Source organism: Mesorhizobium sophorae, from assembly GCF_002270415.1.
Classification (GTDB): domain Bacteria; phylum Pseudomonadota; class Alphaproteobacteria; order Rhizobiales; family Rhizobiaceae; genus Mesorhizobium; species Mesorhizobium sophorae.
In genome coordinates, this window is the sequence record NZ_NNRI01000012.1 from 1 (window position 1) to 113,919 (window position 113,919).

The 113,919-nt window shown below is 63.1% G+C and carries 103 protein-coding genes, 1 tRNA gene and 3 pseudogenes (1 of these 107 only partly in view); 49 read left to right on the forward strand and 58 right to left on the reverse strand.

Annotated elements, in window-relative coordinates; all coding sequences use genetic code 11:
* The 4 genes and pseudogenes from CGZ66_RS17255 to CGZ66_RS17270 form a co-directional block, all read left to right on the forward strand.
* Nucleotides 1-240 (forward strand): annotated as a pseudogene (locus CGZ66_RS17255) (hypothetical protein); the annotation flags it as partial.
* A gap of 3 nt (nt 241-243) precedes the next feature.
* A complete protein-coding gene (locus tag CGZ66_RS17260) occupies nt 244-1,074 on the forward strand; it encodes a DUF2066 domain-containing protein (RefSeq protein WP_095085708.1) in 831 nt (276 codons plus the stop codon).
* A gap of 86 nt (nt 1,075-1,160) precedes the next feature.
* The gene (gene hemB / locus CGZ66_RS17265) at nt 1,161-2,192 is read left to right on the forward strand and encodes a porphobilinogen synthase (RefSeq protein WP_095085711.1); all 1,032 of its coding nucleotides are present in this window, start codon (nt 1,161-1,163) and stop codon (nt 2,190-2,192) included.
* A 203-nt stretch (nt 2,193-2,395) separates the two neighbouring features.
* Nucleotides 2,396-3,040 carry a dihydrofolate reductase family protein gene (locus CGZ66_RS17270; protein WP_095086649.1) on the forward strand — a complete coding sequence of 215 codons (645 nt, stop codon included), beginning with the start codon at nt 2,396-2,398 and terminating at the stop codon, nt 3,038-3,040.
* A gap of 309 nt (nt 3,041-3,349) precedes the next feature.
* Here CGZ66_RS17270 and ppk2 read toward each other — a convergent pair whose 3' ends face one another.
* Complete coding sequence (ppk2, locus tag CGZ66_RS17275) at nt 3,350-4,270, reverse strand: polyphosphate kinase 2 (protein WP_095085714.1); 921 nt, start codon at nt 4,268-4,270, stop codon at nt 3,350-3,352.
* 270 nt (nt 4,271-4,540) lie between these two features.
* Between ppk2 and CGZ66_RS17280 the strand changes: the two genes are divergently transcribed.
* On the forward strand, nt 4,541-5,584 hold the full coding sequence (locus tag CGZ66_RS17280; protein ID WP_095085717.1) for an aldo/keto reductase: 1,044 nt from the start codon (nt 4,541-4,543) through the stop codon (nt 5,582-5,584).
* Between the two features lie 43 nt (nt 5,585-5,627).
* Here CGZ66_RS17280 and CGZ66_RS17285 read toward each other — a convergent pair.
* A pseudogene (locus CGZ66_RS17285) lies at nt 5,628-6,106 on the reverse strand (hypothetical protein).
* Between the two features lie 197 nt (nt 6,107-6,303).
* Here CGZ66_RS17285 and CGZ66_RS17290 point away from each other — a divergent pair.
* Complete coding sequence (locus CGZ66_RS17290) at nt 6,304-6,456, forward strand: hypothetical protein (protein ID WP_095085720.1); 153 nt, start codon at nt 6,304-6,306, stop codon at nt 6,454-6,456.
* 54 nt (nt 6,457-6,510) lie between these two features.
* Here CGZ66_RS17290 and CGZ66_RS17295 read toward each other — a convergent pair whose 3' ends face one another.
* Both CGZ66_RS17295 and CGZ66_RS17300 read right to left on the reverse strand, forming a co-directional pair.
* Entirely contained in the window at nt 6,511-6,744 is a 234-nt protein-coding gene (locus tag CGZ66_RS17295; protein WP_244730396.1) for a DUF982 domain-containing protein, read from the reverse strand.
* A gap of 119 nt (nt 6,745-6,863) precedes the next feature.
* Nucleotides 6,864-7,529: a GntR family transcriptional regulator gene (locus CGZ66_RS17300; protein ID WP_095086652.1), complete on the reverse strand. Its 666-nt coding sequence runs from the start codon at nt 7,527-7,529 to the stop codon at nt 6,864-6,866.
* Between the two features lie 183 nt (nt 7,530-7,712).
* Here CGZ66_RS17300 and CGZ66_RS17305 point away from each other — a divergent pair, with 183 nt between their 5' ends.
* Both CGZ66_RS17305 and CGZ66_RS17310 read left to right on the forward strand, forming a co-directional pair.
* Nucleotides 7,713-8,969, forward strand: a complete 1,257-nt coding sequence (locus CGZ66_RS17305; protein WP_095085723.1) for a multidrug efflux MFS transporter — start codon at nt 7,713-7,715, stop codon at nt 8,967-8,969.
* A 42-nt stretch (nt 8,970-9,011) separates the two neighbouring features.
* Entirely contained in the window at nt 9,012-9,386 is a 375-nt protein-coding gene (locus CGZ66_RS17310) for a DUF423 domain-containing protein (RefSeq protein WP_095085727.1), read from the forward strand.
* Between the two features lie 120 nt (nt 9,387-9,506).
* Here the strand turns inward: CGZ66_RS17310 and CGZ66_RS17315 are convergent, their stop codons facing one another.
* Both CGZ66_RS17315 and CGZ66_RS39915 read right to left on the reverse strand, forming a co-directional pair.
* Entirely contained in the window at nt 9,507-9,656 is a 150-nt protein-coding gene (locus tag CGZ66_RS17315) for a hypothetical protein (RefSeq protein WP_095085729.1), read from the reverse strand.
* 60 nt (nt 9,657-9,716) lie between these two features.
* A complete protein-coding gene (locus tag CGZ66_RS39915; protein ID WP_095085732.1) occupies nt 9,717-9,860 on the reverse strand; it encodes a hypothetical protein in 144 nt (47 codons plus the stop codon).
* Between the two features lie 156 nt (nt 9,861-10,016).
* On the opposite strand from CGZ66_RS39915, the gene CGZ66_RS17325 reads away from it, so the two are divergent.
* Complete coding sequence (locus CGZ66_RS17325; RefSeq protein WP_095085735.1) at nt 10,017-11,096, forward strand: LacI family DNA-binding transcriptional regulator; 1,080 nt, start codon at nt 10,017-10,019, stop codon at nt 11,094-11,096.
* A 4-nt stretch (nt 11,097-11,100) separates the two neighbouring features.
* On the opposite strand, the gene CGZ66_RS17330 is transcribed toward CGZ66_RS17325, so the two are convergent.
* Complete coding sequence (locus CGZ66_RS17330; RefSeq protein WP_095085738.1) at nt 11,101-12,303, reverse strand: OpgC family protein; 1,203 nt, start codon at nt 12,301-12,303, stop codon at nt 11,101-11,103.
* A gap of 202 nt (nt 12,304-12,505) precedes the next feature.
* Between CGZ66_RS17330 and CGZ66_RS17335 the strand changes: the two genes are divergently transcribed.
* The 5 genes and pseudogenes from CGZ66_RS17335 (at nt 12,506) to CGZ66_RS17355 (ending at nt 17,727) form a co-directional block, all read left to right on the forward strand.
* Entirely contained in the window at nt 12,506-13,162 is a 657-nt protein-coding gene (locus CGZ66_RS17335; RefSeq protein ID WP_095085741.1) for an alpha/beta hydrolase, read from the forward strand.
* A 163-nt stretch (nt 13,163-13,325) separates the two neighbouring features.
* Nucleotides 13,326-14,405, forward strand: coding sequence for a toxic anion resistance protein (locus tag CGZ66_RS17340; protein WP_095085744.1), 1,080 nt, complete (start codon nt 13,326-13,328; stop codon nt 14,403-14,405).
* 11 nt (nt 14,406-14,416) lie between these two features.
* Nucleotides 14,417-15,988, forward strand: coding sequence for a VWA domain-containing protein (locus CGZ66_RS17345; RefSeq protein ID WP_095085748.1), 1,572 nt, complete (start codon nt 14,417-14,419; stop codon nt 15,986-15,988).
* A gap of 14 nt (nt 15,989-16,002) precedes the next feature.
* On the forward strand, nt 16,003-16,617 hold the full coding sequence (locus CGZ66_RS17350) for a 5-bromo-4-chloroindolyl phosphate hydrolysis family protein (RefSeq protein ID WP_095085751.1): 615 nt from the start codon (nt 16,003-16,005) through the stop codon (nt 16,615-16,617).
* Nucleotides 16,617-17,727: pseudogene (locus CGZ66_RS17355) on the forward strand (type 2 periplasmic-binding domain-containing protein). Before CGZ66_RS17350 ends, CGZ66_RS17355 begins: the two are co-directional and overlap by 1 nt.
* Before the next feature lie 2 nt (nt 17,728-17,729).
* On the opposite strand, the gene sthA reads toward CGZ66_RS17355, so the two are convergent.
* Nucleotides 17,730-19,118 (reverse strand): Si-specific NAD(P)(+) transhydrogenase, encoded by a 1,389-nt coding sequence (sthA, locus tag CGZ66_RS17360; RefSeq protein WP_095085754.1) that lies wholly within the window; start codon nt 19,116-19,118, stop codon nt 17,730-17,732.
* A gap of 211 nt (nt 19,119-19,329) precedes the next feature.
* Between sthA and CGZ66_RS17365 the strand changes: the two genes are divergently transcribed.
* From CGZ66_RS17365 to CGZ66_RS17375, 3 genes are all read left to right on the forward strand, one after another.
* Nucleotides 19,330-19,800 carry an RDD family protein gene (locus tag CGZ66_RS17365; protein ID WP_095085757.1) on the forward strand — a complete coding sequence of 157 codons (471 nt, stop codon included), beginning with the start codon at nt 19,330-19,332 and terminating at the stop codon, nt 19,798-19,800.
* Nucleotides 19,801-19,940: 140 nt separating this feature from the next.
* A complete protein-coding gene (locus CGZ66_RS17370) occupies nt 19,941-20,705 on the forward strand; it encodes an arginyltransferase (RefSeq protein ID WP_095085760.1) in 765 nt (254 codons plus the stop codon).
* A gap of 118 nt (nt 20,706-20,823) precedes the next feature.
* The gene (locus tag CGZ66_RS17375) at nt 20,824-21,720 is read left to right on the forward strand and encodes a DMT family transporter (protein ID WP_095085762.1); all 897 of its coding nucleotides are present in this window, start codon (nt 20,824-20,826) and stop codon (nt 21,718-21,720) included.
* Between the two features lie 163 nt (nt 21,721-21,883).
* Here CGZ66_RS17375 and CGZ66_RS17380 read toward each other — a convergent pair whose 3' ends face one another.
* Both CGZ66_RS17380 and parC read right to left on the reverse strand, forming a co-directional pair.
* On the reverse strand, nt 21,884-23,098 hold the full coding sequence (locus tag CGZ66_RS17380; protein WP_095086655.1) for an AI-2E family transporter: 1,215 nt from the start codon (nt 23,096-23,098) through the stop codon (nt 21,884-21,886).
* A gap of 198 nt (nt 23,099-23,296) precedes the next feature.
* Nucleotides 23,297-25,549: a DNA topoisomerase IV subunit A gene (parC, locus tag CGZ66_RS17385; protein ID WP_095085765.1), complete on the reverse strand. Its 2,253-nt coding sequence runs from the start codon at nt 25,547-25,549 to the stop codon at nt 23,297-23,299.
* Here parC and CGZ66_RS39180 point away from each other — a divergent pair.
* Nucleotides 25,505-25,849, forward strand: a complete 345-nt coding sequence (locus CGZ66_RS39180; RefSeq protein ID WP_143748780.1) for a hypothetical protein — start codon at nt 25,505-25,507, stop codon at nt 25,847-25,849. The genes parC and CGZ66_RS39180 overlap by 45 nt on opposite strands.
* A gap of 27 nt (nt 25,850-25,876) precedes the next feature.
* Nucleotides 25,877-27,067 carry a hypothetical protein gene (locus CGZ66_RS17390; RefSeq protein WP_095085768.1) on the forward strand — a complete coding sequence of 397 codons (1,191 nt, stop codon included), beginning with the start codon at nt 25,877-25,879 and terminating at the stop codon, nt 27,065-27,067.
* Nucleotides 27,068-27,183: 116 nt separating this feature from the next.
* Here CGZ66_RS17390 and aspS read toward each other — a convergent pair whose 3' ends face one another.
* The 3 genes from aspS to CGZ66_RS17405 all read right to left on the reverse strand — a co-directional run bounded on the left by aspS (nt 27,184) and on the right by CGZ66_RS17405 (nt 31,407).
* On the reverse strand, nt 27,184-28,974 hold the full coding sequence (gene aspS / locus CGZ66_RS17395) for an aspartate--tRNA ligase (protein WP_167392169.1): 1,791 nt from the start codon (nt 28,972-28,974) through the stop codon (nt 27,184-27,186).
* 166 nt (nt 28,975-29,140) lie between these two features.
* Entirely contained in the window at nt 29,141-30,424 is a 1,284-nt protein-coding gene (locus tag CGZ66_RS17400; protein ID WP_425352296.1) for a D-tagatose-bisphosphate aldolase, class II, non-catalytic subunit, read from the reverse strand.
* Nucleotides 30,421-31,407, reverse strand: coding sequence for a tagatose kinase (locus CGZ66_RS17405; RefSeq protein ID WP_095085774.1), 987 nt, complete (start codon nt 31,405-31,407; stop codon nt 30,421-30,423). Before CGZ66_RS17405 ends, CGZ66_RS17400 begins: the two co-directional genes overlap by 4 nt.
* A gap of 310 nt (nt 31,408-31,717) precedes the next feature.
* Between CGZ66_RS17405 and CGZ66_RS17415 the strand changes: the two genes are divergently transcribed.
* From CGZ66_RS17415 to rnd, 6 genes are all read left to right on the forward strand, one after another.
* Nucleotides 31,718-33,037, forward strand: a complete 1,320-nt coding sequence (locus tag CGZ66_RS17415; protein ID WP_167392149.1) for an ABC transporter substrate-binding protein — start codon at nt 31,718-31,720, stop codon at nt 33,035-33,037.
* A 227-nt stretch (nt 33,038-33,264) separates the two neighbouring features.
* Nucleotides 33,265-34,035 carry an L-iditol 2-dehydrogenase gene (locus CGZ66_RS17420; RefSeq protein WP_095085780.1) on the forward strand — a complete coding sequence of 257 codons (771 nt, stop codon included), beginning with the start codon at nt 33,265-33,267 and terminating at the stop codon, nt 34,033-34,035.
* Nucleotides 34,036-34,088: 53 nt separating this feature from the next.
* Entirely contained in the window at nt 34,089-35,102 is a 1,014-nt protein-coding gene (locus CGZ66_RS17425; protein ID WP_095085782.1) for a zinc-dependent alcohol dehydrogenase family protein, read from the forward strand.
* Between the two features lie 152 nt (nt 35,103-35,254).
* Nucleotides 35,255-36,259, forward strand: a complete 1,005-nt coding sequence (locus CGZ66_RS17430) for a LacI family DNA-binding transcriptional regulator (RefSeq protein ID WP_167392170.1) — start codon at nt 35,255-35,257, stop codon at nt 36,257-36,259.
* 156 nt (nt 36,260-36,415) lie between these two features.
* Nucleotides 36,416-37,660 (forward strand): MFS transporter, encoded by a 1,245-nt coding sequence (locus CGZ66_RS17435; RefSeq protein WP_095085789.1) that lies wholly within the window; start codon nt 36,416-36,418, stop codon nt 37,658-37,660.
* A gap of 75 nt (nt 37,661-37,735) precedes the next feature.
* Complete coding sequence (gene rnd / locus CGZ66_RS17440; protein ID WP_095085791.1) at nt 37,736-38,887, forward strand: ribonuclease D; 1,152 nt, start codon at nt 37,736-37,738, stop codon at nt 38,885-38,887.
* Nucleotides 38,888-38,946: 59 nt separating this feature from the next.
* On the opposite strand, the gene CGZ66_RS17445 is transcribed toward rnd, so the two are convergent.
* The 3 genes from CGZ66_RS17445 to guaB are packed head-to-tail and all read right to left on the reverse strand — an operon-like array spanning nt 38,947 to nt 41,467.
* Nucleotides 38,947-39,366 carry an MAPEG family protein gene (locus tag CGZ66_RS17445; protein ID WP_095085794.1) on the reverse strand — a complete coding sequence of 140 codons (420 nt, stop codon included), beginning with the start codon at nt 39,364-39,366 and terminating at the stop codon, nt 38,947-38,949.
* A 24-nt stretch (nt 39,367-39,390) separates the two neighbouring features.
* Nucleotides 39,391-40,014 carry a hypothetical protein gene (locus CGZ66_RS17450; RefSeq protein ID WP_095085797.1) on the reverse strand — a complete coding sequence of 208 codons (624 nt, stop codon included), beginning with the start codon at nt 40,012-40,014 and terminating at the stop codon, nt 39,391-39,393.
* Entirely contained in the window at nt 39,965-41,467 is a 1,503-nt protein-coding gene (gene guaB, locus CGZ66_RS17455; protein WP_095086660.1) for an IMP dehydrogenase, read from the reverse strand. The genes CGZ66_RS17450 and guaB overlap by 50 nt, the downstream gene beginning before the upstream one ends.
* A 300-nt stretch (nt 41,468-41,767) precedes the next feature.
* Here guaB and CGZ66_RS17460 point away from each other — a divergent pair, with 300 nt between their 5' ends.
* Nucleotides 41,768-43,189 carry a DHA2 family efflux MFS transporter permease subunit gene (locus CGZ66_RS17460; protein WP_095085799.1) on the forward strand — a complete coding sequence of 474 codons (1,422 nt, stop codon included), beginning with the start codon at nt 41,768-41,770 and terminating at the stop codon, nt 43,187-43,189.
* Nucleotides 43,190-43,210: 21 nt separating this feature from the next.
* Here CGZ66_RS17460 and CGZ66_RS17465 read toward each other — a convergent pair whose 3' ends face one another.
* Nucleotides 43,211-43,963: an RlmE family RNA methyltransferase gene (locus tag CGZ66_RS17465; RefSeq protein ID WP_095085802.1), complete on the reverse strand. Its 753-nt coding sequence runs from the start codon at nt 43,961-43,963 to the stop codon at nt 43,211-43,213.
* A gap of 140 nt (nt 43,964-44,103) precedes the next feature.
* Entirely contained in the window at nt 44,104-45,453 is a 1,350-nt protein-coding gene (locus tag CGZ66_RS17470; RefSeq protein WP_095085804.1) for a Ppx/GppA phosphatase family protein, read from the reverse strand.
* 378 nt (nt 45,454-45,831) lie between these two features.
* Here CGZ66_RS17470 and CGZ66_RS17475 point away from each other — a divergent pair, with 378 nt between their 5' ends.
* The 3 genes from CGZ66_RS17475 (at nt 45,832) to CGZ66_RS39185 (ending at nt 48,231) form a co-directional block, all read left to right on the forward strand.
* Nucleotides 45,832-46,764, forward strand: a complete 933-nt coding sequence (locus tag CGZ66_RS17475) for a lysylphosphatidylglycerol synthase domain-containing protein (RefSeq protein ID WP_095086663.1) — start codon at nt 45,832-45,834, stop codon at nt 46,762-46,764.
* Between the two features lie 179 nt (nt 46,765-46,943).
* Nucleotides 46,944-47,017 (forward strand) — tRNA-Gln (locus CGZ66_RS17480).
* Between the two features lie 683 nt (nt 47,018-47,700).
* The gene (locus CGZ66_RS39185) at nt 47,701-48,231 is read left to right on the forward strand and encodes a BA14K family protein (RefSeq protein WP_143748781.1); all 531 of its coding nucleotides are present in this window, start codon (nt 47,701-47,703) and stop codon (nt 48,229-48,231) included.
* 307 nt (nt 48,232-48,538) lie between these two features.
* Here the strand turns inward: CGZ66_RS39185 and CGZ66_RS17490 are convergent, their stop codons facing one another.
* The 3 genes from CGZ66_RS17490 to CGZ66_RS17505 form a co-directional block, all read right to left on the reverse strand.
* Nucleotides 48,539-48,751 (reverse strand): hypothetical protein, encoded by a 213-nt coding sequence (locus CGZ66_RS17490; protein WP_143748782.1) that lies wholly within the window; start codon nt 48,749-48,751, stop codon nt 48,539-48,541.
* Nucleotides 48,752-48,785: 34 nt separating this feature from the next.
* The gene (locus CGZ66_RS17495; RefSeq protein WP_095085812.1) at nt 48,786-49,061 is read right to left on the reverse strand and encodes a hypothetical protein; all 276 of its coding nucleotides are present in this window, start codon (nt 49,059-49,061) and stop codon (nt 48,786-48,788) included.
* A gap of 173 nt (nt 49,062-49,234) precedes the next feature.
* Nucleotides 49,235-51,016, reverse strand: coding sequence for a B12-binding domain-containing radical SAM protein (locus CGZ66_RS17505; protein WP_245331134.1), 1,782 nt, complete (start codon nt 51,014-51,016; stop codon nt 49,235-49,237).
* Nucleotides 51,017-51,514: 498 nt separating this feature from the next.
* Between CGZ66_RS17505 and CGZ66_RS17510 the strand changes: the two genes are divergently transcribed.
* Together CGZ66_RS17510 and CGZ66_RS17515 are read left to right on the forward strand one after the other, a co-directional pair.
* Entirely contained in the window at nt 51,515-51,985 is a 471-nt protein-coding gene (locus tag CGZ66_RS17510; RefSeq protein WP_095085817.1) for a nucleoside deaminase, read from the forward strand.
* A 75-nt stretch (nt 51,986-52,060) separates the two neighbouring features.
* On the forward strand, nt 52,061-53,746 hold the full coding sequence (locus tag CGZ66_RS17515) for a tetratricopeptide repeat protein (RefSeq protein ID WP_095085819.1): 1,686 nt from the start codon (nt 52,061-52,063) through the stop codon (nt 53,744-53,746).
* Nucleotides 53,747-53,755: 9 nt separating this feature from the next.
* Here the strand turns inward: CGZ66_RS17515 and CGZ66_RS17520 are convergent, their stop codons facing one another.
* Nucleotides 53,756-54,442: a D-lyxose/D-mannose family sugar isomerase gene (locus tag CGZ66_RS17520; protein ID WP_095086666.1), complete on the reverse strand. Its 687-nt coding sequence runs from the start codon at nt 54,440-54,442 to the stop codon at nt 53,756-53,758.
* A 190-nt stretch (nt 54,443-54,632) separates the two neighbouring features.
* Here CGZ66_RS17520 and CGZ66_RS17525 point away from each other — a divergent pair, with 190 nt between their 5' ends.
* Nucleotides 54,633-55,691, forward strand: a complete 1,059-nt coding sequence (locus CGZ66_RS17525; RefSeq protein WP_095085822.1) for a D-TA family PLP-dependent enzyme — start codon at nt 54,633-54,635, stop codon at nt 55,689-55,691.
* Nucleotides 55,692-55,953: 262 nt separating this feature from the next.
* Here CGZ66_RS17525 and CGZ66_RS17535 read toward each other — a convergent pair whose 3' ends face one another.
* From CGZ66_RS17535 to hutI, 9 genes are all read right to left on the reverse strand, one after another.
* The gene (locus tag CGZ66_RS17535; protein ID WP_095085824.1) at nt 55,954-56,718 is read right to left on the reverse strand and encodes a heme ABC transporter permease; all 765 of its coding nucleotides are present in this window, start codon (nt 56,716-56,718) and stop codon (nt 55,954-55,956) included.
* Between the two features lie 152 nt (nt 56,719-56,870).
* On the reverse strand, nt 56,871-58,652 hold the full coding sequence (locus CGZ66_RS17540) for a glucan ABC transporter ATP-binding protein/ permease (RefSeq protein WP_095085827.1): 1,782 nt from the start codon (nt 58,650-58,652) through the stop codon (nt 56,871-56,873).
* A 514-nt stretch (nt 58,653-59,166) separates the two neighbouring features.
* Nucleotides 59,167-67,749, reverse strand: a complete 8,583-nt coding sequence (locus CGZ66_RS17545) for a glycoside hydrolase family 94 protein (RefSeq protein ID WP_095085830.1) — start codon at nt 67,747-67,749, stop codon at nt 59,167-59,169.
* Nucleotides 67,750-68,016: 267 nt separating this feature from the next.
* Nucleotides 68,017-68,604 carry a HutD/Ves family protein gene (locus tag CGZ66_RS17550; RefSeq protein ID WP_095085833.1) on the reverse strand — a complete coding sequence of 196 codons (588 nt, stop codon included), beginning with the start codon at nt 68,602-68,604 and terminating at the stop codon, nt 68,017-68,019.
* Nucleotides 68,605-68,615: 11 nt separating this feature from the next.
* On the reverse strand, nt 68,616-70,289 hold the full coding sequence (gene hutU, locus CGZ66_RS17555; RefSeq protein ID WP_206073724.1) for a urocanate hydratase: 1,674 nt from the start codon (nt 70,287-70,289) through the stop codon (nt 68,616-68,618).
* Complete coding sequence (locus CGZ66_RS17560) at nt 70,286-70,660, reverse strand: hypothetical protein (protein WP_095085839.1); 375 nt, start codon at nt 70,658-70,660, stop codon at nt 70,286-70,288. Before CGZ66_RS17560 ends, hutU begins: the two co-directional genes overlap by 4 nt.
* Nucleotides 70,661-70,683: 23 nt before the next feature.
* Nucleotides 70,684-71,496, reverse strand: coding sequence for an N-formylglutamate deformylase (hutG, locus tag CGZ66_RS17565; protein ID WP_095085842.1), 813 nt, complete (start codon nt 71,494-71,496; stop codon nt 70,684-70,686).
* 2 nt (nt 71,497-71,498) lie between these two features.
* Nucleotides 71,499-73,037: a histidine ammonia-lyase gene (gene hutH / locus CGZ66_RS17570; protein ID WP_095085845.1), complete on the reverse strand. Its 1,539-nt coding sequence runs from the start codon at nt 73,035-73,037 to the stop codon at nt 71,499-71,501.
* On the reverse strand, nt 73,034-74,269 hold the full coding sequence (gene hutI / locus CGZ66_RS17575) for an imidazolonepropionase (protein WP_095086669.1): 1,236 nt from the start codon (nt 74,267-74,269) through the stop codon (nt 73,034-73,036). The genes hutH and hutI overlap by 4 nt, the downstream gene beginning before the upstream one ends.
* Nucleotides 74,270-74,367: 98 nt before the next feature.
* Here hutI and CGZ66_RS17580 point away from each other — a divergent pair, with 98 nt between their 5' ends.
* Entirely contained in the window at nt 74,368-75,720 is a 1,353-nt protein-coding gene (locus tag CGZ66_RS17580) for a formimidoylglutamate deiminase (RefSeq protein WP_095085848.1), read from the forward strand.
* Nucleotides 75,717-76,457: a histidine utilization transcriptional repressor HutC gene (gene hutC / locus CGZ66_RS17585; RefSeq protein WP_095085851.1), complete on the forward strand. Its 741-nt coding sequence runs from the start codon at nt 75,717-75,719 to the stop codon at nt 76,455-76,457. Before CGZ66_RS17580 ends, hutC begins: the two co-directional genes overlap by 4 nt.
* Before the next feature lie 102 nt (nt 76,458-76,559).
* Here hutC and CGZ66_RS17590 read toward each other — a convergent pair whose 3' ends face one another.
* A complete protein-coding gene (locus CGZ66_RS17590) occupies nt 76,560-76,904 on the reverse strand; it encodes a RidA family protein (protein ID WP_095085854.1) in 345 nt (114 codons plus the stop codon).
* 238 nt (nt 76,905-77,142) lie between these two features.
* On the opposite strand from CGZ66_RS17590, the gene aztA reads away from it, so the two are divergent.
* From aztA to CGZ66_RS17610, 4 genes are all read left to right on the forward strand, one after another.
* Entirely contained in the window at nt 77,143-77,961 is an 819-nt protein-coding gene (gene aztA, locus CGZ66_RS17595) for a zinc ABC transporter ATP-binding protein AztA (protein WP_095085856.1), read from the forward strand.
* The gene (aztB, locus tag CGZ66_RS17600) at nt 77,961-78,836 is read left to right on the forward strand and encodes a zinc ABC transporter permease AztB (protein WP_095085859.1); all 876 of its coding nucleotides are present in this window, start codon (nt 77,961-77,963) and stop codon (nt 78,834-78,836) included. The genes aztA and aztB overlap by 1 nt, the downstream gene beginning before the upstream one ends.
* 27 nt (nt 78,837-78,863) lie before the next feature.
* Nucleotides 78,864-79,805, forward strand: a complete 942-nt coding sequence (gene aztC, locus CGZ66_RS17605) for a zinc ABC transporter substrate-binding protein AztC (protein ID WP_095085862.1) — start codon at nt 78,864-78,866, stop codon at nt 79,803-79,805.
* Nucleotides 79,806-79,924: 119 nt separating this feature from the next.
* Nucleotides 79,925-80,263: a protein tyrosine phosphatase family protein gene (locus tag CGZ66_RS17610; RefSeq protein WP_095085865.1), complete on the forward strand. Its 339-nt coding sequence runs from the start codon at nt 79,925-79,927 to the stop codon at nt 80,261-80,263.
* Nucleotides 80,264-80,276: 13 nt separating this feature from the next.
* On the opposite strand, the gene CGZ66_RS17615 is transcribed toward CGZ66_RS17610, so the two are convergent.
* Nucleotides 80,277-80,744 (reverse strand): Lrp/AsnC family transcriptional regulator, encoded by a 468-nt coding sequence (locus CGZ66_RS17615; protein WP_095085868.1) that lies wholly within the window; start codon nt 80,742-80,744, stop codon nt 80,277-80,279.
* Between the two features lie 137 nt (nt 80,745-80,881).
* Between CGZ66_RS17615 and hppD the strand changes: the two genes are divergently transcribed.
* Entirely contained in the window at nt 80,882-81,994 is a 1,113-nt protein-coding gene (gene hppD / locus CGZ66_RS17620) for a 4-hydroxyphenylpyruvate dioxygenase (RefSeq protein ID WP_095085871.1), read from the forward strand.
* Nucleotides 81,995-82,046: 52 nt separating this feature from the next.
* On the opposite strand, the gene CGZ66_RS17625 is transcribed toward hppD, so the two are convergent.
* The 5 genes from CGZ66_RS17625 to hmgA form a co-directional block, all read right to left on the reverse strand.
* The gene (locus tag CGZ66_RS17625) at nt 82,047-82,589 is read right to left on the reverse strand and encodes a DinB family protein (RefSeq protein WP_095085874.1); all 543 of its coding nucleotides are present in this window, start codon (nt 82,587-82,589) and stop codon (nt 82,047-82,049) included.
* On the reverse strand, nt 82,586-82,879 hold the full coding sequence (locus CGZ66_RS17630) for a hypothetical protein (protein ID WP_095085877.1): 294 nt from the start codon (nt 82,877-82,879) through the stop codon (nt 82,586-82,588). The genes CGZ66_RS17625 and CGZ66_RS17630 overlap by 4 nt, the downstream gene beginning before the upstream one ends.
* A 275-nt stretch (nt 82,880-83,154) precedes the next feature.
* Nucleotides 83,155-84,168, reverse strand: a complete 1,014-nt coding sequence (locus CGZ66_RS17640) for a fumarylacetoacetate hydrolase family protein (RefSeq protein ID WP_095085883.1) — start codon at nt 84,166-84,168, stop codon at nt 83,155-83,157.
* A gap of 91 nt (nt 84,169-84,259) precedes the next feature.
* Nucleotides 84,260-85,129, reverse strand: a complete 870-nt coding sequence (locus tag CGZ66_RS17645) for an MBL fold metallo-hydrolase (RefSeq protein ID WP_095085886.1) — start codon at nt 85,127-85,129, stop codon at nt 84,260-84,262.
* Complete coding sequence (gene hmgA / locus CGZ66_RS17650; RefSeq protein WP_095085889.1) at nt 85,126-86,439, reverse strand: homogentisate 1,2-dioxygenase; 1,314 nt, start codon at nt 86,437-86,439, stop codon at nt 85,126-85,128. Before hmgA ends, CGZ66_RS17645 begins: the two co-directional genes overlap by 4 nt.
* A 90-nt stretch (nt 86,440-86,529) precedes the next feature.
* On the opposite strand from hmgA, the gene CGZ66_RS17655 reads away from it, so the two are divergent.
* Nucleotides 86,530-86,979, forward strand: coding sequence for a MarR family winged helix-turn-helix transcriptional regulator (locus tag CGZ66_RS17655; protein ID WP_095085892.1), 450 nt, complete (start codon nt 86,530-86,532; stop codon nt 86,977-86,979).
* A 206-nt stretch (nt 86,980-87,185) separates the two neighbouring features.
* Here CGZ66_RS17655 and tdh read toward each other — a convergent pair whose 3' ends face one another.
* Together tdh and CGZ66_RS17670 are read right to left on the reverse strand one after the other, a co-directional pair.
* Entirely contained in the window at nt 87,186-88,220 is a 1,035-nt protein-coding gene (gene tdh, locus CGZ66_RS17665; protein ID WP_040584004.1) for an L-threonine 3-dehydrogenase, read from the reverse strand.
* Nucleotides 88,221-88,272: 52 nt separating this feature from the next.
* The gene (locus CGZ66_RS17670; RefSeq protein ID WP_095085895.1) at nt 88,273-89,460 is read right to left on the reverse strand and encodes a glycine C-acetyltransferase; all 1,188 of its coding nucleotides are present in this window, start codon (nt 89,458-89,460) and stop codon (nt 88,273-88,275) included.
* Nucleotides 89,461-89,770: 310 nt separating this feature from the next.
* Here CGZ66_RS17670 and CGZ66_RS17675 point away from each other — a divergent pair, with 310 nt between their 5' ends.
* Together CGZ66_RS17675 and CGZ66_RS17680 are read left to right on the forward strand one after the other, a co-directional pair.
* Nucleotides 89,771-91,840 carry a putative bifunctional diguanylate cyclase/phosphodiesterase gene (locus CGZ66_RS17675; RefSeq protein ID WP_095085897.1) on the forward strand — a complete coding sequence of 690 codons (2,070 nt, stop codon included), beginning with the start codon at nt 89,771-89,773 and terminating at the stop codon, nt 91,838-91,840.
* A 178-nt stretch (nt 91,841-92,018) separates the two neighbouring features.
* On the forward strand, nt 92,019-92,759 hold the full coding sequence (locus CGZ66_RS17680) for a polysaccharide deacetylase family protein (protein WP_095085900.1): 741 nt from the start codon (nt 92,019-92,021) through the stop codon (nt 92,757-92,759).
* Nucleotides 92,760-92,766: 7 nt separating this feature from the next.
* Here the strand turns inward: CGZ66_RS17680 and CGZ66_RS17685 are convergent, their stop codons facing one another.
* Nucleotides 92,767-93,195: a MarR family winged helix-turn-helix transcriptional regulator gene (locus CGZ66_RS17685; RefSeq protein ID WP_095085903.1), complete on the reverse strand. Its 429-nt coding sequence runs from the start codon at nt 93,193-93,195 to the stop codon at nt 92,767-92,769.
* A gap of 115 nt (nt 93,196-93,310) precedes the next feature.
* Between CGZ66_RS17685 and CGZ66_RS17690 the strand changes: the two genes are divergently transcribed.
* Nucleotides 93,311-93,718: a hypothetical protein gene (locus CGZ66_RS17690; protein ID WP_095085906.1), complete on the forward strand. Its 408-nt coding sequence runs from the start codon at nt 93,311-93,313 to the stop codon at nt 93,716-93,718.
* Nucleotides 93,719-93,956: 238 nt separating this feature from the next.
* Complete coding sequence (gene queF, locus CGZ66_RS17695; RefSeq protein ID WP_095086672.1) at nt 93,957-94,418, forward strand: preQ(1) synthase; 462 nt, start codon at nt 93,957-93,959, stop codon at nt 94,416-94,418.
* Nucleotides 94,419-94,528: 110 nt separating this feature from the next.
* Here the strand turns inward: queF and CGZ66_RS17700 are convergent, their stop codons facing one another.
* The 7 genes from CGZ66_RS17700 to CGZ66_RS17730 form a co-directional block, all read right to left on the reverse strand.
* Entirely contained in the window at nt 94,529-95,134 is a 606-nt protein-coding gene (locus tag CGZ66_RS17700; RefSeq protein ID WP_095085909.1) for a hypothetical protein, read from the reverse strand.
* 4 nt (nt 95,135-95,138) lie between these two features.
* Nucleotides 95,139-95,618: a DUF3828 domain-containing protein gene (locus CGZ66_RS17705; RefSeq protein ID WP_095085912.1), complete on the reverse strand. Its 480-nt coding sequence runs from the start codon at nt 95,616-95,618 to the stop codon at nt 95,139-95,141.
* The gene (locus tag CGZ66_RS17710; protein WP_095085915.1) at nt 95,609-95,800 is read right to left on the reverse strand and encodes a hypothetical protein; all 192 of its coding nucleotides are present in this window, start codon (nt 95,798-95,800) and stop codon (nt 95,609-95,611) included. The genes CGZ66_RS17705 and CGZ66_RS17710 overlap by 10 nt, the downstream gene beginning before the upstream one ends.
* A 10-nt stretch (nt 95,801-95,810) precedes the next feature.
* On the reverse strand, nt 95,811-96,920 hold the full coding sequence (locus CGZ66_RS17715) for a mandelate racemase/muconate lactonizing enzyme family protein (protein WP_095085918.1): 1,110 nt from the start codon (nt 96,918-96,920) through the stop codon (nt 95,811-95,813).
* A 99-nt stretch (nt 96,921-97,019) separates the two neighbouring features.
* On the reverse strand, nt 97,020-97,712 hold the full coding sequence (locus CGZ66_RS17720) for a corrinoid protein (RefSeq protein WP_095085921.1): 693 nt from the start codon (nt 97,710-97,712) through the stop codon (nt 97,020-97,022).
* Between the two features lie 96 nt (nt 97,713-97,808).
* Nucleotides 97,809-99,458 carry an ABC transporter substrate-binding protein gene (locus CGZ66_RS17725; protein ID WP_095086675.1) on the reverse strand — a complete coding sequence of 550 codons (1,650 nt, stop codon included), beginning with the start codon at nt 99,456-99,458 and terminating at the stop codon, nt 97,809-97,811.
* Nucleotides 99,459-99,501: 43 nt separating this feature from the next.
* The gene (locus CGZ66_RS17730; RefSeq protein ID WP_095086678.1) at nt 99,502-101,052 is read right to left on the reverse strand and encodes a trimethylamine methyltransferase family protein; all 1,551 of its coding nucleotides are present in this window, start codon (nt 101,050-101,052) and stop codon (nt 99,502-99,504) included.
* A 91-nt stretch (nt 101,053-101,143) separates the two neighbouring features.
* Between CGZ66_RS17730 and CGZ66_RS17735 the strand changes: the two genes are divergently transcribed.
* Nucleotides 101,144-102,046 (forward strand): LysR substrate-binding domain-containing protein, encoded by a 903-nt coding sequence (locus tag CGZ66_RS17735; RefSeq protein ID WP_095085925.1) that lies wholly within the window; start codon nt 101,144-101,146, stop codon nt 102,044-102,046.
* Between the two features lie 53 nt (nt 102,047-102,099).
* Here CGZ66_RS17735 and CGZ66_RS17740 read toward each other — a convergent pair whose 3' ends face one another.
* A complete protein-coding gene (locus CGZ66_RS17740) occupies nt 102,100-102,408 on the reverse strand; it encodes a putative quinol monooxygenase (protein WP_095085927.1) in 309 nt (102 codons plus the stop codon).
* Nucleotides 102,409-102,517: 109 nt separating this feature from the next.
* On the opposite strand from CGZ66_RS17740, the gene CGZ66_RS17745 reads away from it, so the two are divergent.
* On the forward strand, nt 102,518-103,480 hold the full coding sequence (locus tag CGZ66_RS17745) for a GlxA family transcriptional regulator (RefSeq protein ID WP_095085930.1): 963 nt from the start codon (nt 102,518-102,520) through the stop codon (nt 103,478-103,480).
* Nucleotides 103,481-103,539: 59 nt separating this feature from the next.
* A complete protein-coding gene (mutL, locus tag CGZ66_RS17750; RefSeq protein WP_095085933.1) occupies nt 103,540-105,423 on the forward strand; it encodes a DNA mismatch repair endonuclease MutL in 1,884 nt (627 codons plus the stop codon).
* 54 nt (nt 105,424-105,477) lie between these two features.
* On the opposite strand, the gene CGZ66_RS17755 is transcribed toward mutL, so the two are convergent.
* Both CGZ66_RS17755 and CGZ66_RS17760 read right to left on the reverse strand, forming a co-directional pair.
* The gene (locus CGZ66_RS17755; RefSeq protein WP_095086681.1) at nt 105,478-105,822 is read right to left on the reverse strand and encodes a DUF2185 domain-containing protein; all 345 of its coding nucleotides are present in this window, start codon (nt 105,820-105,822) and stop codon (nt 105,478-105,480) included.
* A 71-nt stretch (nt 105,823-105,893) separates the two neighbouring features.
* Nucleotides 105,894-106,787, reverse strand: a complete 894-nt coding sequence (locus CGZ66_RS17760; protein ID WP_095085937.1) for a DMT family transporter — start codon at nt 106,785-106,787, stop codon at nt 105,894-105,896.
* A gap of 92 nt (nt 106,788-106,879) precedes the next feature.
* On the opposite strand from CGZ66_RS17760, the gene CGZ66_RS17765 reads away from it, so the two are divergent.
* Nucleotides 106,880-107,806 (forward strand): LysR family transcriptional regulator, encoded by a 927-nt coding sequence (locus tag CGZ66_RS17765; RefSeq protein ID WP_095085940.1) that lies wholly within the window; start codon nt 106,880-106,882, stop codon nt 107,804-107,806.
* On the opposite strand, the gene CGZ66_RS17770 is transcribed toward CGZ66_RS17765, so the two are convergent.
* Complete coding sequence (locus CGZ66_RS17770) at nt 107,803-108,402, reverse strand: hypothetical protein (protein WP_095085943.1); 600 nt, start codon at nt 108,400-108,402, stop codon at nt 107,803-107,805. The genes CGZ66_RS17765 and CGZ66_RS17770 overlap by 4 nt on opposite strands.
* A gap of 125 nt (nt 108,403-108,527) precedes the next feature.
* On the opposite strand from CGZ66_RS17770, the gene CGZ66_RS17775 reads away from it, so the two are divergent.
* Nucleotides 108,528-108,761, forward strand: coding sequence for a DUF2093 domain-containing protein (locus CGZ66_RS17775; RefSeq protein WP_095085946.1), 234 nt, complete (start codon nt 108,528-108,530; stop codon nt 108,759-108,761).
* A 51-nt stretch (nt 108,762-108,812) separates the two neighbouring features.
* Here the strand turns inward: CGZ66_RS17775 and lpxK are convergent, their stop codons facing one another.
* From lpxK to CGZ66_RS17805, 6 genes are all read right to left on the reverse strand, one after another.
* The gene (lpxK, locus tag CGZ66_RS17780) at nt 108,813-109,838 is read right to left on the reverse strand and encodes a tetraacyldisaccharide 4'-kinase (protein WP_095085948.1); all 1,026 of its coding nucleotides are present in this window, start codon (nt 109,836-109,838) and stop codon (nt 108,813-108,815) included.
* Nucleotide 109,839: 1 nt separating this feature from the next.
* Complete coding sequence (waaA, locus tag CGZ66_RS17785) at nt 109,840-111,156, reverse strand: lipid IV(A) 3-deoxy-D-manno-octulosonic acid transferase (protein ID WP_095085950.1); 1,317 nt, start codon at nt 111,154-111,156, stop codon at nt 109,840-109,842.
* Nucleotides 111,153-111,944, reverse strand: a complete 792-nt coding sequence (locus tag CGZ66_RS17790) for a lysophospholipid acyltransferase family protein (protein WP_095085951.1) — start codon at nt 111,942-111,944, stop codon at nt 111,153-111,155. Before CGZ66_RS17790 ends, waaA begins: the two co-directional genes overlap by 4 nt.
* 5 nt (nt 111,945-111,949) lie before the next feature.
* Nucleotides 111,950-112,195, reverse strand: coding sequence for a DUF4170 domain-containing protein (locus CGZ66_RS17795; RefSeq protein WP_095085952.1), 246 nt, complete (start codon nt 112,193-112,195; stop codon nt 111,950-111,952).
* A 76-nt stretch (nt 112,196-112,271) separates the two neighbouring features.
* Nucleotides 112,272-113,087 carry a 3'(2'),5'-bisphosphate nucleotidase CysQ gene (locus tag CGZ66_RS17800; protein ID WP_095085953.1) on the reverse strand — a complete coding sequence of 272 codons (816 nt, stop codon included), beginning with the start codon at nt 113,085-113,087 and terminating at the stop codon, nt 112,272-112,274.
* On the reverse strand, nt 113,074-113,919 hold the 3' portion of the coding sequence (locus CGZ66_RS17805; RefSeq protein ID WP_095086684.1) for a TldD/PmbA family protein. Its footprint extends 498 nt past the window's final position; 846 of the gene's 1,344 nt are visible here — the last part of the coding sequence; the start codon falls outside the window, past its right edge — the gene reads right to left on this strand; its stop codon occupies nt 113,074-113,076. Before CGZ66_RS17805 ends, CGZ66_RS17800 begins: the two co-directional genes overlap by 14 nt.

Genomic DNA, 113,919 nt, shown 5'->3' on the forward strand with positions numbered 1-113,919 from the left:
GCAACCATCGAACCGATGTCGCCAGACCGCTTCAAACGGCTCCTTCACAAATACCTCGGCCCCGAAGCAAGCTGGAACGAGTGGTTCATCGACAACGTGGCCCAGATCGAACATCCAGACGGGCGCATGATCAGGCTTGCCCCAGCCAGCATTTTCACCAACAACGTATCGTTCTTCAGAACCGGCCCTCACCTTGCATGGCCGCCATATATCGACGACGGGTCTAGAAGCGAACGGTGAGCCATGCCGCAGTTTTTGCGCCTCGCACTTGTTCTGGGTGGCCTGCTGACCTTCTGGGCCATCAATGGCCTGGCTAGGGCGGCCGATCTCGAGGATCTCTATCAGTCCCAGACCATCGTCAACGGCAAGTATGAAAAGCACCGCGAGGTCGGCTTCAAGTTCTGCCTCGACGCGGTCCTGGTCCGGGTTTCCGGCGATCAACGCCTGCCGGCGAAACCGGAGATGACGGCACTGCGCGACAGGGCCGGCAGCTTCATCGCCAGCTTCCGCTATCGCGACCGCATGGAAGGCATCCCCAACCATGACGATCAGGGCACTTACGATCGGCCTCACAATCTCTATTGCCAGTACAGGCCGGCGGTGATCGATCCGGTGCTGGCCTCGCTCGGCAGCAAGCCGTGGCTGACCGAGCGGCCACGGCTGGCGGTGTTTTTGGCGGCCGAGCGCGACATCAGGCATTTCGCGCTCGATGCCGATGACGAGCGAGGCGTGCTGATGCGCGAATCGTTCAGCAATGCCGCAGCGCCGCTCGCCATGCGGGTGACTTTCCCCACCGCAGCGCTGCTGTCGCAGGCTGGACTGGACGACAAGACACTGCGCGACGCGGACATGGCAATGCTGGACATGGTTGCGAAAAAGGCCGGCGCCGATCAGGCACTTTCCGGCAGCATCGTGTGGAGCGACAAGGAGTTCGGCTGGATTGCAGACTGGCGGCTGGCCATGGCCGGCAAGACCTACACCTGGCAGGTGCGCGGCGTTTCATTCGACGAAGCTTTCCGTGTTGCAATGAAGGGCGCGGCGCAGATCCTGTCGGGCAATGGGCAACCGGAATAGACCTCGACCTGATCGCTGGCACAAACGTGTCGCATTGGTCAGCGGCAAGGGCTCGTGGTAAAAGCCGCCGAACGAGAGTTTTGGCGATGAACAAATTCACACCGGCAAAGCCAGCCGGCACGCGCAGCGTCGATGACATCACCGGCAGCCGCCGCTTGCGCCGTATGCGCAAGGCCGACTGGTCGCGCCGACTCGTGCAGGAGAACCGGCTTACGGTCGACGACCTGATCTGGCCGATCTTCGTCGTCGACGGCAGACAAGTGCGCGAGCCGATCGCCGCCATGCCGGGCGTCTTCCGCCTGTCGATCGATCTCGCCGTCAAGGAGGCCGAACGCGCGGCAAAGCTCGGCATTCCCGCACTCGCCACCTTCCCCAATGTCGATATCTCCCTGCGCGACCAGACCGGCTCGCACATTCTCGACCCCGACAACGTCATCAACCGCGCCACCCGGGCGATTAAGGACGCGGTGCCAGAGATCGGCATCATAACCGATGCCGCGCTCGATCCGTTCACCAGCCATGGCCATGACGGCATCCTGCGCGACGGCATCATCGTCAATGACGAGACGGTGGAACAGCTGACCGCCGCAGCGGTCATCCAGGCGGCAGCCGGCGCCGACATCATCGCGCCGTCCGACATGATGGACGGCCGCATCGGCGCCATCCGCGACGCACTCGACGCCAACGGTTTCCAGGACGTGGCGATCATGTCCTATGCGACCAAGTTCGCCTCGGCCTTCTATGGTCCCTATCGTGAGGCGGTCGGCACCGCCGGCCTGCTCAAGGGCGACAAGAAGACCTATTATATCGACCACGCCAATTCCGACGAGGCGGTGCGCGAGGCCGAACAGGACATCGCCGAGGGCGCCGACATGCTGATGGTCAAGCCCGGCCTGCCCTATCTCGACATCATCCGGCGGCTGAAGGATGAATTCCAGATGCCGACCTTCGCCTACCAGGTGTCAGGCGAATATTCGATGATCAAGGCCGCCGGCGCCAATGGCTGGATCGATGGCGAGAAGGCGATGCTGGAATCCCTGCTGGCCTTCAAGCGCGCCGGCTGCGACGGCATTTTGACCTATTTCGCGCCCGAAGTGGCAACGATGCTGAAGGGATAGTTTTCTCTTCCCACCGATGGCCGGTCGCGGCGGGCAACGCCGGCGACCTCCTCGATGTCCATCAACAATTTCTGGCTACCGGACGGGAGCCCCAGCGAAGGTCGTTGGACCAATCGCCGGGGTTTGCTGCATCCATATAAACCGCTTGCATTTCGCAATCAGTTTGCTACTCCTTTGCACAATTGGTTATGGAGGAGGCTTTCATGTCCAAACTTCGCGTCAATGCTTTCACACTGTCGCTCGACGGCTACGGCGCCGGTCCGGATCAGGATCTGCAAAATCCGCTCGGTGTCGGCGGGGAAGCCTTGCACAAATGGGCCTGGAGCACCCGCACCTTCCGCACGATGTTCGGCGAAGAGGGTGGCGCGACCGGCACTGACGAGGACTTTGCAGCGCGCAGCTTCGAGAATGTCGGCTCCTGGATCCTCGGTCGCAACATGTTCGGGCCGATCCGCGGCGAATGGCCTGACGACAGCTGGAAAGGCTGGTGGGGCGACAACCCACCTTACCATGTGCCGGTCTTCGTGCTGACCCACCACGAGCGGGCATCCCTCACCATGGAAGGCGGCACGACATTCCATTTCGTCACAGACGGCATCCATTCGGCGCTTGAACAGGCGAAAGCGGCGGCGGATGGCAGGGACGTGCGGGTTGGCGGCGGCGTCGCCACCATCCGGCAATATCTGCAGGAGAAACTGATCGACGAGATGCATCTGGCAATCTCGCCGCTGCTGCTCGGTGCCGGTGAGAACCTTTTTGCCGGCCTGGATATGCCCAAGCTTGGCTACCAATGCAGCGAGCAGGTGGCAACAGCGCTCGCCACGCATGTGATCGTCAAGCGGGCTTAGGAGGCGAAACCCTTGGTCCAGGCCCCTTTCTCCCCGTCACTATACGGGGAGAAATGCACGGCAGGGCAACGAGGGGCGGCGCAACCGATCGAAGATTGCCTTTCCCGACAATACCGCCGATGGCAATATGGCATCAAATTACGTCTAGTCCACGCAGTGATTTGGCCGAGTTCAACTGTTGAAGTTGGCGCCGCCCCTCATCCGCCTGCCGGCGTTCGTCGTTCGAAAAGCCAAGCAATTGGCTTTTCGTCCGTTGTGCGGACCACTCCTCAACTCCCCGTATAGTGACGGGGAGAAGGGAACCTTACCTCAATACTTCTCCGGCACGTAGAGTTCGCGGGGCAGCGTCTGGCGTTCGTATTCGGGATTGAAGACGCGCTCGGGCAGCGTGATCTCCTCGTGCGGCACCTCTTCATACGGCAACTGCTTGAGCAGATGGTCGATGCAGTTCAGCCGCGCCCGCTTCTTGTCGTTGCCCTCGACGATGAACCAGGGCGCCTCGGGAATGTTGGTGCGGGCGAAGGTCTCTTCCTTGGCCTTGGTGTACTGCTCCCAGCGCACCCGCGACTGCAGGTCCATCGGCGACAGCTTCCACTGCTTCATCGGATCATGGATGCGCATCAGGAAGCGCATCTGCTGCTCCTCGTCGGTGATCGAGAACCAGTATTTGACCACGGTGACGCCCGAGCGGACCAGCATCCGCTCGAACTCCGGCACGTCGCGGAAGAATTCTTCGACCTGGTCGGGCTCTGCAAAACCCATCACCCGTTCAACACCGGAGCGGTTGTACCAGGAGCGGTCGAACAGCACGATTTCGCCGCCAGCCGGCAGATGCGGCACATAACGCTGGAAATACCATTGCGACTTCTCGCGCTCGGTCGGTGCCGGGAGGGCGACGACGCGGCAGATGCGCGGATTGAGCCGCTGGGTGATGCGCTTGATGACGCCACCCTTGCCGGCGGAGTCGCGGCCCTCGAAGATCACCACCAGCTTCTTCTTGTGATAGGCGACCCAGGACTGCAGTTTGATCAGCTCTGACTGCAAGGTGATCAGGTCGCGAAAATACTGCATGCGATCGATCGATGGCGGATGCGAGTTCTTGTAGATCTTGGCGATCTCCATCGACAGCGCCGGCTCCGACATTTCAAGCTCATAGTCCTCGTCGAGCGTGTCGGCGAGCTCGGCCTCAAGCCAGTCCCTGGCAGGAGAATTCTGTTTTAGCTCGGTCATATCAGCTGCTCCGCTTGCAAGCCCTGTCAATCCACGTCCAGCGCCCCAACCCCTGGCCTGCGTCCTGGAGTGGCAACACCTGAGCCGACTTCAATATAGGCCGGCAATGACGGTTTTATTGCAGCCTGGAGGGAGACTGGCGCCACTGCGAATTCCGCGAGGCATGATCGATCCATCGTCGTGGCATGGCGACAAGCGGCTCGAATTGTCCTACAAATGTGGCAGGCCCGCCCGGGCACTGCCTTTCAACAACAAATCGCGAGGACTGACATGGAATACCGCACCCTCGGCCGTTCCGGCTTGAAAGTTTCGACCCTGACCATGGGCACCATGACCTTCGGCGGTGCCGGCGCATTTTCGGCTGTCGGCAAGACCGACCTCGACGAGGCGCGCCGGATGATCGATCTCTGCATCGATGCCGGCATCAATGTCATCGACACCGCCAATGTCTATTCGAACGGTATCTCCGAAGAGATCATCGGCGAGGCGCTCGGCGGCAAGCGCAAGGGCGACGTGCTGATCGCCTCCAAGGCGCGGATGCGGATCGGCAACGGTCCCAACGATGAAGGCCTGTCGCGCTATCACCTGATCCGCGAATGCGAGAAGAGCCTGAAGCGGTTGAAGACCGATGTCATCGACATCTACTTCCTGCACGAATGGGACGGTACGACGCCGCTCGAGGAAACCATCGCCGCGCTGGATACGCTGGTTGCCCAGGGCAAGGTCCGCTATGTCGGCTGCTCCAACTATTCCGGTTGGCAGGTGATGAAGGCGCTCGGCATCAGCGACAGCCATCACCAGCCGCGCTTCGTCACCCAGCAGATCCACTACACGCTGGAAGCGCGCGAGGCGGAATATGAACTGCTGCCGATTTCTGTCGACCAGGGCCTGGGTGTGCTGGTCTGGAGCCCGCTTGCCGGCGGATTGCTGTCCGGCAAATACCGCCGCGACAGCCCAACTGCCCGCCAGCTTGCCGGCTGGTCGGAACCGCCGATCCGCGACGAGGACCGCCTCTGGCGGATCGTCGATGTCCTTGTCGAGATCGGCACGCAGCGCGGCGTGTCGGCGGCACAGGTGGCACTGGCGTGGCTACTCGGCCGGCCGGCGGTCAGTTCGCTGGTGATCGGCGGCAGGACTGAAACGCAGTTCCGCGACAACATCGCCGCGGCAAGCCTGGTGCTGACCGGCGAGGAGCGTGACCGCCTCGACACGGTCAGCCGGCCACCCGTTCTCTATCCCTACTGGCACCAGCAACTGACGGCAAAGGACCGTTTTGGTCCCGCCGATCTGGTGATTGACCGCAGCGGCGTGTGACCACGGGAGGTTTGCGGCGGGGCTCGGCGGACGAAGCCCGCACTTAACCCGTGATATAGCGCCAGACCTCGGCATCAGGCTCGATCTGGCCGCTGAGGACAAAGCATTTGTAGAGCACGAGCAGGGAGATCGCCTGCTCGGCCTTCTCGTCGGCGAAGGTGCGGCAATAGGCATTCGCCGCGGCAATGATGCGTTCGGCTGCAGCCGGGTGCTGCTCGAAATAGCGCACTTTTTCGGCAAGGTCGGCGGTCGAAATACCGGGCAATCTCCTTGAGGTCGTAATAGTACATGCTCGGTATCAGCGGCAGATTGTCGATATGCACCGCAGCCGGGCTGGGCGAAAATGCGTCCTGCAGCTTGTTGTAGTAATTCAGCCTCCGGCGAACCGAACCGTCCGCAAGCCGGGCTTTTTCGAGGCGACCCACAAGCCGCCGGCGGAAAAGCGCCTGCGGCGCGATATCGCGCACGACGTTTCGCGCAAAATAAGAAACCCCTTGCCGTCGTTCGTTGTATGGTCGCCATGGTTTCACTTGATCAAAACGAACGCGCGGATCGCCATGCGTTGGCGCCCCGGCCCCCTACAACATTGTCCCGTGCATCTTGCAAGCCCGGGCCATCATCGACGCGAACGGCCGGGCACGATCGCTTCAGCTGTTGTGTTTGACGGCTAATGCTCCTAGGCAGGGTCAGAGCCGCAAGGCAGTGAAAAAGGAGCCGATATGGCGCGACCACCAAACTACGATCAGGAACGCAAGGAACGCGACCGCCAGAAGGCGGCCAAGAAGGCTGAAAAGCTGGCGGCCAAGGTTGCCGCACGCGAGCGTTCGAAGCCCGAAGACGAGACTGAAACCGAAACCGAAACGGCAAAGTGACGGCAAAAGGCCCGCGCATGCGGGCCGTGCCTCATTCCAGATTGTCGCCTTGGATCAAGCCGGCGCCTTGTCGCTGACGAAGACGTCCACTTCGCGCGCCGCCGCAATGAAGGCCCGCCTGGCGTTCATCGCCGGCTTGTCGCCGGCCAGCGCATCGTGACAGGCCTGCAGGGCCGCGCGATGCTTGGGGCTGCGCTTGCCGGGCCAGCTGTTGAGCAGGTAATCGGAAGCCTCGCGAGCCGTACGCAAGAGCTGAGTGCTCCCCGCCGTGACTGACTTGACGGTCACGGGTGTTTCAAATCGGTTGTTTTCCATCGCCGCTCTTACGCCATCGGTGTCCGCGAAGCGAGGCCGAAAGTGCACGGCGCGCCCGGACGTCGCCTTTTGCGCGGCGCGTACCGCATGCCTTAGGCGGCGATGACGGCAAAACCCCTGGCGCGAAGACCGCGCCGGTCGTTGGCGAGCGACGTCACCAGGCGGTCGCGGCTGCCGACGATGTGGACCGAAAGCAGGCGCGCGGCTTCATCGGCGTCGCCGAGGCGTGCCGCCGCCAGAATGGCGCGATGTTCCGCCCAGGCGCGAGCAAGGGCGGCCTCGTCGCGAACCTCCAGCCAGCGGGCCCGCGACAGGCGTGTCATGGCATCGCGGACCGCCCGGAACAGGAATTCGTTGCCTGACAGGCGCGCTAGCTCGATGTGAAAATCCATGCCGATACGATGCCATTCCTCCCGTGGCGTGTCGGTGTCACAGGAGTCGAGCATCGCCTCGATCACATCGACCGCGCTGCGGTCCGTCAGCGCACATGTCAGGTGAAGGGCTGCAACCTCGACCGCCTCCCGGTAGACGGCAATCTGCTCGAGCTCAGCCAGGTTGATCGGCGACACCGTCCAGCCACGCCCGTCCCTGCCGACAAGGCCCTCGGTCTCGAGCCGCAGCAGCGCGGCCCTAACCGGGGTTCGCGAGGCGCCGAAGCGACTTTCGATCCAGCGCTCGGTCAGTTTCTCGCCGGGACCGATCTCGAGGCCCAGGATCATCTGGCGAAGCTGTTTTTCGACGCTCTGCATCTGCGACATTGTCATTCCCGTTTTTCTGACCGTTGGCTGTCGATCGGTTTTCTGGCCGCTTTTTCCGATCACGTTTGAGAGGGTCGCATTGACAGCACCCATGCTTGCGTCCATGACGGATGCCACTTTGGTATCCCAAAACGGTATCCGCAGCAACCGCCAACACGGCACTGCTCGGACAGGACGCATGATATGCAGAACACGCCCCCGCCGACCGACAGCACCTACAACATCCATTGGCGGCGCAATCTGTTCGTGTGCTTTGCCGGTTCGTTCTCGACACTTATCGCCATGACGCTGCTTTTGCCGTTCCTGCCGCTCTATATCGAGCAGCTCGGCGCTGAAGGCCACGCGGCGATCGTGCAATGGTCGGGGATCGCCTATGGCGCGACCTTTTTCGCGGCGGCACTTGTGGCGCCGCTGTGGGGACGTCTCGGCGACCGCTACGGCCGCAAGGTTATGCTGGTTCGCGCCAGCTTTGGCATGGCCATATGCATGTCGCTGACCGGCATGGTCCAGACCGTCTGGCAGTTGGTGCTGCTGCGGCTGCTGATCGGTTTTGCCGGCGGTTATTCCTCGGGATCAACCATCCTGGTTGCCATGCAGACGCCCAAGGAGCGTTCGGGCTGGGCTTTGGGCCTGCTGTCGGCGGGTATCACCGGTGGGGCACTGGTCGGCCCGCTGGTTGGTGGCGCCCTGCCGCCGCTGATCGGCATCCGCGCCACGTTCCTGCTGTCCGGCGGCGTCATCTTCCTGGCATTCCTGGCGACCACGTTTCTGATCAAGGAGAACCCCCGGCCAAAGGCGACGGACGCCGCATCGAAGGGCAAGCCGAAAGGCGGCTGGGCACAAATCCCCGACAAACGGCCTGTCATCGCCATGCTGGCGACCGGCATGCTGTTGAGTTTCGCCACCATGTCGATCGAGCCGATCATCACCGTCTATGTGCAGCAATTGATCGAAGACCAGAGCCGCGTCACGCTGATCTCCGGCGTCGTCATGTCGGCGGCGGCGCTTGGCGCCATCCTGTCGGCTTCACGCCTCGGCAAGCTCGCCGACCGCATCGGCCATTGGAACGTCATCATCGGCGCGCTTGCCGTCTCAGCGCTGCTGCTGATTCCTCAGGCCTTCGTCACGCAGAGCTGGCAACTCATCGGCCTGCGCTTCCTGATGGGCCTGGCGCTGGGCGGGCTCCTGCCCTGCATCACCAGTGTCATCCGTCACAATGTTCCCGATGGCGTCGGCGGCAATGTGCTCGGGCTCTCGATCTCCGCCCAGTATGTCGGACAGGTCGCCGGCCCCTTGCTTGGCGGATTTGCCGGCGGCCATTTCGGCATGCGCTCGGTGTTTCTGGGAACATCCATCTTGATGGCCGGCGGCGCGGTCTATAACTGGCTGGCGCAATCGCGCCGCGAGCAGGACATGCTCGCCAATGCCGGCAAGCCCTGACCGAATTGGGTCGTATGCCTTGAACGTCACGGAGCCCCAGACATGAGCACGGCCGAGCAATCTTCCGTCAACATCGGCCGGATCCTCGTCCTGACCGGCGGCCTCTGTGGCGCCGCCGGCGTGGCGCTGTCGGCTGCTGCGGCGCATCTGGGCGGTGCCTTTGTCGGCACTGCCGCATCCTTCCTGCTCATGCACGCGCCGGTGTTCCTTGCGACCGGACTGCTTGGCGCGAACCGGACGCTGCGCATCGGCAGCCTGATCCTGCTGGTTGGGCTGCTGTTGTTCTGCGGCGACCTGCTGGCCCGCGACTTCCTCGGTTCGCGGCTGTTCCCGCTGTCGGCGCCGATCGGCGGCACCTTGCTCATCGCCGGCTGGCTGGTGATCGCTGGCTCGGCGCTGGTGCGCACACGTTCCTGACCAGGCTGGAGCAGCAGCCTTTATCGATGTCTCTGGGGGGCGATGTCCCCGGCTCACTGCCCGGGACGGTTCCATTCGCGAAAACCGACGCGATCCTGTCACACCGCGTTTGTCGATCGATCAATCCTGCCGGCTTTCGGTCCTGTCGAGCGCTTCGCAACCGTGCCGCCGCAGCTTCGCCAATAGACGCCTCTCCGGCCGTTTGGACGCCGGCGCGATGCCCCAGTAGTTGCGGTAGATGTCTTCGAACAGATAGCTCACGGGATGCATGATGCACTCCTTTCAAGATTTGAATCGATCCAATCGGTACGCACAAAAAAGCTATCCCGATCAGCTCCGCCTGCGCTCCACGAAGAACCGCAGTTCGCGAACCCATAGGCTGGCATTCTCGTGGCGCCTCTGTTTCGTGGCGGTCGAACCGATGCTCCAGTCGTTGCGGTAGATGTCTTGGAAGAGATAGTTGACGGGATGCATGACACATCTCCCTTTGCTGGTTTTGAATCGATCCAATCATGTGGACCTTTGTTCCCTTGGATCGATTCAAGGATACACCTCGCCAAGTCGTTGTTCAAGGCAGAATTTGAACCGATCCAACGAAAGTGTTAGATGGGATGAATTCAGGAGACGAAGATGGCCCCATTGAGCTCTGGAAAGACAAGACCGGTCCGGCTGGCAGACATTGCCAAAGCGGCCGGCGTGTCGCACGGCACCGCGTCCAACGTGTTCGCCCGCCCGGAGATCGTGCGCGAGGAGGTCCGCGAACGGGTCAAGGCGGCAGCCGAGGCAATGGGATATGGCGGACCCGACCCCAAGGGTCGGCTGCTGCGCGCCGGCAAGGTCAATGCCATCGGTGTCGCGACCGCGGAACCGTTGTCCTATTTCTTCAACGACCCTTTCGCCCGGGTCATGATGGCAAGCATCTCGCAGGCTTGCGACGCGACTGGTGCGGGGATCTCGCTGGTCTCCGCCGCCAACAACGAACAGCTCGCCTGGAACATCCAGAGCGCGCTGGTCGATGGCTTCATCGTCTTCTGCATCGAAGGCGGCTCAAGGCTGGTAGAACTGGCGCGCGAACGCAAACTCCCGTTTGTCGCGCTCGATCTTGATTCGGACGACGACGATGCGGTCGCGGCGATCGGTGTCGACAACATTGCCGGCGCCGGTCTCGCGGCGCGCCATCTGACCGAGCTCGGGCATCGTCGCTTTGCCGTGCTTGCCCTGCCCTGTGCCGACGCCGGCTTCGGCCCAACCACGCAGGCGCAGGTGGAGAAGGCCCTCTACTCCGGGACGCGTGACCGCCTGCGCGGCTACTTCGCCGAACTCTCGCGCGTCGACATCGACGTCTCGAAGGTGCCGATCTACGAAACCGTCAATGACGAGGAGAGCGTCTGGGCGGGCCTCGATCATATCTTCGCCGGCGCCGAGACACCGACTGCCATCCTGGCAATGTCGGACAGGATCGCCTTGCATGCGCTGGACTGGCTGCGCCAGCACGACATCACTGTCCCGGGCGACGTTTCGATCGTCGGCTTCGACGGTGTCCCGGAAGGAGCGGTCTCCAAGCCGCCGCTGACCACAATCGTCCAGCCGATCGCCGAGATGGGTCGCCTTGCCGTCAAGGCGATCCTCGAAAACGACGGCACGTTCAGTCGGCAATCGCTGCCGGTCGACCTCGTGGTGCGGGCCTCATCCGGCCCCTCGCCCGCCTGACGCCTCAACGCCCCATTCTTGTTGCCATCGACGACATGACGAAGGACGCCTGGACCGGCAGTGCGGCGTTTTGAGCCGGTCTGCTTTTCCCGGCCCTGCCAAGGCTCGAAAGCCATTCGAGATAGTAGGCAAGCGCAAACTGCATGGCGATGCCGGCGGCAATCAACAGGCTGTCATAGGCCAGCCCGCCCGGGTTGATCAGCTTCAGCACCTGCGCCGTCAGGGCGAGCACCGTGCCGGCAATGAAAACCGGCAACGATCGCTTGCCCAATATGGCAAGCGGATGATCGCGCCCGGTGCGGAACAGGTTCGAGACGGCGGGGAATGCCACGATCAGGTAGCTCACCGCCAGGATATGCAGCAGCCTCGGCAGTGCCAGGAACGTCTTGTCGAAGCCGGTCAGCACCGGAGGCAGGCCCAACCAGGAGATCTGCCCCCAGAGCGGACTGTGCACCCAGACCAGCGCCGTGGCGGTGTAGGCCAAAGCGGCGCCAACCAGCCAGCGATTGACCGGGATGGTGCCACCGCGACGCACATGCAGCGTGCCTGCCAGGCCGATGTTGAACAGGAACTGCCACGACAGCGGGTTGAGAAACCAGAAGCCGGGCTCGGGATAGTTCGGCGGCGCGATCTGGTAGATCCCGGCGACCAGCCACAGCGCACCGGATGCGACCAGCGCCGGCAATGGCCGGTAGCTGACGAAGAGCAGGAAGACCGGCGCCAGCAGGAGCAGCACCGCATAGACCGGCAGGATGTTGTTGTAGCCAAGCTGATGGCCGAGCGTCACGATGCCGACCAGCACTTGCGGCGTATTCTTGATCAACGGCTCGATGTTGATCATCGTCAACAGCTCCGGTCGGCGGGCGAACACCGCCGCCGCGCAAAAGATCGCCATCACCACCATGGTGGTAACGATGTGGGCGGCATAGAGCACGCCAGCACGGCGCCACAGCTTCAACGTTGCCAGGAGCCGGTTTCCAGGCTGGAATTTCTTGCCATAGGCGAGCGCGACCGAGATTCCGGAAATCAGCACGAAGACCTCTGCCGCGTCTGAAAAGCCGAAATTCTTGTAGGTCAGATACTCGAAGGCGGTACCCGGCACGTGGTCGACAAAGATGGTCAGCAAAGCGAGGGCGCGAAGCACATCTATGCGCGTGTCACGCTCCGAGACACGCGTATCGCGGTCCGGGGAAAGTTGGGTGGTCATCGACAAAAGGCCTCAAAGCTGGTTGTTCATGCCGGCAATGCGACCCCCGGCGCACCGCTTCGATTCCTCCCATAGGAATGATATCGGCGAAGAAACCGACAGTAATGCGCCCGGTTCAATCAACTTTCGCGGAGCTTGAAAATATTGCGTTTTGAAGCCGGCAAACTGACCGGAACCGTCATGAAATCAAAAGGATGAGGCCATGACCGAAGAGACCTCACAAGATGGTGCGTTACGGCGTGATCTCGCCTTCTGCCACCGCCTTTACAGGCCGGCGGATTCAACTGGTCAATGCTTCTTCCTGCTGCATGGGTCGGGTGTCGATGAGACGACATTGGTGCCGCTGGCACGAGAGATCGCGCCGCACGCCACGCTGGTCGCCGTGCGCGGCCGCATCGTCCAGGAGGATGGTTTCCGCTGGTTCGCGCGCATCACGCCGACGCGCTTCGAACAGCACAGCATCCGCACCGAAACCAACGCTTTTGCAGGGTTCGTCACGGATGTGGCCACACGCCACAATCTCGATCTCTCCCGCACGATTTTTCTCGGCTATTCGAACGGCGCCAATCTGGTTTCGAGCCTGATGCTGCTGCATCCGGGCCTCGTCGAACGCGCCGCGCTGTTGCGGCCGATGCCGGTGCTCGATGACGTGCCGGCGACGGATATGGCAAGCGTGCGGGTGCTGATCGTCGCCGGAGCTGCAGATCTTACCTATGCGCCTTTCGCGCCGGCTCTGGTGACATTGCTCAGCCGACATGGCGCCGACCTTGACGCGAGGATTGTTCCATCGGGTCATGAATTCGGCAGCGCCGACGCGGCAATCGTAAGGCAATGGCTGAACGCGCCCGTCACCGAATAAACTTGTCCACCGCGTCGATTGCCAACCAATCATGCTGGTTTCCAGCCCGAAACCAGCGGGTTTCGTGCCCAGAGTCTGACAGACCTCTTCCTTTATGCACAACACCGACATATCCCTGTCACATACAGACTATGGAGATACTGTTCACTGAGGGGAGGTCTGCATGGCCGACAAGAACAGCATCACTCTGCTCGACGACACATCAACATTGCCGGCAATCGTTGCCAGCCCGTCCGACATCGCCAGGATCGAAAGCACGATCGACGTCGGGGATCGCGCCGGCATTTCGGTCTATGGCGACCGCGCCCAGCAGGCAGTCAGCGACTATGCCGACAAGATCCTGGGCCAGTTGCGCAATCGCGATCTCGGCGATACCGGCAACCTCCTGACAGACATCATCATGAAGGCCAAGAACCTCGATCCGGCTTCGCTGAAGGACGAAGGATTTCTAGGCAATCTGTTCTCCTCGTTCAAGGCGCGGCTAGAGCGCTTCAAGGAAAAGTATGAGGACGTCGCCGGCCAGATCGACCGCATCGGCCTCGAACTCGACCGCCATAAGGACACACTGCGGCGCGACATCGCCGTGCTCGACGACCTCCACGAGCAGACAAAGGATTCCATCCTCAAGCTCGACGCCTATGTGCAGGCGGGCAAGAAGTTCGTCGAGGACTACCGCGCGAATGAATTGCCCAAGCTGAAAGCCGCGGCTGATTCGGCCAGTGGCGATGTCGGCGGCACACTGGAGGCGCAGACCTACCAGGATGCGGTGCAGGCGCTGGATCGTCTGGAAAAGCGCGTCTTCTATCTGGTGCAGGCGCGCCAGCTCGGCATCCAGCAATTGCCGCAGATCCGCATCGTCCAGTCAGGCGACGAGACGCTGATCGAGAACCTGCAGGCGACCTCGGCGCTGACGGTGCCGGCCTGGAAGCAGAAAATGGTTATCCTGCTTGGGCTGACCAACCAGAAATCGGCGCTGGAGCTGCAAAAGACGGTGACCGACGCCACCAACGAGATGATCCGCCAGACCTCCAAGATGATGAAGGACCAAGCGATCTCGATCGAGGAGCAAGCACAGCGCGGCATCGTCGACGTCGAAACGCTGGCGCAGGCCAACCGCGACCTCATCGACACCGTGCAAGGCGTGCTGAAGGTCCAGCAGGAGGGCCGCCAGAAGCGGGCCGATGCCGAAAAGCAGATGGACCAGATGACAATCGACCTTAAGAAAGCGCTGACCCAGGCCTGATCGGAACCGCCATGCCGAAGACGCTGACGTCCGTTCTGCTGCTGGCCTTGGCGGTGCTGCTGGCGGCCTGCAATTCGAGCAACGTCAAATTCTCTATCGTGTCGGGTTCGGAAAACACCGTGCTGCAGCCGATCGTCCAGGAGTTCTGCGACAAACAGGGCGCCGCATGCACCTTCGCCTATGAGGGCTCGCTCGACATCGGCCTTGGCCTGCAGCGGCCTGGCGGGCTCGACCAGGACGCGGTCTGGCCGGCCTCGAGCGTGTGGGTCGACCTGTTCGATTCCGGCCGCAAGGTGCGCAACTTGACGTCGATCGCGCAGATGCCGGTCATTCTGGGGGTGCGCAAATCCAAGGCCGCCGAACTCGGCTGGGTCGGCAAGGATGTCTTCATGAAGGACATCCTGGCCGCGGTGAAGGACGGCAAGCTGAAATTCCTGATGACCTCGGCGACGCAATCCAATTCGGGCGCCAGCGCCTATCTGGCGATGCTGTCCAGCGCACTCGGCGGCAAGGAGGTGATTGAGCCCGGCGATCTCGACAATCCGAACGTGCGCGAGACGGTGAGCGCGCTGCTGCAGGGGGTCGAGCGTTCGTCCGGCTCGTCGGGCTGGCTCGCCGATCTCTATGTCGACAGCGCCGGCAAGGGCACCGTCTACGACGCGATGTGGAACTATGAGGCGACGCTGAAGGAGACCAACGACAAACTGAAGCAGATGGGCAAAGAGCCGCTCTACGCCGTCTATCCGGCCGACGGCGTCGCGGTCGGCGATTCGCCACTCGGCTTCATCGACCACGGACGCGGCCCGGAGGTCGAAAAATTCTTCACCGACCTGCTCGTCTATCTGCAGTCCGACGCCGTGCGCAAGCGTATCGCCGACACCGGCCGGCGGCTGCCGCTCGGCGGCTCGGCGATCCAGGCCGCAGCCGAAACCGACTGGAATTTTGATCCAGGAAAACTGGTGACCTCGATCCGCATGCCCGAACCGGCGGTGATCCGCAAGGCGCTCGATCTCTATCAGGAAGCCCTGCGCAAGCCGTCGCTGACGGCATTGTGCTTCGACTTCTCCGGCTCGATGGAAGACCAGGGCGAGAAACAATTGCAGGCCGCGGCGCAGTTCCTGTTCACGCCGGAAAAGGCGAGCGAAGTGCTGGTGCAATGGACGCCGTCCGACCACATCTTCGTGCTGCCGTTCGACAGTGTCGTACGCGCCAATTTCGAAGCGACCGGCGATGCGGGCGGGCAGGCCCAGCTGCTGGCCGCCGTTGCCGACCAGCATGCCGGCGGCGGCACCGACATGTACGCCTGTGCCCAGCAAGCGCTGCAGCAGATCACGGCGACGGCGGATCTGTCGAAATACCTGCCGGCGATCGTCATCATGACCGATGGCCCTACCGACGGCAGCGCCGACCTGTTTCTCAGCCAATGGCGCAGCGCGCCGGTGCGCGTGCCGGTGTTCGGCATCACCTTCGGCGACGCCGACAAGAGCCAGCTCGACAGCCTTGCCAAGGCGACTTCGGCACGGGTATTCGATGGCAGCGGCGATCTGGCCGGAGCCTTCCGTGCCGCCCGCGGCTACAACTGAGATGCGTGGCTAGGATGCGCGGCTTCGGCAACGACTGGAACTGGATCGTGGCGGGCCTGGTCTCGGCGGCACTGCTGGTCGGCTTGAGTTTTCTGACGCATTTTCCGTTCCTGGTGTCGGCGGTCATCGCCGCGCTGGTCTTTGCCGGGCTTGTGTTCGTGCTGGCGCCGCGCCAGCTGTTCGAAGGCCTAGACCTCAGCTCACTCAGTGGCAGCCGGGTTGCCTTTGCGCGTGAGTTGCTGGCGCAGGCCCAGCCGGCAGCTGACCGGCTTGCCGCAACCGCCCGCACCATTTCCGACAAGGACATGGCGGCCAAAGTGAAGAACCTGTCGGACATCGCCGCCGATGTGATCACCAGGGTCGAAACCAAGCCTGAAAGCGCGCCCGCCGTGCGGCGGTTCCTCACCTACTACGTGCCGCAGGCTGCTGAAGTTTCGGAGGGCTACGCGGCGTTGGCGAACCGGCGCGCGCCAAGCCAGGCGCGGCTGGCCAATGTCGGCGCGGTGATCACCAAGCTTCAGGACGCCTTCGTGCACTATGCCGACAGCCTGGCCGACAGTGAACTCGGCACGCTCGACGTTGACCTGCGACTCATTCAGGAGTCGCTGAAAGAGGATATCGGTCGCTGATGGCCATTTCCCGCCGCGCTTTCGGATTGGGTCTGCTTGGTGCCGCCGCCGCCGGCACCGGCGGCTACCTGACGCTCAAGGATCGCCCGGAGTTCCGCGGCTATCTGGGCAACAAGGCACATCTGTTCGGCTTCATCGGCGGCGAGAAACAGGCGTTCCTGGCTGATCCGGATGTCGTTCACGCGCTGGGTGGCTAAGGGCTGGAGATCGACGCACGTGTCGCGGGTTCGGTCGAGATGGTGCGCGAATCCGCGCTGTTGTCGCAGAAGCCGCAGTTCCTGTGGCCGTCGTCGTCGATCATGGTCGACCTGGCGCGCAAAAGCGGCGTGGCGATCCGCAACGACCAGGTGGTGCTCAACTCGCCGATCGTCGTCTACACCTGGGGGCCGGTGGTCGAGGGGCTGAAGAAGAGTGGACTAGTCACGGTCGCCGCCAAGGGCGGCTACAACCAGCTCGACCTCAAGGCATTGCTCGATGCCATACTGGCCGGCAAGACCTGGTCGGACCTCGGCATTGACGAGCTCTACGGCCGGTCGCGCATCGTCTCGACCGACCCCAACCGCTCAAACTCCGGCTTCATGTTCGCCGGGCTGGTGCTCAGCCTGATGAGCGGCGACGTGGCGACGCAGGAACTGCTGGCACAAACATGGCGACGAGGCCAAGGCGATCTTCCGCAGCATGGGGCTGAAGTCGTCGTCGTCGGGAAAGCTGTTTGACCAGTACATCGCCGGTGGCCTCGGCGCCGAGCCGATGGTGATTGGCTACGAAAACCAGCTGGTCGAATGGGCGCTCGCCGATCCGGCGCGCTGGCAAAGGGTACAGGCCGGCACGGGCGCCAAGCCGGAGATCCTCTACCCCAGGCCGACCGTCTACTCGGCGCATCCGTTGATTGTCATCGATCCGACGGTCGACAGGATGCTGGAGGCACTGACCAGCCCGAAACTGCAGGAGTTGGCCTGGTCGAAGCACGGTTTTCGCGGGCCGCTCGGCACCGTCATCGGCGGCGCCGATGCCGCGATCGCCGGGGTGCGGCCAGCCGAAATCGAAGCCGTGCTGCCGATGCCTTCAGCCGATGTGATGCTTGCGCTGCTCGCCCAGATGGAAGGGTAAGCCTACCCTCGCCCCATCCGGTTCCAGGCATCCAGCCCGGCGATCTTGTAAGCTTCGGCGAGCGTCGGATAGTTGAAGGTGTTGTTGACGAAGAAGTCGACGGTGCCGCCGAGATTGATCACCGCCTGGCCAATGTGGATGAGCTCTGTGGCGCCCTCGCCGATGATGTGCGCACCGAGCAGGCGGCGCGTTTCGATCGAGAACAACAGCTTCAGAAAGCCGGTATTGACGCCCATGATGTGGCCGCGCGAGGTCTCGCGAAAACGCGCCACGCCGACCTCGTAGGCGGCCCCACTTTCACGCACCTGTTCCTCGGACTGGCCGACCGTCGAGATTTCCGGCACCGCATAGATGCCATAGGGAAAGGTTTCGGGCGGCGGCGGCAAGGGCACGCCGAAAGCATGACAGGCCGCCACCCTGCCCTGCTCCATCGAGGTCGAGGCCAGGCTCGGAAAGCCGATGACGTCGCCGGCGGCGTAGATGTTGGGCGCGCTGGTCTGGAAGGTCTGCGGATCGACCTTGATCCGCCCCCTTGAGTCGGCTTCGATGCCGACGATATCCAAGCCCAGGCTGCCGACATTGCCGGTTCGGCCGGCGGCGTAGAGCACCACCTCGGAGCGAATGGTACGGCCATCGGCCAGTTCGACCTCGGCGGCGTCCTGCTTGGACCGGATTTCCTTCACCGCGCTGCCCAGCCGGATCGTCATGCCGCGATCACGCATCTGATGGATGAAATCGTCGACGATCTCGCGGTCGACGAAATCGAGGATAGAGTTGCGCGGCTCGACCAATGTCACCGGCACGTCCAGCGCGGAAAAGATCGTCGCATATTCGACCCCGATGACGCCGGCGCCGATCACGGTCAGCGTACGCGGCAAACGGTCGAGCTCCAGCATCTCGTCGCTGTCGAAGATTCGGGTCCTGTCGAAAGGCACATCGCGCGGCCTGTGCGGCCTTGTGCCGACCGCGATCAGCGCATTGGCAAAACCAACCTCGCTGTAGTCGCCTGTGTCGGTGGTCAGGCTGACCTTGTTGGGGCCAAGAAACTTCACGTCGGCGCGGGCGCTCTTGACAGTGTTGCGCATGAACTGGTGCTGCAGCACCTCGACCTCGTGGTCGAGCGTCTTGTGCAGGCGCTCGACAAGATCGCCGACCGAAATATCCTGCTTGACCCGGTAGCCGCGCCCATAGAAGCCGCGCTCGCGCCAACCCGAGAGGTTGAGCACGGTTTCGCGCAGCGTTTTCGATGGAATGGTGCCGGTATGCACCGAGACGCCGCCGAGACGCCGGCCGCGGTCGACCACCAGCGCCGATTTGCCGAGCTTGGCCGACTGCACCGCAGCGCGCCGTCCTGAGGGACCGCTGCCGATGACCAGCATGTCGTAGTCCATAGTGCCCCGTCCCTCTGCCCCTGAGCGCTTTGTTGCGCCGCAGCAAGCTAATGCCATCCGCGCCGCAAATTCAACCGATTCGGATTGCGTCTCGTGCAGCTCGCGCCCCGCGCGCCGCAAAAAAGCTCGATCTTGATTCCGCCGCGGGCCTTCACCATTTCATTACCGAGCGGCTCGCACCCTATGTCGGGCCTTGTTACGAGGAAATGACATGAACGCGCGCGTTCTTGACGGCGAAATCATCCCGACCAGGCTCGACGATGTCAGGGCCTATGACGGCGTGCGCACGCGGCGCATCCTGGCCTTCGTGATCGACTATATCATCGTCGCGCTGCTCACCATTCCGTTCGCCATCCTGGTGTTCTTCCTCGGCCTTCTGACGCTTGGTCTTGGCTGGATGCTGTTTGGCGCCCTGGTGCCGGCCGTCGCCATTCTCTACATCTGGAACACGCTGGGCAGTGCTGACCAGGCCACCACGGGCATGAAGCTGATGGGCATCCGGCTCGACCGGCTCGATGGCAGGCCGATCGACGGTCTGACCGCCGTCGTCCATTCGGTGCTGTTCTGGGCCAGCAACGTCATCTTGTCGCCGCTGGTCCTTCTGGTGACCTTGTTTGCCGATCGCAAGCGCACGCTGCACGACCTTTTGCTCGGCACCGTGGTCAGCCGCACCGACCGCTGAAACGGCCCCCTCGAGAGCAGTCACAGCCGATTGAGTGTAAATGTGAAGGCGTCTAGTCAACCACGCCCTCACAATCCTGTTGAATTTTTCGCCATCCGCGCCAAAGGTAGAGCGATTCGAAGGAGTGTTTCCAAGGCTCGATGACGCAGCATCCGACCCAGTCGCCGCAGTTCTTCCTGACCGCGCCGTCGCCGTGCCCGTATCTCGACGGCCAGTTCGAGCGCAAGGTGTTCACGCATCTGGTCGGCGACAAGGCGGCGGAGATGAACGACCTGTTGACGCAAGGCGGCTTCCGGCGCTCGCAGAACATCGCCTACAGGCCGGCATGCGAGACCTGCCGCGCCTGCGTTTCGGTACGCATCCTCGCCCAGGAATTTAGTGCCAGCCGCAACATGAAGCGGGTGCTGCAGCACAATTCCGACCTCGTCGGCCACATGCACAATGCCGAGCCCTCGACCGAACAATATTCGCTGTTTCGCAGCTACCTCGACGCCCGCCACCGCCGTGGCGGCATGTCCGACATGACGGTGCTCGACTACGCCATGATGGTCGAGGACACCCATGTCGACACCAAGGTGATCGAATACCGGCGGCGCGGGCCCGACACCTTCATCACCGGCAAGGGACAGGGCGAACTGATCGCGGTGGCGCTCACCGACAAGATGGCCGATGGCCTGTCGATGGTCTATTCCTATTTCAATCCCGATTTCGAGGAGCGTTCGCTCGGTACGTTCATGATCCTCGATCACATCGCCCGCGCCAGGGCGATGGGCCTGCCCCATGTCTACCTCGGCTACTGGGTCAACGGCTCGCGCAAGATGAATTATAAGATGCGCTTCATGCCGCAGGAGCATCTCGGCCCGAAAGGCTGGGAGCGCTACACCAACGAAGCGGTTTCACGCTGAGTTTTTCCACGATCCACCCATAACTGTTTCAAAGCGGGGGATGCTGGTCTTTCAGCCGCTTGGCTGGAGAGTGCGCCATTGCGCCGGTCCACCTGCATTTCATCGCGAAAGTTGCTGCATGTCCTCCCACAACGACCACCAGAAAGGCCTTCTGATCACCGCCATCGGCGGCTTGACGCTGACCGTCGACATTCCGCTGATCCGGCTCGCCGACGGCGGCGCATGGACGATCCTGCTGCTGCGCACCGGCACCACCTTCGTCGCGGCCATGATCATCTGGTCGATCTGGCGCGCGCTCAGCCGGAACGCCCCGCAACTCATCCCCGGCTGGTCCGGCCTTGTCGTGGCGATTTGCTACGGGCTGACCTCGATCACCTTCGTCACCGCCGTCTTCCACACCTCGACCGCCGACCTGGTGTTCATCCTGGCCTTCAACCCCGTTTTCGCCGCGTTGCTGTCTTGGATATTCCTGAAGGAGAAGCCACGGCTGGTGACGATCGTGGCGATGCTGGTCATGATCCTCGGCGTGCTGGTCATCGTCGGCGGCTCGGTCGGCACCGGGCACTTGTTCGGCGATTTCATGGCGCTGTGCTCGGCTTTCTTCATCGCGGTCGCCATCACCATCTCGCACGCCAGCGGCAAGGATATGGGATTCACGGCCCTTGTCGGCGTCCTTCTGCCGTTGGCGCTGGCGGCTTTCATGGTCACCGGCGAAGGGTTTCAGGTCAACGCGCCATGGTGGATCATCTTCAACGGTGCGGTGATCATGCCGATCTCGTTCTTCTGCCTCGCCAACGGTCCGAAATACATTTCCGGGCCAGAAGTGGCGATGTTCTACCTGCTCGAAACCGTGCTGGCGCCGGTCTGGGTGTGGATGATCTTTGCCGAGACACCGACCCGCAACAGCCTGATCGGCGGCGTGATCCTGATCGTCACGCTGATCGCGCATTCGCTGTGGCAACTGCACGACGGACGCAAGCGCCGTGGCGACCTTGCGGTGCATCACCCGGCCTAAGGTATGTCGATATTCAGGTGACGCCGGCCTGCAAACGGCGGTTTCCTGCGCTTCCGGTGCTCACGTACGAAAAGTACGCTCCGCTCCGGTTCTCGAAAGCCGTCGTTTTCGGCTCGGCCTAACCTGACTCTCAACACCCCTTAACGCGAACCGGATCGCAGAATCAGGCGCTGGCTTTCTTCACCACCCTGGGTTCAGGCAGAACCTCGATCTGTGGGCCAGCTTCGATTTCGGCCGGCGAACCCGGCATGATTTCGTCGGTCAGTTCCACCTCGCGCAGCCACTCGCGCCAGATCGCGACCAATAGGGCCATCAGCACCGGGCCGATGAACAGGCCGAGGAACCCCATGGTCTTGACGCCGCCGATCAGGCCGAAAAAGGTCGGCAGGAAGGGCAGCTTTATCGGCCCGCCGACGAGCTTCGGTCGCAGCGTCTTGTCGACGATGAACAGCTCGACCGCACCCCAGAGGAACAGCGCGAGCCCAGCCATCGGCGACCCGCTGGCGGCGAGGTAGATCGAGACCAGGGTGAAGGACAGCGGTGCGCCGCCGGGGATGAGCGCCATGACGCCGGTCAGGGCGCCGAGCGTCACCGGCGATGGCACGCCGGCCAGCCAGTAGGCAATGCCCAGCACCAGGCCTTCGCCTATGGCGATGACCGTCATGCCGGTCACGGTCGAAGAGATCGTCGCCGGCACGACGCGCGAGATCCGCTCCCATCGCGCCGGCAGGATGCGTTCGCCGAGACGGTCGACCTGGCCGGCAAAGTGCTCGCCGTCGCGATAGGCGAAGAACAGCGCGATCATCATGAACAGCAGCGTCAGGAGCAGGCCGAAGGCGCTGCCGCCGGCCGCCAGCACGCCGCGATAGATGCTGCCGATGTTGGCACCGCTGACCAACTGGATCAGTTCGCCAATGCCGCCAGGATGGCCAAAATTGGTCGTCCATTGCTCGTTCAGCCACTCGCCCACGACAGGCATGGTGGCGATCCAGTGCGGCGTCACCGCGCCGTGCCGGTTGGTCTCGATCGCCCAGCCGACCCACTCGCGCACCTCGTTGGTGGCGTAGGTGCCGGCAAGCGCGATCGGCACCACCAGGAAGGCAAGGATGAACAGGATGGCAAAGGTCGCGGCGATGGTGCGGTTGCCGCCAACCGCGACAAGCAGGCGCCGGTAGAGCGGCCAGCTGGCAAAAGCGATGACCAGCGCCGCCAGCACCGGAAACAGGAAGCCATGGAAGAAATAAACACCGGCGGCGACGATCAGCACCAGCAGCCAGCGCGCCGCCGACAGCGGCGGAATGACGGCCGATCGCAGCGGCGTCGACAGGCCGAACAGGCGCTGCTGCCGTTCCGGTTTCTGGATTTTTGCTTCCTTCAAACGCCCGCTTCTCCCGAACACCTTTCCTGCTTATGCACTGGTATAGTGCAGCAATCGTGACGATAGTCCAAATGGTGATGGTGAAGCTGCGAGGGCGAGATGGCCGGCAGCCGCCAGAGTGGGGCGCCGCGCATGAAACGCCGACCGACCCCCCCTGTCGCCTCCGGCGACATCTCCCCTTGAGGGGGAGATTAGCAGCTATCCAAACTTCCCTGTCCTCGGGAAGCCCTTCGGCACCATGCGGCCGGCAGAGGCACGGGCGCCGATCCATTCGGCCAGTTCCTCACGCGACCGGATGAAGGTGCGGTCGGCCGAATCCTGCCAGGACAGGCCGCTCTCCAGCGTGAACGGCTTGAGGTCGAGAAGGCCGCCGTCCTTGTATTTCTGCAGGCGAACGCCCTTGCCGCGTCCCATCTCCGGGATGTCGGAGAGTGCGAACACCAGCATCTTGCGATTCTCGCCGACGATGGCGAGATGGTCGCCAGTGAGCGGGATGCAGCGCTTGGCCTCGTCGGGCGCCTTGACGTTCATCACCTGCTTGCCCTTGCGGGTGTTGGCGACGACTTCCTCCTCCGGCACGATGAAGCCATTGGCGTCATACGAAGCCAGCAAAAGCTTGCGCTTCGGATCGTGGACGAAGGCGGTGACGATGTCCTGGTCATTGTCCATGTCGACGATGATGCGGATCGGCTCACCATGGCCGCGGCCACCCGGCAGCCGGTCGGCGCCGATGGTGTAGAACTTGCCGCCGGTGGTGAAGACCAGCACCTTGTCGGTGGTCTGGGCATGGAAGGCGAGCTTGAGGCTGTCACCCTCCTTGAAGGTCAGCGTCGAGAGATCGGCTAGATGCCCCTTCATCGCCCGCAGCCAACCCTTTTCCGAGACGACCACGGTGACCGGCTCGCGCTCGATCATGGCGTGCGCAATGTCGGTCAGGTCATGCTCGGGCGCATCGGCGAACTGGGTGCGGCGCTTGCCGAGCTCGGTCTCCGGGCCGAACTTGTCACGGATATTGGTGACTTCCCACTTGATCGTCGCCCATTGCTTTTCGTTTGAAGCAAGCAACGCCTCGATCTGTTTCTTCTCGGCGCTCAGACCGTCGAATTCCTTGCGGATCTCGAATTCTTCCAGCTTGCGCAGAGCGCGCAGCCGCATGTTGAGGATGGCTTCGGCCTGGGTGTCGGTGAGCGACCAGCGGGCCATCATCACCTGCTTGGGCTCATCCTCCTCGCGAATGATCCTGATCACCTCGTCGATGTTGAGGTAGGCGATCAGGTAGCCGGCGAGGATCTCCAGCCGTCTTTCGATCTCGCCAAGACGATGTTTCGAGCGGCGAACAAGCACGTCACGGCGGTGTTCGAGCCATTCCTGCAGCACGCCTTTCAGCGACAGGACGTTGGGCACCTTGCCGCGCGACAGGACGTTCATGTTGAGCGGGAAGCGGCTTTCGAGCTCGGTCAGCTTGAAAAGCGATTCCATCAGGATGCCCGGGTCGACCGAGCGGCTCTTCGGCACCAGCACGACGCGGATGTCTTCGGCACTTTCGTCGCGGATATCCTCGAGCAGCGGCAGCTTTCGCGCCATCAAGAGCTCGGCGATCTTCTCGATCAGCCGCGCCTTCTGCACGCCGTAGGGGATTTCGGTGACGACGATGCTCCAGGTGCCCCTGCCCTGGTCCTCCTGGATCCACTTCGACCGGACGCGAAAGCCGCCGCGCCCGGTTTCATAGGCTTCCAGGATAGCGGCGCGGCTGTCGACGATAATGCCACCGGTCGGGAAATCCGGTCCCTGGACAAAGTCCATGAGCTTCGCCACCGGCGCATCGCGATGTTCGATCAGATGCAGGGCCGCATCGCAAAGCTCGGCTGCGTTGTGGGGCGGGATCGATGTCGCCATGCCCACCGCAATGCCGGACGAGCCGTTGGCGAGCAGGTTCGGAAAGGCGCCAGGCAAAACCACCGGCTCCTCATCCTCTTCATTGTAGGTCGGCCGATAGTCGACGGCATCCTCGGTGATGCCGGACAACAGCTCGGTCGCCACATCGGTCATGCGCGCTTCGGTGTAGCGCATGGCTGCGGCGTTATCGCCGTCGATGTTGCCGAAATTGCCCTGCCCGTCGACCAGGGGGTAGCGCATCGAAAAATCCTGCGCCAGCCGCACCAGCGCGTCATAGATCGACTGGTCGCCATGCGGGTGGAACTTGCCCATCACCTCGCCGACGATGCGGGCGCATTTGGCAAAGCCCTGGTCGGGGTTCAGCCGCAGCAGACGCATGGCGTGCATGATGCGGCGATGGACCGGTTTCAGTCCGTCGCGCACGTCCGGCAGCGCCCGGTGCATGATGGTCGACAGCGCATAGGCCAGATAGCGCTCTTCCAGCGCCTTCTTCAGATCGACCGGTTCGACATGATCGCCACCGCCATTTTCAGGCGGCAAAAGCCTTTTTCCCATGGGCTGGACCTAGCCGAGCGGGTGATTCGCGGCAAGGGGCCGGCAGATGTACCGGCGCTTCTGCAACATGAAACCGCAGGCCAACGGATGTCGACCAACATCAGCCTGTTACATCAGGCCTCTATGGCCAAGCGTGATGATATCAGGCAACCGGCTCTTCATTACAAATTCACCGGTTTGCGCAAAGACGGTGGGATCGAGTTTGCCTTTCACCGCGATTTTCGACCATTGTGCCGGGACGCGCCTTTTTCCCGTCCAGTTCGTCACGGAATGGTGATGGCGCAAAGAATTGAAAAATAATTTCAGGACACTCTCAGGGACCTTGCGATGACAATCAACCGCTCAACTCTCCAGAAGTTCGCCTTTTCGACCTTTTTGCTCACGCTGCCGCTGAACGCGGCCCTCGCCCAGGACGCAGCGGTCGCCGACCGGCTGAAGGCCGCACTTTCCGCCCAGGGCGTCGACATCTCCTGGACCGGCGTGACCGGCGACAACACCAGCATGGTGCTGCAGGGCGTTGCCATCAAGCCGGCGGCGGAAAAGGAAGCGCTCCCCATCGGCGACGTCAAGCTCGAGGGCGTCACCGAGGCAAACGGCGGCTATGATATCGCCACCGTGTCGACGTCGGCATTCTCACACTCAAAGGACGGCGTCACGCTCAACCTCAGCCCCTTCGTCATCCACGGCATGACGGTTCCGGCCGACGGCTCCACCGGTCCGCTGGGCTCGCTGATGATGTACAAGTCGGCCGAACTCTCGAACATGACCGTCAAGGTCGCCGACAAGACCGCCTTCTCGATGGACGGACTTGCCGTCGAGATCACGCCGCCGGCGGAAGGTAAGGCGATGGAATTCACCGCAACCACGGAAAAGTTCAATGCCGACCTGACGCTGGTCGACGACCCCAAGTCCAAGGAGGTCATCAACGCGCTGGGCTACCAGAACATCGCGGGCAATCTCGAGATGGCCGGAACCTGGCAGCCCACGGACGGCAAGATGGAACTGTCGAAATACGACATTTCCGTCGAGAACGCCGGCACGCTCGGCATGACCTTCGACCTCGGCGGCTACACGATGGACTTCATCAAGTCGCTGCAGGAAATGCAGAAGAAGATGGCGGCACAGCCCGAAGGTGCCGACAATTCGGCGCAAGGCATGGCCATGCTCGGCCTGTTGCAACAGCTTTCGTTCAACAGCGCCTCGATCCGTTTCGACGACGATTCGCTGACCAACAAGGTGCTGGAATATGTCGGCAAGCAGCAAGGCATGTCGGCCAAGGACATCGCCAACCAGGCCAAGGCGATCGTGCCGTTCGGCATGGCACAGCTCAACAATCCGGAACTGACGGCGCAGGTGACGGCCGCCGTCGGCAAATATCTCGACGATCCGAAGAGCCTCGAAATCTCGGCCGAACCGCCGGCATCTGTGCCGTTCGCGCTGATCATGGCGGGCGCCATGTCCAACCCGCTCGAATTGCCGAAGACGCTCGGCGTCGCCGTCAAGGCCAACGAAGACTGATCGAAGCGACCCCGATACGCGAAAAAGCCCGGCAGCGATGCCGGGCTTTTTTTGTCGGATTAGCGAATCGAAAGAATCGGTTCAGGCAGTTCTTTAAAGCATCACCCGAAGCGCGATCAGGCGTCCTTCTTGGGTGCGGCGACGCGCAGCGCCAGTTCGCGAAGCTGCTGCGGGCTTGCTTCCGAAGGCGCGTTCATCAACAAATCGTACGCCTGCTGGTTCATCGGGAACATGGTGATCTCACGCAGGTTCTTCGCGCCGACCAGCAGCATGACGACACGATCGACGCCGGCGGCCATGCCGCCATGCGGTGGCGCGCCGTACTGGAAGGCCCGGTAGAGGCCGCCGAAGCGCTCCTCGACCGTGGCGCGATCCAGCCCGACCGTCTCGAACGCCTTGACCATGGTCTCGGGCAAATGGTTGCGGATACCGCCAGAGGCGATTTCGAAGCCATTGCAGACCATGTCGTACTGGAACGCCTTGATGCCGAGCAGATCCTCGCCATTCAGCGCATCGATGCCGCCCTGCGGCATTGAGAAGGGGTTGTGAGCGAAGTCGATCTTCTTCTCTTCCTCGTTCCATTCGAAGAACGGGAAGTCGACGATCCAGCACAGTTCGAAGCGCTCGCGGTCGACCAGGTTCAGCTCCTCGCCTGCGCGGGTGCGTGCGGCACCTGCAAACGAGACGAACTTCTTCGGGTCGCCGGCGACAAAGAAGGCGGCGTCGCCGTCGGCAAGGCCGAGCTGTTGGCGGATCGCTTCGGTGCGCTCCTCGCCGATGTTCTTGGCGAGCGGACCGGCGCCTTCGATCTTGTCGCCCTCCTTGCGCCAGAAGATGTAGCCCAGCCCGGGCTGGCCCTCGCCTTGCGCCCACGAATTCATGCGGTCGCAGAAGGCACGGCTGCCGCCGGTCTTGGCCGGTATGCCCCACACCTCGGCCTTGGGGTCGTTGGCCAGGATGTTGGCGAACACCTTGAAGCCGGAATCGCGGAAGTGATCGGAGACGGCCTGCATCTCGATCGGGTTGCGAAGGTCCGGCTTGTCGGAACCGTATTTGCGCATGGCGACGTCATAGGGGATGCGCTGGAATTTCTGCGTCACGGGCTTGCCATTGGCGAAGGTCTCGAAGACCCCGCGCAACACCGGTTCCATGGTCGACAGAACGTCGTCCTGCTCGACGAAGCTCATTTCGAGGTCGAGCTGGTAGAATTCGCCCGGCAGACGGTCGGCGCGCGGGTCCTCGTCGCGGAAACATGGCGCGATCTGGAAGTAACGGTCGAAACCCGACACCATGATCAGCTGCTTGTACTGCTGCGGCGCCTGCGGCAGTGCGTAGAAGGTGCCGGGATGGATGCGCGACGGCACCAGGAAGTCGCGCGCGCCTTCCGGCGACGAAGCGGTCAGGATCGGCGTCGAGAATTCGGTGAAGCCGACCTCGCCCATACGCCTGCGCATTTCGGCGATGATTTTTGTCCGGGCGATGATGTTCTTGTGCAGGGTCTCACGGCGCAGGTCGAGGAAGCGGTATTTCAGCCTTATATCCTCGGGATAGTCAGGCTCGCCGAACACCGGCAGCGGCAATTCCTTGGCCGCCGACAGCACCTCGATCTCGCGTGCGAAAATCTCGGTCTCGCCGGTGGGCAGGTTGGCGTTCGTGGTCTCGGGCAAGCGCGCCTTGACCTCGCCGTCGACGCGGATGACCCACTCGCCACGCACGGTCTCGGCAACCTTGAAGGCCGGCGAATCCGGATCGGCGACGATCTGGGTCAGGCCATAATTGTCGCGCAGGTCGATGAACAGCAGGCCGCCATGATCGCGCACGCGATGCACCCAGCCAGACAGGCGAACGGTCGAGCCGACGTCGCTCTTCCTCAACTGGGCACAGGTATGGCTGCGGTAACGGTGCATTGTCATTGGTAGGGTCCGGGGTGCTGCGTTGCCGGCCGAAGCATCACAGCCCGGCCTCAAAATTTGCGCGAAAAGCGCATGGGAGGCCGGATTTGTCAAGGCAAGCGGCGCCGGGCGCCGCCCGACAGGCGCAGCAAGCCCCATGGCTAGCGACAGCGCAACGGATTCAGGCGGCGTCCCCACGGCAAGCCGCGTCGTAATCGGCCAGCACCTGGCCGATCGCGGCATGAAGAATAGCCTCGGGATTCCCTGCAGGCCCGAGTTCGGCCGGCACCATCGGCAGGAATTGCCGCATCAGCGTTTCGGGCATAGCGACGCCGTTGAGCACCTCGCGCAAGCGGCCGACGGCAACGCCGGCAGTGGGGTTGCTCCAATAATAGCGGATGCGGTCGCTGTAGCTGTAGTGCCGCTGCAAATAGAGGCTCGCGTCACTGCCGTGATAGTGACTGTGCCAATGGCCAGGTGACGCCAGCATCACGCGCTCCATCGTGCGGGCCAGCGATCTATTGCCGTAATCCGCGACCATTTCGGACGCGATCAGGTCAAGCCCGTAAAGCGCCTCGCGCAAGGCGAATGTCAGGCCCGGGCCGACCTTGAGGATGGGAAAGCCATTTCTGACAAGTGCCGTCAGCGCCGCGCGGCTCTGATAGTCGGTGGAATGCGCCTCGTAGACGAGCGACAGTTCCTCATCAAGCAGTTCGGTCAGCGCTTTCGACGCCTCCGGCCTGTAGGCGACGACATTTTGGCTGCCGAATTCAACGCCCGGCTGCACGACCACGGCGATGACGCGGCCAAACGCTTCGGCCAGGCCTTCCCGGGCAAAGATCTGGCGATGCACATCGATCGTGCGGCGCGCCGCTGCCGCTTCGGTGGGCCTCAGGTCGCTGATCGTGTGATCGACGCCGCCCGGGGCGGGAACCTCGGTGCCTATGATGTAGACCGGCAATGCACCGCCACTGGCGTGGGCCGCCTTTTCAGCCGCCCTGGCCAGCCGCACCGCCCGCATGGCTATCGTCTCGTCGTCCAGGGCCGCCGGCTCGCCGGCGCATCCCATCGACGCGTCAAGATGGATCTTGCTGAAGCCGGCCCAGACATAGGCGGTGACCATGGCTTCGGCCTTGCTCATCGCCTGTGCGGCCGGCTCCGCGCGCCACGGGTTCGGTCCAAGGTGGTCGCCACCGAAGATGATGCGTGAGGCCTCCAGGCCTTCCCTGCTGGCGATCTCCTGCACGAAGGCGATGAACAGGTCCGGGGTCATCCCGGTGTAGCCGCCGAACTGATTGACCTGGTTGCAGGTTGCCTCGATCAGCAGCGTGGTTTCCTTGTCCCGGACGGCGCGCCTGATGGCGGTCTGGATGACCAGCGGATGGGCCGAGCAGATCGACGTCATGCCATAAGGCGATCCGTTTCGGCGGGCGGTGGCGAGGCCTGCAAGCGGGTTGGCCATCATGTCGCCCTCTGTGTCCCGGCGATGAAGCGGTCAAGCACATCGAAGCCGGCGATGCCTTCCATGGGTCCGCGCCGCGTGACGTTGCGGGCGCCGGCGGCATTGGCATAGAACAGCGCCTTGTCAGGCTCCATCCCGATGCGCCGGCAGGTCAGGTAGGTCGCGCCGAAACAGTCGCCGGCTCCGGTCGGGTCCACTTCCTCCACCCGGAAGCCGGCGCAGTCGATCCTGCTGCCATCGGCAGCGAACCGGGACGAGCCGGCAGCCCCGCGCTTCAGCACGATCTCGCCGACGCCCCTGGCGATCAACGCCTTCACCGCCTGGCATTCATCGTCGACCCCCGCCGCGGTAAGCAACTCTTCGCCGGAAGGAAGCAGCAGATCGGCATCGTCGACCAGGGCCGAAAATTGCGCGCCGTCGGCGCCGTCGATCAGTTCCTTGCGCACATTCGGATCGAAGGAGGTCGAGCCGCCGCGGGCGCGCACTGCCTTCGTGGCATAGGCAACGATGTCCCTCAGCCCGGCTACGGACAGAGTGGATCCCATGACATGCAGGTGACCGGCCCTGTCCGCCAGTTGGCGCGCCTCGCTGGTGAGGCGGATTTGCCCGGCGGCGGATTCGGCGATGTTGTAGACGAAGTCGCGGCCACCATCGAGCCTGTAGCGAACGAAAGCGCTTCCGGTCGGGTAGCGATCGCTGACGGCCACGGCGGACACGTCGACGCCGTCGCGCCTGAGCCTTTCCAGATTGATCGTGCCAAAATCGTCGCGGCCGACGCAGGCGACGAGCCCGGCGGCGGCGCCCAGCCTTGCGACCTGATCGATGAAGATGGCAGGAGCACCGCTCGGGTAAGGGCCGACCAGCGTCATCGGTTCGAGGAAACCCAGACCCCGCTCCGTCGCCATGATCTCGACCAGGATTTCGCCGGCGGCAATCGTCGGACCCACGGATTCGGACGCGATCTCCCTTCGGCGGGAAAAGCTCATTCCTGTAATTCCTTCTCTCCCCAGCCGGAGCGGACGCGGATCGTGTCGGCGTTCGGGTTGTACGATCGCTCCTGACTGTAGCCGAGGTAATTCGCATCGCGAGCGAAGTCAACACAAACTGCACGTACGTTCACTTTATTTGCTACGCACGCGCCTTTCCCGATGTGCCAAATGGCAAGAAGCTGTGCGCCGCGCTGGGTCTGGCCGCCAAATATCAACTCCTATGCAGCTTGACTTGGGTGTTTTCAAGCGCAATAAAATATATACGCATGTTCACTTACACATGCGCATTCGTAAAGGAGGAGACGAAATGCCAATTGGTAAGCGTATTGGAATTCTCGCCGCGTCGGTCGCCGCTTCCGCACTGATGGCGACTGCCGCCCTGGCCGCGGAGATCACGGTTGCGACGGTCAACAATGGCGACATGATCATCATGCAGAAGCTGTCGCCCGAATGGGAGAAGGCGACGGGAAACAAGGTCAACTGGGTGGTGCTCGAGGAAAACGTGCTGCGCGAGCGAGTCACTACCGACATCGCCACCAAGGGCGGCCAGTTCGACGTGCTGACCATCGGCGGCTATGAAACGCCGATCTGGGGCAAGAGCGGCTGGCTGACATCGCTCAACGATCTTGGCGACGATTATGACTATGACGATCTGATCGCGCCGGTGCGCAGCGGCCTGACGGTCGACGGCAAGCTCTATGCCGTGCCCTTCTACGCCGAAAGCTCGTTCACGCTCTACCGCAAGGACCTGTTCGACGCCGCCGGGCTGAAGATGCCGGAGCAGCCCACCTATGACCAGATCACCGAATTCGCCGACAAACTCACCGACAAGTCGAAAGAGCAATACGGCCTGTGCCTGCGCGGCAAGCCGGGCTGGGGCGAGAACATGGCCTTTGTCGGCACGCTGGTGAACACGTTCGGCGGCCGCTGGTTCGACATGGACTGGAAGCCGCAGATCAATTCGGATGCATGGAAGAAGGCGATCGGCTGGTATGTCGACACGATGAAGAAGGATGGACCTCCCGGAATAAGCTCCAACGGCTTCAACGAGAACCAGACCTTGTTCGCCTCCGGCCATTGCGCGATGTGGATCGACGCCACGTCGGCGGCGGGTCGTGTCTATGATCCGAAGCAGAGCAAGGTTGCCGACAAGGTCGCCTTCGCCAAGGCACCGGTGGCGGTCACGCCCAACGGTTCGGCCTGGGGCTGGGCATGGAGTCTCGCCATCCCGGCGAGTTCCACCAAGGCGGATGCTGCGAAGTCGTTCGTAAAATGGGCGACCTCGAAAGCCTACGTCCAGCGCGTCGGCGAGACCGAAGGTTGGGTTGCGGCGCCTCCGGGAACGCGCAAATCCACCTATGCCAGCCCCGACTACCAGAAGGCGGCGCCTTTTGCCGCGACGGTGCTTTCGGCGATCGAATCCGCCGATCCGACCAAGCAGACCAAGGATCCGGTTCCGTATACCGGCATCCAGTTCGTCGCCATCCCCGAATTCCAGGGCATCGGCACCGAAGTAGGTCAGGCGATCGCCGCCGCGGTCACCGGTCAGCAATCGGTCGACGATGTGCTCAATGGCGCCCAGACCGCCGTGGAGAAGACGATGACGGAGGCAGGCTACATCAAATAGCTGCGTTCAAGCCAGGGATGGTGCGTGTGCCGTCCCAGGCAATCCGGGCCTGAAAAGACCTCCCGTTGCAGCAGGCCTGGAGGATGCACGGATCCGTCACAGCGGGTCCGTGCGTTTCTCAGGCGGCGTCTGGGCTCCGATGGGCCACGTCTCTCCATGACGTCGCGCCGGTCGCCATCTGGCCGCTCTGATGCCGTTTCAAAAAACTCACGGAATTGGATTCGGACATGAAACTGAACAACAAGATTGCCCTCATAACAGGCGGTGCGCGCGGCATTGGCCTGGGTTTCGCGCAAGCCTATGTGCGCGAAGGCGCCGAGGTGGTGATTGCCGATATCGACATCGAGCGGGCCACGCGGGCCGCCGCCGCGATCGGTGCGGCGGCCAGAGCCATCCAGCTTGACGTCACCGACCTCGGTGCGATCGACAGGGTCGTGGCGGCGGTCGACCGCGATTTCGGCGGCATCGATATCCTCGTCAACAATGCAGCCATCTTCGACATGGCGCCGATAACCGACATCACCGAAGCGAGCTATGACAGGGTGTTCGCCATCAATCTCAAGGCGCCGCTGTTCATGATGAAGGCGGTGGCCAATGTGATGATCGCGCGCGGTCGCGGCGGCAAGATCATCAACATGGCGAGCCAGGCCGGTCGGCGCGGCGAGGCGCTGGTGACGCTTTACTGCGCCTCCAAGGCAGCCATCATTTCGGCCACGCAGTCGGCGGCGCTGGCGCTGGTCAAACACGGCATCAATGTCAACGCGATCGCGCCCGGTGTCGTCGACGGCGAGCATTGGGATGTCGTCGATGCGCACTTCGCCCGCTGGGAAGGCCTGAAGCCGGGCGAGAAGAAGGCGGCAGTGGCCAGATCGGTCCCGATCGGCCGCTTCGCGCAGCCCGAGGATATTGCCGGGCTCGCCGTGTTCCTGGCATCGCCCGACAGCGACTACATCCTTGCGCAGACGTACAATGTCGACGGCGGCAACTGGATGAGCTGACGCGCCCGAGCCGCGCCATCCGGGACAAAGTCGTCCAAGCAGGGGAGACTGAAATGAAGGCCATCCGATTTACCGCCGCAGGCGTTGCCGGCATGGCGGAGCTGGAGATGCCCGCGATCAAACCGGGGCATGCCCTGGTACGGGTCCGCGCGGCCGGCCTTTGCCATACCGATATCGAGGTGCTGCATGGCCGCTACGGCGAAGGCGCGTTTCCGCTGGTCCCCGGCCACGAATATGCGGGCACCGTCGAGGCGGTCGCCAGCGATGTCACCACCGTCAAGCCGGGCGACCGGGTCGCTGTCGATCCCAACATCCCGTGCGGGCATTGCCCGGCCTGCAGGAAGGGGCTGACGAATCTGTGCGCCAGTCTGAAGGCCTATGGCGTGACCGAGAACGGCGGCTTCGCCGAGTTCAGCATGGTTGCCATCGACCATCTGCATGGGATCGGCGATCTCGGTTTCGCCACGGCAGCGCTCGCCGAGCCGCTCGCCTGTGTCCTCAATGGTCTCGGTGCCGCCGGGCTCGGAACCGGCACCAGCACGCCCGGCACCGCGCTGGTCTTCGGCGCCGGGCCGATCGGCCTTCTGCTTGCCCTCTCGCTCCGGGCCAAGGGTGTCAGCAGCGTGGCGGTCGCCGATATCAGCGAACAGCGCCTCGCCTTCGCCGAGGCGCTCGGTCTGGAGCCGCTGGTGTCCGGATCGCAGGCGCTGTCGGCGCGGGCGCGGGGCTTCGATTTCGTTGCCGACGCCACCGGCGTCGCCAAGGTGGTTGAAGGCATGATCGGTTTCACCGCCGATGGTGGCACGGCGCTCATTTTCGGTGTCTGCGCACCCGATGCCAGGATCTCGGTCGCGCCGTTCGAGATTTTCCGCCGGCAGATCAGATTGGCGGGGTCGCACTCATTAAACCGCAACATCCCGCAGGCGCTCGACATTCTCAGCCAGGACGACGGCACGATGGCGCGGCTTGTCAGCCATCGGCTGCCGCTTTCCGAACTGCTGCCGTTCTTCGCCAAAGCCGGCGGCGACCCAACGACGATGAAAGTACAGTTTTCCTCGGATCCGTGATTTCCAAAAGTTCAGCCGCGCCCATGGACCACGCGCGGTCTCCTGCGCCCGGAAAGAATATCCACCTCCTTTCCGCGAAAAGGTGACTCAAGTAGACAGTGGCGACGGCAGTTCGAGCAGGGAGCCCGTGAATGGCAAAGACAATCAGGACGATGGAGGACTTCTCGGCCTTCGTCGGCTTGTCCCGGACGACGGTTTCCAAATATTTCAACGACCCCAGCTCGGTACGGAAAAACACTCGAAACGTGATCGAGGCCGCGCAAAGGAAGTCCGGCTTTCGGCCGAGCATGTTCGCCGTCAATCTCAATCGCCGCCGCAGCAACATTCTCGGCGTCATCATTCCGAATTCGACTGATCCGTTCTACATGGCGCTGACGCGCCGTATCGAAACGATCGCCAACGAAGCCGGTTTCCTCGCGTTTGTGCTGTCTTCCGACGGACGCGCCGAAATGGAAGACCAGGCGATCCAGACGTTCAAATCGATGAACATTGCCGGCGCCATCATAGCGCCGCTCGGCGTGCAGTCCCATCACCGGATCCTGGCCGAACTCGGATCGAGCATCCCGCTGATCTATGTCGACTCGCCGCTCGACGAGACCTCGTCGTTCGTCGGCACCGACAACAGGCAGAGCTTCAGGCTCATCGTCGATTATCTCTGCAGGTCAGGCGAGCCGCCTTGTTATTTCGCTATGCCGCTGGTCAACAACAACGCCTCGGCCAGACAGGACGCCTATGTCGAGGCCATGCAGCAGTTCAAGATGACGCCTGAAATCGTGCCCGTCGTCGACGCGCGGTCATGGGATTTCGAGAAATTCGGCTTTGATGAAGCGCTTCGTATCCTGAAGGGGCAAGGTTTTCCGACCAGGACCGTGCTTTGCGCCAACGACCGTGTTGCCTTCGGCGTGATCGCGGCCGCGTATCAGCTGGGCCTGAAGGTGGGCCATGGGGCCGACTGCGACATGCGGGTCGCGGGACACGATGACCATCCCCTGTCGCGCTACGCCTGCCCACCGATCACGACTGTTGCCCAGAACTACAACGAGATCGGCCGCCTGGCCATCGAACTTCTGCTGGAGAGGCTGGATGAATCCTCGGCCAAACCAGACGGCGGACGCATCCTGCTCAACGCGGAACTGATGCTGCGAAGCTCGGCTTGAGCCGGCACAGGCGGGCTGAACGCCAGACCAAGAGCCGACGATCTCCCATCTTTCGCAGTGTGGTTATCCTCGCGGTCTAGTTCCGTTGGAATTGCCGCTGGCGTTGGCGGAAGCGATGGTTCAAGAAGGATCAACGACAAGCGGTTGTTTTCCTTCATGTCCTCCATCCGCCCGCTGATCCCGCTCCTGCTCGCCGCCGGCATCCTGCTTGGCGGCAATGGGCTGCAGAGCACGCTGATCGCGCTGCGCGGCGCGCAGGAAGGGTTTTCCGCCTCCGACATCGGCCTGATGGGTACCTTCTACTTCGCCGGCTTCCTGCTCGGCTGCCTGGCCATCACCCGCATCATGAAGGCGGTGGGCCATATCAGGGCATTTTCGGCGCTGGCGGCAATCGCCTCTGTCGGCACCCTGTTGCTGGTGCTGGTTCTCGATCCGGTGATGTGGTGTGCGGTGCGCTTTGCCGGCGGCTTCTGCTTTGCTGGACTGTTCACCATCGTCGAAAGCTGGCTGAATTCCGGCGTCAGCAACCGCGACCGCGCGCGCGTGCTGGCGATCTACAGGATGGTCGACACCGGTTCGGTGACCGGCGCCCAGTTCCTCATCCCGATCTTCGGTGCCGGCGGCTTCACCATTTTTGCCATCATGTCGATCATGATCACGCTCTCGCTGGTGCCGGTCTCGCTGGGCGACCGCTCCAACCCGACGCCGCCCGAGGAGGTCAAGCTCGACCTGGCGCGCGTCTGGCGGATTTCGCCGCTGGGCTGCTTCGGCTGCATGGCCGTCGGTGTCACCAACAGCGCCTTCCGCACATTGTCGCCGGTCTATGCCGAGCAGATCGGCATGTCGGTTGCCGATGTCGTCACCTTCGTCAGCGTCGGCATCTTCGGCGGTGCCATCATCCAGTATCCGCTCGGCTACCTCTCCGATCGCTGGGACCGGCGCCGGGTGCTGTTGATGACCACCTGCTGCGCGATGCTTTCAGCACTGGCGCTGGTGTTCATCGCCGGCAGCAATCCGCTGCTCAACTTCGTCATCATCTTCATCTTCGGCTGTTTCGCCATGCCGCTCTATTCGCTGTCGGCGGCGCATTCCAACGACCGCGCCGACACCGGCGAGTTCGTGCTGATCAACGCGGCTTTGATGTTATTCTATTCCTTTGGTGCCATTGGCGGGCCGTTCGCCGCCTCGACGGCGATGCAGTATTTCGGTCCGAGCGCGCTGTTCGTGTTCAGCGCCGTCGTCTATGCGATCTTCATCGCCGTCATCCTCTACCGGATGCAGGCTCGCTCCGGCGTGCCGGCGGGCAAGCGCAGCCGGTTCACCGCGCTGTTGCGCACATCGACGATTTTCGCGCGGCTGGCCAGAAGAAACGGCGATTCCGATGGGCCGGGAACCCCATGACGATGGCGCCACAGCTTGACGAAAGCGCTTCCGGCTGAAATCTAGGAAGACCTTACTCCTGTCAAAAGCGATTTGATGCACGTCATCACCACCCAGAAAGAACTCGAGACCGTTCTCGCCGCTTTCGAAAAGTCGGATTTCGTCACCGTCGATACCGAATTCATTCGAGAAACGACCTTTTGGCCGATCCTGTGCCTGATCCAGATGGCCGCACCCGGCGTGACGGCGCTGATCGATCCGCTGTCGCCCGACATCAACCTGGCGCCATTCTTCAAGCTGATGGCCAACGAGGCGGTGGTCAAAGTCTTCCACGCCGCAAGGCAGGATATCGAAATCATCGTCCATCTCGGCGATCTCGTTCCGCATCCGGTGTTCGACACGCAAGTGGCGGCGATGGTCTGCGGCTTCGGCGACAGCGTTTCCTACGATCAGCTCGTGCAGCGGATCACCGGCGCGCGGCTCGACAAGTCATCGCGCTTCACCGACTGGCGCCACCGGCCGCTTTCCGACAAGCAGCTCGACTATGCGCTGGCCGACGTCACCCATTTGATCGAGGTCTACCAGCACCTCAGCGCCGAGTTGGTGCGGGAAAACCGGGCTCACTGGCTGAACGAGGAGATGGATGTCCTCACCTCTCGCGAGACCTACGATCCGCATCCCGAGGACGCCTGGAAGCGGCTGAAGATGCGGCTGCGCAAACCGCAGGAACTGGCGATCGTGCAGGCCGTGGCCGCATGGCGCGAACGCGAGGCGCGGGAACGCGACGTACCGCGCGGCCGCGTGCTCAAGGACGACGCGATCTACGAGGTCGCGCAGCAGGCACCGCGCGACGCGGCGGCCCTTGGCAAGCTGCGCACGACGCCGAAAGGCTGGGAGCGCTCGTCGACGGCGACGGCCCTGCTTGGCGCTGTCAACGCCGCGCTTGCCTTGCCCAAGGAGCAGATGCCGAAGCTGCCGAAGAACTTCCAGCCGCCCGAAGGCTCGAGCGCGGCGTCGGAACTGTTGAAAGTGCTGCTCAGGATCGTCGCCGAAAAGGAAGGCGTCGCCTCGAAAGTGCTGGCCTCCAGCGATGACATCGACCGCATCGCGGCCGAGGGCGAGGAGGCCGACGTGCCAGCCCTGCAAGGCTGGCGGCGCGCGGTGTTCGGCGAGGCCGCGCTGAAGCTGGTGCGCGGCGAGATTGGCTTCAAGTTCGACAAGCGCAAGATCGCGGTTTTCGACCTCTAGGCGCTTTACCCCCGCTCCGCTTCGCGGAGCGCCCCTCCCTATAAGGGGTAAGCAGATGCTTACACGGCTCCGAGCAGATGCAGCGCAAACCAGATCCAGGCGAGCGCCAGCACGGTAGCACCGAGGAAGAAAGAGCGGCTGCGCAGCCGCAGATTGTTGCTGGTCAGGTGGACCCAGGCGTGGAAATAGCGCGACGCGACAAAAATCCACATCAGCGCCAGCGTCAGGAAGTTGACGCCGTTGGTCACTTGCAGCGTCAGGCACAGCACGTAGAACAGCACCGGCAATTCGAACTGGTTGATGAGATTGCTGGCAACGGTGATGCTGGAGGCCGGCTCGGTCGAGCGTAGCTTGTACTGACCGGCCTTGGCTTCACCTGACCTGACCGCCCCGTATCTGCGGTGACCCAGGACGATATAGACGATGTAGATCAGCAGCACCTGTGCCAGCAACGGCCAGAAGATCGTGGTCTGGTTCATGAACTGCCCTGCCCCGTTTTGGCGTCAAGCCTGGTGTTTCTGGCCCGCCAGCCAGAAAGCGGCGATGACGGTCAGCGGGACGGCGAGAAGCGCGAATTTGGTGACGATCAGCGCTGACGCGAGAGACAGCGAATCCGGATTGGCTGACAGGAAATCGGACAGCAGGCTCGCCACCGCGATGTTCTGGGCATAATCGGCCAGCGTGTAGGGCAGTACCAGAATCAGCGCGAAGATCGACTGCAACTGACCCGGCAACACGCGGAAATTCTTCAATCGCCGGCCGGTGGCCAGGATCAGGCTGACCAGTGTAACCGACAACAGCGCCGGGAACAGCAAATCAAAGGTCAGATAGTGCCAGACGAGAATGATCTCGCCGCCGCGCCGGCCGAGCGCCGTCAGCCAGGCCATGCCTTCGTCCGGCGTGAAGCCGAGAAAGCGCATATCAAGTGACGCCAGGCCGCCGCTCAACTGGCGGAAATAGAAGAATTCCAGCACCGTCATGGCGATGAAAACCGCCGCCGACAGGAAACAGAGCGCGGCCGCGTGGCGCGACAGCCGCAGGATCGTTGCGGCCAGGTTGCGCCAGAGCCCGTACGGATCAGGCTCCGCCGGGATAATTCGGGCTTTCGCGGGTAATCGTGACGTCATGGGCGTGGCTTTCACGAAGTCCGGCGTTGGATATGCGTACAAAAGTGGCGCGTTCGCGGAAATCGGCAAGATCGCGACCGCCGACATAACCCATAGCGGCTTTCAGCCCGCCTGCAAGCTGGTGCAGCACGCCAGACACAGGTCCTTTGTAGGGAACTTGCCCCTCGATGCCTTCCGGGACCAGTTTCAGCGTGTCGCGCACCTCGGCCTGGAAGTAGCGATCGGCGGAGCCCCGCGCCATGGCGCCGACCGAACCCATGCCGCGATAGGCCTTGAAGGAGCGGCCCTGATGCAGATAGACCTCGCCCGGGCTTTCATCGGTGCCGGCCAGGAGCGAGCCGATCATGGCTGCGCTGGCGCCGGCGGCGAGCGCCTTGGCCAGATCGCCGGAATATTTGATGCCGCCGTCGGCGATCACCGAGACGCCTGATTTGTGCGCCGTCTCGACCGCCGACATGATGGCCGAAAGCTGCGGCACCCCGACGCCGGCAACGATGCGGGTGGTGCAGATCGAGCCCGGGCCGATGCCGACCTTGACGGCATCCGCGCCGGCGTCGATCAGCGCCTGCGTGCCTTCGGCGGTGGCGACGTTGCCGGCCAGGATGCGAACCGAGTTGGAGAGCTTCTTGGCGCGCGCCACCGCGTCCAGCACGCGCTGTGAATGGCCGTGCGCGGTGTCGATGACCAGAAGATCGACGCCGGCATCGATGAGACGTTCGGCGCGCTCGAAACCGTCATCGCCGACGCTGGTGGCGGCGGCGGCGCGCAAGCGGCCCTGCGCGTCCTTGGTGGCGTGCGGATTGAGCTGCGACTTCTCGATGTCCTTGACGGTGATCAGCCCGACGCAATTGCCTCGGCTGTCGACGACGACCAGTTTTTCGATGCGGTGCTGATGCAGGAGGCGCTTGGCCTCGTCCTGGTCGACATTCTCCTTGACCGTGATCAGGTTCTCACGCGTCATCAGTTCGTAGACCTTCTGCGCCGGATCGGACGCGAAGCGCACGTCGCGATTGGTCAGGATGCCGACCAGCCGACCGATCTTCTGGCCGCCGGTGCCGCCATTCTCGACCACCGGAATGCCCGAAATCGAATAGGTCCGCATCAGCGAAAGCGCGTCGGCAAGGGTGGCGTCGGGGCCGATGGTGACGGGATTGATCACCATGCCGGATTCGAACTTCTTGACCTGCCGCACCTGCTCGGCCTGCTCGGCCGGCGCGAAATTGCGGTGGATGACGCCAATGCCACCGGCCTGGGCCATGGCGATGGCAAGCCGCGCTTCGGTGACGGTGTCCATCGCCGCCGACAGGATCGGCACATTGAGGTCGATGTCGCCGGCAATGCGCGTGCGGACATCGGTCTCGCCGGGCATGACCTCGGAATGACCGGGCTGCAGAAGCACGTCGTCAAAGGTGAGCGCCAGGGCGCCGGTGGACGTTTCGATGATTTTTGCCATGGCCAGTCCTCGGAATACAAAAAAGCGCTTGGCCAGGATGGACAGCGCCGACTCGTCTTCTTCCCTTTCAGGATTGGCGCTGGCTCGTAACACGTCCCGCCGCCGATGAAAAGCCGATGATTTCACGCTCCCGTAAAGGTGACGTGACGCCGAACGGACGTCATCTGCGGTTGCGGTCGCACAAAAGTGACAGCAAATTAATGCGACATCCGCCACAAGCCGTGATAACCGCCCTGCGTGTCGGCTTGCCCCAAGGTCGGCAAGCAATTGACGACGAAACATTCAGTCCGGACGCGTTCCTTGAACCGCACCATTCCGCTCATCCTGGCGGTCGCTCTTTTCATGGAGAACATGGATTCGACCGTCATCGCGACATCGCTGCCGGCGATCGCCATCGACATCCATACCAGCCCGATCGCGCTGAAGCTGGCGCTGACGGCCTATCTGGTGTCGCTGGCGATCTTCATTCCGATCAGTGGCTGGATGGCCGACCGCTTCGGCGCCAAGAATGTCTTTCGTGCCGCGATCGCGGTCTTCATCGTCGGCTCGATCGCCTGCGCCCTTTCCGGTTCGCTACCGGCTTTCGTGGTGTCACGTTTCCTGCAAGGCATTGGCGGCGCCATGATGACACCGGTCGGGCGACTGGTGCTGGTGCGCGCGACACCGAAAAGTGAACTGGTCGCGGCTATGTCCTGGCTGACCGTTCCGGCGCTGGTCGGGCCGCTGGTCGGACCGCCGATCGGCGGCTTCATCACCACCTATTTCACCTGGCACTGGATCTTCCTGATCAATGTGCCGATAGGCCTGATCGGCATCTGGCTGGCGACGCACTTCCTGCCGCGGACCGAACCAACGCAGAACCCGCCACTTGATTTCATCGGCTTCGTGCTGAGCGGGCTGGCGGCATCGGGCGTGGTGTTCGGCCTGTCGGTGGTCAGCCTGCCATATCTGCCGCCGATCGTCGGCGTCATCACAGTGGTAGTCGGCCTGGCGTCGGGAGCACTCTATTTGCTGCATGCGCGCCGCGCCAAAAATCCGCTGCTGGCGCTCGAGTTGTTCCGCAACCAGGTGTTCCGCTCTTCAGTGCTCGGCGGCTCGTTGTTCCGCATCGGCATTGGCGCCGTGCCGTTCCTACTGCCGTTGATGTTCCAGATCGGCTTCGGACTGACGCCCTTTCAGTCGGGCATGATCACCTTCGTCTCGGCGATCGGGGCCATCGGCATGAAACTCGTCACCGCGCTGATCTTCCGCGTCGCCGGCTTCCGCCGCGTGCTGGTCGTCGGTTCGCTGGTCGCCGCGGCGTCGATTGCCATCAACGGGCTGTTCACACCCGACACACCCTATCTGTTGATGCTGGCCATGCTTTTGGTCGGCGGCTTCATCCGCTCGATGTTCTTTACTGGCGTCAATGCACTTGCCTATGCCGAGGTTTCGGCTGAAGACACCAGCAAGGCGACGCCGATTACCGCCGTCTTCCAGCAGCTTTCGATCGCGCTCGGCGTGGCGCTGGCCGGCGGCATCCTGGAAGTTTCGACGTCAATCCATGGCGGTCCGCTGTCGCTGGACGACTTTCACATTGCCTTCTTCATCGTAGCGGCTGTATCGGCGGCGGCGGCGCTGTCGTTCGTGCGGCTGGCGCCCGATGCCGGCAACGCCATCTCCGGCCATGGCCGGCTGAGCACGCCCAAGACGCTGGAACCGGTGAGCCCGCCTGGCAATTGATGCCGACCCGGAAGGCAGCCGTCAGCCTTCGGACGGCTCCTGCTCAGCGCGTTCGACCTGGGCACCATCCGGCGCCGTGCGTCCCTTGAAATCCTTGGCCAACAGATAGAGCTCGACCGATTCGTCGCGCGACGCCGGCGGCTTGACGTGATGGACCGAGCGGAAATTGCGCTTGAGCATCGAGAGCAGTTCGTTTTCAGCGCCGCCCTGGAAGGTCTTGGCGAGGAAATGCCCGCCCGGCTTCAGGACCGACAGCGCGAAATCGGCCGCCACCTCGCACAGATGCATGGTGCGGATATGGTCGGTCCTCTTGTGGCCGGTGGTGGGTGCCGCCATGTCGGACAGCACGACATCCGGGTCGCCGCCCAGCGCCTCGGCCAGCTTCTGCGGTGCCAGCGGATCGAGGAAATCCATCAACAGCACCGGCGCACCGGGCACGGCATCCATTTCCAGATAGTCGATGCCGACGACATGCGGCTTGTCGGCCGTCGATTTCGTGCGCGCCGCGGCAACCTGGCACCAGCCGCCGGGGGCAGCACCCAGATCGATCACCTTCATACCGGGTTTCAGCAGATGATGCTTGTCGTCGATCTCGATCAGCTTGTAGGCCGCGCGCGAGCGGTAGCCATCCGCCTTGGAGCGCTGGACATAGGGATCGTTGATGTGGCGCTGCAGCCAGCGACGCGACGATTCCTTCAGGCCGCTCTTCTTCTTGATCCGCGTCTTCAGCACGCGAATGCTCGCAGACCCTGGTTTTTCCGGTTTCTTGGTCATTGCCTAATTTCTTGCCTGAGCATGGCCTTTTCCGAAAACCGGGCGCCACTTTTCGCTGACGCGGTCCTTCGGTTCGGGATCATGCTCGCCTTCTTGCCTGAGCATGATCTGTTCCGAAAACCGGTCGCCACTTTTCGGGATCATGCTGTGCCACGTCCATCGTTGCGCCAGACGCCGTCATCGGCCATCAACTCGCTCAATATGCCCTCGCGCAGGCCACGGTCGGCGACGCGCAGCCGATCCGACGGCCATACCGCGCGGATCGCTTCGAGGATAGCACAGCCGGCCAGCACCAAATCGGCGCGATCAGCCCCGATGCAAGGGTTGGCGCAGCGCTGCTGGAAATCCCAGCCGACCAGCTTTTCGACCATGCGGTCGACGCTGTCGCGGTCCATCCACAGCCCGTCGACCCGTCGGCGGTCGTAGCGTTCGAGGTCAAGGTGGACGCCGGCCAGAGTCGTCACAGTGCCCGACGTGCCGAGCAGGTGGAAATTCGGGCTGGCCTTGAGATGGCTTAAGCGGTCGCGGCCGTCGAAGCTGGCCAACCGGTTGGCGACGTCGTCGACCATGGCGGCAAAGATCTCGCGTGTCACTGTGCGGCCGCCGAAACGCTCGGCCAGCGACACGACGCCGACCGGCAGCGACGTCCACGACACGATATGGTGAGCGAGCCGCGGCGAACGGCGGCCGCTGAGGTCGATCAGCGCGATTTCGGACGAACCACCGCCAATGTCGAACAGGACGACGCCTTGCGTGTCGCGCTCGACCAGCGAACCGCAGCCGGAAACCGCGAGCCGCGCTTCGGTCTGGCGATCGATGATCTCGAGCTTCAGGCCGGCCTCGCGCTCGACGCGGTCGAGGAATTCGACGCCGTTTTCAGCCGAGCGGCAGGCTTCGGTGGCGATCAGCCGGGCTTTTCTGATCTTGCGGTTGCGCAATTTGTCGCCGCAGATCTTCAGCGCCTCGACCGCGCGGTCCATCGCCGGCTGGCCGAGCCGGCCGTTGGCTGTGAGCCCCTCGCCCAGCCTGACGATGCGCGAAAAGGCATCGATGACCCGGAACTGGCCATGCCGCGTCGGCACGGCAACCAGCAACCGGCAATTGTTGGTGCCGAGGTCGAGAGCCGCAAACACCGGAAGCTCCTGCAGCGGCGACCGGTGGGCGCCCGGTTCGTGCCGTGCTGGCGCAACGGCGGGCAAGACCACCGAATTGGGCAGTTTGGCCGCTTCCGCCGTCGAACTGGCGTTGCCGGGTACAGGCGATCGATTCCCTATGGGATGCGCCTCGTCGCGCGCAAAAACCTTGCGCCCGCGCCTTCGCTTGCGCCGCTTCTTGGGCTTGCCCTTCTGGTTATGGGTTGCGTTACCCGCCTGCCCGTCGGCGGAGCGGGACTCCGTCGGGCGGCTTTGCCGCCATGAGCCTACTGGCCCTGGGGAAGCGCTGGACGCACCCACCTCCGGCGCGCCGGCGCCGGTGTCGCGGTCTTCCACTGTCGTTCCTTCCGGCGCCGCGCGAACCGATGACGGACGCAGCAGGCGCTTTGACGTGTTTTAAGTTGCCGCCAGACTAACAGTGCCGCGCCCGATCACCAAGAGCCGCGCGCTCAATTCTGCCGGCTCGGCGCGTGAACCGCCATTGAGGCCGTGCCACGCAATGTACCGTAAGCTTCGATTGGTAGGCGCAATGCCGGCTGGCGTCCCGTTGGGCCGCCCTCGACGCAGACAATTCCTGCCGGCTGCCGCAACGCAAAGCGTTCGCGGTTGAATAGCCGGCTTCAATGAGGCATTTCTGAAATGAGCGTAGGAATCCGGCGCAACCGGCCTCTCGACAGCAAAGGAAGCGGACCCGCAACGCATGGCAATCAGGCAATGAACTGGAGACGCTATTTCTGGCCGGTCGTCGGCATTGCGGCGGTGATTTTCTCGCTGCTCCTGCTCTGGCACGAACTGCGCGGCATCTCGCTCGACGATGTCTGGGGCGGCATATCGGCGATTCCGGCTCGCCGCTGGATTCTCGCAGCGCTGTGTTCGGTCATCGCCTATGCCTCGCTCGCCGGCTACGACCACATCGCGCTCTTGCATATCGGCAAGAAAGTGTCGTGGCTGTTCGTCACGCTCTGCTCCTTCACCACCTATGCGCTGTCGCACAACATCGGCGGCTCGGTGTTCTCCGGCGCCGTCATCCGCTACCGCGCCTATGGCACCAAGGGCCTCACCGGCCAGGATGTCGGCGTGCTGGTGGCGATCTGCTGGATCACCTTCGTGCTGTCGACGATCCTAGCCTCTGGCCTCGTATTGGTCTTCGAGCCTGAGATTCTCGACCGGTTTTCAGGCATCGCCAATCACGGCCTGTCGGAAGCGGCGGGGATCGTGATGCTGCTGCTCGTCGCTGCCTACATATTCGGTAGCTGGCTGCATCTGCGCCCACTGAAGATCGCCAGCCTCCAGTTGCACTATCCGGCGTTGCCGATCGTCGCGCGGCAACTGCTGATCGGCCCGGTCGAGTTGCTGGCGGCGGCTGCGATCATCTTCTTTGCCCTGCCGGCGACCCACAATCCCGGCTATTTTGTCGTCCTCGGGGTTTTCCTGGTCTCGTTCTCGATCGCGCAGATCTCGCATGCGCCGGGTGGGCTCGGCGTGTTCGAAGTGGTGTTCCTGGCGGGGCTGTCCGACATGGATCCGGTCGGCGTGCTGGCGGCACTGCTGGTGTTCCGGCTGTTCTACCTGGTCATCCCGCTGATTCTGGGCCTTGGTATCGTGCTGTTCTTCGAACGGTCGCAGTTCAGCCGAAGCGAGAGCTGAGGCGCGGGTGGACTTGGCGTCGCCCGGGCCACGCAATGCGTGGAACCAACTTACAAAACGGACCGACAAAACGTTGCGATTGAACTGCCGAGCAGGCTTGACTATTTTCCGCTGGCGGCTACAAGGCAGCGCTCAAGCGGCTTGGCCGCTCGGCCCGCTCGGTTCATGACCGCGCTTGCTGGGGAATAGGTTAACGGTAGACCCACGGACTCTGACTCCGTTAGTCCTGGTTCGAATCCAGGTTCCCCAGCCAATTGATTTCAAACACTTAGCTGCCAAACGCCCCAAAAAATCATGTTGCTAGGCCCGTGTAGCGCTAGCAACCTAAGCCATTGATTTGTAACGATTGGTAATGGTTGCGGGAATCGCGATAGCAACATGGATAGCAACATGGCGGCATGAAACCCCATCGAAGTGGGGGCTAAACCTAAACCTTCGTTTAGGCAGCAAGACCTTCGCACAATTGCGGCGACGTACTGTAGCCGGTACTTTACTAGCTATCGGCCATCTACTCCTCCCAAGATGCGATGCCGGTACCCAGCTAACTCCTCCCCCGAGGTTAGCTCAAATAAACCCGCTGCCATTCCCCCTTCGGCAGCGGGTTTTTCGTCTGCGACCACCACAACAAAAAGCCCGCCGAAGCGGGCCTTCTGTCGGTAGCAGTTTTGCGACCTCGGTCCAAATTGGCAGCAACGCCCTGGCTCTCACCATCAGCCTTGGCGGCAGGTTCGCCGCGGGCATCGTGTTCGGCCTTGGTGTCCCGTCGGGCTGGCGCTGGCGGGCTGACGTGACGTCCTGCTGAAATCCGTCCGAGGTTTAGGCTTGTCAGCAGCTTGTGACGAGCAGCCTGGCGCGGCTCATCAGTCTGGAACTATTTCGCAACGACGACGTTTGGTGAATAGCCAGAAATAGTGCCCAATCAGCGAGGACTTGATCATGAAGTTCCTGACCGGCATGGCCGCCGCCTTGATATCAGCGTTAGCGCTAACGAGCGCTGTTCCAGTTGATGCCGCACCAATTTTCGTTCCTCAGGCGCAAAGCGCGCAGCCCCACGTCATCCAAGTTCGGGGCGCCAGATGGCGCAACAATCATTGGGGAGGCGGCAATTATGGGCGATACAGAGGTGGCTACTATGGCCACCGCTACTATCGGCATGGATACGACGGCTACAATGACTTCTTCCCGGGAGGACTTGTCGCAGGAGCCCTGATCGGAAGCATGTTCAACAACGGCTACTACGGTGGCGGCTACTACGATGGCGGGTATCATCCCGACCCGTATTACGGCGGCGGCTATTACCGCCCGGTGTATTATCACAGGCACTACTACCATAGGAATTATTACCACCACAGGTACTATCACTACAGGTACTATCATCACAGGTACTATCATCCCCGGTACTACTATAACTATAGGCACTACTACCACCACAGGTATTACCATCGTAGGCACTACTACCGCTACTGAATGGCGCACGCTGCCCGCATCTAGCCCCCTGCCTCACGGGGGGGGCGGGCTTTTCGGTTCGCCTGTTGAGATACCGGAGTTCTTACGCTCCGCTTGGCACGATGTTCTCAGTCGAGCGCGCCCTGGCAGGCTGATGCTGAGGAAATCAGTGCCCCTAGCGTAGCGCCTCAGATGTTCCTCTCGATATGAGCCTCGATCGGATTTGGCGTCGATAGCTCAAATCTTTTAGCTGCCATGAATGTCAGCACGATAGCGGCAGCTATCGATGCAATCACGGTGGCGGTGCGGGCTAGACTTCTCACTATCTTCACTCAACAAAGCCTACCGCCTCTTCACGATCATCCACGGGCTCGTTCGGGCCGCACCCTCGCCCATGGCCTGTCCAGCCTGGATCGGGCTCGCCTTCGGGGTGGTTCCATGTGTTCGTCTCGACCTCGCCGGCGAGACGCTGGTCGACATGTTCAGGCCAGCCCAATTCATACTCGTCATCCTCTCGGCCGTCATGGGGCTCGTCGAGCACGTCGCCGCCATGCTCATTTTCGACTTCGCAATCGTCACGGCCTGGGGATGTCGCCCGATCGCCTGCCCGGTGCGCTTGGGAGTTGTTTCCGTAGCGCTGGACCGTGAGTTCTCCCGATCGTCCTCATGGGCTTTCCCGCGACGATGGGTGACGTTCTGCTGCCCCAAGCATGGGCTCCCTCGCTGTCCGGCTCATGGTCGCTGTTGTCCTGGTCCAGATGATCGAGGCAGCCGAGCGACGGCTCGTCGTCTGCCGTTTCCTCCAGATCGCAATGGGACTCCATGAGATCCAGCGCGGTGATCAGCGACATTGCGCGGTCCAGGTGGTCATTGAGACGCTTCTGGACAGACTGTTGGCGCGCTGCGGCGAGCTGTGGCCTCCGATCGAGCGCATCCGCGCCCTTGCCGGTCTCGATCTCGGCGAACTCGCCGACGATCGCGATGCCCGCGGCTTCGGCAAAGCGGGCTTCTCCAAGCCTCGCTGTCAGGCGGCTTTAATGCCCCTCGTCAATCCCGCGACCTTCTTGATGTGCGTTACCGCCGCGTCGCCGCCAGCGGTCTTTGTGAAAAGATCGAGTGTCTCGTCGCCGTCATCACCGACCGGCATGAGCGCCTGATCCATGTAATCCTTTGATGCAGAATTTCGCGAGATCGCACGTGCCGCTACCATAAGACGCACAATTGTGTTGGCGAGGACGGCGTGTTTCCGAAGAGTTTCCCATACGAATCGAGGCCAGAAGTACCAAGGGTTTTCGCGGGGCATGCCGGGGCGCCGCTCCGACGGCCGCTTGAGGCGCAGAAGACCAGTCTGCAACGGATGCACCTTCTCAAGAGGCACTACGGTTGAGAACGTCACGAGGAGCTTGACCAGACTGCCGAGTGGAACGCCAGTCGCGACCGCACGGCGCAACAGCGTACGCATATGCTTGGGCGTGTAGTAGAGCGACCATGCTTCCTGGTAGATGCTCTCCCATTCCTGGCTGGTCATTCTCGGATGTGCTGTGCAGACATGCTCAAGGTCGTAGACGTTGAGATCGGAGTCCATCTCGACCCGCTTCCTCCAAAGGCCCTGGTGGTCCTCCGACCCCGGCAGCGGCGTCAGGTTAAAAAACTCTATTATGTCGAGAGGGAGCTCTTCCTGTATGATCGCGATATCGCGTCTGATCGTCTCGGGCGTGTCCGACGGAAAGCCGAGAATATAGCCCGCCAAAGTCATGATGCCCTGTGCCTTCCAGGCGAGTAGCATCTTACGGTATTCGGTAATCTTGTTCTGCCGCTTTTTGGCCGCAGCGAGATTGTCCGGATTGACGTTCTCCAAGCCAATGAAGACGCGCGTAACACCAGCTCGTTTCGCCTTCTCCACGAAGTTCTCGATCTTGTGGCACAGCGTGTCCACCTGGATCATGAGGCCGAGAGGGATGCCGTCCTTCTCACGCAACGAGATAAGGCGGTCGAAAATCGCTTCCCATTCCCTGTTGCGCGCGAAATTGTCGTCAGTGATGAAGAACTTGTGGACCCCGTGCGTCCAGTTCATCCGCACCAGCTTCTCCACGTCATCTGCGGATCGGAAGCGTGATTTTCGACCTTGCACATTGATGATGGTGCAGAACGAGCATTGATAGGGGCAGCCGCGACCCGCATCGAAACTCGTGCTGAGGCCCATAGTGTGTTCGACGTACTGTTTAGGAAGGAACGGTACCGGCGAGCCCTCAATGCCGGGCATGTCCTTCAGGAAATCGTATAGCGGCGCGAGCTGGCCTGATGCAGCGTCGCGCAGTACCGCTTCGAATCTGCCTTCGGCCTCGCCTGCAAACATGGAAATGCCCATTTCTCGACAAGCGTCGAGTTCGACCGCGCTCCCGTCCAGCATGGCCAGGCATCCAGAGACATGGAAGCCACCCATCGCGACGGCCATTTTCGCGTCGCGGAAGGGTCGAGCAATATCGAGCGCGCGGGGATACTGATTGGACTGGACGCCAATCAGAGCGATCATTCCGAAATTGTCGTGCTGCCGGAGCTTCGCCAACAGCGCTGGAATATCGACCCGCGTGTTGGTCTCGTCGATCGCCATGATGTCGATGGCTACGTCTGAACCGAGGATTTCGCGATCCGCACAATCGGTAGCGATGCCATAGACAGCGGCGAGCGAATTCGACGGGATCATCGCTCGCCACCAGCGAATAACGTATCCGTCGTCGTCGTAGTGCGATGGCTTTATCAGGATGAGCTGGAAGCGTCGGCCCCCAGCTTTTGGAGAAGCGGACAAAACACGCACCCCTCGTATCAAAAGCCAAAGATAGCACGCAGGACTACGCCTGTCGCCCTGCGGGGTCATAATTAAAGTGACGGGCGAAGGTTGAGGAAGGGCCGGTAGGCCCTTCCTCAATGGCTCGAAGGTCGGTCGTTACTTTCATAATCCGCTGACGATTACCGACTTCGCCAGCCGTTATCCGATCGCCTGCGAGGCGCTCTTGACCACCAAGGAAGCCTATGCCTTCACCAAAATCCCTGTTTTTTTTCCTGTACTTCAGGGAACCGAGACCAGAGACGGGTTCGCTTGAGACTGCCAACACAGCCAAACAATTTGCCAAGTTAAATTGGCTCGTTACCCAGGCCCGAGGCGATCGGCGCTCGCCTCCTCGGTCACCGGCCTTGGGGTAGGTGGACGCTCAAGCGGGGTTAGCTCTTGCCAATCGCGTCGCTTTGGCCGCAATCTCGGCTCGAAGAGCCGCTCATCGGATGTCGGCGTGATGGGGATTTTGCCATGACCCGAGATCAGATGCTCGCCCACCTCCGATCCGCAGACGCGGTCGCGCGCGAGGCGGCGGTGCATGGGCATCATCCGTTCGGTTGCGTGCTGGTCGGGCCGGACGATCACGTGCTGATGCGGCAGGGCAATCTCGACACGGTGCGCCATGCCGAGACCGAGCTCGCCCGGCGCGCCGCGGCGACCTACGAGCCGGAGTTCCTGTGGCAATGCACGCTGGTCTCGACCGGTGAGCCTTGCGCGATGTGCACCGGAACGCTCTACTGGGCAAATATCGGCCGGCTGGTCTACGGCTTCGAGGAGAGTAAGCTTCTGGCGCTCACCGGGAATCATGCGGACAACCCGACTATGAGCCTCTCATCGCGCACCGTACTCGACTCCGGCCAGAAAAAGATCGAGGTCTTTGGCCCCTTCCCCGAGATCGCGGACGAGCTGATCGCACCACACCGCGATTTCTGGAAGCGCTGACGCGGTGTCCAGCCCTCCGCCGGGGCGCTCTGTAAGCGCGCTCTGACCAAAGCGCTCGGAGAACTCGGGGGCTTAATGGATCGCTTTAACCTCGGCAGCTACCGCCGCCCCATCTCCACCCACTCGGCGGAAACCCAGCGCTGGTTCGATATCGGCCTGAACTGGTGCTACGGCTTCAACCATGAGGAAGGCATCAAGTGTTTTGAGAAGGCACTCGCAACGGACCCTGATTGCCCGATGGTGCATTGGGGCATCGCCTATGCCGCCGGGCCTTTCTACAATCTGACCTGGAGGGAGCATGGCGAGGCCGAGGCCGACAGCGCGACGAAGCGCTGCTTCGAGCATGTTCAACTCGCACACGCCAATGCGGCTTCCGCCAGCGAGGTCGAAAGGCGATTGATCGAGGCGCTGGCCTGCCGCTTCCAAAAACCGCATCGGGTGACGCCGCCGGAATTCGAGCAGTGGGATGACGCCTACGCCGCCGCGATGCGGCTGGTGTATCAAAGCTTTCCTGACGACCATGACGTGATGGCGCTGCTGGTCGAGGCGCTGATGATGCGTACGGTGCGGCGGTTGTGGAACCTCAAGACCGGTGCGCCGGCGCCGAACTCCGACGTGATCGAGGCGCTCGCGGTTTGCGAGCGGTCGATCCGGCTTGCCGACGAGGCCGGCATTTCACAGCATCCGGCGATCGTCCATCTGCACATCCATCTCCTGGAAATGTCGACCATGCCGGAACGCGGCATGCGATCGGCGGACCTGCTCGGCGAAATGTGCCCCGATGCCGGGCACATGAACCACATGCCGGGTCACATCTATGTGCTGTGCGGCGCGTACGAGAAGGCCAAGCTCGCCAGCGAGAAGGCCGTTCGCGCCAACGACCTCTATCTCGCCTATGCGGACGAGCCGACCTACTACCTGCTCGGCTGCTGCCACGACCTGCATCTGATGATGTTCACCTGCATGTTGCTCGGCCAGTCCAGACCGGCCCTGTGGGCCGCCGACAGAGTGCGCAGCCTGGTGACGCGCGACGTGGTCAGCCTTCCCGACCGGCCAAAACTCACGCAGACGGTGGAAGGCTACCACGCCATGAAATCGCATGTTGAGGCGCGCTTCGGCCGCTGGCGGGAGATCATCGACGAACCGGTGACCCGGGAGCCCGGCCTCTATGTGCTGACGGCGGCCATGCAGCACTACGCCAAGGGTGTGGCGCACGCGACGCTGAGGAGCTTTGACGAGGCGGAATGCGAGCGCGAAAAATTCCACCGGCATCTGGAAGGCATTCCCGCCGAACGGCGCTTCCTCAGCAACCCGACCCGCGCCTCGCTGGCTGTCGGCGCGGCTCTCCTCGATGGCGAGCTTGCCTATCACCAGGGCCGGCATGACGATGCATACGGCCATCTGCGGCAAGCGGTCGAGCTTGACGACAATCTGTCCTACACCGAGCCGTGGGCGTGGATGCACCCGCCGCGCCATGCGCTGGCGGCGCTGCTTCTCGACCAGGGCCACGCCGAGGAAGCCGAACAGGTCTATCGCGACGATCTGGGTCTGAGCAGCAAGGTGCAGCGCTGCGCCCAGCACCCGAACAATGTCTGGGCACTGCACGGGCTGGTGGAATGCCTGAAGCGGCACGACGAGACCGAAGAACTGCCGGCGCTGCAGGCAAGCCTTGCCACGGCGCTGGCCAAGGCAGACGTGCCGATCACCTCGTCCTGCCTCTGCAGGACGAGCGTACGGTCAGCGCCCAGCTGCTGTCACTGAGCCCCGAAGCTACCCCAGCCACTTCTCATAGTCGGACACCAGCAGGTGCACCGGGGGGACGTCCTCGTCGATGTTGGAGAAACGGCCGATCTGCTCGCGGAACACATTGTCGGTGAGATCGTCATTTACGGTCGACACCTCGCCGATCAGCACATCCTTGCCCTCGGCCCAGAAGGCGTGCCAGACGCCGGGCAGCAGCGTGACGCTCTGGCCCGGGTCGAGCTTCAGGAGCCCGCCCGCAGGCAGCCTGTGGATGGTTCCATCGACAGGCACCGACACCTCGGCCTTGGGATCGATACCCCCGTCGCGATCGTGCATGAACAGTTCCAGCACCAGCTTGCCACCGCCGCGGTTGATGATGTCCTCGGCCTTGATGTTGTGGCGGTGCATCGGCGACAGCTGGTCCTTGCGCGAGATCATGATCTTCTCGGCATAGAGCATGCCCATGCCCTTCTTCATGTCTTCGTAGCGGCCGTTGCGAACCGTGAACAGGAACAGACCGAGTTCATCAAACTTCTCCTGCCCATAGTCGGTGATGTCCCAGCCAAGCCGTGAGGTGAAAACGGCCGAGGAATCGACCTGGCGCGCCTTTGCCTCCTGCGGCGACCAATAGGCGAAGGGCGGCATGATGTAGCCGAACGAGCGGATGAAAGCGTCGGCGTCGCGGATGATGTCGTTGATGGCGGAGCGTTTCATGATCATGGTCCTTCGTGTCGATTTTTCCGACAAATCGCATAGCGGAACGCCGATCCGGTGTCGATCCATCTTGCCGCCCTGCCCGTCCTTGCGGCGTAAGCGCATGGACCACAGATCAGCTGCGCTGGCCGCGTGACATCATGCGCTTTCGGGGTCATAAACCCTGCGGATTTCCATGGGATGACAGACGATGCCGACCATCCACGACCTCGATACGCCATCGATCCTGATCGACGCCGCACGCGCCGAAGCCAACATTGCCCGCGCCCAGGCCCATGCCGACAAGAACGGGCTGAAGCTTAGGCCGCATATCAAGACGCACAAATTGCCCTATTGGGCGAAGAAGCAGGTCGCGGCCGGCGCCGTCGGCATCACCTGCCAGAAGATCGGCGAGGCAGAGGTGATGGCCGACGCTGGCCTGACTGATATTTTTCTCCCCTACAACATCCTCGGGCGGGCCAAGCTGGAACGGCTTCTGGCACTGCATGGCCGTGTCACCTTGTCGGTGACGGCTGATAGCTTGGACACGATCGAGGGGCTGGCGGCCACCTTCACCGATGCCGGCCATCCTCTGCCGGTGCTGGTCGAGTTCGACACCGGCATGGGCCGCTGCGGCGTGCAGACGGCGGATGAAGCCGTTGCGCTGGCAAGACAGATCGACAAGGCCGGCGGCCTTGCCTTCGGCGGGCTGATGACCTACCCAGCCGCTGGCCGCGCGGCGGAGGCCGAAGCGTGGCTTGCCGACGTCAGGCAGGCCTTGGCCGGTTCGGGCCTCGCCTGTGACCGCATCTCCAGCGGCGGCACGCCGGATATGTGGCGCTCCAACGAGGCATCGGTCGTCACCGAGTATCGCCCCGGCACCTACATCTATCTCGACCGCTACCAGGTCGCCAAAGGCGTCGGCACTCTCGACGATTGCGCGCTGACGGTGCTGTCGACGGTGGTCAGCCATCCGACAGCAACGCGCGCTATCCTCGATGCCGGCAGCAAGGCACTGTCCAGCGACACGCTGGGGCTCGCCGATTTCGGCGAACTGCTCGGTGTTTCGGGAGTGCGGGTGACCGGCTTGAGCGAGGAGCACGGCACCGTCACGATTTCAGACCATGCCAAGCTGCGCATCGGCGAACGCGTCCGGGTCGTGCCCGATCATTGCTGCGTCGTCACCAACCTGTTCAACGAGGTCAATCTGATCGACGGCGACAAGGTGCTGGAGACACTGCCGGTGGCAGCGCGCGGACGGATGGGATGAGGCGAACCGCCACGCGAGCGAACACAGGCGGCGTACAGCAAATCTTTTGAGCGCTGGCGGGACAGCACCCCCCTCTGGCCTGCCGGCCATCTCCCCCGCAAGGAGGGAGATTGGCAATTCGGCCGCTGCGGCTCTTTTTCAACGCGGGCTATTGGCGAAAGCAGAAGTGACGTCCGATGTCCCCGGTCCAAACACCCCCTTGCGGGGGAGATGGCCGGCAGGCCAGATGGGAAGGAACTCAACGAAGCGGGATTGATGCCGATCAGCCTGGCTGCCGCTCAGCCTGTCGTGCCGCCACACGCCGCATGGCAATTACCCGGCGGCGGCGAATTTCCGTGCGCATCGCCATCAGGTGCAGCGCGAAGAACAGCACCGTGAAGCCGACGGCCATCACCAACAGCGGCCACAGCAGGCTGGGGTCGATGGTCGGCCCGCCGAGCCTGAACACCGAAGCCGGCTGGTGCAGCGTGTTCCACCAGTCGACCGAGAATTTGATGATCGGGATGTTGATGAAGCCGACCAGGGTGATGATGGCGGCGGCCCAGGCGGCGCGTCCGGCATCGTCGAGCGCGCGGGTCAGCGCGATGATGCCGAGATACATCAGGAACAGCACGAAGACCGAGGTCAGCCGCGCATCCCAGACCCACCAGGTGCCCCACATCGGCTTGCCCCAGATCGAGCCGGTGATCAGCGCCAGCGCCGTAAAGACCGCGCCTATGGGGGCCGCTGATTTCAGCGCCACATCGGCCAGCGGATGCCGCCAGACCAGAGTGCCAAGTGCGGAGAACGCCATCAGCGTGTAGCACATCATGGCGAGCCAGGCGAAAGGCACGTGGATGTACATGATGCGAACGGTAATGCCTTGCTGGAAATCCTCAGGCGCGGCGAAACTCATATAGAGCCCGACGGCAAGGACCAGTGCGGCGATGGACGCCAGCCATGGCACGACCCTGTCTGCCAGCCCGACAAAGCGCGTCGGGTTGGCAAGATCCATCCAGCCGGTCAGGCGTGAAGTCGTGTCGCTCATGCGGCTCTACATAGACCGCTCGTGCGCTTGGGGCAATCGAGCGGTGGTGTCGCAGGCTGCCTCCCTTGCATGGAGGTCACAGCGAAGCAGCGGAGGAGGCCCACCCGGACCTTCGGTCCGACCTCCCCACAAGGGGGAGGTAAAGAACGAAATCAGGCGGCGGCTTCCTGCTGTTGCTGCACGGTGCGGCTGAGGCGGCGAACCTCCTCGTCGTTGAGCAGGCCGCCGGCGCGCAGCAGGCTGGCAAAGCGGCCATTGCGCATCGACAGTTCGGCGAAGCCACCCATCTCGACCACCCTGCCCTTGTCCATGAACACGACCAGATCGGCGTCGCGAACGGTGGTCAGGCGGTGGGCGATGATGAAGGTGGTGCGGTCGCGCCGCAATTCGTCGATCGCTTCCTTGACCCGATCCTCTGTCTCGACGTCGAGGGCGCTGGTCGCCTCGTCGAGCACCAGGATAGGGGCATCCTTCAGCACAGCGCGGGCAATGGCGATGCGCTGGCGCTCGCCACCCGACAGCTGGCCGCCACGTTCGCCAACCAGCGTGTCATAGCCATTGCTCTTGGACAGGATGAAGTCCTGCGCGGCAGCCGCGGTGGCGGCTGCATGGACCTCGTCATTGGTCGCGTCAGCCCGGCCGACGCGGATGTTGTCCTCGATCGAGCGGTTGAGCAGGCCCGCATCCTGAAACACGGTGGCGATCGAATGACGCAGCGACTTGCGGGTCACGCTCCGGGTGTCGATGCCGTCGACCAGGATACGGCCATGGGACGGCGAGAAGACGCGCTGCAGCAGATTGATGAGCGTGGTCTTGCCGGCGCCCGTCGGGCCGACGATGGCGACCGTCTGACCGGCCTGGACCTCGAACGACACGTCGTCGATGCCCTGGCCCGAATTGGCGAATTCGAAGCCGACATTCTCGAAGCGGACATGGCCGGTGACGTTGGTGAGATCGCGCAAGCCATCCGGCTCGGCGGCGTCGGCCGCGGAATCCTCGAGGTGGTAGAAGTCCTCGAGCTTGGCACGGGCCTCCGAAATCTGGTTGGCGAAAGCCGACATCTGGTCGAGCCTGGCGATCAGCAGCGTGGCAAAGCCGGTGAAGGCGATGACGTCGCCGATACGCAGCTGGCCATGGGTGACTAGATAGGCGCCGATCAACAGCACGACCATCATCGAAATCGTCGACGACAGACGGTGCAGCGCATTGGCCATCGCCCACCAGTCGAGCACCGGGTTCTGCGCGTCGAGCAGGTTCTTGACATAGCGGCGCAGCGTGTCCGCCTCGTGGCCGAGGCGGTTGTAGCTCTGCAGCACGGCGACGTTGGAGACCGAGTCGGTCACATGCGCGAAAACCTTGTGGTAATGGCGCTCAACCGCAGCCTGACCTTCCTTGGTCCGCTTCATCACCAGCCGGCCGATGCCGACATAGAGCACGCCGAGCGCCAACAGCACCATCGACATGCGCAGGTCCATGCTGATCGCGGTCGGGATCAGCAGGAACAGCGCGACTGCCGTCGACAGGTGCTGACGCATGAATTCAAGCCACAGGCTGAACAGCGTCTCGACCGCGCGCAACAGGGTGTGCAGAGCATTGGAGGTGCCGCGCTGGTGATGCCAGGCAAGCGGCATCGTGATCACGCGCTCGAACGACTGGCAAAGCACCTCGCTGCGCCGCTTGTGGGCAAAGCGATCGGCACCGCGCGCCACCAGGACGAAGGCCACGATGTTGAAGGCGCCGAGACCCGCCCACAGGGCAAGCGTGGCAAACACCGAACCGCGTTCGGAAATCGCATCGATCACTCGTCCGAACATGATCGGCTCGAGAATAGCGATGATCGCGAGAGCGACGTTGGCCGAACAGATCAACGCGACGCGTTTCCTGTCTGCGGCCAGATAACCGAGCGCTCGCCAGTAGATTTGCAGAAGGGTCACCCCAGTTACTCCGCCATGCTGTTTATTGTGCACTGCATCATTTGACTCGTATCGGTTGATACGTCGCAAAACAATGGCCGTGTACCTCTTCAGTTCCAAATTCGCGAACAAAAGATGGCGACGTTCCGAAATCTGCCGTGATCACCTAACGGTTTGAGAAGACAGGTAAAATGTCAGGCATGCGGCGAAATCATGGCAGCTGGCACGTGCTGCCACAAATTTAATCAACAACGATGTCTGGCGGATGACCAAGGCCGAAATCGCCTTCTACACAGTATAGCGCCAAACAAATGCGGCCTTGCGCCCGCCAAAGGCGACGAGATGCCAAGCCCAGCCAGCCTGGGCGGCGTATGCGCTTGGCGTCAAGCCTTTGATTTTATGTTCTTTTCATCGGCATGCCCTTCACCCAAGGCGATGGCAACGCAGGGTGGCATGGCGCCATTAGCCTTGTCGTGGTCCCGAAAACCGCCCCCGGGCTCTTGAGCCCGAGAGCACGCTTTCTGGGCAAAATGCCTCAGGCCGGGATCCTGATGACGACGTCGGTAACTTCGCCATCCTTCAGTTCGACCGCCGAAACCTTGGTCTTAACCCCATTCAGCTCCAACGAAACCGCCTTGGCCTTATTGTCGCGGACGACACGAACCTTGAGTTCCGCCCCCAGCATCTTGAGGGTTGCCGAGTATCCGTCCCAATGGCGGGGGAGTTTTGGCTTGAACTGAACACGCTTGCCGCGCCGTTCGATGCCGAGGATCCCTTCGACCGCAGCCCTATAGAGCCAGCCGGCCGAGCCGGTGTACCAGGTCCAGCCGCCACGGCCACCCTTGTCGTCCCCGGCGTAGATGTCGGCCGCCACGACATAGGGCTCGACGCGATAGTGCTCGGCCGAGGCCTCGTCGGTCGCATGGTTGACCGGGTTCAGCATCGAGAAACAGCGATAGGCCTCGTCGGTCCGCCCCATTTCGGCGAGCGCGATGACGAACCACGTGGCGGCGTGGGTGTACTGGCCGCCATTTTCGCGGACACCGGGCGGATAGCTCTTGATGTAACCCGGTTCCTTGTCCGTCTTCGAGAACGGCGGCGTGAACAGCTTGACGATCTTGAGCTTGTCATCGACGAGCAGTTTGGTCGCGTGCTCCATCGCTGTCGTCGACCGGGCCGGATCGCCCTCTCCCGAAAGCACGCTCCAGGACTGTGCGATCGAGTCGATCTTGCACTCCTGCGAGGACCGCGACCCGAGCGGCGTGCCGTCGTCGAAGCTGCCGCGCCGGTACCATTCGCCATCCCATGCCGTGCTTTCAAGCGCCCGTTTCAGCGCATCGGCATGCTTTGCCCAGGCTTGCGCGTGCTTGGCATCGCCTTCGGTCTTGGCAATTGCGGCGAAGTCGCCCAGGGTCTTCAGCAGGAACCAGCCGAGCCAGACGCTCTCGCCGTTGCCGTGTTCGCCGACGCGGTTCATGCCGTCGTTCCAGTCGCCGCCGAGGATCAGCGGCAGCCCGGCGGGACTGCTGCGCTTGATGGCAAGATCGAGCGCCCGCGCGCAATGGTCGTAGAGCGACGCCGTCTTCTTCAAGATTTCCGGGGTGAAGAAGGCATCGTGCTCGCCCTCGCCCAGCGCCTGTCCATCGATGAACGGCAGTTGCTGCTTCAGGATGGTGGCATCGCCGGTGACCAGCAAATAGCGCGCCGTGGCGTGGGCCAGCCAGACCACGTCATCGGAAATCATGGTGCGCACGCCAGCCCCGGTGCGCGGCAGCCACCAATGCTGCACGTCGCCTTCGGGGAACTGCCGCCGCGCCGCATTGAGGATCTGGTCGCGTGCCAGTTGCGGATCATGCGCCAGCAATGCCAGCGTGTCCTGCAACTGGTCGCGGAAGCCGAACGCACCGCTTGCCTGGTAGAAGGCGGAGCGGGCGCGGATGCGGCAGGCGAGGCTCTGGTAGGGCAGCCAGTGGTTGACCATGGCGTCGAGCGCCTTGTCCGGCGTCTCGACCTGGATGGTGTCGAGGAAGTCGCGCCATTCGCGCTCGTTGTCGGCCAGCCGCCGGTCGAAATCCTTGACGCGGTGCTCCTGCACCAGGGCGCTGGCCTCCTCGACGGTCTCGGCATCGCCGAGCAGCCAGAGCAGCGTCACGTCGCCGCCGGCCGGGATTTCGATGTCGCGGGCAATCGCCGCGCAAGGATCGTCTCCAGCCTCGACACGGCCCGACAACGCCGCGCCGCCCAGCACCGCCTGTGGGAGTTCGCTGGAGCCATGCCGGCCGAGGAACTCCGAACGGTCGGTGGTCACCGAATGCACACCGCCGTCGGCGGCAAGGAAAGCCACTCGCTCGCTGAAATCGAGCCCGTAGGGGTTTTGCGCCAGCAACGCACCAGTGGCGGCGTCTCGGGACGGGACGATGGTTGCCGCTGTGCGCGACCGATGCCCGCCGAGCACCCATTCGGCATAGGCGTAGACACGCAGCCGCGCCGGCACCGAGCCCGAATTCTGGATGCGCAGCCGCGAGATCTTCACCGGGTCGATCGGGTCGACGACATGGGTGAGGTCCATCGACAACGGCCCGCGCCTCGAACGGAACGTCGAGAAACCCTGGCCGTGCCAGGCCTCGTAGGTCATCGAGGGGTCGCGTACCACGGCGGCGAGCGGCGAGAACGCCTTACCGCTGGCCTGATCGTAGATGTAGACGCCCTCGCCCGGCCGGTTCGAGACCGGATCATTCGACCACGGCGTCAGCTGGTAGTCGCGGCTGTTGCGACTCCAGGTGAAGGCGGCACCCTCGGCAGAGGTGTGGAAGCCGAACGAAGCGTTGGAGACGACGTTGATCCACGGCTGCGGCGTGGTGCGACGGCCAGCCAGACGAACGACATAGTGCCGCCCGTCGCCGTCGAAACCGCCAAAGCCATTCCATTGGCTGAGGCCGCTTCCATCGGCGCTGACATCCGCCACGGCCTGCGAGGCGTGCATCACGGGCACCGGCGACGGCAATTCGCGCGCGGCCGCCAATGCTGCCGGCTGCAGGGCGTCGCGCGCCTGCAGGGCGGCCGCCTCGGCCCGCTCGATCTGGTCGAAGATGGTGCCGTTGCGCGTGTGCAGGACGACGCGGGCGACAGCGAGCAGCGTCTTGTAGGTGATCTCGTCCATCAGGTCGCGGCGCACCGCGAAAATGTGCTGGCGAGGCCCGAGTTCCTTGCCGCGCAGTCGGCTGTTTTCGCACAGCGTCTCGACGGCCCGCTGCAGGTCCTGGACATAGGAGGAGGCCTGCTCGTTGACGACGACGAAGTCGATCATCATGCCGCGGGTGCGCATGTATTCCTGGAAACGCAGCGCCTGGGCGACGATTTCGAGATCGGCGACGTCGCCGATCCTGACCAGGAAGATCGGGAAATCACCCGAAATGCTGGTCGGCCACAGGCTCGACTGCTTGCCCAGCCCCGTGGCGATGGATTCGGCCGGAAGACGCAGGAACGGATCTGGATAGATCAAATAGCGCGCCAGTTTCTGCACATTGGCGGCATCGGTCAGGCTGAGGCCCATATGACGGGTCTGCACCTGGCTTCGCGTCCAGGCGAGCATGGCCTGGCGGGCAAAACTCTCCGGATGGTCAAGCCGGGCAAGGGCCTCTTCCAGTTCGGCGCGGCTGGCGCCGACGACGGTCCAGAAGGTCAGCGATATCTTCTTGTTGGCAGGCACACGCACCTGGCGGCGCAGCGCTGCGACCGGATCGAGCGTGAAACCCGAATGGCCGCCAAGCCTGGCGCCGGGGTCGAAGGCGGCCGCGTCGACGATGGTGCGGCCGCGGCCGATGAAGGCGCGCCGGTCGGTCTCGGCTTCGGCATCGCGCGCCGATCCGGACGGATCGGTGACGAAATGCACCATGGCGATATCGGGCTCGCTGGTCTCCCGCTTGCGCCGCGTCGCAAAGATCTGCGCGTTGTTCGATGCGATTTCGGTTTCCACGAACATCTTCGAGAAAGCCGGATGCGCGTTGTCCGACGCCTCCAGGCCGAGCACCAGTTCGGCAAAGGAGGTGACTTCAATGTGACGGTCGGACGGCCCGTCATTGTAGAGCGTGACCCGACGGCCCTCGCCATTGCCTTCCGAGATGACGATGCATTCGACTTCGGACCGCAACGTGCCCACCGATTTGACGAAGCTTGCCTTGTCGTCGGAGAACAAGGTCTGCGCCTTTTCCTCGGCCGCACGCTTCGGCTCGGCCGTGGCGGACCACCAATCGCCGGTGCCTGCGTCCCGCAGGAAGATGTAGGAGCCGAGCCGGTCCTCGGTTGGATCCGGCTGCCAGCGGGTGATGGAGAGATCGCCCCAGCGGCTGTAGCCCGAGCCGGTCGCGGTGACCATCACCGAATAGCGGCCGTTCGACATCACACTGGTCGACCGCAGCGACCGCAACGGATCGAGCACGATGCGGGTGTCGGGGCTCTCGACTTCCGTCTCGTCCTTGGAGCGCTCGTCGGCCTCGGTCCTGACGGTCGCGGTCGGGATGTCGCGCGGTGCCCTCTCCTGCAGCAGCAGTTCAGCCGATTCGATGACCGGGTCACTGTGGAAGCGATCGCGCATGCGGCCTTCGAAGATGGCGTCGGCGACGGCCACGATCGACATGCCCGAATGGTGGGCCATGTAGTTCTGCACGACGACATGATCGGTGCCTTCCGGCACGCGCTGCGGCGTGAAGTCGACAGCGTCGTAGTAACCGTGGCGGCCAAGCGCGCCGATCTCCCGCAGCCTGGCGAGATTCTGCACGGCTTCGCGCGGGTTGAACTGTGCCGCGAGCACGGTGGCATAGGGCGCGATCACCGTGTTCTGGCCAAGCCCGCGCTTCAGGCCGAGCCCGGGCACGCCGAAATTGGTGTACTGGTAAGTCAGTTCGCGGTCGCGGGCGTTGTAGGCCGCTTCCGAAATGCCCCACGGCACGTTCTTCTGGCGGCCATACTGGATTTGCCGCTTGATGATCAGCTTGCTGGTCTGGTTGAGAATGCTGCCTTGCGGCTCCTTCATCACCAGAGGCGGCATCAGGTATTCGAACATCGAGCCGGACCAGGACATCAGCGCGCCCTTGAAACCGATCTCGACGATCGGCCGGCCAAGCCGGAACCAGTGCTCGGTCGGCAGGTCGCCCTTGGCGATGGCGAACAGGCTGGTCAGCCGCGCCTCGGAAGCCATAAGGTCGTAGCAGCTTTCATCGAGCTGGTGCTCCTCGACACGGTAGCCGATCGACAGCAGCTTGCGTTCGGGCCGCATCAGGAAGGAAAAATCCATCTCGAAGGCGAAGCGCCGCGTGCGCTCGCGCAAGGTGAGCAGCTTGGCGCGCAGCGCCTCGACGGCATTGTCGTCGCTGTGCGCGTCATGGACATGCGCCTCGCAGGTGGCCTCGAGCCTGGCCGCCCAGTCGACGATGACGTCGCTCTGGGCCGACGCCGCCTCGGTGTGGATGGCGGTCGCGAGCTTGCGGATCTCGCCGGCCAGCACGGCCAGATTGATGGTGCGGATCGACGCCATTTCCGGCTGCGCCTTGATGGTGTCGACCGCGCGCCGCATGCCGTCGAGACGGTCGACGAGGCGCTGGCGCAGGGGTCGCAGCTGGCGGCGGTCGTCGGGCAGTTCGTCGAGGCTCTCGCTGAGGATGGTCACCGTGTCGAGAATGCCTTCGAAATCGCCCTGGAGATGGACCGAGGGCGCTTCCGCCCATTCGGCGCATGCCGCCGCCACCGCCACCAGATGACCGGCCAGATTGCCGCTGTCGACAACCGAGATGTAGAGCGGATAGAGCGGCTTCAGCGTCGTCGTGTCATACCAGTTGAAGAGGTGGCCACGGTCGCGCGGCATGCCCTCGATCGTCGTCATGGTGGCATCGATGCGGGTGATGGCGTCGGACAGGCTGATCCAGCCGAAGTCGCGGGCAGAGACGACGGACAGCAAGTAGACGCCGATATTGGTTGGCGAGGTGCGCGGCGCCACGACCGGCGCCGGGCTTTCCTGGAAATTGTCCGGCGGCAGATTGTGGTGCTCGGCCGTCACGAAGCTTTCGAAATAATGCCAGGTGCGCCGCGCCACCGTACGCAGCGCGTGGATATCGGCTTGCGATATGCGCAAGCGATCCTCGGTTTCGGCCGAACGGCTGATCCAGCTGGAGATGGCCGGCGACGCGATCCAGAACAGGGCGAAGAAGAAGGCGACGAAGGCGCCGGTGGAATCGGCCAGCACCGGGATGGCGAGGCCGACGAAGCCGATGATCACGGCGCCATACATCATGCCGTAGTAGGAGCCGACATCGTTGTCGCCCGCCTTGTGCGCCTGCGAGGCGGTGCGCCATTCCAGGAGGTTCTGGCGGCTGACGAACAGCCGGTAGAGCGTGCGGATGATGGCGTCGCCCATCATCCAGGCGTTATGCGCCATCAGCACGATCTTCAGCGCCACCATGGCGGTGCCGAAGGCGACGTCGCGTGCCAGGGCCGAGAAATGGCCGCGCGGCGTCTGGTCGCCGCTCTTTGGCAGGATGGCGTTGACGATGTCGAATGTCGGCGCCATGAACAGGCTGAGGATCAGCAGGGCCTGCCATTGCGCGGCCTGCGTGAAGGGCAGCAGCGTCCAGCCGGCGATCGCGGCCATGACCCAGAAGATCGGCGTCAGCGAGCGGCGCAGATTGTCGACCATCTTCCAGCGCGACAGAGCCGGCACGCCGGAGCGCGGATCGAGCATGAAGCCGAGAAGCTGCCAGTCGCCGCGTGCCCAGCGATGGTGGCGCGAGGCGTCGACCGAGTAACGGGTCGGATAGTCCTCGACCAGTTCGACGTCGGTGACCAGCGCCGAATGCGCCAGCGCGCCTTCCAGCAGATCGTGGCTGAGGATGGTGTTTTCCTCGATGCGGCCCTGTAGTGCTGCCTCGAAAGCATCGACGTGATAAAGGCCCTTGCCGGTGAAGGACCCGTCGCCGAAGACGTCCTGATAGAGATCGGAGACGGCAAAAACATAAGGGTCGAGGCCGCGATTGGCCGAGAACACCCGCTGGAAAAACGATGCATCGTCGCCGCTGGTCAGCGACGCGGTGATGCGCGGCTGCAGAATCGCGTAGCCGGCCGTGACAACACGCCTGGTAGCATCGAAATGCGGACGATTGAGCGGATGGCAGAGCTTGCCGACCAGGGTCGCGACCGCGTCACGGGTGGTGCGCGTGTCGGCATCGAGCGTCATCACATGGACGACGTTCTCGGGCAGCGGCACGTCGAGCGGCAGGAATGTGGTGTCGCTGTCGCCGCGCAGCAGAAGGTCGAGCTCATGCAGCTTGCCGCGCTTGCGTTCCCAACCCATCCAGGAGCCCTGCGCCGCATTGAAGAGCCGGCGCCGGTGCAGGATGTAGAAACGCGGCGCGCCTTCGGAGGGATAGCGGGCGTTGAGACGAGCGATCTCGGCGCGGGCGAATTCGAGGATTTCGGTATCGGCCGCATCGATTTCCGTCTTGCTGTCGGGCCAGTCCGAAAGCAGCGCGAAATAGATTTCATCCGCCGTGTTGGCGAGATGATGCACCTCGATGTTGCGGATGTTTTCCTCGACATCGTCGCGTGAACCGATCAGCGACGGCACCACCACCAGGGTGCGCGCCTCAGGCGGCACGCCGTGCCTGTAATCATAGCCAACGAGGCGCGTCGGTTTCAGGAACAGCGATACGACGGTGTTGAAGAAGGCGAGTGCGCCCTCGCTGGCCGGTACGGCAAACAGCGCCAGCATCACGACGATCGACGGCACCGACAGGCCGAGATTGGCCAGCGCGTTGCCGGTGAGGACGAGAAGCAGGGCCGTCAGCGCAAATACCGGTACGACGATGCCAAGCCATCCGGTCTTGCGGAAGGTGCGCTTGACCGTCTGGCTGATGGTCGGCCGATAGCCGATCGCCTTCTCCAGTTCCAGCCGGCGCGGACCGACGAGGAAGAAACCGACATCGGTGTGGGCGGATGCAACTTGGGTGGCCGCGCCTTCATCATCGCCCGATAGGGTCTCGGTGGCGGCGTGATCGGCTAGTTCGATGGCCTTCTCGGCGACGCGATATTCCGAAAGGTCGGAGCGGCGCGCCAGTTCCTCGATCGCGGTCCGGTACTGGTCACGCGAGAAGAAGTCGAGCGCGGCGAAATCGGTGCGCTCGCGCAGCACGGTATCGATGCGGCTGACGCCTTCGAACCACACCGTCCAGTCGACGTCGTTGATAAGGCGCAGGCCACGGATGATGTTTCCGGTCGTCACATTGCCGCTGGACAGCGTGTGATGTTCGGAAATGATGATTTCCTCGGCGTCGGAGCCGGTCTTTTCGAGCTCGCCTTCGAGCCATTCCAGGGCCTTGCCGGCATTCTGCGATCCATCGCGCAAGCGATAGAGCAGCTGGGTGGCGAAGGTGGTGTCCTGCGCATGAGCGCTGAATTTGGACAGGATCGCCTGCCGGTCCGGGCTGTCGTCGGTCGACAGAACCTTGTCGGCGACATCGTTGGCGATCTGGCGCATCTGGCGGGTGCGGTTGACCCTGACCGCCAGCCGGCGGAGATTTTCGATCAGGACGAAGCGCAGAAGCGACGGCAGCGCCCAGAGTTCGCCGATCTTCAGCGGCTCGAGCGACTGGAAGCCCTGGACGATGGACTTGAACATCGTCGCCGAGACGGAACTGTCCGAATGCGCCACATAGGTCCAGGCCAACGCCAGCGCGCGCGGCACGCTGCCGCCCTCGGGCAGTTTCAGGCTGGGCAGCTGCCGGTAGAAGCGGCGCGGCAGATCGCGCTTGACCTGGAAAATGGTTTCTTCGACCAGGTAATTGTTGTCGAGCAGCCACTGCGCCGCCGGCGTGATCGTCTCGCCCCTCGCCTGCGCGGCATTAGTCGAGCGGTAGACTTCCAAGATCTTCTTGGCGCTGTCGCGGATGCGAGCCTGAAAGTCGAACGACGTCAGGCCGAATAGATCGGTGAGATCGCCTTTTGCCAGGCTTTCGCCAAGCAGGCGAAGACGCTCTTCGGGCAGGAAATTGGATCGGATCGGCTCTTCCGTGATCGCTGGGAAGCTCGCGCTCGTCTTCTCGATCTGGGCAGGGGTCGTCTGAATATTCATTGAAAATTCCGTATGCGGACACTGAGCGGCGTCACCGCCACGGCAATGGCCCTAAAACCGATTCAAATGCAATTGGTTGCATAATCCCACTTGCTGAAAGTTTGTTTCCGCACCACGACAGGGCGTTATCTCTCAGCAAAAATTCCAAGACGAGCGCCCCTTCTCCCGTCAAGCTCGATCGACGGGGAGGATTCAGGCTTTTTCGTGATGCCGCCGATAGCTTACGCTATATTTCGCCGGCATCGCGATCATGTTTGGAAACAAGCGTTAATCGTTGCCGGAGATGCCGCCGATCCGGATCACGAACAGTGTCGTCTCCTGGACGGGCTGGATAAAGAGGCTGGCGGTGTCCGGGCCGGGCAGCAGCGTGTCGAGCGGTCCGAGGTGGACCGGCTCGGTGCCGGGGACGATGACTTCGCCGTTCAGACACAGGACGAGGGTCGTCCCGGTCCCGTTCCTGATTTCCACAGGGTTCGAAAGCGTAAGGCGTTCGACCGAATGCGTCATCCCGCTGCGGCGGGTCATGACATTGAGATCGGTGATCGGCCCGCCGATCAGCGCGGCCGCGGTCGCCACGTCAGCCGGGAAGGAAAGTGGGGCGGTCGCCCTGGTGACTGATATCGGCGGGCGGCCAGCAATATCCAGCACGATGCCCTCGCCTTCGAGCACTGCAAGCGTGCGATCGATACCGGCAAATTGCGAGAACGGACCGCTGCCTTCGACGCGCGCCATCGACACGCGCCAGTCGAAGTCATCGAGCCCGGCGTCGGCAGGCGAGACGGCGACCTCGGTCGTCACCCCGCCGCCGTTCTTCCACGGCATGGACTTGTACCCGGCTGCCCGCAGGACGCGCATCAGTCAGTCCATCACCCGAGAATGCCGGGCAGGTTGAGCTGGTGCTCCCTCGCGCATTCGACGGCGATGTCGTAGCCGGCATCGGCGTGGCGCATGACGCCGGTCGCCGGGTCGTTCCACAACACCCGCTCCAGGCGCCTGGCCGCTTCACGCGTACCGTCGGCGACGATGACCATGCCGGCGTGCTGTGAGAAGCCCATGCCGACACCGCCGCCATGGTGCAGCGACACCCAGGTGGCGCCCGATGCGGTGTTGAGCAGCGCGTTGAGCAGCGGCCAGTCGGACACCGCGTCCGAACCGTCCTTCATCGATTCCGTCTCGCGGTTCGGCGAGGCGACCGAGCCGGAATCGAGATGGTCGCGGCCGATGACGACAGGCGCCTTGAGCTCGCCCTTGGCCACCATCTCGTTGAAGGCGAGCCCGAGCCTGTGCCGGTCGCCAAGACCAACCCAGCAGATGCGCGCCGGCAGGCCCTGGAAGGCGATGCGCTCGCGCGCCATGTCGAGCCAGTTGTGCAGATGGGTATTGCCGGGCGTCAGTTCGCGAACCTTTGCGTCGGTCTTGTAGATATCCTCGGGATCGCCCGACAGGGCCGCCCAGCGGAACGGGCCGATGCCGCGGCAAAACAGCGGTCGGATATAGGCCGGCACGAAGCCGGGGAAGGCGAAGGCGTTCTCGAACCCCTCCTCCTTGGCCACCTGGCGGATGTTGTTGCCGTAGTCGAGCGTCGGCACGCCGGCGTTCCAGAACGCCACCATCGCCTCGACATGTTCGCGCATCGAGGCGCGGGCGGCTTTTTCAACTGCCTTCGGGTCGCTGACGCGCTTCTCACGCCACTCAGCCATCGTCCAGCCCTTGGGCAGATAGCCGTTGATGGGGTCGTGGGCCGAGGTCTGGTCGGTGACCATATCGGGGCGAATGCCGCGCCTGAACATTTCCGGAACGATCTCGGCCGTATTGCCGAGCAGGCCCACCGACTTCGCCTCGCCTGCCTTGGTCCAGCACTCGATCATCGCCATCGCCTCGTCGAGCGTCTCGGCCTTCTCGTCGACATAGCGGGTGCGCAGGCGGAAATCGATCGAATCCGGGTTGCATTCGATGGCCAGGCAGCAGGCGCCGGCCATGACTGCGGCGAGCGGCTGGGCGCCGCCCATGCCGCCGAGGCCGCCGGTCAGGATCCACTTGCCCTTGAGATCGCCGCCATAGTGCTGGCGGCCGGCCTCGACGAAGGTCTCGTAGGTGCCCTGCACGATGCCTTGCGTGCCGATGTAGATCCACGAGCCGGCCGTCATCTGGCCGTACATCATCAGGCCCTTCTTATCGAGCTCATTGAACTTTTCCCATGTCGCCCAGTGGGGCACCAGGTTGGAGTTGGCGATCAGCACGCGCGGCGCGTCTGGATGGGTGCGGAAGACGCCGACCGGCTTGCCCGACTGCACAAGCAAGGTCTCGTCATCGGCCAACGTCCTCAACGAGGCGACGATGCGGTCAAAGTCGTTCCAGGTGCGCGCCGCCCGGCCGATGCCGCCATAGACAACCAGCTCGTTGGGGTTTTCGGCGACGTCCGGGTCGAGATTGTTCATCAGCATGCGCAGCGGCGCCTCCGTCAACCAGGAGCGGGCGCTGATTTCCGTGCCGCGCGGGCTGCGGACTTCGCGGATGTTGTGGCGAGGATTGTTCATCATTGTCCCTTTCGAATGAGGTGCGCGGCGTTGCGGTGGCCGTCAGCACTGATCCAGGTGACCTGCTCATGGGCAGGGTCGGAAGTATCGATGGTCATGGCGTAGCAGGCCCAGACATCCGAAGGCGGCCATAGCGAGCAGTACTGGTCGCCACGAACATCCCAACGCCCGGGAGACTGGGTGCCGCCTTTTGTGTAGATGGTGGCTCCGCCGTCGTCGAAGCTCTGTGTCCAGTCCGGCCCTTCGACATGCGCGCCTTTCAAGGTGGCGAGGATATTGGCGCCCTTCATCTTCACCTCATCGGCTGACGCGCCGAAAACCAGCGTCGCTGCGAACAGAATGGCGAGAAAGCCGATCCTGGCATGGCGGTTCATGACATCCTCCCGATGTTTCGATGTCAGCTCTGCGCCCAGGTGATCGCGGTCTCGAGAATCTTCTTCAGCTTCGCAGCCATGGGTGCGGCGAACGCGGCATCATAGGGCACCGGCCAATTGTCCGGTTCACCCTTGCCCTCGGGCTCATGCAAGTAGCCGCGATCGGCAAGTTCCATCTGCAGGGCATGGAAGCCGCCTTGCGGATTGCCGAAGTAGCGCGTGATCCAGCCACCCTTGAAACGGCCGTTGATGACGTAGCTGTCGCCGCTTTCGGCCATGATCTGGCCGACCAGGCCCTGCAGCACCGGATCGGCGGTCTGGCCGTCATTGGTGCCGAGATTGAACACCGGCAGCGTGCCATAGAACAGGCGCGGCAGAACCGAGCGGATCGAGTGGCAATCATAGATGACGACCTTCTGATGCAGGCTGCGCAGCCTGGTCGCCTGAAACCCGAGCATTTCATGGTAGGGCGCGAAATATGACTGATAGCGCTGGCTGATTTCCGCCGGCGTCGGTTCCTCGCCGGGCAGGTAAAGAGGATCGCCGTCGAAAGTTTCTGTCGGGCAAAGCGTTGTCGTCGTCTGCCCGGGATAGAGCGAAGCGCCGGAGGGATCGCGGTTGACGTCGATGACGGTGCGCGAGATCGACGTATGCACGACCGTCGCGCCAAGGCCGGCGGCGAAATCGTAGAGCTGGTCGATCCACCAGTCGCAGTCGCGGCGACCGAGCCAGGGTGAGACCAGCCGGTTGTCGATGCCGGCGAGATCGATGCCGGTATGCGGGATCGACACCACCAGAGGTGCCGTGCCTTCCGTCACTGTCAGCCAGTCGGTCATGTTCAGGCTCCCGAGATCGAAGGCAGGGTTACCGCGCCGGCTGCCTTGACGGTCGCACCATTGCGCACCATGGCGATGGCTTTTTCCATGTCCGGATGGAAGTGGCGGTCATTGTCGAGATGCGGCACCTCGGCCCGGACCAGCTTGCGCACCGCTTCCAGGGCATTGCTCGATGCCAGTGGCGCATGGAAATCGCAGCCTTGCGCCGCGGCCAGCAATTCGATGCCGATCACCGCCGTCGCATTCTCGACCATGCCGATCAGCCGGCGCGCGCCATGCGCTGCCATCGAAACGTGGTCTTCCTGGTTGGCCGAGGTCGGGATGGAATCGACGCTGGCCGGATAGGCTTTCTGCTTGTTCTCGGAAACGAGCGCCGCCGCCGTCACCTGCGGGATCATGAAACCGGAATTCAAGCCGGGCTTGGGCGTCAGGAAGGCCGGCATGCCGGACAGCGCGGGGTCGACCAGCATGGCGATACGCCGCTCCGACAGCGAGCCGATCTCGCAGACGGCGAGCGCGATCATGTCGGCGGCAAAGGCCACCGGCTCAGCATGAAAATTGCCGCCGGAAAGTGCGGTATCGTCCTCGGCGAAAATCAGCGGATTGTCGGTGACGCCATTGGCCTCGGTGCCCAGCGTGTCCGCCGCCTGACGCAGGACGGTGAGTGCCGCACCCATCACCTGCGGCTGGCAGCGCAGGCAATAGGGATCCTGCACGCGCTCGTCGCCCACGCGGTGTGATTCACGGATGGCGCTGCCGGCCATCAGATTGCGCAGCGCATCCGCCGTCTCGATCTGGCCGCGATGCTTTCTCAGTTGATGGATGCGCGGATCGAAGGGCGCATCGGAGCCCTTTGCCGCATCGGTCGACAAGGCGCCGGCGACCAGCGCCGACTGGTAGAGCACTTCGGCCTCGAACAATGCAGCCAGCGCATAGGCCGTCGAGAATTGCGTGCCGTTGAGTAGTGCCAGGCCTTCCTTGGCGCCCAATGTCACTGGCTCCAGCCCGTGCGAGACGAAGGCGACCTTGGCCGGGAAACGGCCATGCGGGGTAAAGCATTCGCCGACGCCGATCATCACCGCCGTCATGTGCGACAGCGGGGCAAGGTCGCCGGAGGCGCCGACGGAGCCTTGCGCCGGCACCACCGGGATGACGTCGTTGGCCAGCATCGCTTCAAGCAACTCGATGGTCTGCGGCCGCACGCCGGAGGCGCCCTGCGCCAGGCTGGCCAGCTTCAGGGCCATCATCAGCCGGCAAACAGCGACCGGCATCGGCTCGCCGACGCCGGCAGCATGCGACAGCACGATGTTGCGCTGCAAGGTCTCGAGATCCGTGGCGGGGATGCGGACGCTGGCCAGTTTGCCGAAGCCGGTGTTGATGCCATAGACCGGCTCGCCCTTGGCGACGATCCTGGCGACCGCCTCGGCGCTCGCCTTGATTTTTGGCTTGCAGGCATCGTCAAGCTTGGGCACGGCGCCACGGTAGATGGCGCGCCAGTCGGCCAGCGTCGCATTGCCGGGCTTCAGGGTCAGTTCGGTCATTGTCCTCTCCAGATGCGGGCGTGCAGCGGGTTGAAGCCCATGCGGTAGACGAGTTCAGCGGGGCGCTCGATGTTCCAGATCGCAAGATCGGCGGATTTGCCGGCTTCGAGCGTGCCGGTCTCTCCCAGCAGGCCGAGCGCACGGGCGGCCTCGCGGGTTACGCCGGCCAGGCATTCGTCGACCGTCAGGCCGAACAGGGTCGCCGCCATGTTCATAGTCAAAAGCAGCGAGGTCAGCGGCGAGGTGCCGGGATTGTTGTCGGTGGCGACCGCCATTCTGACGCCGTGCTGGCGGAACAGGCTGACCGGCGGCTTCTTGGTCTCGCGAATGAAATAGTAGGCACCGGGCAGGATCGTCGCCACGGTTCCCGCCTTCGCCATGGCCACGGCGCCTGCCTCGTCGGTGTATTCGAGATGATCGGCCGACAGCGCATCATAGCGGGCGGCAAGTTCGGCGCCATGCAGGTTGGAGAGCTGGTCTGCGTGGAGCTTGACTGGCAAGCCTGCCGCCTTGGCGGCATCGAACACGAGCGCCGTCTGCTCCGGAGAAAAGGCAATGCCTTCGCAAAACCCGTCGACGGCATCGGCCAGCCCCTCGGCGGCGACCGCCGGGAGAATTTCTCTTGCGACCAGATCGATAAAGGCGTCCTTGTCGCCTTTGGCTTCCGGCGGCAACGCATGGGCGCCGAGGAAGGTCGTGCGGATCGTCACCGGCCGCTCACCGCCCAGCCGCCGTGCGGCGCGCAGCGACTTCTTTTCGTTTTCCAGATCGAGCCCATAGCCCGACTTTACTTCTACCGTCGTCACGCCCTCGGCGATCAGCGCATCGAGGCGCGGCAGCGACTGCGCGACCAGATCGCTCTCGCTGGCGGCACGCAATGATTTGACCGAGGAGACAATGCCGCCGCCGGCCCTGGCGACCTCTTCATAGGTGGCGCCGGCCAGCCGCATCTCGAATTCATTGGCGCGATTGCCGGCATGGACCAGATGGGTATGGCAGTCGATCAGGCCGGGCGTGATCCAGCGCTGCTCGCAATCGATCGTCTCGGCATTTTGGGCAAGCGCTGCGGGCATCCCCGATTCAGGGCCGGCATAAACAATGCGGCCATCACGAACCGCGACCGCGCCGTGTTCGACGACGCCAAGTCCGGCGGCTCCCTCGGCCATGGTCGCCAGGCGCGCATTGCGCCATAGACGAAGACCCCCTGCCCGGCTTTTGCTCTCTGCAGCCATCATCTTTTCCGTTTCAATCGGTGGCGATTATGTATATACATATTGAAACGCACTGCAAGTGCCATCATCGCATATGAGACAGGGAACCGGAGAGAAAAGTGACTGACATCTTCGCGGAACAGGCGCTTCTTCCCAATGGCTGGCACAGCAATGTGCGGATCACCTTGGCCAAGGGATGCATAACAACTGTCGAGCCGGGTGCGACCGCCGTGGCCGGCGACGAACGCCATGCGATCCTGCTGCCCGGCATGCCCAATTTGCACAGCCATGCTTTCCAGCGCGGCATGGCCGGATTGGCCGAGCTTCGCGGGCCTTCCGCCGACAGTTTCTGGAGCTGGCGCGAGGTGATGTATCGCTTCGCGCTGTCGATGACGCCCGACCAGGTCGAGGCGGTAGCCGCTCAGCTTTATGTCGAGATGCTTGAGGCCGGCTTTTCACGCGTCGGCGAATTTCACTATCTGCATCACGACCGCGATGGAAAACCCTATGCCAACCCTGCCGAGATGGCCGAGCGCATCGCGGCGGCGGCAGGCGAAACGGGCATCGGCCTGACACTGCTGCCGGTGTTCTACGCGCACTCTTCTTTCGGCGGGGCCGCGCCAAACGAAGGCCAACGGCGTTTCATCAACGATGTGAACCGCTTCTCCAGGCTTGTTGAGAAAAGCCGGGAATGCGTTCGCACTTTGAATCAAGCTGTTGTCGGCGTCGCTCCGCACAGTCTGCGCGCCGCGACAGTCGAGGAATTAACTGAGGTGGCCGCCATGGCGCCGGATGGGCCGATCCATATCCACGTCGCCGAGCAGGTGAAGGAAGTCGAGGACTGCCTTGCCTGGTCGGGCGCGCGACCAGTCGAATTCCTGCTGGCCAACGCGAAGGTGGACCAACGCTGGTGTCTCATCCACGCCACGCACATGACCGATGCCGAGACGGTCGCGATGGCCAGGAGCGGCGCGATCGCCGGCCTTTGTCCGATCACCGAGGCCAATCTTGGCGATGGCACTTTTGCAGCGCCGCTGTTCGGGGAGCATGGCGGCCGCTTCGGCGTCGGCTCCGATTCCAATGTGCTGATCGGCCTGCCCGACGAGTTGCGGCAGCTCGAATATTCGCAGCGCCTTGCGCACCGCGCCCGCAATGTGCTGGCGGTGGCCGGCGGCTCGACCGGACGCGCGCTGTTCGAGGCCGCGCTCGACGGCGGCAGCGCTGCCCTTGGGGCCGGCGCTTCGCAAATCGCCGCCGGTGCATCCGCCGATCTCGTCTCGCTCGACGGCAATCACCCCTCGCTGGCCGGCAAGACCGGTGACGCGATCCTCGACGCCTGGATCTTCGCCAATGGCAGCAAGGTCGACTGCGTCTGGGTGCATGGCAATAGACAAGTCAGCGGCGGCCGTCATGCGAGGCGCGAGGCCATCGCCGAGCGGTTTCGCAGCGTGATGACGGCGCTTTCGGCATGAGCATGATCGAGACAGCCGATGCGGAAGGCGGCCTCTCGCTGCACCAGCGCATCCTGTCGGACATCAGCGAAAAGATCCTGTCCGGCGCCTGGGCGCCCGGCCATCGCATCCCGTTCGAGCACGAACTGAGCGCGCAATACAATTGCTCGCGCATGACAGTGAACAAGGCGCTGTCGCAGCTTGCCAAGGCGGGGCTGATCGAGCGGCGCCGCCGCTCAGGCAGCTTTGTCCGCCAACCGCAGTCGCAAGCTGCGGTGCTGGAGATCCATGACATTCGGGTCGAGGTCGAAGCACTCGGCCTGCTTTATCGCTACGAGCGCGTGGCGCGCCACAAAAGGCGCAGTGACGCCGAGGATCGCGCCTTGCTGGAGCTTGGTGCCGCCGGGCCGGTGCTGGCATTGGAATGCCGGCATTTCGCCGGCAAGCGGCCGTTCGCGCACGAGCAGCGGCTGATCAACCTGACCGCCGTGCCGGAAGCATCAGACGAGGAATTCCTGGCCATCGCACCCAGCCCGTGGCTGATCGGCCGCGTGCCGTGGAGCGAAGCCGAGCACCGCATCCGTGCGGTCGGCGCCGACAAGCAGGTTGCAGCGGCACTCGACATTGCGGCCGGCGCGCCCTGCCTGGTGGTCGAGCGGCGGACCTGGAGTGCCGAACACCCGGTCACTTATGTGCGCTTCACCTACCCCGCCGACAGCCACACGCTGGTGGCGCGATTCAGGCCGTCGCAGGGGTAATTTTTACCCTCCCCCTTGTGGGGAGGGTCGCTGCGAAGCAGTGGGGTGGGGCGCCGACCCCTACCCGGACCTTCGTTCGACCTCCCCACGGGGGTGTAGAAGTCAAACCGCCGCCGTAATAATGATCTCGACCAGATATTCCGGTCCGGCAAGCTTTGCTTCGCCGGTGGCGCGGGCCGGCGTGTTGCCTTGCGGCACCCACTTGTCCCATTCCGCGTTCATTTCGGCAAAGGTGCTCATGTCGGCCAGCCAGATGATCGCCTGCAGGATCTTGGTCTTGTCCGAGCCGGCCTTGGCCAGCAGTCCGTCGATGGTCGCCAGGACATCCCTGGTCTGCGACGCGACGTTGCCGCCCGGCTGACCAACCTGGCCGGCCAGATAGACGGTATTGCCGTGGATGACGATCGGGCTCATGCGCGGGCCAACATCGATGCGACGAATGCTCATGGGAGGTTCCTTCCTTTGTGGTCGCGCTTCTTTAAAGTTGCGGCCGGCTTCGGGCAAGGTCGCCCAGTCAAATCCCTTGGCAAATCCCTTTGGGCCAAGGGCGTGTGATGTCCACACACGGCAAGTTGACCCGGCAGTCGCAATTCCGCCAGACTGGCTTGTTGACTAATGTAATAACATCACATATCCAATCGGCCGCTACCAGCAGCCGCATTTCGCTGCCCTCACGGATCGCAGAATGACAAATACCTGCCTGACCTTCCGCGACCTGACGCTTGGCTACGGCAGCCACCCGGCGATCCATCATCTTGACGGTAAGATTCGCAAAGGCTCGCTGACTGCCGTGGTCGGCGCCAACGGCTCCGGCAAATCGACGTTGATGAAAGGCATTGTCGGCGTCCTGAAACCGATGGCCGGCGAGGTCATCCGCGCGCCTGGCGTGCGTGCCGCCTACCTGCCGCAGCAGTCGGAACTCGACCGCTCCTTCCCGGCGCGGGTGGTTGACCTGGTCTCGCTCGGCCTGTGGCCACGGCGGGGCCTGCTCGGTCGTCACACCAGGGAAGATCGCGATTCCGTCAGCCAGGCGCTGATGGCCGTCGGTCTCGGCGGCTTCGAAAAGCGGCCGATCGACACGCTGTCAGGCGGCCAGTTGCAACGCACGTTGTTTGCGCGAGTGCTGCTGCAGGACGCGGACCTCATCCTGCTCGACGAGCCGTTCAACGCGGTCGACGCCAAGACGGTCGGCGACCTGATCGCGCTGATCAAGCATTGGCATGGCGAAGAGCGTACCATCCTGGTCGTCGTCCACGATCTGGACCTGGTGCGCCAGAATTTCCCCGAAACGCTGCTGCTGGCCCGCCAGCCGATTGCCTGGGGCGAGACCAGGGAAACGCTGAAGCCGGAGAACCTGTTGCGCGCCCGCCGCTTCCACGAAGCCTGGGAAGAGAATGCGCCCTGGTGCGAGCCGGACGGGCATGCTCATGACCACGATCACGACCATCATGGCCACGCTCACGGGCATGACCATCACCACGGCGCCGGACCGAGGGCTGCCTGATGGACACGCTTTACGGTCTCTTCATCGCGCCCTTCGCCGATTTCGGCTTCATGCAGCGGGCGCTGATCGGTTCGCTGATGCTGTCGCTCGGCGCCTGCCCGGTTGGCGTGTTCCTGATGCTGCGGCGCATGAGCCTGTCCGGCGACGCCATGGCGCATGCCATCTTGCCGGGTGCCGCCGCCGGCTTTCTGCTCTACGGCCTGGAAATCCTGCCGATGACCATTGGCGGGCTGATCGCCGGCGTCATCGTGGCGCTCGGCGCTGGCGCCGTCTCGCGCTTCACCATCCAGCGCGAAGACGCCTCGATGGCAGCCTTCTATCTGATTTCGCTCGCCATCGGCGTCTTGATGGTGTCGATCCGCGGCTCCAGCGTCGATCTCATGCATGTGCTGTTCGGCACCGTGCTGGCGCTCAACAACGAAGCGCTGACGCTGATCGGCGGCATTGTGGCGGTGACGCTGGTCAGCCTCGCCATCTTCTGGCGGGCGCTGGTCGCCGAATGCCTCGATCCGCTGTTCCTGCGCTCGGTCAGCCGGCTCGGCAGCCCGGTGCATTTCATCTTCCTTGGCCTCGTCGTGCTCAACCTTGTCGGCGGCTTCCAGGCGCTCGGTACGCTTCTATCGGTCGGACTGATGATGCTGCCGGCGGCAGCCGCCCGTTTCTGGACCGTGCGCGTCGAGCCGATGTGCGTGCTGGCGGTGCTGATCGGCTTTGCCTCCTGCATCGCCGGGCTGCTTCTGTCCTATCACGCGTCGCTGCCGTCCGGCCCGGCCATCATCCTGTCGGCCGGCGTGGTCTATTTCGCCTCGATCCTGTTCGGCACGCGCGGCATCCTGCGCGCCCGCATCGTCCATCACCGTCACAGAACGGCCTGATCCCCCGCCCCAAAAGGAGACCTGTCCATGCTGAAATCGATCCGCGCCGCCCTGGCGATGAGCGTTATAACATTAACTGCCATTGGCGCCTCGCCGGCTTTCGCAGCACCGCTGAAAGTGGTCGCCAGCTTCACCGTCATTGCCGATTTTGCCAAAAATGTCGGTGGCGACCGCATCGATGTCACCACCATCGTCGGACCGGACGGCGATGCCCATGTCTACGAGCCGAGCCCGGCTGACGCGGTGGCGATGGCCAAGGCCGACATCGTGCTGGTCAATGGCCTGCATTTCGAGGGTTTTCTGCAGCGGCTGGTCGATGCCAGCGCCACCAAGGCGTCGATCGTCACCTTGACCAAGGGCGTGACGCCGATCGATTTCAAGCCTGAATTCGCCGACGCCGACGCCGCCGAAGGTGCCGGCACCGGCAGCGGCAAGACGGTCACCGATCCGCACGCCTTCCAGTCAATCGCCAATGCCAAGATCTACGTGACGAACATCGCCGAAGCCTTCTGCGCCGCCGACTCCGACGGCTGCGTCAGCTACCAGACCAATGCCGCCGCCTACACAAAGAAGCTCGACGCGGTAGAAGGCGAAGTGAAGGCCGCGATCGCCTCGATCCCCGAAGCGAAGCGCGTCGTCATCACCTCGCATGACGCCTTCGGCTATTTCGAGCACGAATACGGCCTGACCTTCCTCGCCCCGCAAGGCATCTCGACCGACTCCGAACCGTCCGCCGCCGATGTCGCCAGGCTGGTCGACCAGGTGAAGCAGGACAAGGCGGCGGCGATCTTCGTCGAGAACATCACCAACCCGCGCCTGATCGAGCAGATCGCCAGCGAGACCGGCATCAAGGTCGGCGGCACGCTCTATTCGGATGCGCTGTCGCAGCCCGACGGCCCGGCCTCGACCTATATCGACATGATGCACAACAACATCCGTCAGATCAAAGGCGCCATCCTCGGCAGCTGACGCGGCATTCCATCCGGCCGGGTCGAGACAAGCCTGGCCGGATTCTACCTGATGGGTGTTGCCGGTTCCGCTGGAGAGTGGCAAGACTTCTCGCCAAATCAGATTGCGAGGATACTGCCATGGAATATCGCGAAATCAGCGACGACTATTCGGTCTCGGGCCAGATTCAGCCCGAAGACGTCACCGCTATCAAGGAAGCCGGCTTCAAGAGCGTCATCTGCAACCGGCCCGATGACGAGCAGCCCGGCCAGCCTTCGGCTGACACGCTCAAAGCGGCGGTCGAGGCCGCCGGCATGGCCTTCCGCTACATCCCCGTCATCAGCGGCCAGATCACGGCCGAAAATGTCGAGGACCAGGCCGAAGCGCTTGACGAACTCGATGGCCCGGTGTTCGCCTATTGCCGCTCGGGTGCGCGCTGCACAAATCTGTATGGGTTGATCCAGCAGTCGAAGGGTTAAATCGACCCAAGGTTCAAATCGGCAGCGCGCCGGTTTCCTTCAGCGTCTCGAGCACGATCGCCGTCTTCACATGCTGGACGGATTCGTGCGGCAGCAGCACACCGTTGACGAATTCCGATAGCGACTTCAGGTCGGGCGTCACCACTTTCAGGATGTAGTCCATCTCGCCCGTCAGTGCGTGCGCTTCCTGCACCTCGGGCAACCGCGCGACCAGTTCGCCAAAGCGCCTGGCATTGTCGCGGTTGTGGGTGGCTAACGTCACCGAGATGACGTTGACCAGGGAAAAGCCGAGTTTGTCGCGGTCGAGCACGGCGTGATAGCCCTTGATATAGCCGTCCTCCTCCAGCCGCTGGCGGCGGCGCGAGCATTGTGACGCCGACAGGTTCACCCGCTCCGACAAATCGTTGTTGGTCAGCCCCGCATCGCCCTGCAAGAGCGCCATTATCTTGCGGTCAAATTGATCAATGCGCGTCTCATCCATGGAGTTCTGCCCTTTCGTGCACGCTTTACGCATGAACTGATCATTTCAAGCGTTTGAATGCAAGCACCATGCGCCGGCTCCGCGCTATGATGACGTCAGGTGGCCGTTTCAGGCCAAGCCATATCCGGAGAACTATCATGGGCCCCTTCCCGCACGACGCCCCGCCCGCCAAGATCAGCAAGGACAACCCCGCCGGCACGGATGGGTTCGAGTTTGTCGAGTTCGCGCATCCGGAGCCGGAAAAGCTCGCCGAACTGTTCACCCGCATGGGCTATGTCGCAGTGGCCAAGCACCGCACGAAAGACATCACCGTCTGGCGCCAGGGCGACATCAACTATGTCGTCAATGCCGAACCGGGCTCGCATGCGATGAAGTTCGCCGACAAGCACGGCCCTTGTGCTGCATCGATGGCCTGGCGGGTGGTCGATGCCAAGCACGCTTTCGACCACGCCGTTGCCAAGGGCGCCACGCCTTACGAAGGCGACGACAAGGCGCTCGACGTGCCGGCCATCGTCGGCATTGGCGGCTCGCTGCTGTATTTCATCGACACTTATGGCAAGAAGGGCTCGGCCTATGATGCCGAGTTCGAGTGGCTCGGCGCGCGCAACCCTCGGCCGCAAGGCGTCGGCTTCTATTTTCTCGACCACCTCACCCACAATGTCTATCGCGGCCAGATGGACAAATGGTGGGATTTCTACCGCAATTTGTTCGGCTTCAAGCAGATCCATTTCTTCGATATCGACGGCAAGATCACCGGCCTGGTCAGCCGCGCCATCACCTCGCCTTGCGGCAAGATCCGCATCCCGCTCAACGAATCCAAGGACGAGACCAGCCAGATCGCCGAGTATCTGAAGAAGTACAATGGCGAAGGCATCCAGCACATTGCGGTGGGCACCGACGAGATCTACGCCGCCACCGACCGGCTGGCCGAGAACGGACTGAAGTTCATGCCCGGCCCGCCGGAAACCTATTACGACATGTCCTATGATCGCGTGAACGGCCACGACGAGCCGATCGAACGCATGAAGAAGCACGGCATCCTGATCGACGGCGAAGGCGTGGTCGACGGCGGCATGACCAAGATCCTGCTGCAGATCTTTTCGAAAACCGTTATCGGGCCGATCTTCTTCGAGTTCATCCAGCGCAAGGGCGACGAAGGCTTTGGCGAGGGTAATTTCCGCGCCCTGTTCGAATCGATCGAGCAGGACCAGATCAAGCGCGGCGTGATCAAGGTTCAGGCGGCAGAGTAGGCTTCAGGTCGAGCGGATAGCGCATGACCCTGGTTTCGGGTCATGCGCCAAATCAGATCTTGAGGCCCAGCCGCTCGACCTCTTCTTTCCTCAGCCTCATATCGTAGTCGAGCAGGAATTCATCGAGCTGTGGCGGCGCGACCGACGTGCCGGAAAGCATCGCGTGCACCTGGCCGCGATGGTGGATGTCATGCAGGAAGACGTGAGCGAGGATGTCGCCGATGCGCTCGGGGATCATGCCGTCCTTGCGCCGGTCGGTGACGACCTGACGATCGAGATCGGCTGCCGAGAGCCGGTCGCAAAAAGCGATCAGGCGACGGTCCGCGGCGACCTGTGCGGCAAACAACGCCTGCGGCTCGTCGATTGGCACAAAATCGTCATGGGCGGCAGCACCGACGCCACCCTCTTCGAGAAAATCAAGATAGAGAAGATCGACCGCAAGGATGTGGTTGAGCGTCGCCTCGATCGACGGGAAGAAGCTGGTGCGTTCGGCTGCGAATTCGCCGGGCGTGAGCTGCAGAACAGCACGGTACAGCCGATCGTTCGACCAGAGATTGTTGCCGGCCATGCGGCGCAGATGGTCCAGCAGGTTCATCCGGCTGACCGAACCAGATACAGACCCGCCCACATAACCGCAAATCCGGCGAGAACGACCAGCAGCAGCCTGTTCATGCGCCGCCGCAAGCCTTGCGTTTCGGCGTCCCGCGCGACTTTCATGTTGGTGATGGTGTGGAACATCATCGCCTTGCGCGGAAAGCCGCTGCGGTTGGTCAGGTCCGGCGAGCGCGCCTCGATGCGGTAGCTCAACCGGATCGCCAGGATGAAGACAGCCAATATGGCAAGCGCCCAGACGCCACTGAGAAGGTAGAATATCTCGCCTGTCATACTCTTATCTACAAGCTTAGCTTTTCGCCCGAAAACATCAACAATCCCACCCCGATTAAAGTCAGAGAAAGCCCAATCATGCACCACCACCGTGATTTCGGATTGCTGAAAAACGCGCGCCATAGCTCGTTAGGTCGTGCACTCTGCCCGAGCATGTCCCTGTTGTGAACGTCGTAATCGGTCCTGAAGCTGATCATCCCACCGATAGTCCACGAAACGACCCCGCCAAGAATCAGGACCAATCCGAACGTTGGCAAATTACTCATCCGCGTCCCTCACCTCTCGTATTTCTCGACCTTCTGCTCGATGGCGCCGAAGATCGAATGACCGGTCCTGTCCTTCATCTCGATGCGCACCGTGTCGCCGAAGCGCAGGAACGGCGTTTTGGGCGCGCCTGATACAATGGTCTCGATCATGCGCAGTTCGGCGATGCAGGAATAGCCGGCGCCGCCGGCCGAGACAGGCTTGCCTGGCCCGCCGTCGAGCTTGTTGGAGACGGTGCCGGAACCGATGATCGTACCCGATACCAGCGGCCTCGTCCTTGCGGCGTGGACGATCAGGGCCGGAAAATCGAAGGTCATGTCGACGCCCGCATTGGCCCGGCCGAACGGCTTGCCGTTGAGGTCGGCGAGCAGCGGCAGGCTGACCTTGCCGCCATCCCAGGCGTCGCCCAATTCATCGGGCGTCACCGCGGCAGGTGAAAACGCCGAGGACGGCTTTGATTGGAAGAAGCCGAAACCCTTGGCGAGCTCCGGCCCGGTGAGCGCGCGCAGCGTCACGTCGTTGACCAGCATCACCAGCCGGATCGCGGCGCGTGCCTCATCGAGGCTGGCGCCCATAGGTACGTCGTCGACAATGACAGCGACTTCCCCTTCCATGTCGATGCCGAAGGCCTCGTCGGCCATGCGGATCGGATCACGCGGCGCGATGAAGGAATCCGAGCCGCCCTGGTAGATCAGCGGGTCGGTCCAGAAACTCGCCGGCATCTCGACGCCACGCGCTTTCCGCACCAGTTCGACATGGTTCACATAGGCCGCGCCATCGGCCCATTGATAGGCACGCGGCAGCGGTGAGTGCGCGTCATGCTCGTGGAAGCGCTCCGACGGCACCGCGTTGTTCTCCAGCGATTCCGCTATTGTCGCGAGGTGCGGGGCGATGCGCCGCCAGTCGTCCAGCGCTGCCTGCAGGGTGCGCACCAGGAACGAGGCGTCGGTGAAGCGTGTCAGGTCGCGCGAGACGACGACGAGTTTTCCGTCACGCGTCCCATCCTTCAGTGTGGCAAGCTTCATGCGGTTTCCTCTCCTGTTACGGCCTTGGCGCCGCTTTGGATTTTTGTTTTACGCATTATCTCCAGCGAAAAGCGGTTTCCACTTTTCAGGGTCATGCGAACTCCACAACAAGGCCGTCGCTGGCGATCGTCAAGTCGCCGGCCCATGTTTTCCTGACAGCGGCGATCCAGTCGGCCTCGCCGATCCCGGGATCGTCGGCCGGAATGAGGTGGTTAAGCACCAGCCTCTTCACGCCGGCATCGCTGGCGATGCGCCCGGCCTCCTCGGCAAAGCTGTGGCTGGCGAGCAGATGTTCCCGCAGCCGCGCGCCATTGCCGGTTTTGGCCACCAGCCGCTCTATGCCTTCCTCCAGCATAGCTTCGTGGACGAGGATGTCGGCGCCTTGGGCAAAATCAGCGAGCGGCGGAAAGAAGGCCGTATCGGTGGAGAACACCACGCTTTTCCCGCCACGCTCGAAGCGCAGCGCAAAGCAGTCGGTCACCGGCGGATGGTCGACGCGCAGCGCTGAAACCTCGAGGCCGTGTTGCTCGACAATCAAGCCTTCGGTGAATTCGTTGATCGAAACCAGCTCGCGAATATCCGGCCGGCCTTCATCGACGATGCGGATTTCGACGTCGAATTCCATAGCCTGACAAAAGCGCCGCCAGTAGTGGTCGGTTCCGGGCGGACCGTACACGCTGACGGGCGAGGCCAGACCGGCCGTCCAGGCGGTGTGGACCAGCGGCCCGAGTTCCAGCACATGGTCGGAATGCAGATGCGTGATGAAGATCAGGTCGAGCGCCTTCAGCCCGATGCCGGCATCGACGAGACCCCGCGTCACGCCAAGTCCGCAGTCGATGACAATGCTGCGACCGCCCATCTGCAGCAGCGACGAACTCGGCCATGGGCCACCCGGCCGCAGCGCCGGCCCGCCCTTCGAGCCCAAAAGCACCAGCCGGTCCGGTATCGGCTCGCCGCTCAAGACCAGTCGCCCTCGGGCGTGCCGTTGAAGCGCTTCTTCAGATCGGCCCAGCAGTCGATGTAGTTGTCCTGCCGGGTTTCCAGTTCGGCGCCGTAGCGGGTCAGCATCTGCGGAAAACGGGTCTCGAACATGAAGGCCATGGTGTTGTCGAGCTTGACCGGTTTCAGGTCCGCGCGCGAGGCCTTTTCGAAGCCAGGAGCATCCGGGCCGTGGGCCAGCATCAGATTGTGCAGGCTGATGCCGCCGGGAACGAAGCCTTCCTCCTTGGCGTCATACTGACCGTGGATCAGCCCCATGAACTCGCTCATGATGTTGCGGTGATACCAGGGCGGCCGGAACGTATCCTCCGCCACCAACCAGCGCGGCGGGAAGATGACGAAGTCGATGTTGGCGGTGCCTTCCTCGCCGCTGGGCGCCGTCAGCACGGTGAAGATCGAAGGATCGGGATGGTCGAACAGGATGGCGCCGACCGGCGAAAAGGTCGCCAGATCATATTTATAGGGTGCGTAGTTGCCGTGCCAGGCAACGACGTCCAGCGGCGAGTGGCCGATCTCGGTGACATGGAAGTTGCCGCACCATTTCACCGTCAGCCGGCACGGCGTCTCCTTCTCCTCGAACCAGGCGCAAGGCGTCTTGAAGTCGCGCGGATTGGCCAGGCAATTGGCGCCGATCGGGCCACGGTCCGGCAAGGTCAGCTTGGCGCCATAGTTCTCGCAGACATAGCCGCGCACTTCGGCATCGACCAGCTCGACCTTGAACACAAGCCCGCGGGGCAGCACGGCGATCTCGCCGGGCCGAAGCTCGATGACGCCCATCTCGGTGACGAAGCGCAAGGCGCCGACCTGCGGCACGATGAGCAACTCGCCGTCGGCGTTGAAAAAATGGTCGTCAACCATCGAGCGGTTGGCGACATAGACGTGGGCCGCCATGCCGGTTTGCCCGAGCACGTCGCCGGCGGTTGTGATGCTGCGCATGCCGGCGATGAAATCGGTCGGCTCCTTCGGCATCGGCACCGGGTTCCATCGGTACTGGCCGAGCGCCAACTCGTGGTCGCCGACATTGGGGGCGCTCTTCCACAATGGATAGTTTGCCGGTTTGAAGCGGCCGGTGTGCTTCACGCTCGGTCGGATCCGATAGAGCCAGGAGCGTTCATTGGTGCCGCGCGGCGCGGTGAACGGGGAACCGGAAAGCTGCTCGGCATAGAGGCCATAGGCCGGCCGCTGCGGCGAATTCCGTCCCTGCGGCAGCGAGCCGGGCAAGGTTTCGGTTTCGAAGTCGTTGCCGAAGCCCGGCATGTAGGAAAAGGCCATCGCTTCCTCCCGGAATTGACCAAACTGGTTTCATTTGTAACCATCGAAAATGTAACTATCAATGCCAATGCTTCTGCCGGATGTGCAACCATGGAAATCCTCGACCTGGAAAACTTCCTTCCGTACCGGCTCTATCGCCTGGCCGACGCCGTCAGCCGCGAATTCGCGGGGATATACAAGGACAGTCATGGCCTGACCCGGCCTGAATGGCGCACCCTTTCGGGGCTCGGCCAGCACGGCACGATGACCGCGACAGCACTCGGCGAGCAATCGGCCATGCACAAGACCAAGGTGTCGCGCGCTGTCGCCGAACTCGAACGGCGGCACTGGCTGACGCGAACTCCCGATGAAAACGACCGCCGCGTCGAACATCTGACCCTGACCAAGGCGGGGCTTGCTGCCTATGGCGAAATGGTGCCGCTGGCGAAGGCGTTCGAGCGGGGGTTGCTGGCAAAGCTGACCGCCGGCGAGCGGGCGGGGATTATCAATGGAGTGGCGGCGCTGGAGGTGGCGCTGTACAGACCAGTGGAAAAGCAATGACGCCGTTCCGTGGTGATCCTTCCCACCCCCCTCTGTCCTGCCGGACATCTCCCCCGCAAGGGGGGAGATTGGCAGCTTCGGCGCTCCGCCGATCCCTACAGCGCTGGTAGTTGGCGAAGGCATCCGCGACATCCGATCTCCCTCCTTGCGGGGGAGATGGCCGGCAGGCCAGAGGGGGGTACTGCCCCGCCGACTTTTCTAGTTGCCTACCAATCCATCACCACCTTGCCGGAACTGCCGCTGCGCATCGCATCGAAGCCGGTCTGGAAGTCGTCGATGCCGATGCGGTGCGTGATCAACCCGGAAACATCCAGCGGGCCCTGCACCAGCGCGATCATCTTGTACCAGGTCTCGAACATTTCGCGGCCGTAGATGCCCTTGAGATGCAGCATCTTGAAGATGACCTTGTTCCAGTCGATCTCGAAGCCGGTGGGCGCAATGCCTAAAATGGCGATCTTGCCGCCATTGTTCATCGTGTCGATCATGTCGCGGAAGGCGGGCGCCGCCCCCGACATTTCGAGACCGACGTCGAAACCCTCGGTCATGCCGAGTACCGGCATGACGTCGCGCAGCTTTTCCTTCGAGGCGTCGACGACGTGCTGCACGCCAAGCTTTTTCGCCAGCGCCAGCCGCACCGGGTTGATGTCGGTGATGACCACCTTGCGCGCGCCGACACATTGCGCCACCAGCGCGCCCATGATGCCGATCGGCCCGGCCCCGGTGACCAGCACATCCTCGCCGACCAGATCGAAGGACAGGGCGGTATGGACCGCATTGCCGAGCGGATCGAAAATCGCGGCGATCTCGTCCGGCACGTCGTCGGGGATCGGCACGACGTTGTGCTGCGGGATCGCCAGATACTCGCCGAAGGCGCCGGGGCGATTGACGCCGACACCGAGCGTGTTGCGGCACAGATGCCCCCTGCCCGCTCGGCAGTTGCGGCAATGGCCGCAGACGATGTGGCCTTCGCCCGACACGCGCTGGCCGACCTTGTATTCGGTGACCGCGGCGCCGAAATCGGCAACCGTGCCGACGAATTCATGGCCGGTCACCATCGGTACCGGCACCGTCTTCTGCGCCCACTGGTCCCAATTGTAGATGTGGACGTCGGTGCCGCAGATCGCCGTCTTCCTGACCTTGATCAGCACGTCGTTGGGGCCGATCTCCGGCACCGGCACCTCTTCCATCCAGATGCCCGGCTCGGCCTTGGCCTTCACCAGCGCCTTCATCATGTTCGACATGCTTTTGTCCCTTGAATCTCTTGTTCCAAAATCGCTTTGCGATTTCGGCCTTTCAGGAAATCACCCCGAGTTCGCGCCCGACGACGCCGAACGCCTCCACTGCGCGGTCGATGTCGGCGCTGGAATGCGCCGCCGACATCTGCGTGCGGATGCGCGCCTGGCCCTTCGGCACCACCGGGAAGGAAAAGCCGATGACATAGATTCCGCGCTTCAGCATGCGCGCCGCCATCTCCTGCGCCAGCGTCGCGTCGCCCAGCATCACCGGAATGATCGGATGATCGGCCCCGGCCAGCGTGAAGCCGAGCTTGCCCATCTGCGACCTGAACCGTGCCGCATTGGCATATAGGCGTTCGCGCAAGGCGTCGCCATTGCGGATCAGGTCGAACACCTTGATCGAGGCGCCGGCGATCGCCGGCATCAGCGTGTTGGAAAAGAGATAGGGCCGCGAGCGCTGGCGCAGCCAGTCGACCACTTGGCTTTTGCCCGATGTGTAACCGCCGGATGCACCGCCGAGCGCCTTGCCGAGCGTGCCGGTGATGATGTCGACCCTGCCCTCGACGCCGCAATGCTCGGCCGAGCCGCGGCCATTCTGGCCGACGAAGCCGACCGCATGGCTGTCATCGACCATCACCATGGCATCGTATTTGTCGGCGAGGTCGCAGACACCCCTTAGATTGGCGATGATGCCATCCATGGAAAACACACCGTCGGTGGCGATCAGCCGGAAGCGGCAATCCTTCGCCTCCTTCAGCCGCGCTTCGAGGTCGGCCATGTCGTTGTTGGCGTAGCGGAAGCGTTTTGCCTTCGACAGCCGCACGCCGTCGATGATCGAGGCGTGGTTCAGCGCATCGGAAATGATCGCATCGTTCTCGCCGAGGAGTGTCTCGAACAGGCCGCCATTGGCGTCGAAGCAGGAGCCGTAGAGGATGGTGTCCTCCAGGCCGAGGAAGGATGAAATCGTCGCCTCGAGCTGCTTGTGCTCTTCCTGCGTGCCGCAGATGAAGCGCACCGAGGCCATGCCGTAGCCATAGCGGTCGAGCGCCTGGCTGGCCGCCGCACGCAGGTCGGCGCTGTCGGCGAGGCCGAGATAGTTGTTGGCGCAGAAATTAAGCACCTTCTGACCGCCGACCTCGATCTGTGCCGACTGGGTCGAAGAGATCACCCGCTCGGATTTATAGAGGCCGGCCGACTTAAGCCCCGCGAGTTCGCTGTCGATGTGAGAGAGAAATGCTGCAGTCATGATAGGGCCTCGTTTGATGTGGGCCGACTGTCGTCCGGCCCGCTCGAAAAATCCATCGCAAAAACGACCGGATCGGTGGGCATGCGGCCCCGATATGCATCTTCATGCGGCCGCGGAAGCGACGTCACGACAACAGTGCTGGCCGACGACCTCTCAAATGCCGACACAGCGCGAAACCAGCCGATAACCATTTCGCGATCTTTAAGCGTTTCCCCCTCGCCGTTCGGCTGTCGATTTCCAGACCTGTTAACGTTTGCAAGCCAATGGTCCTCGCAACAAGAATCCGTTGGCGAGAGGGCCGCCCCACAACATGTCGCAGCAGCCGGTGCAAACCGTTTCAGGCAAGCTCATACTGCTGATCAAGGCTGGCTACTGGCTGGCCCTGCTGATCATCGCCGCCATGGTGATAGCCTCCTTCATCCTGCTGCAGCAGATGATGGCCACCCAGCAGCACAACAACACCTTGCTCGACATCGTAAGCACGCAAAAGACGCTGTCGCAGCGCATCGTCTTCCTTGCCGGCGCAACGAGTTCTGGTTCGCGTGACAAGCAGCCGGCGCTGGTCAGCGCTCTCAAGCAGGCGACGGCGGAGTTCGAGACGAACTACGATCTGCTGCTCGAGCAGACCAACGCCGACCCGATGTCCCCTGCCCGATTGGACCCGAAATCGACCGAGAGCGTGCTGTTCGCCAAGCCGTTCCATCTTGATTATTTCTCGGTAGGCCTCGTCGCCAATGGCAAGCGGCTGATCTCATCCTTTGAATCCCAGCTGACGGGCGCCAGTGACGGCTACAAGGGCAGCGGCGAGCGCGTCAATCTCGATGCCTCTGTCGCCAACGCGACCTTGTCGGGCTACGCAGCGCTTGGCCAGCGCATTAGCGCCGATGCCGACGAGCGCGCCGAGAAGCTGCTCGCGCTTCACCGCACGCTGTTCTACGCCACCCTCGGCGTGATCGTGCTGGTGGCGCTCTTCATCTTCCGGCCGATGTCGAACGCCATCCTGCGCAAGACGCATGAGCTGATCGACGCACGCAATTCCATGGCCTTCATCGCGGTGCACGACGGCCTCACCGGCCTGCACAACCGCACGTTCCTGACCGATCATTTCGATACGCTGATCAAGGGCTCGCAACGGCGTCGTGAGCGGCTTGCCGTCGTCCAGCTCGACCTCGACCGGTTCAAGCAGATCAACGATACACTCGGCCACGCCGCCGGCGACTATGTGCTGGTCGTCACGGCGCAGCGCATGCGCGATTCCTGCCGGGCATCGGACCTGTGCGTACGCCTGGGCGGCGACGAGTTCGTCATGATCCTCGGCGGCGCCGGCGGCACCGAAGACATCAACATGCTGGCGCGGCGTATCCTGGCCCACATCAACGAGCCGATCATCTTTCAGGGCACGACCATTCTTCCGGGCGCCAGCGCCGGCATCGCCGTCTACCCGGTCGACGCCGACAATGCGCAGGACCTGCTGGTCCACGCCGATCTGGCACTCTACTCTGCCAAGAAACTAGGAGGCAGCAACTTCTCGTTCTTCTCCGAAGAGTTGCGCCGGGAGCTCGACTATCGCAAGCAGCTCGAGCACGACATCAAGATCGCCATCGCGGACCGGGCGTTCCAGGTCTATTTCCAGCCGCAGGTCTCGTTGACCGACGGCACGATCAGCGGCATCGAGGCGCTGGTGCGCTGGAACCATGCCGAGCGCGGCATGATCTCGCCCGGCGAATTCATTCCGGTCGCCGAGAAATGCGGCTTCATGCCGGAGATCGGCCGCATCGTCATCAGCAAGGCGATCAATGGAGCCGCCGAATGGAACCGCGCCGGCATTGCCTTTGGGCGGCTTGCCGTCAATGTTTCAGGCACCGAACTGCGCGAGCACGACTTCGATGCGTTCCTGTTCGAGACGCTGGAGAAGGCTGGGCTGCCGCCGCAGAAACTGTCGCTGGAAATCGTCGAGTCCGTCATTCTCGATGACGAGAAGACCGGTATCGCCGCCAAGCTGCGCCATATCAGGGCAGCCGGCGTCCATCTCGAACTCGATGATTTCGGCACCGGCTATGCATCGCTCAGCCATGTCAATCCCAACGAGATCGACCGGCTGAAGATCGACCGCCGCTTCGTCCAGAACATCCATGAGAATGGCGACAACTCGAAGATCGTGCGCGCCATCACCGAGCTGGCGCGTGGCCTTGGCATCTCGATCGTTGCCGAAGGTGCAGAAACCGAGGCCGAGCTCGATTCGCTGATGGCAATCGGCTGCGACCAGGTGCAGGGCTATTCCATCGCCTTCCCGATGCCGCACGACAAGGCGCTGGAATGGCTGACGGCCCGCATGCCGAAGAAGGCCAGGCTGACGGTGCTGCAGGGAAGCCTGGCGTAGGCGCTGCACAAAGCGCGTCAGCGCTCGAGCGGAGACATCCGACGCGCTTTGTCTCTCTGTTTTCTCCATGTCGTTGCCCCAAAACCGCTGCGCACTTTTGGGCGACATGCACCGCACGCCTTGACAAGCCGTTGTGGACATGGCGGCCTGTCGTCATCGCAACCTGATAGTGCGGGTGATGACACCGTTTCGGATTGTCCTGGCGGCACTGTTGGTTTTTGCGTTCCCCGCCCATGGGGCGGATCGCACAATCTATCTCACCTTTGACGATGGCCCGCTGAACGGCACCAGCAACATCCTCGACGTGCTGGAAGCCGAACAGGTTCCGGCGACCATGTTCATGGTCGGCATGCATGCGCAAGCGAGCGCCGCCAACAGGGCACTCGTCCAGCGCGCCAAACAGCTTCCGCTGGTTACGCTCGGCAACCACAGCTACAGCCACGCCAACAACCGCTACCAGCATTACTACGCCGACACCGAAGGCGTCGTCGCCGACATGATGCGGGCAAACGCGGTGCTCGGCTTGAAGCCGGTGGTGCACGCGCGGCTGCCGGGGCGCGACGTGTTCAGGCTGCCCTCGATGTCGAAGAACGACACTTCGCTTGGCCTGGCCCAGGAAGGCCGCGAGGAGCCCGACTATGAGTTTGTCGCGGCCTCAGGCTTTTATCTCTACGGCTGGGACCATGAATGGGTGCACAAGGACAGCGGCGAGCCGGTGCAGAGCGTCGACCATCTGGTCAGCGAGATCGATCACCTGTTCGGCTACGGCCGCTTCGTGAGGCCGCACAAGCTGATCCTGCTGATGCATGACGAGATGTTCCAGGACAGTTTCGACGGCAAGACCAAGCTGACCAACCTGATCACCGCACTGAAGCTGCGCCGCTACACCTTTGGCGCAATCCAGAGCTACGACGACTGAGCCTGCCCTAGCTTTCCACATTGGCCCGCAAGGCCGCCAGCACCTGTGCGAACTCCGCCAGCCGCTCGTCGGACAACCCCACCCGCAGCCGCTTGTCGAAAACAAGCGCTGCCTTGCGCAATGTCTCGAACATCGCTTCTCCGGCATCGGTCAGTTCGACCAGGTGAACCCGGCGGTTGACGGGATCGCGGCGGCGCGTCAGCAGGCCCTGCGTCTCCATCGCGTTGAGATGGTGTGTCAGCGTCGCGCCCTGGATGCCGATCATGCCGGCAAGCTCGCGCTGGTTGGCAAGCTTGCTCGACTTGACCGACAGCAGAGTGAGCCAGACAGGCAGCGTGCCGCCAGCCTCGACCAGGGCAGCGTCAAAAGCCTGGGCAACCAGCTTGGCGGTACGGCCGAGATTCATGCCGACTGGCGGGCGTTCAAAGGGCGTCATCACAAGACACTAGAACAAGGGAAAGGCCGATGGAACTGGCCGTGGTTTATACATTGACACCTAACCGTTAGATATCTAACTATATCATTGACGCACGAAGGAGGAGAATCCGGTCATGCAGTACGTCTACATCGTCGTTATCGGCCTTCACGTCATGGCGGGCGTATTCTGGGCAGGCACGACGATCACGCTGGCGCGCGATCCCGATATCCGTGCCGAGCGCTTCATCCAGCCGCAAATGGGTGCGGCCGGCATGGTTTTCCTGACCGGAGCGCTGCTCTGGTATTTCTTCCACGGCGCCTATTTCGGCTCGATGGAAATGGTGCTGGCGCTTGGCATCCTGACCGCTTTCGCCGCCGCCGGCGTGCTCGGCGCCATGGTCAGGGCGCCCAGCCGGCGGCTTGCCGGCGCAAATGCGGAAACCGAAACGCAACTGCGCGCCAGAATGGCGACGGGCGAGCGCATCGCCGCGCGGCTGCTGGTCGTCACCGTGCTCTGCATGGCCGTCGCCAGGATGGTCTGAGACGCAGCAACTAACAGAATCGTACGTTGTCTGGCGGCAAGCCAATGACGTGCGGGCGCGCGGCCTGACCGACGTACACGGGCTCTCGTACGCAGGGCCGACCGCGCGCCACCAACGATGCCGGGGCACTTTTCGGTCCGATGGTTCACATCCTATTTAATGATCGGATTCGTCCGAAAACCGCTGCGTCCTTTTCGGTCCGGTGCTAATGAGCGGCAAATTCGAAGGAATGTTGCCCATGACCGTCACCAAGAACCTCACCCAGCTCGGCGCACACGTCGAGACGCCCCAGAGCCCCGATCAAGCGGTACTGGAGACCGTGCCGTTTACGCGCGGCGACGGCCCGCCGGCAATCGTGCGCTTCACCTGCCCGGAATTCACCTCGCTGTGCCCGGTCACCGGCCAGCCGGACTTCGCCCATATCGTCATCGACTACGCCCCCGATGCGCTGCTGGTGGAATCGAAGTCGCTGAAACTGTTCATGACCTCATTTCGCAACCACGGCGCCTTCCATGAAGAATGCACCGTCATGATCGGCCGCCGCATCGTGGCGGCAACCAAGCCGCTGTGGCTGCGCATCGGCGGCTACTGGTTCCCGCGCGGCGGCATTCCGATCGACGTGTTCTGGCAGACCGGCGCGCCACCGGAAGGCGCCTGGTTGCCCGATACCGGAGTGGCGCCCTATCGCGGGCGCGGCTGATGCATGTCACCCAAAATTGACGCCGGTTTTGAGGCAACGGCATATATAGGAACAAAGACTTAAGGCGCGTCGCCTGAATCCGTTTCAACAACGCGCTTTTGGTCTCCCGCTCATTCGCACTGATATTGGCTGAGCGCCCATTCGCCGGTCACCGACAACAGGTCCGATATCTTCCAGTCGCCGTCGACCTTGCTGAACTTCCATTCCAGCCGGTGCGGGTTGCCGGCGACAACGAAGGCGACAATGACCTTGGCCTTGTCGCCATTGATCGCTTCAAGCGTCTTCAGGCTCTTGTCGATCTCGGCTTTGTCATAGTTCGCGTTGTCGAGCGCCATGTTGGGGTCGAGGCATTCGCCCTGTCCGGATTTGCGCAAGGCGTCGCTCTTGTCGAGAACGGTTTTCGCCGGATCGATGAAATGGCTGCGCTGCGCCGGATCGAGTTCGAGCCCGACCTGATCGTAAAATGGCCGCACCACCGCCGTCGGCGATCCCGGCTGGACGGGGGCGGCGGGCTCGCTGGGCGGCCATGCCACGGGTGGCGTTGCGGGTTCCACCGCACCGCCGGGCGCATTTGCAGGTGGCGCTCCGATGTCGCCCGGGGCTGTGTCGGCCGGCGCGTTTGCCGGCGGCGCACCGAACAGCCCTTGCGCAGCGGCGGCGCTCAGACTCGCCAGCAGGCACACAGCCGACAGTGCCAGGAACGGGCGACGGACCATCGCCTCACTCCGGCGTCTGGCCGGCCACGCATTCCAGCGCGCTGAGCTTCCAGTCGCTGGTCTTGGAGGCAATGTCCGATATCTTCCACTTGCCGTCGATCTTCTTGAGCGACCAGACCATGTCACGCTTGGAGTCATCGCCTTCCGCAAAGAGGCTGAAGGAGGCTGTAACCTCGGCGGTGTCACCATCCAGCTTCTCGGACAGTTTCAGCGTTTTCGAGACAGTCTTCTGATCGAAGTCCTGTGCGTCCAGACCGGGATCGAAATCGATGCAGGCGACCTCGTCAGGGTTCTTTTTCGTTGCCTGGTCGTTCAGGTTGAACAGGTTCGTCACCGGCTCGGTGAACCGATCCCGGTATTGCTCGTCAGCCTCGAATTTGACCGCCGGCACATAGAAGAACTTCACCGCATCGGACGCTGGTCCGGCGAAGGCAGCCGCGGGCAAGGCTATCGAAAGGGCGGCAACGAGCACTGTCAGTCGCATGCAGGATCTCCGGCTTTTGATGGCTCGACGCTATCAATACCACACATCCTGCATATCGACTTTTTTGCGGCGATGAAGTCCTGGAGCGCCAGCCCCCAGGCGCCCCGCCAGACATTCTGGAGGCTCGCAAAAGCACTTCCGCGGCTGCCGACGATACCGGCAGATACAATCGCCGCGAACATCACAGGATCCTCAGCCTCCGAAAGTCGCGACAGGTGCTTTGAGCCGGGAGCGCTCAGGCTTGACACCGAGCCCTGGCATCTGCGGGACCCTTATATGCCCGTTTTCTATGACGACGGGGTTTACCGGGTCGGTATGCCCTTCGATGTATTCCTGCGCGATCCAGGCGCCCTCGAAACGGCTCGGCTCGACGGTAGCGGCGAGGTGCACGCAGGCCGCGGCGATGACGTCCCCACCCCAGGCATCGTCGCAGCTGTGCGGGAGCGATCGTATCGCACACAGGTCGCGGACCGTGACCATCTTGGTGAGGCCACCAAGGCGGGTGACCTTCAATCCGAATCCGTCCGCGATACCTGAAGAAACTGCCCGCAGGACGGCATTCAAATCCTCGGTATTCTCATCGAGGTAGACCGGATGGGTCACGCGTCCCTTGAGACTGGCGACTTCCTCCATCGTGTTGCAAGGCTGTTCGAACACGAACGGGATTGCCTGGCAAAGCCGATCGATGTGCAACGCCGCCGCGGCGGTGAGGCCACGATTGGCGTCGACGGCTATCCGGGCCTTGAAGCCAACCACTTCCCATACCTTGTGCACGGTGGCGACGTCTTGCTCAAGATCCCGTCCGCCTATCTTGATCTGAAGTCGTGGGTATCCGGCCTTGACCTTGTCGACGGCAATACGCGCCGTCTCGTCCGGTGCACCGACAATAGTCGAGTAGTAAGACGGGACACGATCGGTGAGCGCCCCGCCCAGAAGTGTTGAAACCGGAACGCCCAGCCGCTGGCCGGCGAGGTCGAGGAGGGCTATGTCCAAGGCCGCCTTGGCATAGTTGTGACCGTTCAACCGCTCGTCCATTCGTTTCGCGAGGCGGCGCATGGAAGCAGTGTCCTCACCAACGAGTCCAGGCGCTATTTCGGCAATTGCCGCTCGCGCACCCAGGGCATGTTGGGGCTGATAAACAGGGCCGACCGGGCACGTCTCACCCCAGCCTGACAGTCCGTCCTCGGTGGTCACTTCAACGAGTGTGCTATCCAGATTCTGCACGGTATCGCTAGCCATCCGGTAGGCGCCGCCTTTGACAGGCAGAAGCACCTGATAGACTTTGATCGACTCGATGCGCATACGGACCTCAGCCCCCTTCGTGCCAAGCGATTCTGGCCATCTTGCCATCCGGGTGCATGGCGGCGCTCTCGGTCACAAACATGGATCGAACTGCTGTGCTCAAGTCCGCACGTTGTGCTTGCGCTTCATGAAGTCCTTGGCGGTCTCGACCGCCACCGCGGCGTCGCGGCAATAGGCGTCGGCGCCGACGGCCTTGCCGAATTCCTCGTTCAGCGGCGCACCGCCGACCAGCACGACATAATCGTCGCGGATGCCCTTTTCCTTCATCGTGTCGATGACGACCTTCATATAGGGCATGGTCGTGGTCAGCAGTGCCGACATGCCGATGATGTCGGGCTGGTGCTGCTCGATCGCGTCGAGATATTTCTCGACCGCATTGTTGATGCCGAGGTCGATGACGTCGAAGCCAGCACCTTCCATCATCATGCCGACGAGGTTCTTGCCGATGTCGTGGATGTCGCCCTTGACGGTGCCGATGACCATCTTGCCCTGCTTCGGCGCGCCGGTGGCGGCAAGCAGCGGACGCAGGATGAACATGCCCGCCTTCATCGCGTTGGCCGACAACAGCACTTCGGGAACGAACAGGATGCCGTCGCGAAAATCCTCGCCGACGATGCGCATGCCTTCGACCAGCGCTTCGGTCAGCACCTTATAAGGCGCCCAGCCGCGCTCGAGCAGGATGTTGGTGCCTTCCTCGATCTCTTCCTTCAGCCCGTCATAGAGATCGTCGTGCATCTGCTGCACCAACTCGTCGTCGGAAAGTTCGGAAAGGATGATCTCGTCGTCGGACATTTTGCCTGCGCCAATTGCTTGTCAGTGATTTACGGGCCGCCGGCACCTTTTGTCATAGGTGCCGGCGGCATTTGCTTGCAGGTCTCGGGAGTTAAATCAGGCGTCCAGCCAAACGTTCTGGAAGTCCATTTCGTAGGTCTGGTGCATTCCGTAGTTCTTCACCTTCTTGCTCATGTGGCAGTAGAGCTTCTGCCAGAACGGCTGGATGATGACGCCGGAATCCTGCAGGATCTGCTCGACGTCCTTCATCACCTCCTTGCGCTTGGCAGGATCGGCCAGCGAAAGCGCCTGCTTCAGCTTGGCGTCGAAATCGGGGTTGGCATAGGCCGTTTCGTTCCAGGCCTCGCCCGAGCGATAGCCGAGCGCCAGCACCTGGACGCCCAGCGGCCGCATGTACCAGATGGTCATCGAGTACGGATACTTCGTCCAGTCGTTCCAGAAGGTCGAGCCCGGCAGCACCGTACGCTTCACCTTGATGCCGGCATCGCGCAATTGGCCGGCGATCGCATCGCCGGTGTTCTTCTGCCACTCGTCCTCGACGGTGATCAGTTCGTGCTCGAAGTCGGCCTGCCCGGCATCCGCCATCAGCTTCTTGGCGGCGGCGGCATCGCGTGTCTTCTTGGGCAGCGGATAGTATTCGGGATGGATCGGGGCGACGTGGTGGTTCTCGCCAACCGTGCCGAGCCCGGCGTAGCCGAGCTGCATGACGGCATTGTTGTCGACGGCCATCTGGAGCGCATTGCGCACCCGCTGGTCGTCATAGGGCTTGTGGGTGATGTTGGTGCGGGCAACGAGCGTGGTCGCCGTCGCCACCTCCGATTTCACCAGATCCATCTTGTCGAGGGCGTCGATGAAGTCGGCCGGCGTTTCGAAATCGAGGTCGATCTCGCCAGATTCGAAGGCATTCAGCGTGGCGTTGAAGTCGGTGCCGTAGTCGATGAACTCGACACCGTCGAGCGGCGTTTCACCGCCCCACCACTTGCCGTTCTCGCGACGCTTGACGATCGCCTTCGAACCCACTGCATAAGACACCAACTCGAAAGGTCCGGTACCGATCGGCTTCTTGATCGGGTCGGCGCCATCCTTATCGAAGTCGCGATGCACGACCAGCGCCGGATAGTCGGTGAAGCCCGGTATGATCGCGATGTCGGGTTCGGTCAGCTTCAGCTTGACCGTGAGGTCATCGACCTTGGTGATAGCGCCATCCCTGGCCTTGCCGGTCTTTGTGTCGATCAGCGCGCCGACGCGTGCCGCCATGGAATTGCCGGAAGCACCCTTCTCGCACCAGCGGTTCAGATTGGAGACCACGTCATCAGCGTTGAAGGCATCGCCGTTGTTCCAGGTGATGCCTTTGCGCAGATGCAGGGTGTATTCGGTGGCGTCGTCATTGACGTCCCAGCTTTCGAGCAGGACCGGCTCGAAAGTGAACTGGTGCGTATAGCGGACGAGCGGCTCCAGCCAACAACGGGTGACGTTTGCCATCTCGGTCCAGTCATAGGTGCGCGGATCCTTCTGCGCCTTGACCGACATCGCGACATGCAGCGTTCCACCCTTTTTCGGTTCATCGGCCAGGGCCTTTGTCGGCGCGGCAAGGCCGATCATACCATAGGCGAAAGCCGTCGACGCGCCGAAGGCGCTGGCCAGCGCCAGGAATTCGCGCCGGTCCATGCGGCCTGCACGCGTCTCTTTCGCCATTGTCTCGATAGCGCCCGGCACGCGGTCGCCATTGCTTCTGAAGAGCGTCATGTTTTCCTCCCTTGGTTGTTCCGTCAGGTCTTCGCCTGTCACATCAACTAACGCTGTTCGGCAGTTTTTCCTCACGCCGCGCGATAAAATCCTTGAGACCCTCGGCGATGCCCTCGTCGAGCTTCGGCTCCTCATAGTCGGCCAGCATGTTGCGCGCCTTCTCGCGGCCGCGCGTGTCGTGGTCCTTCGCGCCTTCGGCCTTCCACTGTTCGTACGAATTGAAGTCCATTATGGTGGGCATGAAGAAAGCGGACTCGAAATGTTCGAGCGTGTGCTGGGTGCCGAGGAAATGGCCCTGCGGCCCCACCTCGCGGATCGCGGCCATCGCTTCCTTGAAATCGTCGAACGGAAGGCCGCCTGCATATTTGTACCAGCCGATAAGCTGCTCGCAGTCGGTGGCGAATTTCGAATAGCCGCAGGTGAGCCCCGCCTCCAGCCATCCGGCCGAGTGCCAGATGTAGTTGGCGCCGGCGAGGATGGCGGCGTGCATCAGCATGTTCGCCTCGTAGCCGGCCTGGGCGTCATTGAGCTTCGAGCCGACATGGAAGCCGGACGTGCGCCAAGGCAGCCGGTATTTCCGCGCCAGCGCGCCCATCAGGTACATCATCTGGGCGGCCTCCGGCGTGCCGCCCATCGGCGCCCCGGTCTTCATGTCGACCGTCACCATGAACTGGCCGTAGATCTGCGGCGACCCCGGACGCAGGAGCTGCGTGAAGGCGACGCCAGCGAGTGCTTCTGCATTGACTTGCGCCACCGCGCCGACGGCAGAGGCCGAGGTCGAGGCGCCGCACAGCGCGAAGGGCGCCAGGATCAACGGCTGGTTGTTACGCGCATAGACCTTCATGGCGTCAAGCATGGTGGCGTCCCACACGAGCGGCGAGTTGCAATTGGTGATCGACACCAGCACCGGGTTGTCGCGGACGAACTCTTCGCCGAACACGATGCCGGCCATCGCCATCGTGTCTTCGGCGCGTTCCTTCGAGGTGACGATGCCCATGAACGGCTTGTCGGAGTGCTTCAGCGCCGAATGGATGATGTGGAGGTGACGCTTGGGCACCGCAATTTCCATCGGCTCGCAGATGACCGAGCTCGACGAGTGCAGCGCCGGCGCCATGTAGGCGAGTTTGTGAAAATTGCTGAGGTCGGCGAGCGAACCGTACCGCCTGTTGTTGTCGAGGTCACGCACATAGGGCGCGCCATACATCGGCACGAAGATGGAATTCTTGCCGCCGACGCGGACGGTACGCTCGGGGTTGCGAGCATTGAGGGTGAATTCCGGCGGGACCTTCGAGACCAACTCCACCAAGAGCGCACGGTCGATGCGGACGCGCGTCTCGGATACATCGGCTCCGGCGGCCTTCCACAGGGCGATCGCCTCATCGTCGCGGAATTCACAACCGACCTCTTCGAGGATCAAGAGCGATTCCTGGTGGATCAACTCCACCGCCTCGTCAGGCACCATCTGATAGGCGGGGATCTGGCGCACCAGCGTAGGAAACGAGGCTATGGGAGCGCCACGTATCGCCTTGCGCCCCAGGCGACCGCCGCTTCTGCGGTTGGCGTGTTCGGTCACTGCAACGGCCGGTTCATTCATGGCACTCATCCCTCCAACAGCCCGTCAACTTAGCGAGACGGAATATAGCTGTGACGCTGGAAAATCCTGATCTCTTGTATAAACTCTCCTTATGCGAAGCCTGCGCCACCTGCTGCCCTCCGCCGGCAGCCTGATCGTCTTCGAGGCGGCCGGCCGGCTGTCGAGCTTCACCGCCGCCGGGCGCGAGCTCGGCATGACGCAGGCGGCCGTATCCTACGCCGTGCGCGGGCTGGAGGAACAGCTCGGCGCCAAGCTCTTCCAGCGCCGCCACCGCCAGGTTCTCCTGACGGAGGCCGGCGAGCGCTTCCACGCCGACGTCTCGCTCGGGCTGTCGCTTATCCGCAAGTCGGCGGAGGATCTGCGCCTGCAGGCGACCGGCGGCCATGTGACGCTGGCCGCCTCGACCGCCTTTGGCTCGTTCTGGATGATGCCGCGCCTACAGCAATTCCGCGACGAACTGCCGGGCGTTGATCTGCGTATCCAGACCGCCGACCGCGACCTCGACATCATCGCCGAGGGCATCCCGCTCGGCGTGCGCGGCGGCGTGCCGCGCGACTGGCCGGACTATCATTCGCTGTTGCTTGCAGACGAGGAGATCTTCCCGGTCGCGGGCCCCAGCTATCTGGCGAAGTTTGGGCTGCCAGAGACTGTCGCCGAACTTGCCATGCATAGGCTCATCCATCTCGAGGAGCCCTACCGCGAGGCCCCGAACTGGGACGAATGGTTCGCCGCGGCCGGAACCAGCCTCCGTAATGCCGAGCGCGGGTTGCGCATCAATGATTATGCCTTGGTGATTCAGGCGGTCATGGAGGGACAAGGCATCTCGCTGGGCTGGCGGCATCTCGTCGAGCGCCTCGTGGCATCAGGCCTGTTGGTGCCGGTGACGGATCATGTGCTGAGGACCGGCATCGGATTCTACGTCATCTGGCCAAAGAACCGCGAGCTCAGCGACAATGCGCGCAAGGTAAGGGATTGGCTGGTGGCGCAGGCGTAGGCTCGCCAGCGCAATCCTGCGCGTGACCGGATTGCGTTTCGTATGCTGAAGGATCAGACCGAGCCGTCGTTCTTGAGGCCGAGCACGTCGATCTTGTCGATGGTCGGCGGGCCAACGAACAGCGTTTCGGCATTGGCCATCAGCGCCTTGGCAATCTCGCCGGTGAGATGTGCCTGCCGCCCTGCTTCGTCGTGAAAGGCATCGAACACGCCGAAGACGCTTGGCGAAAGCTGCAGGGCGAACCAGATCGCAGTCCTGGCTTCCTGATTGGCCAGTTGCAGCCCGGTATTGAGGAACGCGGCGACATCCTTCTCCTTGCCGGGCTTGGCTTCGAAGCGTGCGAACAATGCAAGTTTGATCATTTGTCTTCTCCTTGTCGTTGTGCGGCCAAGGCGGCCATCGAAACGACAGTCGCAGCATCGAACCGGAAAGCGTATTGGCAAAAATGACATCTTTGATATCATTATTGCCATGAACATTTCCGTCCTCGCGCTTGATGGCGTCTTCGACACCGGGCTGGCCACGATGCTCGACGTGTTCGGCACCGCCAATGAGCTGGCAGGAATGCTGGCATCCCCGCCCGGCTGTTTCGCCGTGACCATTGTCGGGGTGAGCGACACGGTCCACACCGCGCAAGGCCTTCAGGTGCCGGTCGTCTCGATGGGCAGCGAGCCGGAGCCCGACTGGCTGGTGATCCCCGCGATCGGCCAGAAGATGCCCGGCCCGCTTGGCGAGGCGCTGAAGCGAAGCGACATTGCCAAGGCGACCAAGGCATTGCGGGCTGCCGCCGAAACCGGCGCGCGAATCGGGGCTGCCTGTATCGGTACTTTCATCCTGGCGGAAACCGGCCTGCTCGACCGTCGGCCGTCAACCACGACCTGGTGGCTGGCACCGATGTTCCGACAACGCTACCCGCAAGTTCGGCTCGATGCCTCGCGCATGCTGATCAATGACGGGCAGTTCGCAACCGCCGGAGCAGCACTCGGCCACATCGACCTTGCTCTAATGGTCATCCGCCAAACAAGCCCGGAGCTTGCGGCGCTGACCGCCAAATATCTGATCGTCGACAGCCGGCCGCTGCAGTCGGCCTATGCCATCTCGGACCATCTCGCCCATTCGAACCCGCTGGTCGAGCGTTTCGAGCGATGGGCGCGCGGCCATCTCGCGGCCGGCTTCAACCTGGACGAAGCGGCCGCGGCGCTGGGAGCCAGCAAACGCACGCTGTCGCGGCGGGTCAACGATGTGCTTGGCAAGACACCGCTGTCCTATTTTCAGGATCTGCGGGTCGAGCAGGCTGTCCATTTGTTGAAGACCACGTCCGACAGTGTCGATGAGATCGCCGCGAAGGTCGGCTATGTCGACGGGGTGACGCTGCGCAATCTGTTGCGCCGGCGGCTACACAAGGGCGTGCGTGAAATCCGCACCGCAACTTGATCCACCGACCTCGCGATATTGACTCTCCCGCGCCCCCCGAATCCGCTTATAGTATCTCCATGCCCATTCGCCAGCTTTCCGAAACGATGATCAACCAGATCGCCGCCGGCGAAGTCATCGAGCGTCCGGCAAGCGTGGTCAAGGAACTGGTCGAGAATGCGCTCGATGCTGGTGCCGGCAAGGTAGAGGTCGTCACCGCCGGCGGCGGGCTGAACCTGATCCGCGTCACCGATGACGGCTCCGGCATCCTCGAACCGGAGCTGGCGATGGCGATCGCACGCCACTGCACCTCCAAGCTCACCGAGGATATCAACGACATTCGCTCGCTCGGCTTTCGCGGCGAGGCGCTGCCGTCGATCGGCTCGGTGTCGCGGCTGTCGATCCGTTCGCGGACAGCAACAAGCGACAGCGCCGCCGAGATCGGCATCGAGGGCGGCCGCGTCTTGCCCGTCAGGCCGGCGGCAGCCAACCGCGGCACTACGGTCGAAGTGCGCGACCTGTTCTTCGCCACGCCCGCCCGACTGAAATTCATGAAGGGCGAGCGCGCGGAGAGCTCGGCCACCAGCGACGTGGTCAAGCGCATCGCCATCGCCTTCCCCGCCGTGCACTTCACATTGGCGGGTTCGGATCGCTCGACCCTGGAATTGCCGGCGACGGACGACAGTCCGGAAGGCAGCCTGCGCCGCGTCGCCCAGGTGATTGGCGCCGAGTTTCCGGACAATTCCATTGCCATCGACGCGATGCGCGAGGGCGTGCGTCTGACCGGTCACGTGTCGATCCCGTCCTTCACCCGCGCCAACGCGCTGCAGCAATATGCCTATGTCAATGGCAGGCCGGTGCGCGACAAGCTGATTGCCGGCGCCATACGCGGCGCCTTCGCGGATGTCCTGCCGCGCGACCGCCATGCGGTGACGGTGCTGTTCCTGACGCTCGATCCGGCCGTCGTCGATGTCAACGTCCATCCGGCCAAGGCCGATGTGCGCTTCCGTGATCCCGGACTGGTGCGCGGGCTGATCGTCGGCGCTGTCCGGCAAGCACTCGCGGATGCCGGCATCCGCGCCGCCACCACGGGCGCCGCCGGCATGATGGCGGCGTTCCGGCCTGGTGCGGCATCCTACGGCCACGGCGGGCCCGCCAATGGCCACCGCAGCTATGAAGCATCCTACCATGCCTCCGGCCCAGCCGGCTTTGATCCGACGCGCTCGCCGCAGCGGCCGCTCGACATGGGGTTCGAAGGGGCGGGTTTCGAGGGCCCCGGTCAGCGCGGCTTGCGCGAAAATGAGCAGGCGGCATTCGATGCCGGCCCGCTGGCCAGCGCCGACGCACGCGCCGGGCAGAGCGAAGCGGCCGAGACGCTGCTTGGCGCGGTGCTGGGTGCGGCACGCGCTCAGGTGCATGAGAACTATATTGTCGCGCAGACCAGGGATTCGCTCATCATCGTCGACCAGCATGCGGCGCATGAGCGGCTGGTCTATGAGGCGCTGAAGAACGCGCTGCATTCGCGCGCCGTGCCGTCACAGATCCTGTTGCTGCCGGAAATCGTCGACCTGCCGGAAGAAGACGCCGAACGGCTGGCGATGCATTCCGAGACGCTGGCCCGCTTCGGACTTGGCGTCGAGCGTTTCGGCCCGGGTGCGGTCGCCGTGCGCGAGACGCCGTCGATGCTGGGCGAGACCAATGTCCAGCAACTGGTGCGCGACCTTGCCGACGAGATCGCCGACAACGACACGGTCGACACGCTGAAGGAGCGGTTGGACAAGATCGCGGCCACCATGGCCTGCCACGGCTCGGTACGCTCCGGCCGCCTGCTCAAGGCCGAGGAGATGAACGCGCTGCTGCGCCAGATGGAGGCAACGCCCGGCTCCGGCACCTGCAACCACGGGCGGCCGACCTATATCGAGTTGAAGCTTGCTGATATCGAGAGGCTGTTTGGGAGGCGGTAGAGGTATGCTCGCTCACCCTTCGGTCGTCTACGCATTCTCGATTAAGTGGCTGACTTATACTTCGCCCGGAGGTTCGAACTTCTCACGGACGAATTTTCCATCGACTCTAAAAAAGGCAGTTCCGAAAGGAGCTTCTAAGCAAGTCGCTATGAGCGGGTCGTAATTCGCAATTGTATTGACATCGTACAAGCCAAAATTATCTGGGTTGTCGGCGTACTCGTCAGATTCATCACCGGCAAAAAAGCGCCAACCGCTGTCGGCCGGATGATCTGGCGTTTCGCGGTAGAGATAGCCGACTTGCGCGCCATCCACAGTGATCCGGTCAGCAGCAATACAGCTGCCGTAACCGATCGCGATCGGGCGAAACGTCGACGCGTCCCGAAAAAACGTCCTCGGCATTCTCAACTCGCTGCTGGTGCCCGTATCTCTAATCAGCTGAGTACGCCGCCAACAGTCAAGTACCGCTCGCATCACCTCTTCAAATTCACCACGATGACGCCGCCCAGCGCCAGCGCGCCGCCGAGCATGCCAAGCAGTGTCGGCACTTCGCCCAGCCAGAAGAAGCCGATCAGGGCTGACATGGGCGATACCAGATAGAGGAAGTTCGACGCACGTGCGGCCGGCAGGCGAGACAGCGCGGTCGCCCAGGCGGCATAGGCGATCAGGCTGGGCACGATGCCGAGAAAGATGACGGCGCCGAGGCCGGCTGTGTTGGCAACCGCTGCCTGCGCGAGGCCGCTCGGCAGGAAGGGCGACAGGCAGAGAGCGCCAAGTATCATGTTCGAGGCCGAAATGGTCAGCGGGTGGTGGCGGGCGAAGAGCGGCTTCTGGACGATGGTGTTGACGGCCGAGCAAAGCGCCGAACCCAGCACCAGCAGCGCCCCGGCGTTGAAATGCAAGCCATCCCCATCGCCAATCGCGATAATGCCGATGCCGGCGAAGGAAATGGCGGTGCCGACCCATGCCATGCCGGAAAAGCGTTCGCCAAGCAGCGCCATCGCCATGATGGCGGTGAAGATCGGGCTGACATTGATGATGAAGCCGGCAGCGCCGGCCGAGACGGTCAGTTCGCCGAAATTGAGCATTGCCGTGTACAGCGCCACGAAGATGGCGCCGCCAAAGGCCAGGCGCCACAATTCATCCAGCCTCGGCAGCGCAGGACGCTTGACGGCGAGGAAGATCGCCGCCGGCACCGCGGCGATGGCAAAGCGCAGCGCGCCTAGTTCCAGCGGCCCGAAGGCGGCAAGGCCGGCGCGGATAGCCGGAAAGGCGGAGGCCCAACCAACCACCGTGAGCGCCACCGCAATGGCTGCCGTGGTGTCCATCCGTTGTGTCGGATTCAACGTGCTGGTCATTGCGCTCATCTCACTGTCCTCGTGATTCTCGTGCCCTGAAATGCAGAAAACGCCTTTTCGGGCCAGTTGACAAACGACCAAATCGAGGATCAGCTGTGACTATGGATCACAGCTCAGACACAATGGTGCCGCTCGAAACGCTGCGCGCCTTCGACGCGGCGGCGCGGACGGGCAGCTTTTCGGCAGCAGCTGAAAAGCTCAACATTACCCACGGCGCCGTCAGCCGGCAGATCGCCAAGCTCGAGGACTGGCTGGGGCTGAAAGTGTTCGATCGCGGCGCGCGCGGTGTCTCGCTGACGATCGAAGGCAACCGCCTTCATCTGCGCACGGCGGAAGCATTCGCGCTGATATCGACCCATTCCGACCGCTGGGTCGAGCCGCGCGGCACCGCGGTGGTGCGCCTGACCTCGATCCCTTCGGTCAGCGGGCTATGGCTGATGCCGCGCATGGCGGCGCTGGAGAACAATCCCTCCAAGCTGCGCATCGTGCTCGACGTCGATATCCGTCAGGCCGACCTTGCCGATGAGGGCATCGATCTGTCGATCCGCTGTGGACGCGGCGGCATTCCGGGACGCGTCTCGGTGCAGCTTTTCGAGGAACATGTTTTTCCCGTCGCATCGTCCGAGCTTGCCCGCGAGATCGGTCGTGGCGACCCTGCCCGGCTGCTCAAATTTCCACTGATCAACGATTCCGATGCTTCGGCCTGGCGTGCATGGTTTGCCGCGCAAGGCATGGATTACCGCCCGCGCCCGCAGGACCGGCGCTTCGAGGACTACAATCTGGTGCTCGATGCCGCAGCCTATGGGCTCGGCATCGCGCTGGCGCGCCCACCCCTGACCGGGCATCAATTGAAGGCCGGACGCATCACCGCCGTCGACGAGCGCACCGCGCTCAATCCGGTGTCCTACTGGCTCGACCGGCCGATGGGACGGCCACGTGCGGCAGCGGCGGAACTGGCGCGCCGTATCGCGGTGCAGGCAGGACTTGCATCGGAAAAGATAGAAGCCTTTATCGAGGCTGAGGGTTAGCGCAGCACCACCAGAACGAACCCGACGACCGCCGCCGCCAGCAGCCCGGCAGTCAGCGACATCAGCCCGACATTCGTGGGCCTGTTTTCAGGCCTGGCCGCTTCGCTCGGCCCGGCGGTTGCACGTTCTCGCCTGGCCACGGCATTGCTGGCTGGGGTGCGGCGCAGCGGCAACAGCTCAGATGCGAGAAGCGGGAGCCATGGCAAGGTCGCCGGCCTTGCGGCGGCGCCCTCCTCGACCTTTGATAGAGGCGGCGCCAGACCACGTTGCGCAGCGTCACCGTCAGTTAGTCTCCTCGCTGCAGTGCCCAGCGACGCGGCATCGGCGGCTGTTTCGTCGTCCGGTTGCGCGAGCGCCAGATAGGCCTGCATTATTTCGGTCGAGGCCGTCTGCTGCGCTCTTGCGGCTGTCGCCTGCAACAGCATCGGCAACGCCGGTGTCGCCACGGGTCGCACGGGTGCGCCGGAAGGCGCCGGCGGCGCCACCAGCGCCTTCACCAGTGCCGTTTTGACCGGATCGGCCTTTGCCGACGGCACGGCCTGCGGCGTCATCGCTTCCTTGAGCAAGGCGGCAAGACGAGCGGAGGAAATGTCCATGGTGCCCCGACAACAGCATTTTTCCGCGAAAGATTAAGGGGGCAGCATTGTCTCAGGCTTGTCACATGCTTGACCTTGCCGCCAATTTGTGGCGATGAAATCCTCATGAACCTCGGCGCCGCTGCATGATGAACCGTTTCGAAGGCCCTGGCGGCAAGGAAGCCCGTATCCGCTATCTCGATGGCGACTTCCAGGTTACCAGCCCGGGCGCTTTCGTGCGCTGCGCGGTGACCGGCGAAAGCATCCCCCTCGATGAGTTGAAATACTGGAGCGTCGCCAGGCAAGAGCCCTACATCAACGCTGCCGCTTCGCTGCGCCGCGAAATCGAAGTGCAGCCGGAGCTACGCAGCCGGCGTTGATGTTTGCGCGAGTCGTTTACGCAAGCCGGTAACGCACTTCACGACGACAGGTCAGCCCTTCAGCTTGCGTTGACGCCAGGCATCCAGCGTTTCGTCGATGATGCGTTCGGGCACGCGTTCGAGCTCGAAAACCGTGTCGATTTCCAGAACCTCGAGCCGGTCGAGAAAGTCCTGCGGGGCGCCGTGGCGCAGCCGGGCGGCGTCCTTGGCGGTGGTGATGAGGCCGAGCCCTTCGGCGCGCGCCGTCGCCGCCAGTTCGGCGAGCTCGTCCTCGCCGTAGAAATGATGGTCCGGAAACGGTCGCGTCAAGGCCAGTTCGCCGCCCGCCTCGCGCACCGTGTCGAAGAATTTTTCGGGATGGCCGATGCCGGCGAAGGCCAGGAACCGCTTGCCGGCAAGCCCCTGCTTGCTGCTCGGTTCGGTGTAGGCCTCGAAGATCGGCCGGGCGGCGCGTGCCGCCTGGCGGACCACGGCGTCGGCGGCGGTGCCCTCGCCCATCTTCAACAGCCCGCTGGTGAAGACCAGCTGGTCGACGATCCTGGCCCGGAGCGGGCCGCCCGGAATGACGCGGCCATTGCCGATGCCGTAGCGCGCGTCGACGACCACCAGCGCATAATCGATATGGATGCGCGCGCTCTGGAAACCATCGTCCATGATCAGGAAATCGCAGCCATGCCTTTCCAGCAGCAGCCGGGCGCCGGCGGCGCGGTTCGGCGTCACCGCCACCGGCGCGTGTTCGGCCAGGAGCAGCGGCTCGTCGCCGACATGCCTGGCGCTGTCATGATGGGCATCGACGACATGCGGCTCGACGAACGAGCCGCCATGGCCGCGCGACAGGAAACCGGGTTTGAGCTGCATGCGCTTGGCCTGTTCGGCCAAGGCGATCGCCACCGGCGTCTTGCCGGTGCCGCCGACGGTGAAGTTGCCGATGCACAGAACCGGCGCCTCGATCTTCTCGCGCCGGGCGCGCCGCATGCCGCGGCCGGCGACGAGCGCATAGATGGCCGACAGCGGCGACAGTGCCAGGACCCGCCAGTCCGGCTTTTCCCACCAGAATGGTGGTGCTTCGGAAGCCACCTTAGCGCCCGTTCGCGCCCTTCAGGCGCGACTTGATGACCAGCGGCTGGATGTAGGGTTCGAGCGATTTCAGCGTGCGCGCCAGCGCGCCGCGCATCTCGTCGACGGTCGCCACGCCCGCAGCCATCATTTCGTGACGCGCCACTTCGTTGGTCAGCAGGAAATTGACGGCGCCGGCCAGCATGTCACGATCTCGCACAAGCTTGGCGCCGCCGCTGTCGAGCAGGCGCTGGTAGGCCTCGCGAAAATTCTGCACATTGCGGCCAGCGAGTACCGCCGTGTCGAGCATGGCCGGCTCGAGCGGGTTCTGGCCGCCTTCCGAGGTCAGCGAGCGGCCGACAAAGGCGATTTCGGTCAGCCTGAGATAGAGCCCCATCTCGCCGATCGTGTCGCCAAGCAGGATGTCGGTGTCGGCGGCGATCCGGTCGCTCGTGCTGCGCCGCGCGACCGTCAGGCCCATGCCCGAAATCTGTGCGGCAAGCGCCTCGGCGCGATCGGGATGGCGCGGAACGACAATGGTCAAAAGACCATGATGGCGTTTGTGCAGCGTCGCATGGACCTCGGCGGCGACCACCTCTTCGCCATCATGGGTCGAGATCGCCGCCCAGGTCGGGCGGGCGCCGATCTGACGCCGCAGCGTCGCCAGCACTCGTTCGTCGACAGGCGGCGGCAAGGTATCGACCTTGAGGTTGCCCGACACGGTCACCGGGCGGGCGCCGAGCGCAAGGAAGCGCTCGCCATCGACATCGGACTGGGCAACGACGTGGGCGAGATTCTCGAACAGCGCCTCGGCGATGTTGGCCCGTTTCTTCCACGAGGTGAACGAACGGTCGGACAGCCTGCCGTTGACCAGCACCTGCGGCACGCGGCGCGCGCCAAGCTCAAGAATGGTCATCGGCCAGATCTCGGATTCAGCGATGATCGCCAGATCCGGCTGCCAGTGATCGAGAAACCGGCTGACCGCCGGCTTGAGGTCGAGCGGCACATATTGGTGGATGATGCGATCGCCGAGCCGCTCGTCGACGACCTGCGCCGAGGTCACCGTGCCGGTCGTCAGCACAATGTTGACGCCGTAATCGAGAATGCTTTCGACCAGTGGCACGACGGCCAGGGTCTCACCGACGCTCGCCGCATGGATCCAGATCATCGGCCCCTCGGGGCGCGGTCGGCCGGCGACGCCGTAGCGCTCGCGGCGGCGGCTGCGGTCTTCCTTGCCGCGCGAGGTGCGCCAGGCGACATAGGGCCCGACCAGCGGATAGGCGGCGGCACCGGCGAAACGGTATGCCGTCAACATGGTTCGCGCCCAGCGACCGCTCATCGCGGACCATCCACGAGACGGTAGGCCTCGGCGGTCGCGGCGTTGAGTGCGACCGTGATTTCCTGGCGCTTGCGCTCCATTTCGGCCTCGTCGGCGCCGGTAGGCACGAAGATCGGCGCGCCGATGACGATCGACGAGCGGCCGAACGGCAGGTTGATGGTGGTCTTGTCCCAGCTCTTCTCCAGCACCTTGCGGCGGCTGGTAGTGATGGCGACGGGCAGCAGAGGCCGACCGGAGAGGCGTGCCAGAAGAACGATACCAAGTCCCGCGTCACGCGGCGTGCCGTGGGGAATGTCGGCGATCATGGCGACGTTCTTGCCGGCGGCGAGCGACTTTTTCAGGGCGATGAGCGCCTTTGCCCCGCCCTTGTCGAGATGCCTGGCATTGTCACGCCCGCCCGAACCGCGCACCGCCTCGATGCCAAATTTCCCCAGCATCAGCGCGTTAAGCTCGGCATCGGCGCTGCGCGAGACCATCGCGACCAGCGGCTTGCGCCTGGGATAATAGGCTGGGGTCAACAGGTGCTGGCCGTGCCACAGGGCGATGATGCCGGGCTCGAATTCGGCATAGGCGCTGCTCGAAAACCGCGCCGACCCATCGACGACGCGGTTGGTCAGGCGCACCAACCGCACAAACTGGGCGAACAGGCTGGCGATGGCGTTCTTGACGAATCGCGACTGCGCCAGCGGTTCGCGAATCCTGCGCCAGAAAGCCTTGGTCGTGCGGCTGCGCCCCCTGCGCGCGGGCGTGGGTTCAGTGGCTGGCTCTTTCGCCAGGTCTTGCTCCATCGAGGTCAACCGACAGCCTTGTTGTCGGGGTCCAGCAGCCGGTGCAGATGAACGACGAAATAACGCATGTGGGCATTGTCCACGCTGGCTTGCGCCTTGGCTTTCCACGCCGTGTGCGCGGATTGATAGTCCGGAAAGATGCCGACGATGTCGACCCCGTCGAGATCGCGGAACTCGGTGCCGCCAAGCTTCGTCAGCTCGCCACCGAACACCAGGTGCAAAAGCTGCTTTTTTCCGTCTTCCGCGGCCATGTCGGTCCTTCACATATCGTGAGTTTGTGACAGGTCTAGACCAAAGCCGTCGACTTTGGAACCTTCGAAAACGCTTTCACCCATCCAGCCCGGCAATGACGCCGGCGAGCACGGCCAGCAGTTCACCGCTGCCGGCGGCGAGCGCGCCGTGGCGGGTCACCTCGCCGGCATAGAGCGGGGCGCGGCCATGCCGGTCGAGCAACTGGCCGCCGGCCTCGCGCAAAATGAGATCGGCGGCGGCAATATCCCAGTCATGCGCGTTCGGCTTGACGAAAGTGGCATCGAGCGCGCCATTGGCGATCATGGCTAGCCGATAGGCGAGCGACGGGCTGTAGGGCGCCCGCTTCAGTCGCGCCTGCCAGTCGGCAGGCATCAGGTCGGTCAACTGCTTCAGCCCGGAAATCTCGGCCGTATCCGCCAGCTTGCGCACTGCGATGCGCTTGCCGTTGCGGAAGGCGCCCTGTCCGGGCAGCGCCCAATAGGTCTCATCCATCGCCGGACATTCCAGCACGCCGGCAAGCGTGCGACCTCGCTCGACGACGGCAACGCTGACGCACCAGGTGCGCTGGCCTTCCAGGAAGCCACGCGTGCCATCGATCGGGTCGACGACGAAGGTACGGCGCGCCGAAAGCCGAACTGGATCGTCGGCTGTTTCTTCCGACAGCCAGCCATAGTCGGGCCGCGCCGCAAGCAGCGTCTGGCGCAGATAGGCGTCAGCGGCATGGTCGGCTTCGCTGACCGGCGATGTGCCGCCCTTCATCCAGACTTGCGGGTTGTTGCCGAAATAGCGCATGGCGATCACCCCGGCCTCGCGGGCGACCTCGCGCAGCAACGGCAAATCCTCGTTGGCGCAGGGACGGGCCCCGGCAGAGATCAAGTCATGCTCCGGCAAGGGTCATGCCTTCGATCAGAAGCGTGGGGGCGGCGGTGCCGAAATTGCGGTCGAGGTCGTCAGCCGGCACCATGTTGAGGAACATGGTCTTCAGGTTCGAGGCGATGGTGACCTCGGCGACGGGATAGGCCAGCGCACCATTTTCGATCCAGAAGCCGGAGGCGCCACGGCTGTATTCGCCGGTGACCATGTCGACGCCCTGGCCGAACACTTCGGTGACGTAGAAGCCGGTCTTGAGCGATTTGATCAAATCCTCGGGCGACCGGTCGCCCGGTTCGATGGCGAGATTGGTCGAGGACGGCGAGACGGACGAGCCGCCGCGCGAACCGCGCCCATTGGTGACGAGACCAAGCTCGCGCGCGGCCGATGTCGACAGGAACCAGTGGTTGAGCACGCCTTTTTCGACCATGAACAGCTTCTCGCCCTCGATGCCTTCGCCATCGAACGGACGCGAGGCCTGGCCACGCTGCCTGAGCGGCTCGTCGGTGACGGTGATCGCGGAGGCGGCCACCTGCTTGCCCATCATGTCGCGCAGGAACGACGTCTTGCGCGCGACGGAGGCGCCGTTGATGGCTCCGGCAAGATGACCGGCGATACCGCGCGCGACGCGCGGGTCGAACACAACGTCGATCGGCCCGGTCGCCGCCTTGCGCGCGCCGATACGGCGCACGGCGCGTTCGCCGGCCTTGCGGCCGATGTCTTCAGGCGCATCGAGATCGGCAAAATGCTGGCGCGAGGAGAATTCATAGTCGCGCTCCATGCCGGTGCCCTCGCCAGCAATGACGCTGGCCGAGCGCGAGAAACGCGACCCGACATAGTGGCCGAGGAAGCC

Coding starts and splice junctions, on each gene's coding strand:
- CGZ66_RS17260 (WP_095085708.1), top strand. CDS start 244: ATGCCGCAGTTTTTGCGCCTCGCACTTGTTCTGGGTGGCCTGCTGACC.
- hemB (WP_095085711.1), top strand. CDS start 1,161: ATGAACAAATTCACACCGGCAAAGCCAGCCGGCACGCGCAGCGTCGAT.
- CGZ66_RS17270 (WP_095086649.1), top strand. CDS start 2,396: ATGTCCAAACTTCGCGTCAATGCTTTCACACTGTCGCTCGACGGCTAC.
- ppk2 (WP_095085714.1), bottom strand. CDS start 4,270: ATGACCGAGCTAAAACAGAATTCTCCTGCCAGGGACTGGCTTGAGGCC.
- CGZ66_RS17280 (WP_095085717.1), top strand. CDS start 4,541: ATGGAATACCGCACCCTCGGCCGTTCCGGCTTGAAAGTTTCGACCCTG.
- CGZ66_RS17290 (WP_095085720.1), top strand. CDS start 6,304: ATGGCGCGACCACCAAACTACGATCAGGAACGCAAGGAACGCGACCGC.
- CGZ66_RS17300 (WP_095086652.1), bottom strand. CDS start 7,529: ATGTCGCAGATGCAGAGCGTCGAAAAACAGCTTCGCCAGATGATCCTG.
- CGZ66_RS17305 (WP_095085723.1), top strand. CDS start 7,713: ATGCAGAACACGCCCCCGCCGACCGACAGCACCTACAACATCCATTGG.
- CGZ66_RS17310 (WP_095085727.1), top strand. CDS start 9,012: ATGAGCACGGCCGAGCAATCTTCCGTCAACATCGGCCGGATCCTCGTC.
- CGZ66_RS17315 (WP_095085729.1), bottom strand. CDS start 9,656: ATGCATCCCGTGAGCTATCTGTTCGAAGACATCTACCGCAACTACTGG.
- CGZ66_RS39915 (WP_095085732.1), bottom strand. CDS start 9,860: ATGCATCCCGTCAACTATCTCTTCCAAGACATCTACCGCAACGACTGG.
- CGZ66_RS17325 (WP_095085735.1), top strand. CDS start 10,017: ATGGCCCCATTGAGCTCTGGAAAGACAAGACCGGTCCGGCTGGCAGAC.
- CGZ66_RS17330 (WP_095085738.1), bottom strand. CDS start 12,303: ATGACCACCCAACTTTCCCCGGACCGCGATACGCGTGTCTCGGAGCGT.
- CGZ66_RS17335 (WP_095085741.1), top strand. CDS start 12,506: ATGACCGAAGAGACCTCACAAGATGGTGCGTTACGGCGTGATCTCGCC.
- CGZ66_RS17340 (WP_095085744.1), top strand. CDS start 13,326: ATGGCCGACAAGAACAGCATCACTCTGCTCGACGACACATCAACATTG.
- CGZ66_RS17345 (WP_095085748.1), top strand. CDS start 14,417: ATGCCGAAGACGCTGACGTCCGTTCTGCTGCTGGCCTTGGCGGTGCTG.
- CGZ66_RS17350 (WP_095085751.1), top strand. CDS start 16,003: ATGCGCGGCTTCGGCAACGACTGGAACTGGATCGTGGCGGGCCTGGTC.
- sthA (WP_095085754.1), bottom strand. CDS start 19,118: ATGGACTACGACATGCTGGTCATCGGCAGCGGTCCCTCAGGACGGCGC.
- CGZ66_RS17365 (WP_095085757.1), top strand. CDS start 19,330: ATGAACGCGCGCGTTCTTGACGGCGAAATCATCCCGACCAGGCTCGAC.
- CGZ66_RS17370 (WP_095085760.1), top strand. CDS start 19,941: ATGACGCAGCATCCGACCCAGTCGCCGCAGTTCTTCCTGACCGCGCCG.
- CGZ66_RS17375 (WP_095085762.1), top strand. CDS start 20,824: ATGTCCTCCCACAACGACCACCAGAAAGGCCTTCTGATCACCGCCATC.
- CGZ66_RS39180 (WP_143748780.1), top strand. CDS start 25,505: ATGATCGCCACCGCCATTTTCAGGCGGCAAAAGCCTTTTTCCCATGGG.
- parC (WP_095085765.1), bottom strand. CDS start 25,549: ATGGGAAAAAGGCTTTTGCCGCCTGAAAATGGCGGTGGCGATCATGTC.
- CGZ66_RS17390 (WP_095085768.1), top strand. CDS start 25,877: ATGACAATCAACCGCTCAACTCTCCAGAAGTTCGCCTTTTCGACCTTT.
- aspS (WP_167392169.1), bottom strand. CDS start 28,974: ATGCACCGTTACCGCAGCCATACCTGTGCCCAGTTGAGGAAGAGCGAC.
- CGZ66_RS17400 (WP_425352296.1), bottom strand. CDS start 30,424: ATGATGGCCAACCCGCTTGCAGGCCTCGCCACCGCCCGCCGAAACGGA.
- CGZ66_RS17405 (WP_095085774.1), bottom strand. CDS start 31,407: ATGAGCTTTTCCCGCCGAAGGGAGATCGCGTCCGAATCCGTGGGTCCG.
- CGZ66_RS17415 (WP_167392149.1), top strand. CDS start 31,718: ATGCCAATTGGTAAGCGTATTGGAATTCTCGCCGCGTCGGTCGCCGCT.
- CGZ66_RS17420 (WP_095085780.1), top strand. CDS start 33,265: ATGAAACTGAACAACAAGATTGCCCTCATAACAGGCGGTGCGCGCGGC.
- CGZ66_RS17425 (WP_095085782.1), top strand. CDS start 34,089: ATGAAGGCCATCCGATTTACCGCCGCAGGCGTTGCCGGCATGGCGGAG.
- CGZ66_RS17430 (WP_167392170.1), top strand. CDS start 35,255: ATGGAGGACTTCTCGGCCTTCGTCGGCTTGTCCCGGACGACGGTTTCC.
- CGZ66_RS17435 (WP_095085789.1), top strand. CDS start 36,416: ATGTCCTCCATCCGCCCGCTGATCCCGCTCCTGCTCGCCGCCGGCATC.
- rnd (WP_095085791.1), top strand. CDS start 37,736: ATGCACGTCATCACCACCCAGAAAGAACTCGAGACCGTTCTCGCCGCT.
- CGZ66_RS17445 (WP_095085794.1), bottom strand. CDS start 39,366: ATGAACCAGACCACGATCTTCTGGCCGTTGCTGGCACAGGTGCTGCTG.
- CGZ66_RS17450 (WP_095085797.1), bottom strand. CDS start 40,014: ATGACGTCACGATTACCCGCGAAAGCCCGAATTATCCCGGCGGAGCCT.
- guaB (WP_095086660.1), bottom strand. CDS start 41,467: ATGGCAAAAATCATCGAAACGTCCACCGGCGCCCTGGCGCTCACCTTT.
- CGZ66_RS17465 (WP_095085802.1), bottom strand. CDS start 43,963: ATGACCAAGAAACCGGAAAAACCAGGGTCTGCGAGCATTCGCGTGCTG.
- CGZ66_RS17475 (WP_095086663.1), top strand. CDS start 45,832: ATGAACTGGAGACGCTATTTCTGGCCGGTCGTCGGCATTGCGGCGGTG.
- CGZ66_RS39185 (WP_143748781.1), top strand. CDS start 47,701: ATGAAGTTCCTGACCGGCATGGCCGCCGCCTTGATATCAGCGTTAGCG.
- CGZ66_RS17495 (WP_095085812.1), bottom strand. CDS start 49,061: ATGTCGCTGATCACCGCGCTGGATCTCATGGAGTCCCATTGCGATCTG.
- CGZ66_RS17510 (WP_095085817.1), top strand. CDS start 51,515: ATGACCCGAGATCAGATGCTCGCCCACCTCCGATCCGCAGACGCGGTC.
- CGZ66_RS17515 (WP_095085819.1), top strand. CDS start 52,061: ATGGATCGCTTTAACCTCGGCAGCTACCGCCGCCCCATCTCCACCCAC.
- CGZ66_RS17520 (WP_095086666.1), bottom strand. CDS start 54,442: ATGAAACGCTCCGCCATCAACGACATCATCCGCGACGCCGACGCTTTC.
- CGZ66_RS17525 (WP_095085822.1), top strand. CDS start 54,633: ATGCCGACCATCCACGACCTCGATACGCCATCGATCCTGATCGACGCC.
- CGZ66_RS17535 (WP_095085824.1), bottom strand. CDS start 56,718: ATGAGCGACACGACTTCACGCCTGACCGGCTGGATGGATCTTGCCAAC.
- CGZ66_RS17545 (WP_095085830.1), bottom strand. CDS start 67,749: ATGAATATTCAGACGACCCCTGCCCAGATCGAGAAGACGAGCGCGAGC.
- CGZ66_RS17550 (WP_095085833.1), bottom strand. CDS start 68,604: ATGCGCGTCCTGCGGGCAGCCGGGTACAAGTCCATGCCGTGGAAGAAC.
- hutU (WP_206073724.1), bottom strand. CDS start 70,289: ATGATGAACAATCCTCGCCACAACATCCGCGAAGTCCGCAGCCCGCGC.
- CGZ66_RS17560 (WP_095085839.1), bottom strand. CDS start 70,660: ATGAACCGCCATGCCAGGATCGGCTTTCTCGCCATTCTGTTCGCAGCG.
- hutG (WP_095085842.1), bottom strand. CDS start 71,496: ATGACCGACTGGCTGACAGTGACGGAAGGCACGGCACCTCTGGTGGTG.
- hutH (WP_095085845.1), bottom strand. CDS start 73,037: ATGACCGAACTGACCCTGAAGCCCGGCAATGCGACGCTGGCCGACTGG.
- hutI (WP_095086669.1), bottom strand. CDS start 74,269: ATGGCTGCAGAGAGCAAAAGCCGGGCAGGGGGTCTTCGTCTATGGCGC.
- hutC (WP_095085851.1), top strand. CDS start 75,717: ATGAGCATGATCGAGACAGCCGATGCGGAAGGCGGCCTCTCGCTGCAC.
- CGZ66_RS17590 (WP_095085854.1), bottom strand. CDS start 76,904: ATGAGCATTCGTCGCATCGATGTTGGCCCGCGCATGAGCCCGATCGTC.
- aztA (WP_095085856.1), top strand. CDS start 77,143: ATGACAAATACCTGCCTGACCTTCCGCGACCTGACGCTTGGCTACGGC.
- aztB (WP_095085859.1), top strand. CDS start 77,961: ATGGACACGCTTTACGGTCTCTTCATCGCGCCCTTCGCCGATTTCGGC.
- aztC (WP_095085862.1), top strand. CDS start 78,864: ATGCTGAAATCGATCCGCGCCGCCCTGGCGATGAGCGTTATAACATTA.
- CGZ66_RS17610 (WP_095085865.1), top strand. CDS start 79,925: ATGGAATATCGCGAAATCAGCGACGACTATTCGGTCTCGGGCCAGATT.
- CGZ66_RS17615 (WP_095085868.1), bottom strand. CDS start 80,744: ATGGATGAGACGCGCATTGATCAATTTGACCGCAAGATAATGGCGCTC.
- hppD (WP_095085871.1), top strand. CDS start 80,882: ATGGGCCCCTTCCCGCACGACGCCCCGCCCGCCAAGATCAGCAAGGAC.
- CGZ66_RS17625 (WP_095085874.1), bottom strand. CDS start 82,589: ATGAACCTGCTGGACCATCTGCGCCGCATGGCCGGCAACAATCTCTGG.
- CGZ66_RS17630 (WP_095085877.1), bottom strand. CDS start 82,879: ATGACAGGCGAGATATTCTACCTTCTCAGTGGCGTCTGGGCGCTTGCC.
- CGZ66_RS17640 (WP_095085883.1), bottom strand. CDS start 84,168: ATGAAGCTTGCCACACTGAAGGATGGGACGCGTGACGGAAAACTCGTC.
- hmgA (WP_095085889.1), bottom strand. CDS start 86,439: ATGGCCTTTTCCTACATGCCGGGCTTCGGCAACGACTTCGAAACCGAA.
- CGZ66_RS17655 (WP_095085892.1), top strand. CDS start 86,530: ATGGAAATCCTCGACCTGGAAAACTTCCTTCCGTACCGGCTCTATCGC.
- tdh (WP_040584004.1), bottom strand. CDS start 88,220: ATGTCGAACATGATGAAGGCGCTGGTGAAGGCCAAGGCCGAGCCGGGC.
- CGZ66_RS17670 (WP_095085895.1), bottom strand. CDS start 89,460: ATGACTGCAGCATTTCTCTCTCACATCGACAGCGAACTCGCGGGGCTT.
- CGZ66_RS17675 (WP_095085897.1), top strand. CDS start 89,771: ATGTCGCAGCAGCCGGTGCAAACCGTTTCAGGCAAGCTCATACTGCTG.
- CGZ66_RS17680 (WP_095085900.1), top strand. CDS start 92,019: ATGACACCGTTTCGGATTGTCCTGGCGGCACTGTTGGTTTTTGCGTTC.
- CGZ66_RS17685 (WP_095085903.1), bottom strand. CDS start 93,195: ATGACGCCCTTTGAACGCCCGCCAGTCGGCATGAATCTCGGCCGTACC.
- CGZ66_RS17690 (WP_095085906.1), top strand. CDS start 93,311: ATGCAGTACGTCTACATCGTCGTTATCGGCCTTCACGTCATGGCGGGC.
- queF (WP_095086672.1), top strand. CDS start 93,957: ATGACCGTCACCAAGAACCTCACCCAGCTCGGCGCACACGTCGAGACG.
- CGZ66_RS17700 (WP_095085909.1), bottom strand. CDS start 95,134: ATGGTCCGTCGCCCGTTCCTGGCACTGTCGGCTGTGTGCCTGCTGGCG.
- CGZ66_RS17705 (WP_095085912.1), bottom strand. CDS start 95,618: ATGCGACTGACAGTGCTCGTTGCCGCCCTTTCGATAGCCTTGCCCGCG.
- CGZ66_RS17710 (WP_095085915.1), bottom strand. CDS start 95,800: ATGTTCGCGGCGATTGTATCTGCCGGTATCGTCGGCAGCCGCGGAAGT.
- CGZ66_RS17715 (WP_095085918.1), bottom strand. CDS start 96,920: ATGCGCATCGAGTCGATCAAAGTCTATCAGGTGCTTCTGCCTGTCAAA.
- CGZ66_RS17720 (WP_095085921.1), bottom strand. CDS start 97,712: ATGTCCGACGACGAGATCATCCTTTCCGAACTTTCCGACGACGAGTTG.
- CGZ66_RS17725 (WP_095086675.1), bottom strand. CDS start 99,458: ATGACGCTCTTCAGAAGCAATGGCGACCGCGTGCCGGGCGCTATCGAG.
- CGZ66_RS17730 (WP_095086678.1), bottom strand. CDS start 101,052: ATGAATGAACCGGCCGTTGCAGTGACCGAACACGCCAACCGCAGAAGC.
- CGZ66_RS17735 (WP_095085925.1), top strand. CDS start 101,144: ATGCGAAGCCTGCGCCACCTGCTGCCCTCCGCCGGCAGCCTGATCGTC.
- CGZ66_RS17740 (WP_095085927.1), bottom strand. CDS start 102,408: ATGATCAAACTTGCATTGTTCGCACGCTTCGAAGCCAAGCCCGGCAAG.
- CGZ66_RS17745 (WP_095085930.1), top strand. CDS start 102,518: ATGAACATTTCCGTCCTCGCGCTTGATGGCGTCTTCGACACCGGGCTG.
- mutL (WP_095085933.1), top strand. CDS start 103,540: ATGCCCATTCGCCAGCTTTCCGAAACGATGATCAACCAGATCGCCGCC.
- CGZ66_RS17755 (WP_095086681.1), bottom strand. CDS start 105,822: ATGCCGAGGACGTTTTTTCGGGACGCGTCGACGTTTCGCCCGATCGCG.
- CGZ66_RS17760 (WP_095085937.1), bottom strand. CDS start 106,787: ATGAGCGCAATGACCAGCACGTTGAATCCGACACAACGGATGGACACC.
- CGZ66_RS17765 (WP_095085940.1), top strand. CDS start 106,880: ATGGATCACAGCTCAGACACAATGGTGCCGCTCGAAACGCTGCGCGCC.
- CGZ66_RS17770 (WP_095085943.1), bottom strand. CDS start 108,402: ATGGACATTTCCTCCGCTCGTCTTGCCGCCTTGCTCAAGGAAGCGATG.
- CGZ66_RS17775 (WP_095085946.1), top strand. CDS start 108,528: ATGATGAACCGTTTCGAAGGCCCTGGCGGCAAGGAAGCCCGTATCCGC.
- waaA (WP_095085950.1), bottom strand. CDS start 111,156: ATGAGCGGTCGCTGGGCGCGAACCATGTTGACGGCATACCGTTTCGCC.
- CGZ66_RS17790 (WP_095085951.1), bottom strand. CDS start 111,944: ATGGAGCAAGACCTGGCGAAAGAGCCAGCCACTGAACCCACGCCCGCG.
- CGZ66_RS17795 (WP_095085952.1), bottom strand. CDS start 112,195: ATGGCCGCGGAAGACGGAAAAAAGCAGCTTTTGCACCTGGTGTTCGGT.